The organism is Muribaculum sp. An289, assembly GCF_002159555.1.
GTDB classification, from domain to species: Bacteria; Bacteroidota; Bacteroidia; order Bacteroidales; family UBA932; genus Merdivivens; species Merdivivens faecigallinarum.
This window is the reverse complement of the sequence record NZ_NFIV01000005.1, coordinates 1-115,343: the sequence shown is the minus strand read 5'-3', so window position 1 is coordinate 115,343 and position 115,343 is coordinate 1. Positions and strand designations below refer to the sequence as shown.

Genomic DNA, 115,343 nt, shown 5'->3' with positions numbered 1-115,343 from the left:
GAAGGACAAGGGAACGTTCGGAAAGGTTGTGAAGAATCATAGCCGTCTCGGTCATCTCCACCATAAAGGTCGATTCGCCACGGGAGATGTTGTCAGATGCCCCGACACGTGTAAAAATCTTATCCACGACACCTATTTTTGCCGATGAAGCCGGCACGAAAGAACCGATTTGCGCCATGAGCACTATCAGGGCCGTCTGCCTGAGCAACGCGGATTTTCCCGCCATGTTCGGGCCCGTAAGGATGATTATCTGCTGCCCGCTATTGTCAAGATGAAGGTCATTGGCCACGTATTCCTCCCCGACAGGCATCAAGGTCTCTATTACGGGATGACGGCCAGCCGTTACATCCAAAGAATGCCCCCGGCTCATCTGCGGCCTGCAATAATTGTGGGAGATTGCAGAAACAGCGAAGGTGGAGAGTATGTCTATCGCCGCTATGGCATCGCAGTTTTTCCTGATGACAGGGACCTTGTCCCTTATTGCCGAAATGACTTCCTGGTAAATGGCATTTTCCAGATTGTATATACGTTCCTGAGCACCGAGAATCCTGGCCTCGTATTCCTTCAATTCTTCGGTAATGTACCTTTCCGCATTGACAAGGGTCTGTTTTCTTACCCATTCTTCCGGAGCCTTGTCCTTATACGTGTTGCGCACTTCGAGATAATAGCCGAAAACACTGTTGTAACCGATTTTCAGCGACGGGATGCCTGTCCGCTCGATTTCCCTCTGCTGGATGTTGAGAAGATATTCCTTGCTGTGGTCGGCAAGATTCCTCAGGTCATCGAGTTCCGGATTGACACCCGAAGCTATCACCGGGCCCTTTCCTATTGCCGCCGCCGGGTCGTCGGCGATGGTTTTTTCAATCAGTGAGACAAGGTCGGAACATACGTCTATCTGTGAAACCAAAGCTTCCAAAGACGGAACTTCCTTGCGCGAACACAGGGCCTTTATAGGCTCCCCTTGTTTCAGCCCGCGTTTCAGCTGCATCATTTCCCTCGGAGAAATCCTTCCCGCCGCCGCACGCGATATGATTCTTTCAAGATCCCCAATGTTCCCGAGGCTTTCCTTCAGGTCATTGAGAATATCTTTATTTTCAATAAAATACGAAACCGCATCATAACGGCCTTCAAGGGCGTTCACGTCCATTATCGGCATGGCAAGCCAGTTTCTGAGCAACCGGCTCCCCATCGGCGAAGAGCATTTGTCCATTACATCCAGAAGAGCCACTCCGTCGTGCCCGGCCGTAGAACTGAAAATTTCCAGATTCCTTACGGTAAAACGGTCCATCCACACATAATCGCCTTCGTCTATCCGGGAAACAGAACAGATATGCCCTATGTTGCTATGCTCGGTATGTTCCAGATATACGAGAACGGCTCCCGCGGCAGCGACACCGAGAGGCATCTTCGAAACCCCGAAGCCTTTGAGGGAATCGACCCCGAGCTGCCTGGAGAGTTTCCTGTACGAGGAATCATAGACGAAGGCCCATTCATCGAGGGTCGATATATAGTATTTGTCCCCGAAATGCTCCTTCACGCCCTTCTCGTAGCCGCGCGGGACAAGCAGTTCCTTCGGGGCAAACGAGCTCACAAGCATCTCCGCGTATTCGAGATTTCCCTGGGCCACCTTGAACGTACCGGTGGAGATATCCAGAAAGGCCATGCCTACCTTGTCCTTTTCAAAGGCCAGAGATGCAAGAAAATTGTTTTCCCTGCAATCGAGGAGCTGCTCGTTATAGGCAACACCGGGAGTAACCAGTTCCGTCACCCCCCGTTTCACAATCTTTTTAGTAAGTTTCGGATCTTCGAGCTGGTCACAGACAGCCACTTTATAACCGGCACGTACCAGTTTCGGAAGGTACAGGTCGATGGAATGATGCGGAAAACCGGCCAAATCCACAGAGGCGGCATAACCGTTCGCCCTCTTCGTCAGCACGATGCCAAGAACCTTGCTCGCGGTCACTGCATCTTCACCGAAGGTTTCATAGAAATCCCCCACCCTGAAAAGCAGTATCGCTTCGGGGTATTTTGCCTTGACCTCGAAATATTGTTTCATCAAGGGAGTCTCTACGATTCCCCCGCTGTCTTTTATGATTTTTTCAGATTTGCCCATAGCTACGAACGCACCAAAAACATCACAAATGTAACAAAATTTTCCAAGGATACGTAAAAAGGGGGGATCCCGGAACGGTAACGCCCCTCCAATCATAAAATATCATTCAAATCATATTTAAAATTCCAGGCTCCAATTCCGTACTGCCTGCATACACTCCCGAAAGAATGTCGGCAAAATCTTTTACCATATCCACGACAGTTACAGGATAATCAGGATTTGCCGCATTGAAAGCCTCTGTTGCTTTCGTATTATTACCAAAGCCCCGTATGCATTATGGTTTTCAGGGCGGCAGCACCCGAAAAAAGGGTTTCCCGAAGGAGGACAGTCAAAGTTAGTAAAAATTTTTCAAGGTTAACAGTTGTTCCCTATATTTGTAAATATTTTAATCACTCGGAATGAAAAGAGCGCTTGTCATTACATATTATTGGCCGCCGACCGGAGGCTCCGGAGTGCAGAGATGGCTGAAATTTGCCGAACTTCTGCCTAAATTCGGGTGGGAACCGGTCATTTATACACCTGAGAACCCGGAACAGCTTGTAGTCGACGAGAGCCTCCTCGATGAGATACCTGCCGGTACAGAAATCATAAAGACACATATCACAGAGCCTTACGGAATATACAGGAAATTCACCGGGGGGAAAGGGATTGCCAAGGAAGTCAATATCGTAAGCGCCTCAGCCGACAAATCTCCGGTACAACGGCTCTCGATGTTCGTGCGCGGAAACTTCTTCGTCCCGGATCCGAGATGCCTATGGATAAGGCCTTCTGTCAGATTTTTAAAGAAATACATCAAGGAACATCCGGTAGACGTCATAATTTCTACAGGCCCACCCAATTCGATGCACCTTATCGGACGGAACCTGAAACGCGAAACCGGACTTCCGTGGATAGCCGACTTCAGAGACCCCTGGACAGAAATATTTTACTTCAAACATATCCCGATGTGCGGTTATGTAAGGAAAAAGCATCTCAGGCTCGAAAAAAACGTACTTGACGAAGCGGACACTGTAGTAGCCGTTTCCCCTATCGTCCAGCAGGATTTCATGAAAAAGACATCCACCCCCGTGGAACTGATAACCAACGGCTGGGACAGGAAGGATTTTCCGGAAGACAGAAAAGCGGATTTCGCATATTTCGACATTGTCCACACCGGACTTTTTGCAGCGGACGGAAACCCGGAGAACCTATGGAAAATCCTGGGCGCCCTGTGCCGGGAAGACAGCGAATTTTCACGGAAACTGCGCATCAGGCTCGCCGGAAAAACGGACAATCAGATTATCGAGTCAATACAGGCTGCCGGCCTGCGGGTAGACAACCTTGGGTACGTACCGCACAAAACGGCCAATTATGAACAGACAGGGGCTTCCCTGCTGATACTTCCGCTGCGCAATGAACCGGAATACAAGGCCGTGCTCCCGGGAAAACTGTTCGAATATCTGGCTTCGGGACGTCCGATTATAGGGATAGGTAATCCTGACGGGGCGATGGCGGAAATACTGAGAAGGAGCGGATGCGGAAAAACCTTCGGATGGGAAGAGACCGACAGCCTGAGAGACGAAATCATCAGACTCTGGAAGGAATTCAGGGACAACGGGAAAACCGAAGATACCGACAGGACGGAAGTCATGAAATACGAAAGGTCGGAACTCGCAAAAAAAATGGCGGGACTTATGGACAGGATAATAACGACAAAAGAAAATAATAATGAAAGAGAACTATAAAAAGGCGCTCGCATACGTGGGCATAATATTGCTTTTCGCTGCAATCGCATTCGGCTTCGCACCACAGCTGCTCGGAGACAAGGTAATATACCAGCACGACAGGGTAGCGTGGCTGGAGGCATCCAAGGAAACATCCGACTACAATGCCTCGCACCCCGGTGACAAGACAAGATGGAGCAACTCGATGTTTTCCGGAATGCCCAACGTTTCGTTCTATGCGAATACTGAAGGCAATCTGCTGGGCTACATTAATCCCATACTCGACAAGACAAGGCCCGGAAGCTACCTTTTCATCTCGCTTCTGGGAGGTTTTCTGCTGATGCTCTCGTTCGGATACAGGAAAAGCATCGCCGTGCTCGGCGCCATAGCCATCACGCTCTGCTCATACAATATACAGATAATCCAGGCCGGACACAATACGAAGATGCTCGCCATCGCTTACATGCCGTGGGTGCTTGCGGCCCTCGTATATACCTACAAGGCAAAGGGCATCCCGGCCCAGTTGCTCGGAGCCGCCCTGTTCGGTATCGCGCTTTCACTGCAAATCCAGCCCAACCACCCGCAGATAACCTATTATCTTGCCATAATCGTCCTGGCTTACGCGATAACCGAGCTTGTCCTTTCGATAAAGGAAAAATATTTCAAGCGGTTCGCCACGGCCTCGCTGCTCCTCCTCGTCATCGGAGTCTGCGGAATCGCCACGGTATCGAATAAACTGCTCCCTCTGTTGGAATATACGGAATACTCGATTCGCGGAGGCTCGGGGCTTGAAAACAATGATGAAAAAGACGGGCTCGACCTCGCATACGCCACTTCCTGGTCCTACGGAGTCAACGAAACGCCGAATCTTCTTATACCTAATTTCAACGGAGGTTCGTCCGCAGGAGCTCTCGGAAACAATTCCGACACATACGCCCTTCTGAAACGCGCCAATGCAGGAAACATCGACTCGATGATGAACAACCTTCCACTGTACTGGGGCCCGCAACCGTTCACCGTAGGGCCAATGTACCTCGGAGCCGTCATAGTAATGCTCGCACTGCTCGGACTGATTATCTCGAAGGACAGACGGAAATGGTGGCTTCTTGCCGTATCGCTGTTCGCCATACTTCTTGCATGGGGCTCGCATATCATGGGCTTCACAAAACTGATGTATGAAATCCTTCCGTTCTACAACAAATTCAGGACTGTCTCGATGGCCTTGGTGATTCTGCAAATCACCACTCCGCTGCTGGCCGTAATGGGACTTTGCGAATTTTTCAACGACAGGAAGAAATACATGAAAAGCCTGTATGCCGCAGCAGGCATAACGGCCGGCATTGCATTGGTACTGTGCATCTTCCCGGGCATTGCCGGAAATTTCACCTCACCGGCAGATGCACAATACGGCAATGAACTCGCCGCCGCACTCAGGGCGGACCGAATATCCCTGCTCAGGAGCGATGCCCTCAGGACAGCCGCACTAATCATTATCACGGCGGGAACGATGATTTTCATACCTTCAAAGAAAACGAATTACGCATACGGGATTATTGCCTTATTGGTACTGTTCGACCTGTGGGGAGTCGACAAAAGATATCTGAACGACAATCATTTTGTAAGCAAAACCACATACCAGGCACAGCTGAGGCAGAGGCCTGTCGACACCTATATCCTACAGGATCCGGAGCCATACTACAGGGTAATCGATTTGGGAAGCGACATTTTCAACAGTTCCTTTGCAAGTTATTATCATAAAAACATAGGCGGATACAGTGCGGCGAAACTCAGCAGCTACCAGAACCTCATCGAAAATTATCTCATACCGGAGATAAACGCCGTCTATTCGGTTATAGGGCAATGCGGCTCGATAGAGCAGGCCCAGGAACGCCTACCGTACAGCCCGGTCCTGTCCATGCTCAACTGCAAATACCTTATAATAGACGGGAACATGCTTCCATTAAAGAATCCATGGGCCGCGGGCAACGCATGGTTTGTCAGGAATACCTCCGTCGCCAGCTCTCCGGCCGAGGCCCTCGATGCACTTGGGAACATTGATTTGAGCACCGATGCTGTATTGACCGCCGGCCCGAAAGCGAATCTGCCGGAAACGACAAACGCCCTACAGGAACAACCGGCATCCACGATAACGCTTACGGAATATTCCCCTAAGAGATTGAAATACGTGTCTGAAAACGCGGAAGGAGGACTGGCGGTTTTCAGCGAGATATATTATCCGGCCGGCTGGAAAGCATATATCGACGGGAATGAAACTGAGATACTGTGTGCGAACTATCTTCTGCGCGCCCTGGACATCCCTGCCGGAGAACACGAAATAGTATTCGAATTCGAACCGGAATCATTCGTGAAAGGAGACCGGATAAGCATGGCCACCTCGGGAATACTGATTATCATACTGGCCGGCTCCATCGTTTTCATGGGCGTCGGCAGAAAAATCAATCGCCGGAACGCTCCAGAACCTCGAAGTTGAACATGAAACCAGTTTCCCCGTCCCTCATTTCAGGGGATGAGGAAACGGTTTTCCATTGTTTTTCAGGAATAGAGGGGAAAAAAGTATCGGCATCCTTTATATCCGCCCTTACGCGGGTCAGATAAAGCCTGTCCGCGTACTCCAAAGCCTGGGCATAAACGCTTCCGCCTCCGATGACGAACACTTCCTGTATCGAAGCTCCGCTACCGGTTTCTATACATTTGCCGAAAGCCGCCGTCAGGGACGGCACACATTCGATGCCTTCCCTTGCAGCCAGTCCATTTCCCTCTGGTTTCCTGGTAATTACGATATTGCGCCTCCCGGGCAGAGGGCGGCCTATCGACTCGAAAGTCCTGCGCCCCATTATCACGGTATGGCCCGAAGTAGTCTTCTTGAAATATTTCAAATCCTCCGACAAATGCCATGGCATGTCGTTGCCGCGGCCTATGGCGAGATTGTCCGCCAGAGCAACGATGATGTTGATTTTCAAATTTTTATAAGACATCCTTATTTTTCAGATTAGCTATGAGACAAAACTATACCGCCACAGGGGCCTTTATTGCAGGCCAAGGGTCGTAGCCCTCAAGGGTGAAATCTTCATATTTGAATGAAAATATGTCCTTCACGTCAGGATTGATTTTCATTACAGGAAGCGGGCGCGGTTCCCGCGAAAGCTGCAAATCCACCTGTTCGAAATGATTCAGATATATGTGCGCATCCCCGAAAGTGTGTACGAAGTCCCCAGCCTTATAGCCGCATACCTGCGCCATCATCATGGTAAGCAGGGCGTAGGAAGCTATGTTGAAAGGCACTCCGAGGAACAAATCCGCGCTTCTCTGATAAAGCTGGCAGGAAAGCCGCCCGTCGGCTACGTAAAACTGGAAAAGCGTATGGCATGGAGGAAGGGCCATCCTGTCCACCTCCGCGACATTCCAAGCCGAAATGATATGGCGGCGTGAATCGGGGTTATGTTTCAACGAATCCACAACGGCGGACAACTGGTCGATGGTCTTTCCGTCAGGAGTCGGCCATGCACGCCACTGATGTCCGTACACCGGACCGAGGTCTCCGTTTTCATCCGCCCATTCGTCCCAAATCGAAACCCCGTGGTCATGCAGGTACTTGATGTTGGTGTCGCCGGAAATGAACCAGAGCAGTTCATATATGATTGAACGCAGATGCACTTTTTTCGTGGTAAGCAGCGGAAAACCTTCGGAAAGGTCGAATCTCATCTGATAACCGAAAACGCTTTTCGTCCCGACTCCGGTGCGGTCATGTTTCAGGACACCGTGCTCCCTGACATGCCGGAGCAAATCCAAATACTGTTTCATCTGTATTAAAATTATCCTTTTGCCGAAAACCTGTAAATTATCAATTCATTGAACTCTTCTCCGGGCCTCAACACCGTGGAAGGAAAATCCGGATGGTTAGGAGAATCGGGAAGGTGCTGGCATTCCAGAGCCACCCCGTAATAGTCGTGGTATTCCGCACCGCCCCTGCCTTTCGGGCAGCCGTCCAGCCAGTTGCCGGTGTAGACCTGTACTCCGGGCTGCGTAGTCAGGACTTCCAATACGCGGCCGGACTGCCGTTCTTCCAGACGGGCTGCAAGGCTCAGTTCTCCCGGACGGGCTGCAAGGCTCAGTTCTCCCGGACGGCCGTCTATGACCCAGCAAGAATCATAACCTTTGCCTGATTTCAGTGCCGGAAAATCCATGGCTATATCGCGGCCTATCTCTTTCGGCGTTGTAAAATCCATCGGAGTGCCGGCAACCGAAGCTATTTCGCCCGTAGGTACGAGATTGGAATCCGTCACTACGAAATCCGAAGCATTGAGAGTGAGACGGTGGTCCAATATATCCCCGTTCCCCTCGCCTTTAAGGTTGAAATACGCATGATTGGTAAGGTTGATTACAGTAGGAGCATCGCTGTGCGCCCTGAGGCTCAATGTCAAGCGGCATTCGTCATCCCATTCGTAACGGGCAAGTACCTCCACATTGCCGGGATAACCGTTTTTCCCGTCAGGGTCTTCCAAAAGGAATTCGACCCCATTGTCCGATACGCGCCCTTTCCATATCCTGTCCGCGTATCCTCCGGGGCCGCCGTGCAACTGAAAGTCCGCCTTGTCCGAAAGAAGCCTGTATTCCTTCCCGTCAAGGACGAACATTGCCCCGGCTATCCTGTTTGCGTACCTTCCCGGCACCTTTCCCATGCAAGGGCCGTCGTTGAAATAGTCCTCCGCTCTGGCATAACCCAAAGCGACATTGGCTATTCTCCCTTCTTTGTCGGGAACATTGATTTCCACTATCCCTGCACCTGTCTCGGAAAGTACGACCGAAGCCCCGGTGACGTTTGTCATCTTATAAAGATGTATTTCTTCTCCTTCGGGCCCTTTGCCCCAAGGCGTTGTTTCTATTGTTACCATATCGGACTTTTTATTGAGCCAACATATTGGTTATGATGCACATTTTCATCAATTCTTCCTCTTTCTTACGTTCCTGTTCCTCATTTTCCACGACCTCGTCGGTTTCGGGGAGGCGTTCTTTTTTATCGTCTTCCATAATTATCCAAATTTTTCTCAAACTTACGCAGAAGCCGAGAGCAATGCAAATTTATTTAGAAATCGATTCGCCTATTAAGGTCTTAAAGAAGTTATCGGAATCACATATACTCCGTCCGGTCTTCTGTAAGCAGCGGACGTCATTCCGCATATTACGGCAAGGAATGCAGGGGATGAAGAACTGTTATTCTTAAAAAAATCATTCATTTTCAGCAGGTTTGCCGCTGCTTTGTCCACTTGGTTCATTCCAAGTTTGATTTCAAAACAACCCCATCTTCCATCATCCGATTGTATGACGGCATCTATTTCATTATTGGAATAATCCTGAAAATGCGTAAGTTCACCGGATATGGCTTCAGCGTATGTCAGAAGATCCCTCTCGCATAATGATTCAAACATAAAACCGAATGTGTTCAAATCCCCGAACAGTTTTTTCTCATTCGCCCCAAGCAAAGCACAAGCCAACGAAGGGTCTGTAAAATGGCGCTTTTTCGCTTGTTTTACCCTTGTTCCGGAACGCAATTCAGGGGAAAACGGCTTTATATTTTCTATAAGAAACAGTCTTTCAAGAACTTCAAGATATTCCGACAGCGTTTCTTTGTTAATCGTATGTGAATCAACTTCGCTTATATCCTGTATCAGCCTGTTGTTGGTTGCAGTCGAACTTTCATTTCTTGCCAAGGATTTAAGAAGCAGTTCTATCTTGTATCTGTCATGCTTCCTGTCCGTTACTCTTCCGATATCGTTGTTGATTATTGAATCGATATATGATTTTGAAATTTCAGCCGCATTGTCAGATGATATGTCCAGCGCAGCCGGCCATCCTCCCCTCACTGTCAGTTCAATAAGCCTTCCAAGACTTATTTCTCCAGTAATCACATCTTTCTGTGTATTATTGAACAAGTCGGTCAATGACACTTTACCGTCAGAATCTCCGGACTCATACAGGGACATAGGCCTCATTTTCGCTCGTGCAATCCTTCCCGTACCACTATGCATCACTCCTTTATATTGAGGGTTAGATGAACCTGTCATGATAAATAAACCTTTCTCGCCATTTTGATCGGCATAATATCTGACAGCGTCCCACAATTGCGGTACTTCCTGCCATTCATCTACCAATCGTGGGGGCGCCCCTTCCAAGACCAAAGACGGATTTAACATCGCCAACTGACGGTTCTGAAAATTCCCGGCAGGATCTCCAAGCATTACACTGCTATTACTATGGTACATTCCGGTCCAGGTCTTACCGCACCATTTCGGCCCTTCTATACATATCGCGCCAAAAGTTTCAAGCAACGATTCAATTTTCCTGTCTATTAGTCTCGGTAAATAATCAATCTTTTCCATAACGGCGGCCAAATTACTAATTTTATTTGAATTAGCAAAATCATCCGCCCGGATTCAGAGAAATCATCCGCCCGGATTCGGAGAAAATGTCCGCCCGGATTCTAGATTTTAGCAGCCACATCCCGGCTTAACCCAAATGTATCGTTATGTGTTGATATACAGCAAATTACTATTGTAACAATATTTAACAAGTGTGGATTTCGGGGTATTCCAAACCCTTTAAAATCCACAGCAATTTTCCGTCATATCTATTGCTTATTACTGATTTACAGTGGTTTATAAAAACAAGGGTTAAGTCGAGGCGTGCTTTACCCTTTTACAAAGTGTAAAAAAATATGTTTTTAACTAAATTTTATAGTTGCAACTAAAAAAATTAGTTATATTTGCACCATAAATCACTGCAAAGCCGCAAATACATTTTTTGAGCGACACTGCAAAAACTTCAAGTATTATGAAAAGATTGACGAAACGGGAAAATGAAATAATGAATCTGTTCTGGGACAGGGGGGCAATGTTTGTCAAGGAGTTGCAAAGCCTCTACCCGGAGCCGCAGCCCCATATCAACACGCTTTCCACCATGGTACGGATACTCGAAAGCAACGGTTTCCTGTCGCATAAGTCACACGGGAACACTTATCAGTACTATCCTGTCATAAGCCGGGAAGAGTACGGAAGAAGCAGTCTCAGCGGAATCATCAGCAACTATCTTGGGAATTCATACCTGAACGCCGTATCGGAGCTGGTCAGAGAAGAAAAAATCACCGTTGAAGAACTGAAGGGCCTGATTGACGAAATAGAGAAAAACAGAAAATAGGGATTGACATGGATTTTATCGTATATGAAATAAAGACAGCCGTCCTCTTTGCAGGATTCTACCTGTTCTATCGCCTGCTGTTAAGCAAGGAGACCTTCCACAGGCTGAACAGAGTGGTGCTCCTGTGCTCGGCGGCGGTTGCCGCACTGCTCCCGCTTTGCAGGATTACGGTACATAAAACAGTCGAAGTCCCTGTCCGCCTTGAAAACCTGCCGTACGCTTTCGGCATGCAACCCGGCATTCAGGAAAATGTTGCCGGACAGACCGGAAGCGCATTCCCGTCGGATTACATCCTGCTCGGCATCTTAGTCGCAGGAGCCCTGGCGGTAATCGCCAATACGGCAGCATCGGTTTTCAGCGTAATGCGGATTGTCCGCCGCGGGAAAAGAATTCGCCAGCCGGACGGGACGGTCATCGTCGTCACGCAAAGGGAAGTCGCTCCGTTCAGCTGGATGAAATACATAGTCCTGTCAGAAAAGGATTATTCGGAAAAACATGATGAAATCCTGATACATGAAAAAGCCCACATACGTCTCGGACACTCGTGGGACATCCTGTTCATCAACCTGTTCACGGCCCTGCAATGGTTCAACCCGGTAATCTGGATGCTTCGCAGCGACCTGCGGGCCATCCATGAATACGAAGCCGACAGGGAAGTACTCAAATCCGGCATTAATGCTACACAATACCAATTTTTATTAATAAAAAAAGCCGTTGGCTTGAGCGGCCACTCAATAACCAACAGCTTTAATCACAGTACTCTTAAAAAACGCATTACTATGATGTCTTGTAAAAAATCAACTTTCGTCAAAGCACTCAGAGTGCTTTACGCAATCCCTTTAATCGGGATATGTCTGGCAGCCAACGCCAAGACCGATATCACGTACGTATCCTCCGCAGCACCGGACGGCAACGGACACTATGAAAACACCGATGCCGATTCAACTACCATCTCCGGGACGGAAGGGACCATGTCCTACATCGTAACTTATCATGGCAAAGATACTCAATCCCCGGATAAAGACAAACAAAAACTCGTGCTCAAATCAGGAGAACTTACAGTAACAATTGACGAAAACGGGGAGATACAGTTCAAAGCCGGCAACAGCGTGGAAACAGGTACCGTCAATTCGATAAGCCTGAAAGAACTCCTGAAGAAGAAAGGCATTACCGTTGACAAATTGGGAGAAAAGGGAATCGTCCTCACAATCACCGACGAGGGTGTCGACAAGAACGATGTTTTCTTCGATGTGATTAAAAATATAAAGTTCAAGCAAAACGGCAAGGATTTCCCTGACGATATACCGATTGATAGCCTGAACGGGAAGAGTTTCGGTCTCAATTACGAGTCCATTTCCAGCTTAGATAAAATCTACATAATGTCAGATCCGGAAGGGGAAGGTATTATAATAGACTTTGTCAAGGAACAATAATCAATAATGCTACTGCGGATACCCCGGCCGGCCCACCTCCTGCCTGCCGGGGTATTCTAATAAATTTTAGAAGCGGTTTAAAATTTTTCTCAGAAAATTTGAGACATGCTTTTTAATACATACAGCCGAACATCCAAAGCGGTATCCTGTTTCCGCTACCTGTTTCAATACCGTCCACTGCAAGATAACTCTCTGGGATACCGGCGATTTGGTCAAAAGTCTTGCTGCTTCCTCCGACTTCGAACAGATATTTTCCGTCTGCCAGGAAATCCCCTTGCTTCGGCATTGTCAGGTCAGCGACGGCGCCTACCTGATTTGCAAAAAAAGTCTCCCGGACAGTGCCTTCCGAGATTTTTCCGGATAAGGCATACATCAGATTGGCATTATTCAGATAGATTTTTTTAGGACTGACCAAGTGCTTGTAATTTTTCAACTGCTCGGTAAGCAAGAGCAATAAATCCGCCCTGTCTAACAGATACAGCATCTTTAAGGTCTGGTCACGTGTCGATTCCAACTGCGACGAAAGCTTGCTGATATTGGGTTTCAATGGAACGTTTCCGGCAATTACCATTAACAATGTCTTTATTTTTTGCGCTGTAAAATATGTTATATCTTCCACAGAAGGTATATCATTGTCTATGACAAGGCGCGCAACTTCTCCCACACGCATAAGATAATCGTTTCCGGCTTCTTTATAATACGGATAATAGCCTTCACGCAAATACTTGTCAAAATATTTAAGAATTTTGATTCCGGATATTACATCGACTGCATATTCCACATGGCCCGCAAGCATCTCTTCCAACCCTATGGTTGGGATTGCAGCTACACCTTCACAGGCAAGATATTCCCTGAAAGACAGACCGTTAAGAGTATATAACGATTGCCGGCGCGACAAGTCTGCCTTCGAATTGTCTATGGCGAGCATTGCAGAACCGGTATAAACAATATTCAAATCCGGATAACTGTCATAGAAATTTTTAAGCAATACCGCCCAATCCTTATACCTGTGCACCTCATCAAGATAAATGTGCATCACCCCATGCGTATATAAAAACTCGACCAGCTCCTCCAATTTATGGGTGTTGAACCATAGATTGTCAAGCGACACGTATAATGCATCGTCTATCTTGTCAAATGATTCCTTGATATGCTGCAACAACATTGTGGTTTTGCCGACTCCTCGTGCGCCCTTAATCCCTATCAGGCGCACGTCCCAGTCTATACGGTAATGCAGATACCGTTTGAAACGCAAATCCGTAGCAGCCAATTTCCTATGATAAATATTTATCAGGGGTTGAATGTCAGTATAATCCATAATATCTGATTTTATTCAACTGCAAATATATAAAACACTTTTGCAAAAGCTAATTTTTGTTAAAATTCACCTTTCCAAAAGTGTTTCACTTCGTCGTTTTGCAAAGCCGGGAACGCCTTGACTTAAGTTGCCTCGTTCCCGTTTTTATGAAATTTTCTTATCAAACAGGTCCTTTATACCGCCCAGCGAGCTCAGCATCGAAGAGGCCTCGTATGGCATGTAGACTGTCTTATTGTCCTTCCCGCTGACCATCTCCTTCATGGTTTCAATATATTTGACTGCAAGCATGTAGGATGCAGGGTTGGAGTCGGTTCCCTTGATTGCTTCGGTGATTTTCGATATGGCAGCGGCTTCCGCTTCGGCCTGGAGGATTTTTGCGCGGGCCTCTCCTTCAGCCATGAGTATCTGGGACTCCTTGTCTGCCGATGCACGGTTTATCTGCGACTCCTTCTCTCCCTCGGACTTGAGGATTGCAGAGGTCTTCTCGCCTTCCGCTTTCAGGATTTTCGCACGTCTTTCACGCTCGGCCTGCATCTGCTGCTCCATCGCATTGCGGACACTTTCAGGAGGGGTTATATCCTGTAGCTCTACCCGGTTCACCTTTACGCCCCACTTGTTCGAGGCATCATCGAGGACGGCACGGAGCTTCGAATTGATAGTATCGCGGGAGGTGAGGGTCTCGTCAAGCTCAAGCTCCCCGATGACATTCCTCAACGTAGTCTGGGTGAGCTTCTCTATCGCATTCGGCAGGTTGTCTATCTCATAAACGGCCTTGAAAGGGTCCACTATCTGAAAATAAAGCAAGGCATTGATGCGGGTAGTCACATTGTCCTTGGTAATTACACTCTGCTCCGGAAAATCATAGACCTGTTCCCTGAGGTCAATCTTGTCGGAAAGCCTGATGACTACATGCGTATCGCCGGCATAGCCTTCGCGGACGTAACGTGCATATATCTTCCTGGGCCTGTCGAGAATGGGCCAGATGATATTGATTCCCGATGAAAGGGTACTGTGGTATTTTCCAAGCCTTTCTATGACTTTGGTCTCTCCCTGCTGGATGATTTTAAGGCCCGAAAGGGCAAAAATAATTACGATTACGGCTATGAGGGCCACAATGATTAAAGTTCCCATGATTAACGGTTTTAATATGTTTCTATTCGTTTATTTTCCTGACTTTCAGCACAACGCTCTCCACGCCTTCGATTACGACACGCTCCCCTTTTTCCACGTCCCGGTCGTCCGCACTGACCGCTTTCCAGTCATCCCCGTCCACTGCGGCCCTTCCCGTATTTTCGGCCAGGGATATGCGTTCGGTAACGACTGCCTGCCGTCCCACAAGCGCCTCAACCCCGCTCTGTCTGCCACGCCTGCTTCTTTTGAACGTCTTCAGAAGAAACGGCCGCACAAGGACGAAAGCCGCCAAGGTAACCGCCGAAAACCAGACGACCTGCCAGGTAACGCTTGCGGAGCAGGCCGAAGCCACAGCCGCCGCCACGGCGCCGAATGCAAGGCAAAGCACGGCAAAACCGGTAGTAAAAATCTCTATGATTACCAAAACGAGGGCGATTATGGCCCAAATATGCCAGACTTCCATAATATCGAGAGTTATTTTTCCGCAAGTTAAGAAAAATTTCCCTAATTCATCCGAATCATAAAAAATACCTACATTTGTACTTAACCGAATCGGGCACATTTTTGCGATATGCTTGATTATCAATAAGTTTTTACTTAATTAGAAAAACGACATTCCAAAAATGGGAAAAATTATCAAACCATACGGGGAGGAAGGGAGCAAGCACGAGCAGGTCGAAAAAATGTTCGACAACATAGCCCCGGCATACGACAGGATGAACCATCTGATGTCTTTCGGTTCGGACAGAAAATGGCGGAGCCGCACTATCAGGGCCCTGGAAAAACACAGAAACGGGAGGATACTCGACATAGCGTGCGGGACGGGTGACATGACGTTCGAAATCAACCGGAAACTGAGTCCGGAAAAACTGGTCGGTGCCGACCTTTCGGAAGGAATGCTCGAAGTGGCAAGGTCCAAACAGGCAAGACGGACGGAAGGCACCGCCGTAGATTTCGTCAGATGCGACTGTTGCGAAGCCATACCCTTCCCGGACCGCTCGTTCGATGCCGTCACGGTAGCATTCGGAGTAAGGAATTTTGAAAACCTCGAAAAGGGACTGAAAGAAATCCTCCGCGTGCTCGACAACGGAGGCACCCTTGCCATACTGGAACTGTCCGTACCGGAAAAATTCCCTTTCAGACAGTTTTACAGCCTTTATGCTGGAAAAATCATACCGGCAATCGGCGGAATGGTTTCCAAAGACAGGAAAGCCTATGCCTACCTTCCCGAAAGCATCGCCGCCTTTCCACAACGGGGAAAACTCATATCCATACTTGAAGACTGCGGTTTCGGAAACTGTTCCTACAGACAGATGACATTCGGCACCTGCACGCTGTACCTTGCCGGCAAAGCACGGTAAAGGCAGGTAAGCCGGGAGCAATACCCCATAAATTACCTGATGGAATTAACATCGCTCGGACATTACAGGATATCGGTAAGCACAATCACTCCGAAAAGCGCCACGAATATCAACAGGTTCATGGCCGTTCTGCCGAGAAGCGGGTTAAGCGCGGCCCCCTGCAACCGCTTCAAGGACTGATGGGCATAGGTATGGAAAAGCAGATAGAAACTCATTATCACGTATGCTCTCAGCCAATCCCCCCAACCGTAATGCGAATACATTGCTGCCGCCCCTATGGCTATGAACATGGCCGCCACTCCGTTCCAATAATACAACCGCTGGCCCAATTTGCGGCCATACCTTGTAATCAGCGTATGTTTTCCCGCGGCAGCATCCTGCTCCATGTCACGATAATTGTTCACGACAAGGATATTGTCGGTCACGAGCCCTACCGACAGACCCAAAAGCAATACACCCCAGTCGAAATACAAGGACTGCACATAGAAAGTAAAACAAACCGATATGAGCCCGAAAAACAGGATGACGGCAACATCTCCGAGCGCATGACGTGACAGAGGATAAGGGCCGCCGCTATAAGCCACGGCGGCAAGGATTATTACAATCCCGGCACCGAGCAGCCACAGTTTCCCGGTAATGAAAATCAGGGAGAGCCCGGAAAGGGCGGCAACCGAAAGGGCGGTCATAGTCGCCGCCATCATGGCCCCGGGAGACACCTCCCCCGTTGTCAGATACCGCTTGGGACCTACCCTCCCCGCTCCATCGGCACCTTTAAGAAAATCAAAATAATCATTCGCCAGATTCGAGGCTATCTGTGCCGATACGGCGAAAACCAATGCGACAATGGACGGAAGAGCGACAAAACAGTCCTGCGACCATGCGTATATTGAACCTGCAACGACCCCGGCAACCGAAGCCGGAAGGGTACGGGGCCGTATGATTGAAAACCAGAGTCTGAATTTCGAAGCCATTTCAACAATTAGCCATTTCAACAATTAATGAACAACCTGTTTTAACCGGATTCCTACCCTATCCTCCTCGCCCCGTCCGAAATCACCACATCGTAAACCTTCGGCGCATGTCCGTAACGGGAAGCGAAAGAAACCGTCGCCTTATCGATGAAATCATGGTAAACACCTTCCCTGACAAGATTTATCGTACAGCCTCCGAAGCCTCCGCCCATGATGCGCGAGCCGGTAACCCCGCAATCCAAAGCCAGATTGTTGAGGAAATCCAGTTCCTCGCAGCTCACTTCATAATCGTCCCTCATTCCGCGGTGTGTCTCGTACATCATCCGGCCGACCGTCTCATAATCGCCTTTTTGCAGGGCATCGCAGACCGTCATGACACGCTTTTCCTCACCTATCACATACCTTGCCCTCTTGTAATCTTCTTCGGAAATATCGGCCCTTACCGCCTCCAAATCGGACATTGAAGCACCGCGCAGGAATTTTCTTCCCAATTTTTCCGCAACCCTTTCACAACTTTCCCGGCGCCTGTTGTACGGAGAACCGACAAGCTCGTGTTTGACTACCGAATCCAACAGGACGAGCCTGTAACCCTCGGGGGCAAACGGGTAATACTCATATTCCAGAGTCATGCAATCGAGCCTCATCAGATTTCCCGCCTTTCCGAAAATAGAGGCGAACTGGTCCATGATGCCGCAATTTACCCCGCAATAATTGTGTTCCGTAGCCTGTCCTATAAGCGCAAGCTCGAATCCCGGTATGCCCAATGAAAACATGTCGTTCAAACCGAAACCGAAAGCGCTTTCCAAAGCGGCGGAAGACGAAAGTCCTGCCCCGAGAGGGACATCCCCGGAGAACACGGCATCAAAACCGCATACGTCATAACCCCTTTTGATGATTTCACGGCATACGCCGAAAACATACCTCGCCCAGGAGCTTGAAGGCTTGTCCTTTTCATCCATACCGAATTCGGCATATTCCCCGTAATCGAGCGAATACACCCTCGCGGATTTTCCTCCGTTAGGTTTCATTTCCACCCAAATGCCCTTGTCTATCGCCCCCGGGAAAACGAAGCCTCCGTTATAATCGGTATGCTCCCCTATCAGATTAATCCTCCCGGCCGACATATAAATTGCCCCGTGCCCTGAAAACAACGCACTGAATTTTTCCGAAATCCTGTCTTTTATCGTCATAACAAATACGCAGAATGGTTACAAACCATAAAATTAGTAAAAAATTTCCAAAACAATCGGAAGATGGTCGCTGACTCCTCCATTGTAGCGGGGCCCGATATATGTCCTGCATGGCTTGTACCCCAACCCTTTACGGTCTTTTTCAAGCAGGAATGCCGGTGAAAACACGTATGTGCTGCACCTGCCGGCAACCTGCGGGGAAACGATGAAATGGTCTATCAGTTCCCATTTTCCCGCATACTTTATGCTTCCGAAGCCCTCCTCATGCAGACTGTACGAAAGATTTACAAAACCAGGCGCCCCTTTGAGTGCGGCCGAAGAAGGCACATCGTTGAAATCTCCGGTAAGCACTACTCCATGCCCTGGATGCCTGACAGCTACGGAATCGGCCAGATAAGCAAGGAGTCGCATGGCAGCATCCCGTAATGGCTGCGAGGCCTCGGCTCCGGAAAACTTCGACGGATGATGGTTCACGAAAATATGCAGCGTATCCGCCCTTGCATCCACACTTGTATCCGCTCTTGCATCCGCACCCGCCGTATCTCGGATGAAAGGAGCATGAACTTTCCGCACAAAACAGGCATAGAGTATAGAACGGGTCGCAAGAATGACAGAATCCTTCACGACGGGCCGCGCACAAGAAGACACCAGACTGTACCGCGAGGAATCATACAGCAGCCCCACATCGATTCCGCGCCTGTCCGGAGAGTCGTAATGCACCGGAAGATACGGATAACCGTGCAGCGGAGTCAGCGAAACAAGATTATGAAGCACGGTCCTGTTTTCTATTTCGGCCACAGCTATGAAATCCGGCCGCCGGCCGAGACTGTCTTCAAGATAAACCACTGTTTTCGCAATGGCCGCACATTTTCTAAGATAACGGCTGTAACTCCAACCCCTCTTTCCCCCGTAACGGAATTCCGCAACGAGGCTGTCCGGCCCGCCCCAAGGAACGAAAAGATTCTCAAGATTCCAGAACATCAGGATTTTCCTGTCAGGGACGGATACGGGTTCCACATCCGCGAAAAAAGTCAGGAACAAAAACGGAAAGAGTAAACAATAAAAATTTTTCATGCCCGGCGCCAAAGGTCGCAGAGCCACACCCGCATCGGGGACAAATATCCGATAATTTTTCTAATTTTGCCGCTGAAAATATAAAAATTTATCGAAATGGCTGTAAAATGCGGTATCGTAGGACTCCCGAATGTCGGTAAGTCCACCCTTTTCAACTGTATATCCACCGGCAAGGCGCAGGCGGCGAATTTTCCTTTCTGCACGATAGAACCGAACATCGGCTCGACGATTGTACCCGACAAGAGGCTCCAGGTGCTGGAAAACCTCGTGCATCCCCAAAGGGTAGTGCCTGCAACAGTGGAAATCGTGGACATAGCCGGGCTCGTAAAGGGAGCGAGCAAAGGAGAGGGGCTCGGAAACCAGTTCTTGGCGAACATACGCGAGACCGATGCGATACTGCACATCCTCAGATGCTTCGATGACCCTAATATCGTACATGTAGACGGAAGCGTGGACCCGGTAAGGGACAAGGAAGTCATAGACATGGAATTGCAGCTCAAAGACCTGGAAACTGTGGAAAACAGGCTTGCAAAAGTACAGAAACAGGCCCAGACAGGAGGGGACAAACAGGCCAAACGCCTTTATGACATACTGCTGAAATATAAGGAGGCCCTCGTCCAGGGAAAATCTGCACGTACCGTAAAATTCGACAGCCCCGATGACATCAAAGCCGCCAAGGAACTTTTCCTGCTCACCGACAAGCCAGTAATGTATGTCTGCAATGTGGATGAAGGTTCGGCAGCGGCCGGGAACAGTTATGTAGAAGCCGTGCGCGAGGCTGTTAAGGACGAGGATGCGGAGATTCTGGTGATTTCGGCAAAAATCGAATCCGAGATAGCCGAACTGGACGACTATGAGGAACGCCAGATGTTCCTACAGGAAATCGGGCTCGAAGAATCCGGAATGGTAAGGCTTATCCAGAGCGCATATTCGCTTCTGAACCTCCGTACATATTTCACCGCCGGCCCGCAGGAAGTGAAGGCATGGACAATCAATAAAGGTGACAAGGCACCGGTAGCCGCCGGGGTAATACACTCGGATTTCGAGAAAGGCTTCATCCGTGCCGAGGTCATCAAATACGACGATTATGTAAAATACGGCTCGGAAGCCGCCTGCCGCGCCGCCGGAAAACTGTACGTCGAAGGAAAGGACTACGTAGTCGAGGACGGAGATGTGATGCACTTCCTGTTCAACGTCTAACGTCTAACGTCAACGTCTGAAAACGGGGATTCTTTTCAACGTCTGAACCTTCATCCCACAGTCAGAAAAACGAGGATTTTTTCGTACCTATAAAACAGGAGTTCTTCTTCGAGAAAAACGGGGATTCCTTTTTCAAGGGGGCAGGGAAAGTGCCTCAGATTCGTGGAAAAATGGTTCACTTTCCCGGGAAAAATGGCGAAAACGGCGGTAAAATCAACATTTCCAGCGGGAAAGTGCCGGGAATTTGCAGGAATACGGTTCACTTTCCCCTGATAGGACGGACGAGAAATGCAGGCAAAATGGCCACAGAAGCGATTGTCCTATTTCGTTCCAGGGGAAAGTGCCTCGGATTTGCGGCAAAATGGTTCACTTTCCCGGGAAGAACAGACCAGGAATGGGCGTTCAGGATACGGATAAGTGAACGTAGTGGAAGTCCGGGTGCAGACAATTTTGTAACAAATTGAATATCAATGCACTAAAAATCCAAGTACACATTTCGGCAGTTTAAAACTTTCGAAATGTGCAGCTATTTTACCAACCAACTGATTATCAACATATTCAAAATCACCATGCACCGACTGTTCCAAAATTACATGGAAACTACAACTTCCCCAGAAGTACGGAGGAGGAATGGCGTTGGGAGCAATATTCTCGGCGGGAAAGTGCCGGGAATTCGCAGGAATACGGTTCACTTTCCCGGCAAGACAGGCAGCAATTGCTATTCTACAATTGCGATTTCATTAATTACAAGTATATTTGCCGCTGTTTTTGGAAGTATATGAATAATACGTGCTATGCAGGTAAACTGGAGTTGGGCAATACTTATAATTGCCGGTTGTTTTGAAGCAGGTTTCGCATTCTGCCTCGGTAAAATGAAGGAAGTTTCCGGAACCGCCTGGTGGCTATGGGGAGCAGGATTCATAATCTGCCTGGTAATAAGCATGTTCCTTCTGGCCAAAGCCACGCAGACACTTCCGATAAGTACGGCTTATCCGGTATGGACGGGGATCGGGGCGGTGCTTACCGTCATCCTCGGCATTCTCGTCTTTCACGAACCGGCATCTTTCGCAAGGATATTTTTCATTTGTACCCTGATAGCCTCGGTGATAGGACTGAAAATGGTAGGGTAGCTCGGAAACTTCGACTTTTTACGGGGTCTTCTGAAGTTATGGCCGAACTTTCGAGTTATGCCCGCTGATCAGGCCTCAAAGTCAATCAATCTTAAAACGCAAGCACAGGACGGACATATCCGCCGTTACATTTATTCTCGCAGAAAGTATCGACAAAATCCTTCCCGCGGCTGATGTTCCATGCCGTTTCGGAACCCGCCTGGGTAGAGGTCCAGAATCCGAATCCGGCATCCGAAACATATGTTTTCTGATCCTCGTTTATCTTTGCAAAAGCATCATTGAAGAACTGTGTAAAATCCCCGGCGCCGGGCATGTCCCAATACCAATCATTCCCCCAGTCCACAAAATATTCATTCACGTCAAGAGGATAACCGCTAAACGCCCTCAACACATCCATCATCTGCCCGTATGACGGAAGGAACCAGCCCGTAGTGACGACATTATCGGCCGGCCCGCCCGTTTCCTGCACAAACTCGCTTACCACCTTGAACGAAGGATACATGCCATTTTCTACATCGGCGGCCCGTTCTGAAAGAATGAGGTGCGTATTCCTATAACCGCTTATGTCGGAATCTGCGGCAAGGAACGAGGCCTTTGAATCCCCCTTTGTCAACGTCTGCTGCAAACCTATCACGCTTTCGTCACGGTCGAATTCCCCTGTATCATAATCGGAGAACCATGGCCAGAGAGCCCCTAAAGACGTAGCAGAATGCCGGGCCGACACGACAAGAGCATGGGCGGTCCCTCCGAGGGCCTCCTTTTCAGACTCTCCTATCCTATCGGGATTAATCTGGAAGACCACACCCATTACATGCACCGAAAGTACATCCATGATATCGGCATCTTTCGCAAGCAGAGAACCGTCATACAGGAAAAAATCACCTACTTGCAGATTGTGGTTTATCAGTTCCAGACCATCTCCAACGGTACATACGATGCAATTGTCTTCAGTATTTTCGAAGCCGTATCCGAAAGTCCAGTCCCTTTCTTCGCCATTATCAGTATAAGTGCCTCTGAGCGAATCCGCTACGGCAGGGTTGACTACGAAATACTTTTTATACCCTTCGGTATATGGGGTAAAGCCGAAACATTCCGTTTTCGACGGTACTGGCTCATAATCAGGGATGCTGTAATCCGTGTTTGTAAAATGATAAACCTTCCCCGGAAAATCAAATACAACAAGCTGCGTGAATGGGCTTACTGACAGCGAAAGTATTCCGCCGGAAAAAACTCCCGACCCTATCATAAGAGTAGAGCCGTAAAAATCTTCGGGATCACTCTGATCTTTCGCCGTTTCCCACGAATCTGCCATTGAATCGAAAAAATCTTCAGCACTTTCGGCCGTCGCATCCACTGAGTTTTCATCCAAAGACTCCATATAAGGATAATAAGCGTAAAATACGGCTCCGTCAGGCAGCGACAGGTCCTCTACGGAAGATTTCCACACTATTCCGCCATCTTGCCCTACGGCGTTCAGGCGCAGATTGCTTATTTCAGCAACGACCTGGCCGTCTTTCACTGCAAACAGGCCGATTCCGTCCCCGTCCTTGAACTCCAACTGATAGCCCTCGCTTCCGTCCGATGATGAATAACTTTCAACCGAAACAGAAAGTCCGTCAAGAGGTTTCCCTTCATCCTCCTGACCACTTGTCCCACCTTTGTCGCAAGACCATAACGCGATTACCGACAAAGAGACGAAAAAAAACGATTTTCTCAACATAATTATCATTTTATTCTTATTTTTCATATCAACCAAGGCCTCCCTCACATAATAATACCGTTCAGTAAATCCACTTGCCCGCGCATGCCGTCGCAATCGAGTTCGCGGTCTTCGAAAAGCGAAGAATACCTTTCAGTATTGTCTATGATTGCATCCCCCTTGTATGTAAGTTTGTGTACGGTGCCGTTGTTGTCCACCAATTCGGCATAATACAAATAACCGTCCCCCTCTTTCGAAATCGTAAGGGTGCCGCTGTCGTAACGTGTATACGGTATCTCATAACCGGAACCGTCAGGAGTTATCCTGCACCAATATGTATATTCGGGATTGAGGGTCATTAGTTCAGTCTGATATGCCTGGCCCAAAACGTATGTTCCTTCAGGGACGGATATGGCATCGGCATTTTCCGGTTCCGTGGAAAATATATCAAACGTATAATAAGTCCCGCCAGACAAAAGCATTCCGTTGTAAACCGGCTTGTCGGACAGATTTATCATATAGTTCGTCTCTCCGTTATGGCCGAAAACATCTCCCAGATAGTGTCCGGAGAAATAAGCCGCTTCGAAGTCTACCTCGGCGGGAATGAATCTGCCCTGAACCACACGTATGGATTTCGAAACCGAATATTCGTGTCCATCCTTCTCATAACGATAGGTAAACATCACCTCCGCAGTCCTTTCCTCCTGAGCGGTATTTGCACTGACAGTAAAATCGACCCTTGAACTGTCCGGATAATATTCGAACCCGCCAATCCAGTAAGCTCCGGTAGAGGCCTCCATATGCGCCCCGTCCACGGCATCGATAATGAAGTACCGGACAGACAGGTCCGACTCTTCGTCCGGCACATTGTATTGCATACCTGTAAGAAACACTATTTCCGGAGCATCCGGATCATAATCATCCGATTTTCCGGACTGATTTACGGTAACGGTATCAGAAATCCGCCCATCACCATAAACATAGGAGAAAACGACTTCGGCGCTCCTTGCCGCCGTATCGGGATTGGCTTTTACGGTAAAACCTGCGCAACGCATATTCTCCTCGACAGTATAATCCCCTATCCATTCGGCAGGGGAAGAACCGGCAATGCGCCCGCCTTCAACAGCATTTTCCAATACATATTCCACCAGAACCTCAGACTCTCCCCGGGAGACCGATATCCCGTCTTCGCACACCAATGCGAAAAAAGGATCGTTTCCAGTGCCATGGCCTTCTGATTCTCCGGACTGGATGACAATCACCGTATCCGAAATGCTGCCTCCATCATAAATATAGGAAAATACCGCCATGGCCGTTCTGTCCGCGGTATCCGGATTTGCACCCACTATAAAACGTACCTTGGAGGAATCTGCAATATCGGTATAGCCGCTTATCCAGTCTGCCGTTGAAGAACCTGTCACCTTCCCTCCCTTCGCAGGATTTTCCAGACTGTACTCTACGGAAACGGAAACCTCACCGGAAGAGACATGCATCTCGCTGTCGGAAAGGATACCGAATGCCGGAGGCACCCCGAATCCGGACTCCCTGTCGCAGGAAGCGACCAGCAACATCGCCACGGGAAAAACTGCGAAAACGACAACCGGACGAATCTTGAACATAAGCCACATATATACAAACAGCCGGTTTAAAATTCCGCGATTCCCCTGACCCTATTGGTTCCGCTTCTTACCATATTATATCCGGCACCGCTATGGAACATAATCTGCCATATATTCTCCCTGTCGTTTTCCATGGATGTCGAAGCGAAATACGAATAACCCCTCACATTCAACGCAACCCCTCCAACATCCGTAATCCTGGCATTGAAAGTCTCTCTGTTCTTCACATATTCGGCACCGGTCAGTATCGCGGTATTCAAATCCTCCCAATCATTGCACTCGCCTTCCTGCGCATTTTCCGGGACCCATTTCACTCCGCTCATCGCACAATAAATTTGTTTGAGTTCCACGGTCGACGGCAAATACCAGTCAAGACCTCCCATATCAAGACTGTCTATATATCTGAAAGCAGGAAAATTGTCCCATGCATCGTTGTCTGAAATATATTTTATGATATTGTCCGTGTTGCCCTTGCCGTCATAACGGTTATAATTGTCCAGTTCTATCCCGGGTTCTCCCCACACAAGCGAAGCCTCACCCATTTCTACGATTTTTCCCGACATTTGATCTTCATTTACATAGAATACGATCCCGATTATATCCTTGCTGGCATACAAGGCAGACGAATAAGTCCCGTCGGCATAATAGTAGTCGCCTACGGCAGGGACCTCCACCACTTTGACCGTACATTCGGCCTGCACATCATCCACACTGGCGGTAATGACGGCATTCCCGACAGAAACAGCGGTGACAAGCCCGGATTCATCGACTTCGGCCACACTCGCGTTATCGCTGTCCCACTCTATTACCTTGTTGTAAGTGTCTTCAGGCATTACGAGCGCCGTAAGCCTTACCGTATCCCCTATAAGCAATCTGACATCCGTAATATTGAGGCTTATCTGCTCGGCAGGCTGCCCAATCACATCGACCTCACATGAAACACTGGCTTCGTTGGCAGTGACGGTCACATTGGCGTTTCCTATGGAATTTGCAGTAATGAGGCCGTTTTCGTCTACCGAAGCTACGGACGGATTGTCGCTGGAATACATGATTTGCGCACCTTCGGGGGTTACCTGCGGATTAAGTTGATAGGATTCCCCGAGCACTATCGTAATTTTATCATCAGTTAGTTCCAATACTGTCATTTTCTGCTCCGTACATCCGATCAGCACGAAACAGAACACAAAAAAAGAATACAGAATGCTGTTGGTTTTCATTTTTGCCATGTCCATTTTACTGTTTTTAAAATATCATCAAAACTCCGGAATACAAAATTATGCGGTAATGCTATCTTTAATACAACCCGCTCATATCCGCACTATATATATAATTTATACATACACACATAAAATATTATACATAAATCAATTATATCTTGAAAGAAATTCCTGCAACGTTATTTTGCTGTCGGTAAGACCGAGTTTTGCACGAAGCCTGCCTCTGGCCGTGTTTATGCTTTGAAGGCTCTGCTTCGTTATCTCCGAAATCTCTTTCGTGGTCATGTTTTTATTGAGAAGGGTGCATAACCTGCGCTCGTTTATGGTAAGATCTGGAAACTCCCTTATGAGATTATGGTAAAACTCGCTGTTGTATTCCGGTATGAACTGACTGACTTCTTTCCACTTGTCATCATCCACCTTCGACTGCACCAGATTGCGGCATATCTGATTTACCTTGTTCTTGACAGACACATCTTTTATATCGGCCTTCAACCGTATCAGTTTATCGACAGTGTCTTCCGCCATCTTATCTATGTAATATTGCTGGAGTTTTTTCATTTCAAGCATTTTTTCCTGGTTCGCAAGTTCGCTTTTAAAATGCTCTACCTTCAGTTTTCTTTTTTTAACATTCATTATCAGATAAATGCCGCCGATCAGAAGTATGCCCACGCCGCTAATGAATATGATTGTCATCCTGTTCCTGCTTTCCTTAAGTTTTTCTTCCGTTTTACTGGCCTCCAAATCGCTCTGATACCGGAAAAGTTCCAGTATGATTTCATTGTTCTCTCTGGAATCATCAATCATATAGTACCCATTAAGGGCCTTATAGGCATCTTCCCAATCGTTTTCGGCAGCATACAGCCTGTGAAGCAGATTGAAACAATACTGTTTTTCGTTTTTGAATTCTCCTGCCTTCAAATAGTCCAAAGCTTTGTTCAGACAGGCTATGGCTTTCTGCCTTTTACCGACAAGCGAAGTGATATAGCCGAGTTTCATATAATATTCACCCTTGTCGCCATCGGTTTTTATCAGCGGCTTCGCAAGATGAAGGTATCTTTCTGCCTTGTCAACATCGCCGTTGTCTATGTATGCCTCAAAAAAATTAAGGTACAATTTTCCCAATTTCACCGAATCACCCTGTTCTGCACAAAGGGTCGTGGCCTCTTGAATCAACTTATTGGTCATCACTGTATCGTGTACAGTATTCGCAAGGCGCGCCGCATTGTTCATGGCGGAAATCATGCGTGAAGTATCACTGATATTCCTCGCACCGGATGCGAAAATGTCGAAATATTGTTTCGCTTTATCATATTCCATGCATACATAATAAACGATACCCAATATATTATAGCAGTCCAGAATGTGCGGAATATCTTTTTCCTTGATTAGAACCTCCTGTGCTTTCAATACGTAATCAAGGGTTTTATGATACATATCGTTTTTAAGATAAAGGCCTGCAAGTTTCAGTTCCTCTATGGCGGCCATATGGATATCCGAATTGAACCGATATATCTTCCTTGCCTTTTCCAGAGCATCGATTGCATCGTTTGTTTTCGTCTGCGATTCATACCAACGGCCCATATAATCCCAAACCTCAGCTATGCGGATGTCCGTGGAAGCGGTATCCGCCCTCTCCAAAAACATCCGGGCATAAACAGGCCCTTCGTCATTGTCTTTGTTCTGACTGTACAGATCGTACAGGACAATATCCCCTCCGTCAATAATGGAAACTGCTGACAAAGTATCGGCATTGTACACGCAATCCGCCCTGAACGCACAGATTGTGAAAAACATTATGACACAAAAAAACCTTTTCGGACCAGTATACATAAACCGTATGATTAACAGGAAGCAAATTTAAAAAAAATCAGGAACAATTTCATGCTTCATAAAAAAAAGAAGCGGCCTGCATACCGCAGACCGCACACTGCTTATTAAATAAAACCGTATGAAAATCACACTACTATCTTACAGTCCATCCTTCAGTCCAGTCATTGTCGGCAGAAACCGCACCTCTGTAAGGGGCGTTCTCGAAGAAAGAATCCACCGGACCGTCACCGCCTTCGGAAGTGCCTATGAAACCGTCAGTGAAAGTAAGGGAAGCTCCTACTTCATTTCCCGCACCCTCGAGGAAATTCTCGGTAAGGTATACATCCTGGTCTATGGACGAAATTTCAGCTGCGGCTATCGAAACGTAATTCAGCTTGGAAGTCCCGTTTACCAAAGAATTGGCTGTCTGCGGAGTCTCTACGATGAGGTCCAGTTCCTTTCCGCAGATAAGGGCATTGTAAAGCTCGACCTGTGTACCTGCACGGAAACGTGCCCCATGTATGCTTTCCGAGCTCTCATTGCCGATAAGGGTAACGTTTGCAAGAATAGGATGAGCTACCGGGGTCGCCTCGAAATCATTACCGTTGTTGTCCGCCTCTATCAGACAATCGCACTCGTAACCGAGTTCGGAAGCGGAGTGTTGGATAGCTACGAGGAACTGGCCTTTGCCCGACCAGCCTTCGGTCCAGTCAAAAGAGTCGTCGCTGCAGTCGGTAGCAATGAGATGGCTTACATTCACGGTACCGCCGAACCACTCGAAGCCGTCGTCAGCTCCCATATAGGCCTGGCAATAGCTTACTTCCGTTCCCCTTCCTACGCCGTAGAAAGAAATGCCGTTGGATTCGTGTTCCTCATCAAGGGCCCAGCCGGTGTATTCGAGCCTTACATATTTGAGAACTCCCGAATTGTCGTTGTCATCATTGCCGCCATAAGGGGCATTGCCTATCTCGGAAAGACCTGTGCCTCCCTCGACATTGGAAGTCGCACGTCCGCAAATGTGAAGACCGCCCCACGCGCCGTCTTCCTTGACTTCCGCTGTCATCACGATAGGTTTGCTTGCAGTACCTTCAGCCATTATCTTCGCACCTTGCTCAATCAGGATATAATCCGTGATATCATCATAAACGGCCGTGATGGTTACGCCCGGCTCTATGGTAAGGACAGCCGGAGCCTGGACATGGAAACCGCCGGAAAGTTTGTAACTCTTTCCTTCCTCAAGCGTGAGGTCTTCGGTAATTGTCCCGGTAAGCGTTTCAGGAGCCGTCGGCTCTTCAGGACCATTCGTACCTTTTTCACATGCAGCGAACAAAAACGGTAAAGCTGCCAACAAAATAAACTTTTTCATCTGTAAAAATTAATTTGGTTTATAAAATCCTTTTTTATTGTATTCTTCTGAAAATCCTTCTGTCAAAATTTTTCTGTCAAAACTTATATGTGAAACCTATCTGCATTCCTACACCCGGCCTGTACTTCTCCACGTAAATCCAGGTATTGCGGGAAATGACCTCCTGCCTGAATGAAACGGTACTGTCGAGGATGTTGTCGAACCGGAGATTCAAAGAGCAATGCTCCCCTATGTTGTAAGTAGCGGTAAAATCAAGGGTATGCAGACCGTCCTGAATCACATTGCCGAGCCCGGACACCCCTACCGCATGTATCCTTTCGCCCTGATAATTGTATGTGAGCGCAAGTGCCAGGGCATCGCCGTTCCTAAACTGCGGAGTATATGACAGGTCCGCATTGGCAAGCCATGGGGAAGCACCCTGCAAGGCCCTGCGCGCATCGGTATACGAGCCTCCTTCGGGAAGAATCACGTCAGTGTACATATAGGCCACATTGGCATTCACGTAAAAATCCTTTACAATTTTCTTCCGTATCTCGAATTCGACACCGGCCGCCATTCCATTGTCCGCATTCTGGAACGAATGCTGCACGGACGTACCTCCCGAAAGCATCTGAATCCTCTCTATCGGGGAATCGAGGTATTTGTAATACAGTGTCATCGATATCAGGTCCGTCCCTGAAATCCATTCATAACGGAGATCCAGGTTGTAGTTATAACCGTTGCGTATGTCGGCATTACCGCGTATCTGTGCGCTTCCGTATGCCTCCTGGTACAGGAACGGGGACATTTCGATGAATGACGGGCGGGTGACAGTCCTCGATGCCGAAAGACGGAGATTGTGGTTCCTGCCCATATTGTACCGGAGATTCATGGCCGGGAACAAATCGTTGCCGGTAAGTACGGAACGTTCCGCGATTCCCTGGTCGTTATGATAATCCACCGCCTGTGAACTGTATTCATACCTGAGACCGAGATTCAGCAGAAGTCCGTCGGTAATATTGTAATCAGCATCGACATAGCCCGCGAAAATCGTACTCGACGCCCCGTATGTATCTGTCGGAGGCATGCTGCGGTCTATTCCGACAAGTCCCGAAGAAATATTTTCCTGATTTATGAAAACCGAAGGGGTGAAAATATCGTCCACCGGAGAATTCAACTTGTTGACATCGTAGTAGAAACGCACCGCCGAATAATCCCTCGTCTTGTATTTTCCCGCCACACCGGCCTTCAGTTTAAGGGTTTCCCCCAAAGTGTATTTTGCCGAAACCTCGCCGTTGTACTCGGACTCGTCGAGGTTTCCCCAATACCTCATGGTTTCCTGGCTGTTGTTTTTAAAATACCTCAACTGCCCGTCGCTGCCCCTTGCATACATCACCTGCCTTCTGTCCGGTTCGCTGCTTCCGGTAAGGCTTGCCGAGCCTTTCCATTCCAGAATCCAGTCCGTGGACAACGTGTGGAAACCGCTGAGTTGGTGGTTCTGCATTTCATATATGTGCTCGGTGGAGTTGAGGCCTACAAGGTCGTTGTCCTCCCTGTCGTAGCCATGCCTGTTCATAAAGGTTATGCCGGCATTCCTTGCATAGAAGAACGTATATTCTATCTTATCGAAATTTTCAAACCTGTATCCGAGCGAAAACAGTCCTGCCGTTTTGAGAAGCTGCTCGTAACTGTCGTCATAGAACTCATTCACCGTCGTTCCAGAAGCTTCGAGGGTCCTGTTGAGGTTGCCGTACATGTTCTGATACCCGTTGGAAATATTGGCCGCCGCCATCAGGTAGATGCGCCCTTTCGGCAAATCCCAGCCGTCCGTCCAGATGAAACTGCCTTTCATGTCCCCGGGCATGGACCTACGGGCCACATCGAAACCGTGCCTGAAAGGATTGTTCCCCTTTATATAGTCGTCGAATTCAAGACGGCTCATCGAATAAATGTTCCCCGGAAGTTTAGGGGTGGCGAAGAGCGAAGGGCTGTCCATCATATAAAAGGCCTTCCCTATCGTCATGGTATTGCTGCCGTAGCCTATCGAAAGCTGCAAAAGCCGCTTGTCCCCGCCTTCCTTGGTGGAGATATCCACATGCGCTCCCGAATAATCCGCGTAAGTGTCTGCCCGGAACACCTTGCTTACAGTGATGTTCTGTATCGTGGAAGCCGGGAAAATGTCCAAAGGGATGAGTTTGTTGTCCGGATTCGGGGAAGCTATCGGCATGCCGTTGAGCGTTGTTATACTATAACGATCGCCTAAGCCTCTGACAATCAGCTGGCCCGACGATGCAATCGACACTCCGGAGAGTTTTTTCACTCCCTCCTGGACATTGGATATGCCCTTGACTCCCATTTCCTTTGCACCTATATTTTCTATGGAGACAGAAGAATTGTGCCTTTCCAGAAGCAGGGCGCGCTCGTTATCCAGAGTCTTAGTCCCTATGACAATGCTCTGTTCGAGCATCTCGCTTTCGGCTTCCATCTCTACCAGAAGTTCGCTTCCGGCAGCCACGTTTTCTATGATAATTGTCTTATAGGCGAAAAAACTGATTTCTATATTTACCGAAGGGGCATTGCCTATTTCGAGTTCGAATCTTCCTTCCGCATCAACCACGACAGCATTGGTCGTACCCTTTTCGACAATCGTAGCCCCGAGCATCGGAGTTCTGCTTTCTTTGTCAATTACAACGCCTTTGACCGTATCCGCGTAAAGCGTAAGGCTTCCGGCAAACAATGTGAAAATTACAATTAAAAATAACCGTCGCATATAATCTGTTTTGCGACGGCAAAAATATGGTAGCGATATTACACCGGATTTACAGGAAAATTAAATAAATATTACAACTGTCCGTGCCCCTATTGCAACTGCCCGTGTCTCGGTTTCAGCCTGCGTACCTCTTCGCGGTATTTCGAAGGGGAAAGGCCCACCTCGTCCCTGAAGACACGGAAAAACGAAGCGGCGGAATTGTAACCGAGTATCTCATAAAGGTTTTTAATCTGGATATCATTGTCCAGGTTGGAAAGAAGCCGTGTCGCATCGGCAATCCTGTACATATTGACATATCCCCAGAACGTCCTGTCGGCATAACGGTTGATGACCCTCGATATGTAAGTCCTGTTCGTCCCGAGCATGGAAGCAAGCCTGTCCAAGGAAATCTCATTCGAAAGGTATATTTTATCCTCCCTCATCAGTTTTTCCAGCTTGTTGAACAGTTCCTCGTCAGCCGATTCGCTCCCTTTCTGCTTCTGAGGTTCCAGATATTTCCTAAGCATTTCACCCCTTTTCATGTAATCCTGATAATGTTGCACCAGTTCCTTGTTCTGCCTGCTCTGACGGCGGTAGAGCCAGAAGAAAAACACACCGGCTACCGTAGTAAGGACACATATTGAAAGTATGATATACATGTCGAATTTCCTCTGGCGTATGGCGTTCTGCAAGGAAGCCTGCTCGTAAAGGTCCAAAAGGCTGTTGAAAGAAGCATCTTTATCAACATTAAGTATGCTATCGCGGGAAGCCGCGGCTATTTTATAATAATGGAAGGCAGCCGGAACATCCTCCATGGCCTCATAAAGCCGTGAAAGAAGGGCGAGAACCTGGTAACGGTAACGTATGTTGTCATGTTCGTCAATCATTTCCAAAGTATTCGCAAGGAACGTCGCCGCCTCATCGTAACGTCCCGACCTTATAAGCATTTCACCCCATGTAAGCGAAAGTTCGAAATAAAAATCCGGATCCGAATGCTGCGCATACCCGAAACCCTCCCTCATCAGGCGTTCGGCTTCAGGAAGATTCCCGGCATTCATCGCGACTTCGCCGAGAACCATGAATATGCGGGAATATACGAGCGAATAACCGTCCCTGTCCGCGATTTTCCTGGCTTCCATGGCATATTTCCGGGCATTGGAATAATCCCCCTTGACAAGGAGCATCATCGACATCACCACATCCGCCGTACACATCATATAGGTATCTTCGGGATTGTCCTCGCTTATGCCTATCGCCTCACGCGCATATTTCAGACCGGTCGTGTCCCTGCGGAAAAAATATATCATGCTTATGTTGAAAAGCGCCGTACAGGTGTTTACCGCATCGCCGTCATGGCGGTAATAGTTCAATGCCTCGGTAAGATGAATCAGGGCCGAAGGATAATCGAAACCGGCCTTTATGTCGTATGAGGCCTTTATCCCGTTCAGCATGGCTTGTAAATTGGGGTACCGTCCGAAACTTTTTTCCATTCCCGAAAGGGTATCGATGTATCTTGCCGCCTTGGGATAATCGTCCGTAAAGATTGCAGCCTGGGCTGAATAAAGTCCCGACACGAGGACAAGCCGTTCGTCCATATCCTGGCTTCTTGCCGCAAAGATGTCGCCGGCCCTTACCGACAGACTGTCGAAAAGGCCTTTCCTGCAATATGAGTTGAACAAATCGACATATTTCCAGGTAACATCTTCCCTGTCAGAATCCGTTTTCCCCACGTGCTGCCTTTCGCAGGCAAATGCAAAATGCGACAGCACTCCTATATACAATATAACAGCTATGATTTTCAATATTTTATTCATATTCCAAAAGTAATCAAAATTTTCAAAATCCAGTCACAAAATGTAAAATATATGTAATGCAATCCTTTTTACCGGCAGATTCCGGAGCCGGGAAAAATTTTTATTCTAATATTGGAAAATTTTTTAAATATTGAAAACGACATGAAGAATTTTTACATTTTAGGAATAATGTTGCTAATAGCGCTTATTTCCGGTTGCAAGAAAGACGTAATTGTAAAATTGGCGACCCCTGCACCTATGATAGATACAGTCGCAAGCAATACTGCCACTATAGTATGGGAAGCCGTTGAAAATGCCGCATCGTATGCATATACTGTAAATGACGGTGAGGAAACAAATGTTACAGGGACGGAAGCAGTCCTTGAAGGCCTCGAAGCAGAAACCGAATATACAGTCAAAGTAAAAGCCGTTGCCGGAGACGCGGGTCCCTATGCAGATTCCGATTGGGGTACAGTCACAGTCACGACTCAGAAAGAGACATTCGCACCCACTGCATATACAGTATACCCTATGGATCCGATAGCTACGATGAATGAAGCGAATCTCTCAAATTCATATATCAGAAACATTTCTCCTTCAGGAAACTATGCGGTAGGCTTCGATGACCAGTTCGGCAACCCTACTTCTTTCGTATGGGAACGGGCTACCGGTGAATTTACAATCCTTGAGTCAGGAGACTACGCAGGATGCATTGCGTACGATGTAAATGACAATGGTATCATAGTCGGGTCTGTATCCGACGGTTCTGTCCAGACCCCAGCATACATGGATTTCAAAAACGGAGGTTCTTGGACTGAACTTCCTACACACGGCCTTGAAAATGCGGCATATCCCGGACTTGCAGCGGCCATAACAAATAACGGACTCATAGGGGGCATGGTAGTAACAGAACTTGAGGACGGCACAAGCAGATGCGTCCCATGCGTCTGGAACGATTATCAACTCGATCAATCTATGTTCACACTGCCGGAAAACGGAGATGCCGTAATGTATGGCAGCTATATTTATTCCATGTCCGAAGACGGCCGCATTATGTCCGGCTGGCAGGATTGGGGAAACGGAAGCCGCTCCCCTGCAATATGGATTGATGGACAGCTTACACGCATCTACGGTGAAACCGAGACTATCGGAGACGAAGGTTACATTTATGAAGGTATCGCATGGGGAATAAGTTCCGATGGCAGCAAGGTAACCGGATATTTCGCCCCGGACGGGATGGACATTACAGGATTCATCTATGATATTGAAACAGGTGAAAAGACAGAAGTCCCTTCGTATGGCGGAGTTGCAATAGACGGTAACGGAAAAGCATACATGACCGGAACGATGGGCATGGGAGGCATGGTTTGGGAAAATGGCGAAACATACATGGTCTCAGACATATTCAACGGACTCGAAGGAACTTTTGCAACAACCATCGATTCTACACTCGGTACTGACGGTATGATAGAAACCGTATATTCGGTATCGGATGACGGAACGGTTTACGGCGGGTCATACAATTACAGTACTTTCGGCAGTGCAATGCAGTTCCCGGTAATCATAGTTCTGGAATAAACAACAATAAAGGAATAATTCACAATAAATAAAACGTTTCATAATGATTTGAGGCCGTGTCCCTTTCCGGGGCACGGTCTATTTTATTAGGATTATTTTACTCGGGCGCAATCTCTTTTCGGGTACGGTCTCTTCTCGGACACAGTCTCTTTTATTCCCGATTACTTGCAATAATAGTCAATCATACGGTTAATTGCCCGCTGGCATACAGGACAGAAATCAGGCGCCGTATTGGTCCGCATCCGGCAGTCTTCGCGGGAACGGTAGACACCTTTGGCCATATATCCACCGCCTTCGTGGATTCCAACCTGGGCTTCATCCCATTTTCCCGAATCCATCATATCCTTCCACTTGCTCCCGAAATCCGCCATTGTGGTGATATTCGGCTCCCATGGCTCGATATCGGAGATGTAAAAATTTTCGTAAGCCGCCTCCGATGTAAAGTATTCATCGCCCAACCCAGCGAAACTGTGCCCGAATTCATGCACGAAAACCTGATAGGACAGCTCGTCTCCGGCAGTCCCGAGGGCATACGAATTGTAAATCCCGCCGCCGCCGTATTTTTCCTCATTAACGACAATGAAAAGCGCATCGAAAGGAACTCCCGCCACATTGTCGGCTATCGCCTTATAGTCCGTGACCGTCAGATAGCGGTCTATGTAGAAAGTATAGAAATGCGAATTGAGGGCCGTATGTTTCCAGATACCTTGGTCCGGAATATCAGTTCCCTGCTCCGGAGATATAACATCCACGGCCGTGACATTAAAATCGTCCATGCGGGACTTGTACGGTTCCATAGAGAAGAGGTATTCCATGAATTTCCGGCAGTCCCGGTGGAACTCGTCCATCTGTTGCGCAGTATAACCTTCTGCCACGAAAAGCAAATCCACCTTATGCTCCATCGCGCCTGAAACCAACAACGGAGTGGCAGCATAGTCCTCCGCCGGGGCTTCGCGGCAGACAAGGACATCGTCCGGATCGACAGTACAGTAAAATATCTCGCGGAAGCGGCCCGTCCTGCCAGTCCCGCAGGCTTCCTTCATCCTTTCGGACAGGGTGATACGTACTTCTTTTTTGGGAAAAGGCATCCATACGCTCTGATTGTAAGCCTTTGATACCACACGGGCTTCAGGAGTCGTCCTCCACTCCTGGAACAGGGTTGAAAAACCTTTCGAGTATATCAGGGTATCGCCGTCAACTGTGCGTACTTCGAACATGTACTCACCGTAACGGAACGGATCTATAAGGGACTCATGAGAGCCCGCCCATGCGCATTCCTTCCTCAAACCGGAAAGATAGGCCTGCTGACTGTCGGCATTGCCCGCAAGAACAAAATCCACCCTCAGGCGGTCGGAAGTGAACCATGCATCGTAATCGGGGCTCTGGGCCCATGCGCGGACGGCCGAAGCAATCGTCAGGGCAGTCGCGGCTAATATGAAAATGATATGTTTCATGGTGCGAAAATAATCATTTTGCATCAATTCAGAGTTCACGTGCACGCCCCGACTTAACCCAAACGCATTGTTACACATTGATAAACAACAGGTTAACTCCTTGACAAAAAATTTCAAGTGTGGATTCTGCTCGGTTCCGAACCCCTCGAAATCCACAGTTATTTTTTCTCCAGCATGTTACTTATCGTTGATTTACAATGTATTACAACAAGAAAAGTTAAGTCGGGGTGTGCTCTGAACAAAAGGCTTCGTCCTCCTCAATCCCGGGAAAGTGCCCAGAATTCGCTGGAATTTGGTTCACTTCCCCGGCAGGTTAGTCGTCAGAGGGGCATGCATAATACAGTTGTTTTAATTGATTACAATGCAAAGGTATCCACGCCTTATGCCAAAACATGGCATATCATATAATACACATTCATCTAAGTTGACCAAACAAATTATTTGTGTAATTTTGCAGTATCACTTCAAATTTGCACAACTGTCCTATTCCGAAATCCGTAGACATGATGCAATTTCATACATTCATCCGACTGTGTGCGGGACGTATAGGTTCATTGTTCAAGGCTTCGGAATTGGCAAACGAAATCGGTGTCAGTTCCCATACCATCACGGCTTGGATGTCCGTACTGCAGGCTTCCTATATCGTAACTCTGCTGCCGCCATACTATGAAAACACCCGCAAACGGTTGACAAAAGCTCCTAAACTTTATTTTACGGATACCGGGGTTGCCTGTCACCTGCTCGGTATAGAGTCTGCGCAGCAACTTGCACGGGACAAGATGCGAGGCGCACTGTTCGAAAACTTCATTGTCATGGAGGCATTGAAAAGACGATACAATCTCGGAAAAGAGAGCAATCTCTATTTTTACCGGGATTCTCACCAGAACGAAATCGACCTTATATTGAAGAACAGCTCTGGGCTATACGGAATAGAAATAAAATCCGCCATGACCTTCCATCCTGATTTTGAAAAGACCCTGAAACAGATGGACGGATGGATAAATAATCCGGTTATCGGAAAAGCGATTGTCTATGCAGGCTCGTTAGAAAACAGCGCAGGCGAAGTCAAATTGATAAACTACAATCATTTGTACGAAATTTGGGATATTCCGGTTTTCTGAAGATTACTACTTTAATTGGTTCACTCCTCGGGTAAGTGATACATCTCCCGCATCCTTTCGATTTCCTCCGCTATTTCTCGGCGGAAGGATTCGGGCGATATGACCTCTATCTGCGAACCACGTGAGAGGATTTCCAGTTTGAAGTCAAGCGTAGGCTTCAGTCTGTAGCGGAATACGGAATAATCCGGCCTCGTTTCTACCTCTTCCTGCGTAGGGTGCAGAGGCAGGGCGCGCATATAGTGGGTGTACATCCAAAAAGACTTTATCTCAATGGTTTCAGTTTTGATATTGTCCCTGGTTATCACCCCGAAATAATCGGAAAAATAATCCCGTGGGTCGAAAGAAGCGGGATACTCGAAACGGGTATCGAGAAGTTCCAATTCCAGTATCCTGTCCAATGAAAATATTCTTAGCGCACCGCGTTCCCGACAGAAACCGAGCACATACCAGATTTGCTTGAAAATCTTCAGACAATACGGTTGCAGGACATATTCTCCCGGCTCGGATTTCCAATAACTCTTATGGTTCAACCTGATTTCACACCCTTCACGCATGGCTTCGACTATCGGCATAAGATATTTCTGTCCGGAAGGCACATCTTCGAGCAGGATACGGTCTTTCAAATCCTGGCTGTCGCTTATCATGTTGCTGACAGTAAATGTATTCAAAAGCCACCTGCGCATCGTCTCCATTCTGATGTCCTGCGGATTTTCTATGTAATAATAATTACCGCCTTTACGCTGGCATTCGATGTTGATATCGAACAATTCCTCGACATCGGCCCTCCAGTTATGAAAAGTCCTTTTGGGCAATTCCTCCCCATCATTCAGCGAAGAACGCATCCACCTGTCATTCAATTCTTCGAACGTTATCTTCCCGGCCCTGCCGATAGTATCCACAAGCCAGATATATTTAAAAAGAAGGTTTTTGTTCATAACTCAAATCATAAAAATTGAACCATATAGAACGGCACATATGATACACCGTCCTGCCTGAGCAAATCTTTACCATAAACAAGATACCTTTCCGATATCCTGCTTGAAAATTTATTGTAAAACGCATCCAATGACACATGGGATTTATACCCAGAAGATTTGACTTCCAAAGGACATAATTTGTTATGCCTTGACAAAAGGAAATCTATCTCATAATTGTGCTTGCCGCTTTCAGTCGGGAATGTATAGTAAAACAGTTCATTTCCGGAAGCACGAAGCATCTGCGCAACCGCATTTTCATAGACATAACCAAGATTGACACTTAGTTTATCGCTAAGCAACTGATTATATATCACGTTTTCTGTAAAATCCTTGTCTTTGAATGCCTGTGTGACAAACAAGCCTGTGTCGGCAAGGAACATCTTATATCGATTCAAATCCTTATTTTGAGCCATGCCCGTATTTGGATCATTGACATGATAAGCCATATTGATCGTCATGGATTCTCTCAAAGCGGCCAGAATCTCTGAAAGTTTAGAGTTGCGCGAATCCCCAATTACGCTTGATACTTTATAACGAGCAGAGTTTTTGTTCAGTTCGGCAGGAATGGCATCAAAAAGCATTGACAATCTTCCTGTCGGGTCTATCTTATAAAAATCTTCATTATATAGATTCAGAATATCCCTTTTTACAGCATCCACCCTACTGAGATTGTTAGTCTCTATGTACTCATTTACCGATTGAGGCATCCCTCCTACCAACATATATAGCCTAAAATCCCTCATTAATTTACGATGTGCTTCCCGGAGAGGGATCATTTCTTTAAAACATTTTTCCAATAAAGGAAATGTGGAGAAATCACCGAGAGCCCATTTAAATTCTTCAAAATCCATCGGATACATATTTAACCGTGTTTCTTCGCTCGGTATTATGATATCCTTGATATTTTTCTTGATGGAAATCAGCGAACCCGTTTCAATATAATCATATCTGCCATCTGCTACAAGATGCTTTATGGCCTGTCGTGCAAGTGGTTGCAACTGAACCTCATCAAAAATTATAACCGATTTGCGTTCATATAACTGGACACCGTATATAAGCTGTAGCCTTAAGAAGATATAATCCAAATCTGAAATATCGTTAAACAGATTGAAAGTTTCTGTCGAAGCGGATGAAAAATCAATAAGAATATACGATTGATACTCCTTTTCAGCAAACTGCCTTACGATAGTCGATTTTCCTACCCGTCTCGCACCTTCTATCAGGGCAGCCGTTTTACCATCACGCTCTTTTTTCCATGCCAACAGTCTTTCATATATCTTTCGCTTGAATCTTTGTTCCGGCATCTCAATATATTTTTAATTGATTACAAACGTAAAAATATATCATTTTGTAAAAACCTCAAAATGTTTTTGGACAAAAAAGTACAAAACCTCAAAATGTTTTGGAATAAAAAGGCACAAAACCTCAAAATTCGATGTACTATAATTCTTGTCCACAACTTTGTGGGCCACAGATTTGTGTACTTTGGTTTTTTGCATATATTTGCCGGCAGAAGAGATATTTATGGAAAAAACATTCATTTTTTAAGTATCAGTAACCGGAAATAATTTCACAGACAGAAAGCAGGAAACCGAAAGGATAAGGACGAACTTCCCAAACGGAATAAATACCATTCTCATATCACCAAGGAGAATAGGAAAGACATCTCTGGTCAAGAAAGTATGTGAAACAATAAACGGGACACAAGTGAAGACTGTTTACATGGAAAGTCATCTGTCAGCCGAAATCACGGGCACACCCCGACTTAACTCAAACATGCCACTATACATTGATTAACAACATATTAGCTCCTTAGCAAAAATTTTCAAGTGTGGATTCTGACAGGTTCCGAACCCCTCGAAATCCACAGTTATTTTTTCTCCCATACTTTATTTGTCATTGATTTACAATACATTACAGCAAGAAAAGTTAAGTCGGGGTGTGCTCTGAACCCAAGAGACTTACCGATACAGCATCTCCCCCATACAGCATCTCACCCCTATCTCACCTATCCCTCCCCATCCCCCCTATCCGGACAAGGTATCCCCCCTTATCCTTGACAAGGAAGTATTTGCATCTGTACGGAATTTGCATCTGTACGGAAAAAACAAAAGGACGGCCCGAAGACCGTCCCCCGTTTGAATAGCGTATGAGGAACTTAATCCTTGAATTTAGCTTTAAGATATTCCCTGTTGAGGCGTGCGATGTGTGAAACAGTGATGTGCTTAGGGCATTCCATTTCACACGCACGGGTATTGGTGCAGGCGCCGAAGCCGAGCTCGTCCATCTTGGCAACCATAGCTTTTGCACGGCGTGCTGCTTCCGGTTTGCCCTGAGGAAGCAAAGCGAGGGAGCTAACCCTTGCCGCCACGAACAGCATGGCCGAACCGTTCTTGCAGGTGGCAACGCAGGCGCCGCAACCGATGCAGGCAGCAGCATCCATACTCTCATCCGCATTCTTCTTAGGAATAGGAATCGCATTTGCATCAGGGGCACCGCCGGTATTGACGGAAATGAAACCGCCAGCCTGAAGTATCTGGTCAAATGCCTGCCTGTTAACCACGAGGTCCTTGATTACCGGAAAAGCGGCACTTCTCCATGGTTCTATGGTAATGGTATCGCCATCGTGGAACTTCCTCATGTGAAGCTGGCAAGTAGTAACTTCATCGTCAGGCCCGTGCGCACGGCCGTTTATATAAAGAGAGCACATACCGCAGATACCTTCCCGGCAGTCGTGATCGAACGCTACCGGACCGCTGCTCTTGCAGCCTTTCTCAACTGCAACGGGATCCATCCCCTCTTCGATGAGCTGCTCGTTGAGTATGTCGAGCATCTCGAGGAAAGAACTGTCAGGAGATATGTTCTTTACTTTGTAAGTCTCGAAATGACCTTTCGCCTTGGCGTTCTTCTGACGCCATACTTTAAGTGTTAAATCCATTAGCGTTAGTCTTTATAATTTCTGGTAGCAATTTTTATGTTTTCAAATACGAGAGGCTCTTTGTGGAGTTCAGGCTCTACATTGCCGCCTTTGTATTCCCATGCGCTGACATACATGTAATGTTCGTCATCGCGTTTAGTTTCACCGTCTTCGGTCTGCATTTCCACACGGAAGTGTCCTCCGCAGGACTCCCTTCTGTTGAGTGCGTCCAAAGCCATGAGCTCGCCTATTTCGAGGAAATCGGCAACCCTCAGGGCCTTTTCGATTTCAGGATTGAACTCCCCGTTTTCTCCCGGAACGTATACGTTCTTCCAGAATTCTTCCCTGAGAGCCCTGATTTCGGTAATTGCTTTCTTCAACCCTTCTTCATCGCGGGCCATGCCTACGTATTCCCACATGATATGGCCGAGACGCTTGTGTATCGAATCAACGGATTCCTTGCCTTTGATTGAGAACAGCTTGTTAATCTTGTCCTTAACGGCTTTCTCCGCCTCATCGAAAGCAGGATGCTTGGTATCCGTCTTAGGAACCTGGATTTTCGAAGCGAGGTAGTCTCCGATAGTGTAAGGCAGGATGAAATATCCGTCTGCAAGACCCTGCATGAGGGCAGATGCTCCGAGGCGGTTTCCTCCGTGGTCGCTGAAGTTGGCCTCGCCTATCGCATAAAGTCCAGGAATGGTTGTCTGAAGATTGTAATCTACCCAAAGTCCGCCCATCGTATAGTGAATGGCTGGATAAATCATCATAGGCTCTTCGTAAGGATTGACGTCGGTAATCTTTTCATACATCTGGAAGAGGTTGCCGTAACGAGCCTCTATCACATCCTTTCCGAGTCTTTCAATGGCCGATTTGAAATCGAGGAATACCGCAAGACCGTGTTCGTTCACACCGTAACCGGCATCGCAGCGCTCTTTTGCCGCACGTGATGCCACATCGCGGGGAACGAGGTTTCCGAATGCAGGATATCTGCGCTCCAGATAGTAATCCCTGTCTTCTTCAGGAATCTGGGAAGCCTTGATTTCACCTTTACGGAGCTTCATCACATCCTCCTTCTTTTTAGGAACCCAGATGCGGCCGTCATTACGCAACGACTCTGACATGAGGGTCAGCTTGGACTGCTGGTCGCCATGTACCGGAATACAGGTAGGATGTATCTGTGCAAAACATGGATTGGCGAAAAACGCACCTTTCTTGTAGCATTGCCATGCGGCGGAACCGTTACTGTTCATCGCATTGGTCGAAAGGAAGTAGGTGTTTCCGTATCCGCCCGAAGCCAGAACTACCGCATGGGCACCGAAACGTTCTATTTCGCCGGTAACGAGATTCCTTGCTATGATACCGCGGGCCTCCCCGTCTATCATCACGAGGTCGAGCATCTCATGACGAGGATAAGTCTTTACATTGCCTTTGGAAATCGCACGGTTCAAGGAAGCGTATGCACCGAGAAGCAGCTGCTGTCCCGTTTGTCCCCTTGCATAGAAGGTACGGCTTACCTGCGCACCGCCGAATGAACGGTTGTCGAGCAATCCGCCATAATCCCTTGCGAAAGGAACTCCCTGGGCTACACACTGGTCGATGATAAGATTACTTACCTCCGCAAGCCTGTAGACATTGGCTTCCCTGCTTCGATAGTCACCGCCTTTGATGGTATCGTAGAACAGCCTGTAAACGGAGTCATTGTCATTCTGATAGTTCTTTGCGGCATTGATACCTCCTTGTGCGGCAATGGAATGCGCCCTGCGAGGAGAATCGCTGATGCAGAAAACCTTGACATTATATCCGAGCTCTCCCAAGGTTGCGGCTGCGGAAGCACCGCCGAGACCTGTACCGATAACGATAATTTCCAATTTTCTCTTGTTACCCGGGCTTACGACACGGATCTGAGATTTATGCTTTGTCCATTTTTCAGACAAAGGCCCCTCAGGAATTTTTGATATGAGTTTTTCGGCCATCTTGTTATTTTATTGAATTTTGGCCCAAAGGTACAAATAATTTTCAATCATTACGCATGGCGCACAGAATTTCATACGCTTTATCCATATCGGGAACATTCCTGACCGAAATATACAGGTGTCCGCCGCTGTCTTTCAGCTTGAAAGAAGCCGGATTGTCCTGAATGTACCTTATCACTTTTTCAAAACGCCCCGACTTATAATAAGGGGACATCGGATTGGACACGAAATGCGCTATCATCACACCGTTCTTTATAATCATACGTTCGAAACCCAGCGACATGGCGACAATCCTGATTTTCACGACATTCATGAGCTGCCTGAATTCTTCCGGGACCGGGCCGAAACGGTCCGATATCTCCTTGTTGAACCTGTCCACCTCGCGGACTGAAGTCATGGAATCCAACTCCTTGTAAAGTCTTATTTTCTCGGCCTGCACATTGATGTAATCATCGGGGATGAACAATTGCATGTCAGTCTCTATCGTACAGTCGGACACATAGTTGTCATTCGTCTTACGGACGACGTTCCCCGTCTCGCAACCGAGCTCCTCCATAGCCTCGGTAAGGATTTTCTGATAAGTTTCGAAACCCATGTCCGAGATGAAACCGCTCTGCTGGGCTCCAAGCAGGTTTCCTGCCCCGCGGATATCCAAATCCTGCATCGCAATATTGAAACCGCTCCCGAGTTCCGAAAAAGCTTCTATGGCCTTCAGCCTGCGGCGGGCCTCATCCGAAATGGAAACAAGCGGAGGCACTATGAGATAACAGTAAGCCTGCCTGTTGGAACGCCCTACCCTGCCCCTCAACTGGTGCAAATCGCTGAGTCCGAAATTCTGCGCCTGGTTGATAATCATAGTATTGGCGTTAGGAATGTCTATTCCGTTGGAAATAATGGTAGTGCAAAGGAGTATGTCATATCTCCCCTTCATGAAGTCGAGGACCTTTTCCTCCAGTTCCTTCGCTTCCATCTGGCCGTGCCCTATGCATATCTCCGCATCCGGGACTATACCTTTAATAATAGAAGCTATTCCATACAGGTCCTCGATTTTGTTATGAACGAAAAATACCTGCCCTCCCCTATCCATTTCATAATCGATGATATCCTTTATGGCATCGGCATCGAAATTCATGATTTCCGTCCTTACGGGTATCCTGTTGGGCGGAGGAGTGTTTATAATTGAAAGGTCGCGGGCTCCGAGGAGTGAAAACTGCAATGTACGCGGTATCGGAGTAGCCGTAAGTGTAAGAGTGTCCACATTGATTTTCAACTGTTTGAGTTTTTCTTTCGCCGCCACTCCGAATTTTTGTTCCTCATCCACTATAAGCAGGCCCAAATCCTTGAATTTCACTTCCTTTCCGAGCAGCTTGTGGGTACCTATTACAATATCGATTTTCCCGTTCGCAAGATTCTCCAGTACGGTTTTCGTCTCTTTGGCCGTCCTCATGCGGCTGAGATAATCGATATTGCAGGGAAAATCCTTAAGGCGGGCCGTAAAGGTATTGTAATGCTGGAAGGCCAGAATGGTTGTCGGAACCAAAACCGCCACCTGCTTGCTGTCCGCAACCGCCTTGAAAGCGGCCCTTATCGCAACCTCGGTCTTTCCGAAACCCACATCCCCGCACACGAGCCTGTCCATCGGATAAGCCTCTTCCATGTCGGCCTTGACAGCCTTCGTGGCCTTTTCCTGGTCCGGTGTATCCTCATATATGAAAGAAGACTCCAGTTCCTGCTGCATGTAGGTATCCGCGGAAAACGGGAAACCCTTGGCCTGCCTCCTTTTGGCATACAGGTCTATGAGATCTTTGGCTATGTCTTTCAGCTTGCTCTTCGCCGATGTCTTGAGGTTCTGCCACGTCTTGCTTCCCAATTTGTTTATCTTCGGTTTTTCTTCCGTTTCCGAAGACTTGTACCGGGATATCTTATGCAATGAATGGACGGAAACGAAAACGACATCGTTGTCCTTATACACAAGTTTTACCATCTCCTGCATCTTCCCGTTCATGTTTACCTTCACAAGACCTCCGAAAATACCGATTCCATGGTCGATATGCACCACGTAATCACCTATTTTGAAAGACGTCAGATCGTTGATGGTAAGCGATTCGCTCATTTCAACGCTGCGGCGTGAAACAACCCTGTGGAATCTGTCGAAAATCTCGTGGTCGGTATAACAGCACACTTTAGAATCATGGTCTATGAAACCGTTCTGTACAGTAAAACCGGCACTGAAGTCCACATTCTGGACATTAAAGGTGTACAATATGCTTTTGAGCCTCTCGACTTGTCCCGGTTTGTCGCTGAGCACATATACACTGTACCCGTGTTCCATCCTGTCTTTCAAATCTTCAGTAAGAAGTTCGAAATTCTTGTTGAACGAAGGCTGGGGCGAAATATTGAATCTCACCGTAGGCACGTTTTCATGCCGCGAAGACGGGTCCGCACCGATGATAAACCTTCTGAAATTCCTTATCAGAGAAAAATAAGGCTTTTCCCTGTATATTTCGGCAGTATCTATCCACAGTACCGTATCCTTTGGAATAAACGAAAAGAACCCGCATTTCTTCACGTATGTTTCATTCCCCGCGGATATGTCCGGGAAAATCTCCACCCTTTCCATGCTCCCCGTCGAAAGCTGTGTATTAGTATCGAAAACACGTATCGACTCTATCTCATCCCCGAACATCCCTATACGGTAAGGAACATTGTTCGAATATGAAAACACGTCTATAATGCCGCCCCTGAGGGCAAATTCGCCCGGAACGGAAACAAAATCGGTCTTTACGAAACCATGCTCCAACAACTTGTTTTTCAACGCATCGAGAGAAATCTCATCTCCTTTCGACAGGAACATTACCGCATTTTTCACCTCACCTTTCTCCACGAATTCCTCTTCTATGGCATCCGGATAGGTCACTATTATCACCCCACCTTCAGGAGCGTTCCCGTTCCCATATTCGACCATGGCCCCGATTGCGGAAGTACGCTGGACATTGTAGGTCGCCTTCCTCGCACTCTTTTCCAGTTTCGCACCGGACACCGGCAGAAGATAAACGGACTCCGATTTCCTTATATTGTATATGTCCGAAGCAAAATTTTCAGCGCTTTCACGGTCTGGCATCAGCACCACGTTCATTCCTCCGTCTATAACCGCATCAGCCACAAAACTTTTAGAAGAGAGATAAAGGCCTTCGATTCGGATTTCATCGCAGCCTTTTTCGGCGAATTTCCGTATTTCACCGGTTTTTTCCTTACTTATGAACATCCCTATGTTGAAATTGTGTTGAAAACATGTTACAAAGTTAAAAATAATGTGTTGATAAAATCAAATAAAATAATCCGCCGGATTCCGTGAAAATTTTTATAACGGAAAGAAAATAAAAAATGCAACGTTTCCGCAAAAAAATTATAACAAAATTCCCACAGCTCCTTTCAACACCTGTTTTTCATAATCCAAAAAGTCAAAACGCTGATTTTCAAAGGGCATTTCAAGTTATCAACATATTAACATACATTAAAATATATCCATATTCTCTTTTTAAAATAAAACTAATATTATATTTGTGTCATGAATTTCGAAAAAATGGAAAACGAGGATTTCGACCCGAGAAAAGTGTCGGTTGGAAAGGACAAGGATTTCGAAGGGATGATAAGGCCCCAGGAGTTCGGTGAATTCTCCGGACAGGACAAAATTATAGAAAATCTGAAAATTTTCGTAAAGGCCGCGAAGATGCGTGGAGAGGCCCTCGACCACCTTTTGCTGCACGGCCCTCCGGGATTAGGAAAGACCACTTTGGCAAAAATAGTTGCCAATGAACTGGGAGTCAATATGAAAGTGACTTCGGGCCCCGTCCTCGACAAGCCCGGGGATCTGGCTGGGCTTCTTACTTCGCTGGATGAGGGCGATGTGCTTTTCATAGATGAGATACACCGGCTGTCCCCGGTGGTTGAAGAATACCTGTATTCCGCAATGGAGGATTTCGTCATAGATATCATGATTGACAAGGGGCCTGGCGCCCGTTCGGTGAGGATAGCCCTCAATCCGTTCACGCTTGTCGGGGCGACAACGCGCAGCGGACTTCTCACCTCCCCCCTCCGTGCAAGGTTCGGAATCAATTTCGCGTTGGAATACTATGATACAGATACCCTTGTAAAGATTATCGTCAGGAGCGCTTCGATACTCGGAATAGAAATATCGGCCGAAGCCGCGTTCGAAATAGCCCGCAGGAGCAGGGGGACTCCCCGTATAGCCAATTCGTTGCTGAGGAGGGTCAGGGATTTCGCCCAGGTCAAGGGCGACGGTTTCATAGACATGGAGATAGCGCGTTATGCCCTCGACGCCCTCAATATAGACAAGCGCGGCCTCGATTCCATAGACAATAAGATACTCAGGACAATCATAACCAAATTCAAGGGTGGTCCTGTGGGAATCAATACGATAGCTACGGCCATAGGAGAAGATCCCGGTACCGTGGAGGAAGTGTACGAGCCGTTCCTTATAAAGGAAGGGTTCATAATGAGGACTCCTCGCGGAAGGGAAGTGACCGATCTGGCATACGGGCATCTCGGCATATCGAAATTTGAAGCGGCGGACGGAAGTTTGTTTTGAACATGGCCAATCTTGTAATAGACATAGGCAGCCTGTCTGTAAAGGCCGCTTTGGCGGACGGCGGGCAACTCGGGAAGATTTTCCGGTATCAGGGATACAAGGTAGCGGATTTCATTTCGCGCATAGTTTCCGGCGGCAAGGTGGAAACCTGTGTGGTGTCATCTTCCGGACCGGCTGATCCCAATTTGATAAAGGTTTTGAAGGAAAATTGCCGTGAGGTGATTCTCCCCGGGGATTTTGCAGGGCTTCCCGTGGATTTCGGAGAGGCTTCCGCATCATTGCCTCCGGACAGGAAGGCTTCCATAGTTGCGGCTTCCTTCCTTTTCAAGGGCAGGGATGTAATGGTATTCGATTTGGGCTCCATGATAAGTGTCGATTTCGTAGATGGCAAAGGCAGATATTGCGGTGGTGCGGTTTCACCGGGCCTGAGGTCGAGGTACAAGGCCATTGCAAGGTATTCTTCAGGGCTGCCGGCACTGGATACTCCCGATTTTTTTATTGAAAGGGGGATGAATATTTCCGAATCCATCCATTCCGGTGTCAATTCGGGTATAATTTTTGAAATAGAAGGCTACCTGCAAAAATATCCGGAATATTTATGCGTTTTTACCGGCGGTGATGCATTTTATTTTGCCGGTAAAATGAAAAGACCGATATTTGCAGTTTGTAATTTGGTTTTGAAGGGCCTTGCCTTGATAGCTTGCCATTTTGATTTTGATGAGACCGCTTAAATTGTTTTATATACTGGCAGCGATTGTTTTGCTGTTTCCTTTGCGGGTAAGTGCCCAGAGTGAAGATGCTTTGGGCAGTTTTTCGCCGTTTTCCATCTATGGGATAGGCGATATTTCCCGTGGCGGTTCCGCATTCAACAATATGATGGGAGGAGTGGGGATAGCGACCCGCAATACCAGACATATCAATTTTCTGAATCCGGCGGCGATTTCCGCGCGCGATACGCTCGCGTTCATGGCGGATTTCGGAGTCCAGCAGAAAAACTCGTATTTTAAGGACGGAGCATCGAAAACCCTTTTCAATACGTTCAACATGTACGATTTCGTGCTTTCGTTCCCTATTTACAGAAGTTCCGCCATTGCGGTGGGAATCACTCCTTTCAGTGATTTGGGATACAATTTTTCCAGAAGGGAGACCAATGAGGACATACTGGCGACAGTAGGGGATTCGAGATACGGATATTACGGAGAGGGAAGCATTTACTCGCTGTTCCTGTCCGGGGCGGTGACATTCTGGGACAGATTGTCCGTAGGAGCCGAATTGACCTACTATTTCGGCAACCTTGAAAGGCATTCGACCATAGATTATGACAACTCGTCTTACCGTTCCTGGGATACCGGCACCAAGCATCACGTATACGGGATTTCGGGAAAATTCGGCCTCCAGTACGAGCAGGGTTTTTCCGATGATTATTCCATGATTCTCGGGGCGACATACAGAATGGGCACCAATATGAATGGAAACAGGACCCGTTTCGCATACGCCACCACTTCAAGTGTCGTGGATACTGTGCGCAACGATTCTTCCAAGCCGTCTTTCAGGCTGGCGGACGAAATAGGAGTGGGGGTTTCATTCAGAAAATCCGACAAATGGGCGGTCGAGTTCAATTATACGAGATCCGACTGGCGCAATACGGGGATAGACGATATGACGGCTTTCAACAAAAAGGATGTTTTCCGCAGTACGGTTTCCAATTCGTTCAGGGCCGGTTTCGAGTTCGTTCCTAACAGATACGACATACGTTACTATATGAAAAGGGTTTCGTATAGGGGAGGGGTTTACTACAACCAGTCCTACTATACGATGAACGGCCATAACGTGGGGGAAATCGGGATTACGTTGGGATTCACGTTTCCGGTTTTCAGATTCTACAATGGGATAAACGTAGGTATAGATTTCGGACAGAGGGGAGGTTTCGGCGGCGTTACGATGAGGGAGCGTTATTTCAAGTTCGTAATCGGGTTCAGCCTGCATGACGTATGGTTCCAAAGATATCGCTACAAATAAAAAAACTATAAGAATATAAAAAACAAACTAAAATGATTAAAAAAATTTTTCTAACAGTCTTTTTTGCGACACTTGTAAGTTTCGCAGCCGGAGCGCAAGGCAAATACGGTCCTGACAGTGCCGAGTGCGTAAGGTATCTTACTTTCTATAACAGGTACATGGATATGGATGCGATGGAAGAGGCCATTCCACGCTGGAGGAAGGCTTATGAGCTCTGCCCTCCTACCGCAAGCCAGAACATGCTGATTGACGGCCAGAAATTCATGAGAACGCTTATCGCGAAGAATTCGATGAATGCGATTTACAAGGATGCGCTTATCGATACCCTCATGACCCTTCACGACATACGTATCGCCACTTATCCTAAATATGCGGTTACTGCAAGGAACAACAAGTCTTTGGACATGATCAACTACGTAACCGACAACAACAAGCTCTATGAAGTGCTGCGCGAAAACATGTCTTACACCAAGGACAAGACCAACAATGTGATATACGTAAGGCTCATGAACGCCACAAACGCCCTTTATTCCCAGGGTTCGATTATGGCGGAGGACGTCATGGCCGTATTCGGAGAGATTACCACGAATATCAATACCGCGATAGACAAGAACAAGAGCCAGAACAAGTCTACGGCTTCTCTGGAAGCTGTGCTTAAGGACGTGGAGAGCCTCTTCATTGCAAGCAATGTGGCAAGCTGTGACAGGCTTATCGAGCTCTTTACTCCTCGCTTCGATGCTACTCCTAATGACAAGGCGTTGGTTTCCAACATAATAATGATGCTTTCATCTGCCGAGAACTGTACTGACAACGACCTGTTCTTCCGTGCCGCCAAGTCTTTGGACGAATTGGAGCCTACCCACATATCCGCTCATTTCCTTTATCAGATTTATCAGTCCAACAACGAAATAGACCTTGCTTTGCAGTATCTTCAGGAAGCTATCGACAGGCCAGATTCGGACGAGGCCCAGGATGCCCTGTATTACTATGAAATGAGTTCGGTATGTTCGAATAACAATATGGATGTGAAGGCTGTGCAGTCTGCAAAGAAAGCCATGGAGCTTGACCCTTCACTCGCCGGAAAATCCTATGTCATCATGGCAAATGTATGGGCGAGCCTCGATTGCCCTGGCAATGAAATAGACCGGAGGGCTCCGCTTTGGGTGGCTGTCGACTATCTCGTAAAGGCCAAGAATGCCGACCCTACTCTTGCCGATACGGTCAATCCGCTTATAGCACAGTATTCGAAATACTTCCCTGACCAGGCCGAGGCGTTCATGTTCAATGTTCTCGACGGGGATTCCTACACCGTATCCTGCGGCGGTCTTACCGAGACTACGAAAGTCCGTACACAAAAATAATGGAGCTTTGAAGAGAAGATTCATAGCATCACTGACAGTAGCAGTCGTGGCCACGGCTGCTACTGTTCTATATTCCTGCAAAAGCGAATTGGGCGAAGCTGAAAAAATCGACCTCGACGAGACTCCGATGCAGGTAGTCGAAGGGATTTTCCACATACAGTCCGAAAACGGTGTGATGCAGTTGAGGGTAGAGGCCCGGAAAATGGAAAGGTATGTGAAGGACACTGTTTCCTACGAAATTTTTCCGGACGGTTTCAATGTGTTCATTTATAATGAAGAAGGGCTTTTGGAAACGGAAATAAATTCGCAGAAGGCCCGCCATGTCGATTCGAAGGAGGAAGGGGAGACCTGGGAGGCTTTCGGGGATGTAGTAGTCAGCAATATCATCAAGGGCGAACGCCTGGAGACCGATACCCTGTACTGGGACAAGGAAAACGAAAGGATTTTTACCGACTGTTATGTAAAAATGTTTTCCCCGAGCGGTTTCATGCAGGGCTATGGCATCGAGTCGGACCAGAGGGCGAGGCATTCGAAAATCCTCCGTCCTTTCGACAATTTTTTCATCATAAATAATGATTCTACCAAGACTTATGTCGATTCTGTCAATTTTATTGGTCCATTGTTATAAAAAATTACTATCTTCGCAGTCTTAAATTTGGCCAGAAAATTAAGAAACTAAAAATATTTAAAACATGGCGGTTATTGAAAAAATTCGCGTTAAGTTGGGTGTCCTTATCACCGTACTTATTGCCATTGCCCTGTTGTCATTCATAATTGATCCGGCAACATTGGAAACGGCATTTTCTTTTATGTCTTCTAAAAATAAAGTGGGGGAAATAGACGGGAAAGGTGTGGATTATACCGATTTCCAGAAGAGAGTGGATTACTATACGGCTATTACGCAGATGTCCACCGGTTCTTCGGCAATCTCTGAAGAGCAGAATACTGCTATCCAGAACATGGCATGGCAGTGGTTCCTCGACCAGATGCTTTTCATTAAGAATGCAGAGCTTGCCGGCATATCGGTAGGAGGGGACGAGGTCCTCGATCTGACAATAGGCGACATGGTGTCTCCGCTTGTTTCCGGCAACAGGGTGTTCATGGATGCTGCCGGCGTGTTCTCCCCTCAGATGGTAAGGGATTTCGTTAGCGCCATGTCTCAGGACCAGAGCGGCAACCTCAAACTTTACTGGGATTATCTCCAGAGCGTAATACTTGACCAGCAATATTATACGAAATACAATTCGCTGTTCACTGCATCTGATTACATGAATCCTCTGATGCTTGCCAAGGCCGTTGAGGAAAACAACGTGACTTCCGATGTGGATTTCGTAATGGTTCCTTTCGGCATCGCAGATTCGACAATAAAGGTGAGCGAATCCGAAATAAGCTCGTATTATTCGTCCCATAAGAAGGATTACGAGCAGAATGCCAGCAGGGATCTGGAGTATGTCGTTTTCGAGGTCGTACCTTCCGACGATGACATCAATTTCGCAAGCGATGCCATACAGGCCGTGTATGCTGACTTCGCAACTACCGACAACATGAAGAATTTCCTCATGAGGAATTCCGACGAGCCTTTCAATCCTTATTACTTCGAGGAAGGGGAGCTTGCTTCCATATCGCCGGTATTTGATGACTATGCTTTCGCAAAAAGGGTTTCGGGAGTTTCAGAGATAGTCAATGTGGATAACAAGTTCATGGCTGCAAGGGTCATGGATCAGAAAAACATGTCTGATTCCGCCTATGTGCAGCATGTTCTGCTCCAGGGCGAATCCGAGTCTCTTGCTGACAGTCTGCTCAATGTGATTTCGACCGGTAAGAATACCCTGGCAAACGTTGCAATGACTTATTCGGCCGACCAGAGCATGAATAACGGCGTTAGCGGCGATATAGGCTGGATGACCCAGTATATGATGATTCCGGGCTTTGAGGGCGTGCTTTCCGCAAAGACAGGAAAACCGTTCATTCTCAAGACCGATTACGGTACCCATATAGTAAATGTGAAGGAGCGCACTCCTTCCAAGCTGAAAAAACAGGTGGCAATCCTTGTTAAGGAAGCTGTTGCAAGCAAGGAGACTTTCAACTCGTTCTATTCAAAGGCGAACGAGATTGCAGCCAAGAGCGAAGGCAAATACGAGCTTTTCACCCAGGCTTGCAGGGAAGCGAATCTGTTCCCGTTGTCTGCAAAGAGGGTAGAGGAGTCATCGAGGACTCTCGGAACTTATCAGGATACCAAGGAAGTGACACGTTGGGCCTTCGAGGCCAAGGCCGGCGAAGTTTCGCCTATCATTACTGTTAACAACGAATACTTCTTCGTTGCCGCTGTGACCAAGATACACAAGGAGGGTTATGCACCTCTGGAGGATGTACGTCCTTCAATCGAGATGTACCTCAAGAACAGGAAACTTGCCGAGGCAAGGACTGCCGAAGTGGCAAAGACCATTGAAGGTTGCACTACCATAGAGGCTGTGGCCGAGGCTTTGGGAACGACCGTAAGTTCCCGCGACGGCATTGCCTTCTCTTCGGTTTCACGCCAGCAGGGCTTCGACCCGTCCTTCATAGGTGCGGTTTCGGGTGCTTCCGAGGGTGTTCTGACCGGTCCGGTCAAAGGTAATCTCGGCGTATATGTTTTCGTTGTGAAAAGCCGTGAAACAGGTGCTTTCTACACGGAAGACGATGCAAGGTCGAGGGAGCAGATGATTGCCCAGTATGCATTGAACGCCGTTCTTCCTGTCATGATGCAGGATGCGGATGTCAAGGACAACAGGGCACGCTTCTATTAGGATATAAAGAAGATATTTGGATACAAAGACAGACTTTTCATAATTAATTGATTTTAAATGCAGATGCGCCGGTTTTCCCGACGCATCTGTTTTTCATGAACGGGACTACCAAAGGAAGTTGTTGAAAGGGTAACGGCCCGCATGTATTTCAGCAACCATTTTGTAGAGGTCGTTGCGGAGCTTGTCTATCCCGGTCTTTTCCTTTGCGGATATGAAGATGCTCGGCGTGTGGTCCTTTGCAATCCACATCCTTTTCAGTTCGTCCAATGAGTAGTTTTCTGGTTTTTTAGGTTCGAGCGAGAACTCATCGTATTCCTCGTATCTGTACTGGTCTATTTTATTGAAAACCATGAAAACAGGTTTTTCATTCGCACCTATGTCCTTCAGTGTTTCTTCCACGACCCTTATCTGTTCTTCGAAATTGGGGTGGGAGATGTCTACTACATGCATAAGTATGTCGGCTTCGCGTACCTCGTCGAGCGTGCTTTTGAAGGATTCGACAAGCTGTGTCGGGAGTTTCCTTATGAATCCGACTGTGTCGCTGAGCAGGAAGGGGACGTTTTCTATGACTACTTTCCTGACCGTCGTGTCGAGGGTGGCGAAGAGTTTGTTCTCGGCAAAGACATCGCTTTTGGCGAGAAGGTTCATTATAGTGCTTTTCCCTACGTTTGTGTAGCCTACGAGGGAGATTCTGACAAGCGAGCCCCTGTTTCCCCTTTGAGAGGCCATCTGCCTGTCTATTTTCTTCAGCTGTTCCTTTAGTTTGGATATCTTTTCAAGGATGATTCGGCGGTCTGTCTCTATCTGGGACTCTCCCGGGCCCCTCATTCCGATACCTCCCCTCTGTCTTTCCAGGTGTGTCCACATTCTCGTCAATCTCGGGAGCAGGTACTGGTATTGGGCCAGTTCGACCTGGGTCTTTGCGTATGCGGTCTTTGCCCTCTGGGCGAAGATGTCGAGTATCAGGTTGGTCCTGTCGAGTATCCTGCACTGGAGCTCCCTTTCGATGTTCCTGAGCTGGGAAGGTGTCAGTTCGTCATCGAATATTACCAAATCTATGCTGTTTTCCTCGATAAACGCCTTTATTTCCTCTAATTTCCCTCTGCCTATGTAAGTACTGCTGTTAGCCTTTTCGAGTCTTTGTACGAAGCGTTTTTCGCCCTTTGCTCCGGCCGTTTCTGCAAGGAACTCCAGTTCATCGAGGTATTCCTTTATTTTTCCGGGGTCGTCCCCCTGTTTCATTACGGCTACGAATATTGCCTTTTCCATCTTTGTCAATACAAGAAACTGTGCCGGAAATTTTCATTTCGACACAGCTTCCTTTAAATATTAATATTCTTATCTATTTCCGTGCTTATCGCAATTGGAACTGTACTGGGAATATGTACCTTACCTTTACAGGGAGGTCGTTGTTTCTTCCCGGAGACCATTTCGGCGAGCTTGAAACGACCCTTACGGCTTCTTCATCGATAGTCTTGTCTATGCCCCTGAGGACAACTATGTTCACGAGGTTGCCGTTTTTGTCGATATCGAATTGAAGCATCACTGTTCCCTGGATACCGTTTTCCAAAGCTATCTGCGGATATACGAGCCTCTGCTGTACCCACCTGCTGAAGTCGTTCTTGTCGCCTCCGTTGAATGAAGGCTCTTCTTCGACTGCTGCTGACATTATGATTTCTTCTTCAATCTCCTCTTCTTCGACTTCGGCGACATAGTCCATCACCTGGACACCCATGTCGGCTATGTCTTCGGTGTTGATGATGATGTCTTCAACCTGGATATCATCGCTGACGATATCGATTTCGTCCGAAAGCTGAGGAATCTTAGGCATGTCAGGCTTTGGCGGAGGGGTTTCCTGTGTAATAGGGATAATCTCTTCTTCTACAGGAATGTAAACTTCCTCTTCGAGGGTGCTGACAGCCTTTTCCCTTGTCTTGTGTTCAAAAGCTACGAGCACAACGGCGAGTGCGACAATAAGACCGATTTCAGTAAAAAGGGTCTTTTTGTTCTCCAAATTGGCTTTTGGTGATTTTTTTAGTTCCATATCTTTATTACCTTATTTTCAATTTTGGCCGTAAAGGTATTAATTATTTATCTTTTTTCCACAAAAAAAATCGAATTTGTTGTAGTTTTGCGAAGAATTTCAAAAAACGAGCGATGATTTCATATTTTACAGAGGACGTTGTATTCAAATTCAAGAATAAAAGGCTGAATAATAAGTGGCTTACCCTGGTGGCGGAAAGCGAGGTGAAGAGGATAGGGGACATTTCCATAATATTCTGTTCTGATCCCTACATCCTCGATATAAATATCAGGTATCTCCACCACGATTATTTTACAGATATCATCACTTTCGACTATACCGAGGGCGACAGGCTTTCCGGAGACCTTTTCATAAGCCTTGATACCGTCAGGGCCAATGCGGACGAATACGGTTCGGATTTCGAGACCGAGCTGAATAGGGTCATGGTCCACGGAGTCCTGCATCTTATCGGTTATGATGACCATTCTTCAGCTGACAAGAAACTTATGCGAGAGAAGGAGAATTATTACCTTTCACTGCGCGAAGTGTTGTAATTTGTTGAATAATAACACATTATAGGAGGTATGTACGTTTTAGGCCGATATGACATCATCGTGGTGGGAGCGGGGCATGCGGGCTGTGAAGCCGCTTTGGCTGCTGCCGGACTCGGTTCCAAGGTTTTGCTCATTACGATGGATCTGACCAAGATAGCCTCCATGTCCTGCAACCCGGCAATCGGGGGTATAGCTAAAGGGCAGATAGTACGTGAGATTGATGCCCTTGGCGGTGCAATGGGGGAAGTGACCGACGGCTCCACCCTTCAGTTCCGGATGTTGAACCGCTCTAAAGGGCCGGCCATGTGGAGTCCCCGTGCCCAGTGCGACAAAACACAGTATTCGCAGATAATGCGAAGTAAACTCGAAAATCATTGTAACATAGACCTTTACCAGGAGTCGGCGGTCTCTTTGACCTTCTCAGATTCCGTTATAAGCGGAGTCTCCGTGGCTACGGGCGCGGCATTCGAATCTCGGGCGGTTATCATAACGGCCGGAACCTTCCTTAACGGGAAACTTTTCATCGGAGATGTTTCTTTCGAAGGAGGCAGGATGGGAGATATGGCTTCCTACCATTTGACCGGGCAGCTGCTTTCTCTCGGAATCAATACGGCAAGGATGAAGACAGGAACGCCTCCGCGCATCGACATATCTTCTGTGGACACATCCGCCCTGACAAGACAGGCGGGTGATAGTGAACCGCAACAGTTTTCCTACCTTCCTTGTCCGTCAAGGATAAGGGGCGGGCATCCTCAGATGGACTGTTTCATCCTCCATACGAATACGGAGGTACACGATGTGCTCCGTAGCGGATTTGACCGTTCTCCCCTTTTCTCGGGTAAGATTACCGGTATCGGACCGCGTTATTGCCCGAGCATAGAGGACAAACTGAGGACATTCGCCGATAAGGATTCGCACCAGCTTTTCCTTGAACCGGAGGGTGCGGAAACGAATGAATACTATCTTCAAGGCTTTTCATCTTCGCTGCCGATAGATGTGCAGATTGAAGCTTTGCACAAAATACCCGGACTCGAAACCGCAAAAATATTCAGGCCGGCTTATGCTGTCGAATATGATTTCTTCGATCCGACACAGCTCAATGCTACTTTGGAGTCCCGGGTCGTTCCGAATCTTTATCTTGCTGGCCAGGTCAATGGGACTACCGGTTATGAGGAAGCGGCGGCACAGGGTCTTGTTGCAGGAATCAATGCCCATTTGAAGCTCAACGGCCGGCAGCCTTTCATACTCCGCCGCGATGAAGCCTATATCGGTGTTCTCATAGACGATTTGATAACGAAAGGGGTGGATGAGCCTTACAGGATGTTTACGTCGCGCGCGGAATACAGGATTTTGTTAAGGCAGGACAATGCCGATTACCGGTTGACTCCTGTAGGACGTGCCCTCGGACTTGTCAGCGATGAAAGATTTTCTGCTTTTTATAAAAAATACGAATGTGTCGAAGAGCTTACGGACTTTATAAGGAATTATACGGTTAAGCCGGAGGTTCTGAATCCGTATCTTCAATCGGTCGGTTCCTCACCGGTAACAGGGAAGAAAAGCATAGCGGATGTGCTTTCACGCCCGCAAGCCGGTTTGCAGGCCCTATTGCATAATGTTCCACGTGGAACATTGGCTTTTCTTTCCGATATGGACCCGTTCCTACGGAACGAAATAATAGAAGCGGTAGAGATTAATGAAAAATACAAGGGGTATATTGACCGTGAGAAAAGGATAGCCGAGAAAATTTCCAGGCTTGAAGAATTGGAGATTCCCGAGAAGTTCGATTATTCGCGTATATCATCCCTGTCCATTGAATGCAGGCAGAAATTGGAAAAATATCGCCCGCGCACGATTGCGCAGGCGTCGCGGATTTCCGGGGTCTCCCCGGCAGATATTTCCGTCCTGTTGGTTTATTTCGGAAGATAGCGGGCAGTTGTTGGCGTGGTTTCCTAAGCGTCGCCGCCCTGTTCCGAATAAATGCTTTTTATCAGGTCTGCATACCGTTTGTGTATATTGGCCCTTTTCAGTTTCAGTGTCTGGGAAAGCATATTGTTTGCAGGCGACCATTCGTCTAAAATGTATTTTTCACGTTTGATGTGTTCGTGAGGGGAGAAGCCTCCATTTACATTATGGACTTCGCCGTGCAGTATGGAGAGGATACGTTTGTCTTTCAGCAGGTCGTCGGCATTGTCGAAGGCGATGCCCTGCAATCTGGCAGTTTCTGTTATTTTTTCCTTGTCCGGAATGATTATCGCGGAAGCGAATTTTTCATTTTCGCCGACAACTATGCAATTGTCTATGTATGGCGACTCTTTCAGTTTGTTCTCTATTACCTGCGGAGCGACATATTTTCCGGACGAGAGTTTGAAGATTTCCTTTTTTCTGTCGGTTATTTTGAGATAAGTGTTATCTACAAGACAGCCTATGTCTCCGGTATGGAGCCAGCCGTCTTCGTCGATTACGGCCTTCGTGGCTTCCGGGTCTTTGTAATAACCGAGCATGACATGCGGGCCGCGGGTAAGGATTTCCCCGTCTTCGGCAAACTTGAGTTCCGTGCCTTCTATGGGTTTTCCGACCGTGCCGATGACATTGAACCCTTGTCTCGGGCTGTTCACCGCGATTACAGGTGAAGCCTCGGTCATGCCGTATCCTTCGAATATGTGAAGTTTGGCGGCATTGAACAGCCGTATGATTTTGGGCTGTATGGATGAGCCTCCGGAAACGACAAGCATTTCGTGGCCTCCGAGTTTTTCACGCCATTTCGAATAAACGAGCCTGTCATAGATGCTCCGCTTCAACAGATAAAAAGGCGAGTGGTTATAGTTGTCGAAATTGTTTCCGAAGTCCCATGCTTTCGAGTAAATCTTTTTCTTGATTCCGCTGAAGGATTTTCCGGCAGATTCAAGTTTGCCGTACATCATTTCCAACATTCTCGGCACTCCGCAGAATCCGTCGGCATGGCAGCTCGCAAGGTCGGCGGCGAAAGTTCCAACATTTTCGGCGTAATAGATGCTGATGCCGAGTTCCTGGTACTCATAGTTCATGCTTCTTTCGTAAGCATGGCAGATTGGAAGTACGCTTAACATCTTGTGCTCGTGTGTTTTACACTGTTTTACGGCATGTGCGTGCGCATCGAATGTGAGGTTGCGGTGCGAAAGCATCACGCCCTTCGGTGTTCCGGTCGTCCCCGATGTGTATATGATGGTCGCAAGCGAGTCCGGCGAAATCTCGCGCTTGTTCCTTTCAATTTGTTGAACTATCTCATTATCAACATTTTCAGACAGTTTGACAAAATCATTGAACGATTCGATTCCCTGTTCGTTGTCTTCGAAGAGGATTATGCGGATGTCGAGCCCGCTTTCCCTTATTATGGGTTCAATCTTTTTGTACAGCTGCATGTTGCCGATGAAAACAGCCTTTGCATCAGAGTGGGTGAGGATGTACTGGTATTCATCCTTGCCGAGCGTTGGATATACGGGCACATGCACCATTCCCGCAAGGGCGGTTCCCATGTCCACAAAGTTCCATTCAGGGGTGTTGATGCAGATGGTTGCGATTTTGTCCCCGGGCTTGAAACCCTCCTTCAGCAGTGAATATGCAACCTTGTAGGAAAAACCGGCGTAGTCCTTTACGCTGTATTTAATCCATTGTCCGTGTTTTTTCTTTGCAAGGATGTCCTGCTTGTCCGGGAATTTTTCTTCGAGATTTGTCAACAAATCGAAAATGCGTGTAATTTCCATGGCTTTAATGGTTATGTCCGGGAACAAATATAAAAATTTTTCAGAAAAAAAAGAAGACGGCCACTGCTGGTCGTCTTCGTGGATTATATGAAAATATATCCTGTCTCTTAGAAACTTCTTAGATGAGCGCAGCGTATGCTTCTGCATCCAGAAGTCCGTCAACCTCTGAAGGATCAGACATTTCAACCTTTACAATCCAGCCTTTTCCGTAAGGATCCTGGTTTACAAGCTGAGGTGCGCCTTCAAGTTCTTTGTTGAATTCGATAACTTTCCCTGAAACAGGCATGAAGACATCGGCTACAGTCTTTACGGCTTCGATGGCGCCGAGGCTCTCTTCTTTACCGAGTTCCTCGCCTTCAGTCTGTACGTCGACGAAAACGATTTCTCCCAATTCGCCCTGGGCATAGTCAGTAATGCCGATTGTTGCGATGTTGCCGTCTACTTTGACCCATTCGTGGTCTTTGGTGAATTTTAAATCCTTAGGAACGTTCATAATCTTATTTTTTAATTTTTGTTAATGTTATCTTTTTGATTTTTGAATGCTATTTTCCATTCGCGTGCAAATATACGGGAATTTTTGTAAAATCTTCCTTTTTTATAACCGTTTGAGTGCGTATTTGATAAGTTCTTCTATGGATGCGCCCGGATGCTCCTTCGTTATCGCACTGAGGACTTTTGATACGCTGGCCTTCGCGAAGCCGAGCATTACCAGGGCCGTGGCTGCCTCTTCGATTACTTCGGAGCCAGGTTTTGAAGTTATAACCGATATGCTTTCCCCGCTTCCCTTGACTATCTTGTCTTTCAGTTCAAGTATCAGCCTTTGTGCCGTCTTCAGTCCTATGCCTTTGATACTCTTTATTTTATTGACATCGGAGGCTATTATGGCATCGCGTACTTCATCGCTTGTCATGGAAGAGAGCATCATCCTTGCGGTCCCCGCACCTATTCCGGAAACGCTTATGAGCAGCCTGAACAGGGCCCTTTCGTCCTTGGTGGCGAAACCGTAATAAAGTTCCTCGTCTTCACGTATATAATGGTGTATGTAGAGGATTGCCGGATTCTGTACCTGCTGGAGCGAAGAGAAGCTCTGCAAGGATATGAGTATGCTGTAACCAATCCCTCCTGTTTCGATAACCGCTTCTGTAGGAGTGAGTTCCGTTAATTCGCCTTTGATGTAGTCTATCATATTCCCGTCTCGTTGATATAAGGTGCAAAATTATGTTTTTTATTTGTATTTTTGCACCTTGATTCGTACAAGGAGGTGAGTTTGTTCGATATGTTCGATGTAAATGCCATAAGGGCCGAGTTTCCGGCTTTGTCCGGGAAGGTTTACGGGAAGCCGATAGTATATTTCGACAATGCCGCGACTTCGCAGAGACCGCGTTGCGTACTGGAAGCCGCAGATAGGTTTTCCGTAGTATCCAATGCCAACATACACAGGGCGGTACACCGCATGGCTGATGATGCCACCCAGGCATACGAGGCGGCCCGTGAGGCTGTCCGCGCCTTTATCGGGGCGGATTCGGCCGAGGAGATAATCTTCACTTCCGGTGCTACGGCCGCAATGAACCTTGCAGCCTTTTCGTTTTGCGAAAGATTCGTTTCCGAAGGGGATGTCATAGTCGTGTCTGCCGTCGAGCATCATTCCGACATAGTGCCGTGGCAACTGGCAGCCCTCCGCAAAGGGGCTTCCCTTCGTGTGATTCCGGTCAATGAGGACGGGACTTTGGACCTTTCGGGGCTGGACAGGATTCTTGACGGTCCGGTCCGCATCGTGGCCGTCGCGCAGATTTCCAATGTGCTCGGCATCAGGAATCCGGTGGAGAAAATCATTGAAGCCGCTCACGCCCGTTCCATCCCGGTGCTTGTAGACGGGGCCCAGGGCATAGTCCACGAGAGAACGGATGTGAAGAGGCTCGGCTGTGATTTCTACGCATTTTCAGGGCATAAGATATTTGCAGCGACAGGGACCGGTGTCCTTTACGGGCGCAGGGAACTTCTGGAAGAGATGCCACCGTACATGGGAGGAGGAGAGATGGTCGGGCATGTCACTTTCGATAAGACGACCTACGCCCCTCTGCCATTGAAGTTCGAGGCCGGGACACCTAATTTCATCGGCCAGGCGACATTCACGCAGGCCCTCGGTTTCGCCGGGAAGCTGTTTGCCGACGATGCGGTGGAATATACCGACGGCCTTACAGCCTATATGTACGACAGGCTTGCATGCTACCCTGGCCTGAAATTGTTCGGCGAATGCAGGACCGGCAGGATTCCGCTTTTCTCGTTCAATATCGGGGGAGTCCATCATGAAGACCTCGCCCTTGTCTTGGACAAGATGGGGATAGCGGTCCGGTCGGGACAGCTTTGCGCCGAGCCTCTGATGGACCGTTTCGGGGTTACCGGCATGGTCAGGGCCTCGCTTCTGCCATATAATACGAAAGAGGAAATAGATTATTTTATGGAATCCCTGGACAGGGCCGTAAGAATGTTGAAATAAATCGGAGATGGAAAATGTCTGAAAATTCGAAGAAAACAGAAAACGAAATAGTGGAGGAGTTCGGCTATTTTGACGAATGGCTGGACAAATACGAATACCTGATAGAACTCGGAAAATCGCTTCCTTCCATGCCGGAATCTTCCAAGACCGACGACAGGCTGATCAAGGGCTGCCAGTCAAGGGTCTGGCTCGACTGTCACGTGGAGGACGGGAAGCTTTATTTTTCAGCGGACAGCGACGCAATAATAACCAAAGGGATAATATCGCTTCTCATCAAGGTATGTTCCGGCGAGACCCCCGAGGACCTGTCCATGTACGATTTCGGTTTTATCGAAAAAATAGGTTTGAAGGACAATCTGTCGCCTACGCGGGCCAACGGTCTTGTATCGATGATTGCCCGTATCAAGGAAATGGCTTTGGAAGCCGTAGCCTCTAAAACGGAGAATGGAAAATGAATTTGGAAAGAGACATAGTGAGGGCCCTGAGGCAGGTGTATGATCCGGATATTCCGGTAAATGTTTATGACCTTGGCCTGATTTACGAAATCAAGGTGGACGATGACCACAATGTTTATATCAAGATGACACTTACTTCACCGACCTGCCCCATAGCGGACACCATCATAGCCGAAGTCGAATCCGCGGTGAGGGATGTCCCGGGAGTGGTTGACGTGAAAATCGACCTTGTTTTCGAGCCTCAGTGGGGCAAGGAGATGATGAGCGACGAGGCCCTGTCGGAACTTGGGCTGTTGTAAAACGATTTTGCCGTTAGGTTATGTTGGAAAACGACAATCGCAATCCGGTTGTATTCCTTCTCGGAAGCAACATGGGAAACAGGGAGGAGAACCTTGCTTCCGCCTGCCGCATGCTTGAAAAGGAGATTTATTATTCGGCCATCATAGAGCAGAAGTGGGCTGAAAACGTACCCTTTGACATGGGCATATATGTGGACAGGCCGCCTGTATGGAAGTCTGGGCTGCATGAGTACAAGGCCTGGCCGGCAGGCTCGGATTTGCCGGATTTCCTCAACATGGCCCTGGTGTTGCTGACGGATAAGGAGCCCGAAGAATTGCTTACGATAGCGAAGGCAATCGAGCAGCAGCTCGGGCGCGACCTTTCGCTGCCCTTGTCGGATGAGTCGGGCAGGAGGATATACCGTCCGCGCACGATTGACATAGACATTATTTTTTACGGCGGCCTGATATACCGTAGCGATGATTTGGTCATTCCGCACCCGTTTTACCGTGAAAGGATTTTCGTCCTCGAACCGATAGCCGAAGCAGTCCCGGAGTATATCGATCCTCTGACCGGCAAGACCGTCGCGGAGCTGTTGAAAGAATTGGATAAAACTGTTTGAAATATAAAAAAACGATTGAGATATGACACAGGAAGAGCTTTTCAAGAAACTTGTCGCACATTGCAAGGAATATGGGTTCATTTTCCCTTCGAGCGAGATTTATGACGGACTCGGCGCCGTATACGATTACGGTCAGAACGGCGTGGAGCTGAAAAACAATATAAAAAGGTATTGGTGGGATTTCATGGTAAAACTGCATGAAAACATTGTCGGGATCGATGCCGCAATCTTCATGCATCCTAAGACATGGGAGGCTTCCGGACATCTCGGAGCGTTCAACGACCCGCTTATCGACAACAAGGACTCAAAGAAAAGGTACCGTGCCGACGTCCTTGTGGAGGATTATATTGGAAAACTGGAGGAAAAAATCGCGAAGGACGTGGAGAAGGGCCGGAAAAAATTCGGCGATGCCTTCAACGAGGAACAGTTCCGTGCGACGAATCCGAATGTCCTGCGCAATCAGGCGAAAATCGACTCCGTACGCGAACGTCTCGCTGCCGCTCTGAATGCGAACGACCTCGAAGGCTTGAGGCAGCTGATTCTCGACTGCGACATAGCATGCCCTGTTTCCGGTACCAAGAACTGGACCGAGGTGCGGCAGTTCAACCTTATGTTCTCCACTCAGATAGGCTCGGTGGCCGAGGGGGCGAGCACGATATACCTCCGTCCCGAAACCGCACAGGGTATTTTCGTCAATTTCCTGAATGTTTACAAGACGGGCCGCATGAAGCTCCCTTTCGGTATCGCACAGATAGGCAAGGCTTTCCGCAATGAGATAGTTGCAAGGCAGTTCATCTTCCGCATGAGGGAGTTCGAGCAGATGGAGATGCAGTTTTTCGTCCGTCCCGGAGACGAGATGAAATGGTTCTCCTATTGGAAGGAGATGAGGATGAAGTGGCACCGTGCCCTCGGTTTCGGCGATGACAACTACCGTTTCCACGACCATGAAAAACTCGCGCACTATGCCAATGCGGCAACCGATATCGAATTCAATTTCCCGTTCGGCTTCAAGGAAGTGGAGGGAATACATTCGCGTACCGATTTCGATTTGAGCAACCATCAGAGGGTTTCGGGCAAGAAACTCCAGTATTTTGACCCGGAGACAAACGAAAGTTACGTGCCATACGTTGTGGAAACCTCGATAGGCGTTGACCGCATGGTGCTCCAGGTGCTTTCCGCCGCGTATTGCGAGGAACAGTTGGAAAACGGGGAAATGCGCGACGTGCTCCGCATCCCGGCCGCCCTTGCCCCTGTCAAGGCAGCCATTCTTCCGCTTATCAAGAAAGACGGACTTCCTGAACTGGCCCAGAAAATCGTCGATGAACTCAAATACGACTTCAATGTCGTTTACGACGAAAAGGACTCGATAGGCAAGAGGTACCGCCGTCAGGATGCAATCGGCACCCCATTGTGCATAACGGTGGACCACGACAGCCTTCAGGACGGGTGCGTTACGGTCCGTTACAGGGACAGCATGCGCCAGGACAGGGTTCCGGTTTCCGAAGTACGCTCCTTAGTCGAGAAAGAAGCCGGTTTCAGGGAACTTTACAGGAAAATAGGACTGTAGCGGGCCGATGGCGTACTGTTGCGGGGCAGTGTAAAGGACGGATTTGCCGGAACGAGACCCTTTGCCGGCTATTTTGGCCGGTAAACCTTTTTCAGCACGGGGGAGGCGAGTTTTTTCAGGACAAGAAGGGTGAGTTTATCAGCGCGGAGAGGCGACGAAACTCACCTCAAAGCCACCCTATGTTAATATAAGTGGTTGATTGTTAATAATTTATGAAAGCAGGGGCTGTCTTTGGGTACTTTCTGAGGTACCCAAAAGCAGGAGTGGTTTTGGCAAAGCTTTGATTATTAGTGTGTTGTAGAAATGGCAGATGGACGTAGGGTGAAAAATCTGCCGGCAAATCTGTCGGAAAAATCTGTCGGAAAAATCTGTCGGAAAAATCCGATTCCTACCCGTCTCCGTCTGGAGCGAGTTGAATTTTGCTAAATCGTTAAAAATCAGTATTTTACTAAAAATCAACTCGCTTTTGAGGGGTATGCGGACATGGCTGAAAGCGAGTTGTGTTTTCTTAAATAGTTGATAATCAGAATTTTAGCAAAATAATACTCGCTTCAAGCAGTGGCGGAAAGTCGCTGCGGAGGAATGCCTATTACAAGCTCGCCTTTTTGTAAAAAAACAAACAGCCCCGGTACTTGCCGGGGCTGCGCTTATCTTAATCCGCCGATTGGATTCAATCGGTTGTGTAATTATGCGCTTGTACCGTGGCGGGAAAAGGACTTCCGATTCCCGCAGGCAGGATTACAGGTTCGGATTGACTTTCTTCCAGTCTTCCACTGCCGGGATGATGCCGAGTTCGATGATTTCGTCACGCATCTTGCAGAGGTGCTCGTAAGAAGCTTCGAGGGCTGCCATTTCTTCGGCAGTTCCTTCAGGAACCTTGAATGAAACGCCGTTTGCGTCGATAACGCTGTTCATCGCCATCATTACATGGTGGTATTTCTCGTTGTTCACGTAGCAGCCTGCCGGCCATTCGAATTTCTTGCCGCCCATTGCAGCAGCAATCATTTCGATGGATACGTATGCCGGGCTCTGGAATGAAGAACGTCCTCTGAGGTCGATGATTTTCTTTCCGCCCTGGATGACGTTGCCTTTGATTTCTTCCCAGCGTGCAGCCGAAAGTTTGGTTCCGAGAAGTTCGCTGAAAGGAACGCCGTCAACGAGAACCCTTGATGCGAATACCGCCATCTGCTCGCCGTGGCCGCCGAAAGTGTGGCAGTTGGTCACCTTGCTCTGCTGTACGCCGAATTCTTTTGCGAGAGCGCTTTGCAGACGGGTGGAATCCAGAGCGGCAAGAGTAGTTACCTGGCTTGGTTTCAGACCAGAGTGAAGAAGGGTTACAAGACCTGTCAAATCGGCAGGGTTGAATATGATGACAACATGTTTGACATCCGGGCAGTATGCCTTGATGTCCTTACCGAGTTGTTCCGCTATTTCGCAATTGCCTTTAAGAAGGTCTTCGCGTGTCATGCCGGCCTTACGAGGGGCTCCGCCTGACGATACGACATATTTCGCACCCGTGAGGGCTTCTTTCATATCCGTTGTGAAAGTGATGTTGGCACCTTCAAAGGCACAGTGGAACATTTCTTCCGCAACTCCTTCAAGACCGGTTGCAAACGGGTCGTAAAGGCAGATGTTAGGGGTCAGTCTCATCATCAAGGCAGTCTGTGCCATGTTCGATCCGATCATGCCGGCAGCACCGACGATGGTCAGTTTTTCATTAGTCAAATAGCTCATAGCTCGTTTTTTTATGTGTTAATTAAAAATTTTTCAAATTTCGCCCAAAGTTATGCAAAATCCGTGCAACGTATACCTGTTTTTCTGCATCTTATTGGACAAAGATATCGGAGCAAAAATATTTGAGCGGAAAAGTAACTGAATCTATGATAAGACATTCTATTTTTTGAGACTGTACAGCATTCAGGCCGGAAAGGGATTCCCCCTCCGGCCTGTTCTCTGAAGCTGTTTAAAATTTTTTCAAAAGTTCTTTGTGACACCATTCCGGCATCTTTCCGCCATTTTTATCGAAAAATAGCGCTGCTATTCTCCTCAAAAAACGGCAAAAATCTGCACGGAAACATGTCTCAAATTTTCTGAGAAAAAATTTTAAATAGCTTCTCATTTTACCGTAATATATTGTCTACATGTTATATACGTACCATAAGTCGTAGAAATTCCACGAAACGATGACCAGTGCGGCAATGATGGCGGCCATCCAGACGAACATGATTACAAGGCCGGGATGCCATTTTGGCGGTCTGAAACCGAATATCAGCTTGAGCCCTTCGTAAATCAGCCAGATGAAAGGCAGCAGAACCACTGTGTAAATGAGTATGATGAACCAGACATTCTGTGTCAGCGGTGTTATGTACAGGCCGTACAGGCGCATCATCTCGCTTTCGGCTTCGAAGGCAACGAAGTCATTGAGCATTTTCATCCACAATGCCGTGAGGGAGCCGGATATCAGTCCGCCGACACCGATGATAAGGGCGAGGATTCCGATTATCTTGATTATGACGGATTCGGTCGTTGACCTGCCGCGCTCGCGCCTGTATTGGCCGGGTTTGCTGTCCGGACGGTATCTTATCTGTTCTTCTATTCCCGAAATGTCGGTCCCGTTTCCGTACATGCGGCATCTGTCTTCAACTGTCACTGCCGGCGGCATGCAGACCGCCAAGGCTATGTATGAAAACAGGACTATTCCGAAAAATATTCCTTCCGTGAAAAATCCGATAAAGAACAATATGAAGAAAATCAGCCTGATGACAGCCTTGTCTATGTTGAAATATGCGCCAAGTCCGCTGCAAACGCCGAAAATCATGCCGTTGTCCTTGTCGCGGTACAGCCTTTTGGAGATTCTGTTGCGGCGGGGCCTTTCTTCCGAAGGGTCGCAGTCGATGTCTGCCGGCCTTCCAAGGCGGCCTATCACTTCATCCACGAGTTCCATCGTAACGACCCCGTCGGCAGCCGTCTTTTCCTTGAAGAGCTCGGCCATCCTTTCTTCAATGCCGTCCACGACTTCGTCCCCTCCCTGCGAGTCCTTGTAATGGGCGTTTATGTCGGCGAGATATGTGCACAATTTGTCGTAAGCGTCCTTTTCTATTGAAAACGGGACACTTGAAAGACTTATTTTTTCAACCTGTTTCATAGTTTTTGTCTTTTACCAGTCGTTTTATTTCCTTTTTATCGAATCTATCGATGCCACTATTCCGTTCCAGGCGGTGTCCAGTTCATCAAGGTATTCCCGTCCTTTGTCCGTAATGCTGTAATATTTTCTCGGCGGGCCCTGCGGGGACTCTTCCCATCTGTAGGAAAGGAGTCCCAGGTTCTTCTGCCGTATCAGCAGCGGGTAAAGCGTACCCTCGACCACGATCATGTCCGCATTTCTCAGTTCATTTATAATCGATGAGGCATATTCGTCCCCCTTGCTCAGTATCAGGAGTATGCAATATTCCAAAACCCCTCTGCGCATCTGTATTTTGGTGTTTTCGCTGTTAATGTTCATAATCAATAGTTTTTATTAGTCCTGAACCTGTTCATGTTTTCAGCCGTAGGGGCGATACCTCTCATTTCGCATTTCTGGAAAGGGGTCTTTGCCATAGGGGCTATGAGCAACAGCACGAGATAAATCCAGAATCCTGCCGAGCCGCAGAACAGGAGGATTACGAAAATCAGCCTTACGATGGCCGAATCGATGTTGAGGAACGCGCCGAGCCCACCGCATACTCCGAAAAGGAATCTGTCATCGGGGTTTCTGTAGAGTTTCCTTCTCGGCTCGTCAGCCCGGTATCCCCATTCCCAATCCCTTCCGTTGTTCTCTTCGGAAGTGCTGTTTTCGCGGTACGGCCCGTTCGGCATCCCGAGCTGGAGTATGACGGCTTCGACAAGCCTTATGTCCACTACGTTGCCGCTGCCCGCAAGGTTTTCGGTGAATATGTCGGCAATGCGCATTTCAAGGTCGTCCATTACTTCGTCCGAGCCGTAAGCCCCGCCCAGTTCTTTTCTGAACGCGCTCAGGTATCCGTTCAACTTATGGTAGGCGTCTTCGTCTATGATGAAGTTTCGCTTACCGATTCCAATGTTCAATGTTCTTTTCATTTTTAAAATATTTGGTGCTGCAAATATATGAATAATTTTAAATACCTTGTATCACAAAGTAGTAAAATTTTAAAAAAAAATTGAGGGCAGCCGGATTCCGGTCGCCCTCTTATAATGTCGCAAGGATTGTGAAAATCCTTCTTATCGTGTTGTCGTGCAGTAGGTTAGTTTGCAGTCGAGTCTGCCGCATTGGTGGCAGGAGCCTCTCCGCCGGCGTTGAAAGTGTTGGCCGGGAAAGCAGGTATTTCTGTCGTTGTGGCCTCTATCTGCTTGGTAACGTCGATTGTGGTTGCATTCCTTTCGGCTGTGAAGAACGAGCAAAGGATGGACAATACCAGGATTACGGCTGCAAGTATCCAAGTGAGTTTTTCCAGCAAATCGGCAGTCTGGCGGACACCGAAAGTCTGGTTTCCTGCTCCGAAATTGGCTGCAAGTCCGCCGCCTTTGCTGTTCTGGGCCAGCACTACGAGGGTAAGCAGCACGCACGCGATAACAATGATGATTGATAAAGCTATGTACATAATATTTTGATTTTTATTGTTTCAATTTTTCAATAAGGGATGCAAAGTAAGCACTTTTTTCTGGATATAGCAAAATTAGTTTGCCATAAACTTCCTTAGCCTTATCAAAATATCCCTGTTCGGCATAAATTGCCGCCAGCGTTTCGGTATAAAAACGCATGTCGTCGAATGGTTTGTCCGGAGATGCGGGTTCCGGCTCTTCCGCCGTCCCTTCGGTTCCTGCGTTTCTTCCCAGAAGGGAAAAGATTCTGTCTTCCGCCTTGAGCGAATCGAGATCCTCCCGGGAAAAATAATCTCCGCCGAGGACGATTACCCTCGGTGCCGCGTTTTCGGATTGCCCGGCGGTACGGCCCTCGCCGGTGCCGTTGTCTTCTTTCCCGGCATTCAGCCCAGCGCGTATGGCTTCGGTAATGTCCGCATCAGTAAAGTCCCGTTTTCCCGAAGCCTCATTGACTATCCTGTACAGGGTAGCCCGCGACCATACGTTGAGGGCTGCCTTTTCGAATTCGCTTCCTACCCCCGGGCCTATTGCGGAAACCCTTCTGACCAATTCGATATGGGCCGCGGCAAACCACGGGGTCATGGATAACTGGCCCCTCAGTTCCGCCAACGACATTTTTTCCAGAGCATCCATGATGGAGTTTCCCTTACCAGTTGGCTACTGTCGCATTGAAGATATCCTCGACTATGGTTTCGACGATAGTCTGGCACAGCGAACTTTGTACGGCATCCAGCGATTGGGTGGAGTCATAGTCTTCGTAAGCGGTGAATGACTTCGACTCGAAATTCTCTTCCGGATGCTTGTTGTTGACATAGTACATTTTTACAGTGATGGTCAGCCTGTTCTGTGCAGCTACCTCATCGGCCGTCACCGTCGTCGGACGTACATCGTAGCCTGTAATCTCGCCGCCTACCTCTAAGTCTCCCCCTTCGTCCAGTATGTCGAGCGAGGTGAGCTTGCGGTATTTGTCAATGAGTTCCTCTGTCAGCAGGTTGCTCAGTTCCGGATTCACGAGCAACGCCCTGTTTTCGATGAAATTCACGGTTATCGAATGGACGTCCGGCTGGATGGAAGTACCGGAAAACGAGTAAATCCCGCATGACGATACGCTCAGGCCCAGCAGGGCAAGGGCTCCGGCACGCAACAGATATTTGAAAATTTTCGTCATATCCTATTATATTTTACATTTTTATATTGTATTCCTTGATTTTCCTGTACAGTGTCCTTTCGGAAATGCCGAGTTCTGCCGCCGCCGCGCTACGTTTTCCCCCGTTGCGCTTCAGTGCGGCCTTGATGAGCTCCTCGCTTACTTCCTGTATGGACAGGGGCCTGTCCACTATCGTATGTTCCTCGCCCATGTCGTAGTCATCGACAGTATAGTGTTCCGCATGCGGGGTGATGATAGGGGAGTCGTTGTGCGGGGCGGGCAGGACTTTCGGTGCCTGGTTTTCGGCGCCCTCTCCTTGCAGGACTATGGCCTTGAGGCGGTCCACATCGGCTTTCAGCTGGTACAATATCCTGAAAATCATTTCCTTGTCGGCTGAGGACAATCCTCCTGCATCATCGTTCCCGCTTTTTACGGGCAGTGTGATTCCCTGTTCTTTCGGTATGTACCTCGCCATGATCTCTCCGGAAATGTCCACGCTCTGCCGCGGGTCGGAAACCGATTCGAAGGCGGAAAGCTGTTCGGCTACGTTTTTCAGCTGGCGTATGTTTCCCGGCCAGCGGTAGTCCGTAAGCAGTTTTTTCGCTTCTGCCGAAAGCCTCAGGCGGGAAGTCCTGTATTTTTCGGAAAAATCCGCAAGGAATTTTCTGAACAGCAGTTCTATGTCCCCCGGACGTTCCCTGAGGGCAGGTACATATATAGGTATGGCGTTTAAGCGGTAATAGAGGTCGGCCCTGAATTTTCCCCGCGAAACGGCTTCTTCGAGGTGTACGTTGGTGGCCGCTATTACGCGGACATCGCATTTCAATACCTGGGAAGAACCAACACGGATGAATTCTCCCGACTGGAGCACCCTCAGCAGTTTGGCCTGGGAAGGAAGCGGAAGCTCGGCTACCTCGTCGAGGAAGAGGGTTCCCCCGTCGGCTTCTTCGAAATATCCCTTCCGTTTTTCCGAAGCTCCGGTAAAGGCTCCCTTTTCATGCCCGAAAAGCTCCGAATCTATCGTGCCCTCAGGAATGCCTCCGCAATTGACGGCAAAATATTTCGCATGTTTGCGTGCGCTGTACTGGTGTACGATTTTCGGTATGGACTCCTTGCCGACACCGCTCTCGCCCGTTACGAGGACGGTCAGGTCTGTGAAAGCCGCCCTGTATGCGAGTTCCACGGCATAATTGAGGGTCGCATCATTGCCGATGATGTCGAAGCCGCTCTTGATTCTCTGTAGTTCTTCTTGACTCAACATAGTGCAAAGTTAGAAAATATACCCGAAAGTTTCCCAAAGAACTTTTTGAAAAATTAAAAACAGCTTATTATATTTGTAGCTTGATTTTTGTATCCTTTTGCCGGTGCTACGGTGAAAATACATTATGATAATAATTTTTAAACTATAGGATTTTATTATGAACAGAGTTTTTAAAATGTTGGCATTCGCTCTCGCGGGAGTGTCTGTCATGGCTTGCAGCTCTCCTAAAAAAATGGCTGAAGATGCTGCGAACGTTGTTGTTACCTGCGAACCTCAGATCCTTGAGGTTGTCGGCGGTAAAATCGATGCTGAAGTAACGGTTGTCTGCCCGGCAGACTATTTCCATCCTAAAGCGATTCTCGAAGTAACCCCTGTCATTGTCTATGAAGGCGGCGAGTCCGCAATGGAGCCGTTCATGTATCAGGGAGAGAAGGTACAGGACAACTATAAAGTGATAGCAAAGGACGGCGCCACTGTCAAGGAGCGCGTATCTTTCGATTATGTTCCGGGAATGGAGCAGAGCCATCTCGAACTCAGGGGTGTTGTTAAGTTCAAGAACAAGACTTACGAGACTCCTGTAATCAAGGTTGCCGACGGTGCCAATACCACTTACATGCTTGCAAGCAAGCTGGCGAAAGTGGACTACATGCCTGATGCGTACAAGGAGATAATCGAAGAGACCGAAGAGGCCCAGATTATGTACACGATAAACAATTCGACAGTACGCAACTCCGAGCTCAGGAAACAGGAAGTGAAGGACTGGAATGCCGCTCTTGAGGCTATCAAATCAGACGAGCGCAGGGAAATCACCGGTACCGACATCATAGCATACGCTTCTCCTGACGGACCAGAGGATTTCAACACCACCCTCGCTGAAAAACGTGCCAATACAGCTGACAAGGCATACGAAAAGATTACGAAGAAGAACCCTATCGACGCCCCTGTCAATGTACAGAACGTTTCAGAAGACTGGGAAGGCTTCCAGGAACTCGTTTCCGCTTCGAATATCGAAGACAAGGACCTTATCCTCCGTGTCCTCTCCATGTACAGCGACCCTGCTGTCCGCGAGCGTGAAATCAAGAACATGTCTTCAGTCTACAAGACTCTTGCAAAGGACATCCTTCCTCAGCTCCGTCGTGCAAGGCTCATCGCCAACATCGAGTTCACCAACTACAGTAACGAAGAACTCATCGCCCTTATCAATGACAATATCGACATCCTCGACGAGGAAGCCCTTCTCCGTGCTGCTTCGATTACCGATGAGCTCGACGGCAAAGCAACCATATACAGCCAGGCCATCGAGAAATACAACAGCGAGCGTGCACAGTACAACCTTGCTGTCGTAAGGTACTATCAGGGCGACATGAAGGCTGCCGGAAAGGAACTTGCAAAAGTCGGGAATCAGGAGTGCTGCTTCGTGAAGAACTTCAAAGGCGCGCTTGCACTTGCTGACGGCAACTGCGAAGAGGCTGCCGGTCTGTTCAAGGCTGCAAACAACCAGACTTCCAAAGAGAACCTTGCCATCATCGACATCTATTCAGGTGATTATGCAGCGGCTCTCGCAAAACTCGAAGGCACTGACAACCACAACCTGAAGATAGTTTACATCCTCAATGACAGGTTGGACGACGCTTCCAAGGCAATTACCTGCGAATGCCCTTATTCGGCATATCTCAAAGCCATCATCGCCGCACGCAAGGGTGATGCAGAGGCTGTGAAGGCAAATCTTGCAAAGGTTGAAAGCAACGACGAACTCGCTGCAAGGGCCGCAAAGGACATCGAATTCGCACAGTACAGGTAAGATTCGGGAAGGTCTGAGAAATAATTTAAAAAACGCGGGGGCATGCATCGGCACGCTCCCGCATTTTTAGTATTTCTTCCTGTTTTTTCCTATATTTGCCTCTTTAAAACAAATTTAAGTTAATCCAAATATTTTTATAAGATGTCGGAATATTGTAAAAAACTGTTTTTGTCAGGCGCGATGTTGCTTCTTCTGGCAAATATCTGCTATGCCCTGCCGGTAAGGCATAACAGGTTGACGGTAAATCAGCCGGATGGAAGCAGCGTTACGGTGCTGTTCCAAGGCGACGAATTTTTCAAAGTGACAACTACGACGGACGGGGCGGCAGTCACCCTCGGCGATGACGGCTATCTCAGATATGTGATTTATGAGGACGGAAAACGTCAAGAAACGGACTACAGGGTCAGCGACAGGAATGTCCCTTCGTCGGTCATATCGGCTTCGAAAAACATCCCTTTCGTCGAATTGCAGGAAAACGCAAGAGAGAGACGGAGGGCATACGGGGAGCTCCAGCGCCCTTATTTCATGAGAACAGCCGAAACTCCGGTCGCAGCTGCTGAAAGAAGGCTGGTCAAGGCGGTAATCATTCTTGTCGAATTTTCGGATGTAAAATTCACTGAAGGCGATATGGCAAAGTTCAACGCCCTGTGCAGCGAGGAAGGTTATTCGTACAACGGCGCGACAGGTTCGATAAAGGACTATTTCAAGGCGCAGTTCGGAGATCTGGCCGATTTCCAGTTTGATGTTTTCGGAACGTTTACCGCGCCTAAGCCCCAGTCATATTACGGTGGCAATGATTATTCCGGAAACGATGCCCACCCGGACGAGCTTGTGGCCGAGGCCTGCAAGGGGCTTGATGACCAGATAGATTTCAGCGAGTACGATCTGGATGGTGACGGTGTGTGCGATTTCGTATTCATGTTCTTTGCCGGAAACGATGAGGCCGACAATTACATGCTTTATGAGGACTGCATCTGGTCCCACGCTTGGGTTATTGACTATTATAATCCTAACCTAAGGCTTGACGGAGTGCGTATTTCAAACTATGCCTGCACTTCCGAGCTGAGGACGAATGGCTATTACGGTTCCCAGTTCACCGCAATAGGAAGTTTCTGCCATGAGTTCAGCCATACCATGGGACTGATGGACGCTTACGATACCGATTACAACAATGACGGTAATCCTGCTTCAGAGGCTCTTTGGGGCGTGACTTCGCTCATGGACAGCGGATGTTACAACAATGACTGCAATACTCCGCCAAACTATAATGCATACGAAAGGGAGATGCTGGGCATAGCTACTCCGACCGAGTTGCAGACCGGAAAAATGACCCTTGAACCTATAAATGAAAGCAACAGGTTCCTGAGAATCGAGTCCGATAAGAAGGACGAGTATTTTGTCATCGAATACCGCAAGAAAGAGGGCTGGGACGCATATCTGCCGACAAGCGGCATTCTCGCATACCATATCGACAAGTCCGACAATGCTGCCGGAAGGTCCTATTATTACGGCCGCTCCCTGACAGCGGCGGAGAGATGGCCTTATAACGAGGTGAACGCCTATCCTTACCATCAGTGCGCGGATTTGATAGAGGCCGGTAATTCGACATCTACACAAAACACCGCAGACGTATTTTTCCCGGGAGCAAAGAAAGTGACCATGCTTTCGACGGAAACCCATGATGCCTACAAGTCATGGAGCGGCAAGGAGGTACAGTATTATCTCGACAACATAGAAATAGAACCTTCGGAAGACGGTGCTTCGTTCATCCTCAAGGACGTAAATGCTCCGTTAATACCTATCGTGATTGATTATGACCTGACTGTGATAGGTCAGACGGCTACCCTGACATGGACTGCCGATATCGAGGATCCGGATGCTGTGGCAAAGGTACGGCTTTCGTTCAAGGACGGAGAGGAAATTTCGGTTCAGGAGCCGGAGGCCGACAGTGTGGAATTCACAGGTCTGGAAGCAGGTACGGCATATACGGCTACCATCTGGTATGAAAAGGACGGAGTCGAGGGTTCCGGATATTCGGTCGATTTTAAGACTTTCGAAAGCAGGAGCGACTTCCCTTATATTTACATGGACCGTCAGGCCTTGACGAAGGGAGGTTCCATGAAACTTAGGTTGATCAATCTCCAGGGCGAGGCTTCCGTGGAGTGGTATTTCAACGGGCAGGCCGTTGCCGACCCTGACAATTTCGCTCTTGATTTTTCCGGAGAAGGAAGGCTGGAAGCGCACATCTCCTATCCGGACGGCCGCGAAGAAAGCATAATGACTGTCATTAAATTGGAAAATTAATTTTTATATGAAAACCACGTCCTTTCCCCGTTTTATCGCAGTATCGGTCTTGGCTGCGATGCTTGTTTCATGCGTAGAAAAGACACCTCCGCAATACGGACTCGATCCGGCTCATGAGGAGTGGACGGATCCCGAAGTCAATTATATTAACAGGCTCGAATCGCATGCCGACATGTTTGCGTTTGCGGACAGGGCCGAAGCGGAAAGGGGAAAGGAGGTGTCGGAGAATTTTCTTTCCCTTCACGGACTGTGGAAGTTCCATTGGGCCGAGGATGCCGACGGGAGGGTGTCCAATTTTTACGTTCCCGACCTCGATGAGAGCGGATGGGGGAAGATTCCCGTTCCCGGGATATGGGAAATGAACGGTTACGGCGACCCGGTATATGTCAATGTGGGCTATGCGTGGAGGGAAAAATTCAGCAACGATCCTCCGCATGTTCCCGTAAAGGAAAACCATGTGGGTTCGTACCGTAAGGAAATCCGGATTCCGTCCGATTGGGACGGCAAGGAAATCATAGCCTATTTCGGGTCGGTCACTTCAAATATAACCCTTTATGTAAACGGGCAGTTTGTCGGTTACAGCGAGGACAGCAAGATAGCAGCCGAGTTCGATATTACCCCTTTCGTGATTCCCGGAAAGAAAAATCTGATTGCGTTCCAGGTATTCAGATGGTGCGACGGGACTTATCTTGAAGACCAGGATTTCTGGAGGATGTCCGGAGTCGCGCGGGAGGCATACCTTTATGCACGTGACAGGAAGCATATCTCGGACATACGCATCGAGGCGGGCCTTGCGGACGGTTATAAGGACGGTACCCTGGCCATTGAGGCCGATTATCCCGAGGATTGCCGGATCGGTGTCGAGATTCTCGGCCCTGACGGCAAGACAGTACGGACTTACGAAATGGCCGGCGGGGCAGGGGTGAGCGATGTTTTCGAAGACGTACTCCAATGGAATGCCGAGACCCCGAACCTTTATGAAGCGCTGTTCACCCTGTATGACGGCGACGGGTGTCAGATTGAAACCATAAGGCAGAACATCGGTTTCCGCCGTGTCGAGCTGGACGGCTGCAACGTATTGGTGAACGGGAAGCCGGTGCTCTTCAAAGGCGTGAACAGGCATGAAATGAATCCTTACGGGGGTTATTTAGTGTCGAAGGAAGACATGGAGGAGGACATCCGTCTGATGAAGGAGTTCAACATCAATGCCGTAAGGACATGCCATTATCCGGACGATCCTTATTGGTACTATCTCTGTGACAAATACGGGCTTTACATGGTGGCGGAGGCCAACGTGGAGTCCCACGGGATGATGTATACGGATTTCAGTGTTGCCAAGAATCCGGCATACAAGGATGCGCACGTGTCGCGTAACACCGACAATGTGCAGATTTACAAGAACCACCCGTCGGTCATATTCTGGTCTCTCGGCAACGAGGCAGGATACGGTGAGAATTTCAGGGCGGCAGGGGAAGCCGTCAAGGCCATGGACTCTACGAGGCTTCTGATTTACGAGCAGGACTGGGGTTTTGAGGTCGCAGATATCTATTCCCCGATGTACCGGAGGTATGCGGATGTGATAAAATATTGTGAAAACGACCCTAAGCGCCCGTTGATTCAAATCGAGTACGCCCATGCCATGGGAAATTCCGAGGGCGGTTTCAAGGAATATTGGGATCTGATAAGAAAATATCCCGCTTACCAGGGTGGATTCATCTGGGATTTTGTCGACCAGTCCGTCTATTATGAGAAAAACGGGAAGAAGATTCTCGCATACGCCGGGGATTTCAATGACAGCGACAGCGACGGGGACAAGAACTTCTGCAATAACGGGCTTTTCAGTCCGGACCGCAATCCGAACCCGCATGCATACGAGGTGAGGTATTATCATCAGCCTGTATGGACCGGGCTAATAGACACCCTCGGAGGGAAAATCTCCGTATTCAACGAATATTTTTTCCGTGACCTTTCCGCCTATAGGCTTGAATGGGAACTTGTTTCCGGTTGCGAAACAAAGGTTTCCGGAGTCGTGGACGGTCTGAACGTCGGGCCACAGCAGACCTGCGAGGTGGTGCTGGGTTATGAGCGCGATTCAGTGGCTGCATGGCTTTCCGGCGATGAAGGGCTGTTGCTGAATATTGATTTCGTCCTGAAATCCGATGAACCTCTGCTTCAGGCAGGGCACAGGGTGGCATACGCCCAATATGTTCTCAAAGAGGCGGACATGTACCGTCCTTTGGATGCAGGCGGCGGCATGGCCGCAGTGGAGGATTCCGGGGAATCTTTCATTCTCCGCGGAAACGATGCGGAAATACGCATTTCCAAGTCTACGGGCCTTGTCGACAGCTACGTATACGATGGTGTCCGGTTGCTTGCCGACGGCAGCAGCATAAGGCCTAATTTCTGGAGGGCCGTTACTGACAATGATTTCGGAGCGGGTCAGCAGCTCCGCTTCAGAGAGTGGCATTCTCCTGAGATGGTTCTGGAAAGCATCGGCATGGCCGGCGGTACCGGTTCGGGCAATGATGATGCGGTCAGGGCCGTGTTCAGATTCGAAAACATTCCGGCAAGGCTGGAACTGGAATATTCGGCCAACGAGGCAGGGGAACTGGCTGTAGTACAGAAACTCGTGCCTGATGAAAGGGTGGCGGAAATGGATGGCGCTTACAAATACATGTTCCGTTTCGGAATGCGTATGGAAATGCCTGAAACCTTCGACATGGTGGAATATTACGGCCGCGGTCCGTGGGAAAATTATTCCGACCGCAAGGGGTCGGCGGTATTCGGCTGTTATTCGTCTTCCGTTGAAGACATGTTCTATCCTTACGTGCGCCCTCAGGAATGCGGAACCCACAGTGACTTGAAGGAATGGACACTGGTTGACGATGGTGCGGAGTCTCGTGACGGCAGGAAGGTCGCGTTGACAATCAGTTCTCCGGAATATTTCAGCGCCTCATCGCTCTCTTATTCCCAGGAAACCCTCGATGAAGGGCCTGTGGAGCAGAAAGGGCAGAGGCATCCTGCCGAGCTTGTGCGCGACGGTTTCACTTCCGTATGCTTCGACAAGGTGCAGATGGGACTCGGCTGTATAGATTCATGGGGAGCATGGCCTATGGAGCAGTACATGGTTCCTTTCGGCGCCTATGAGTTTACCGTAAAGTTCACTCCGAAGTCTGAGTGATAATATCATCGTCCGGATTTCCGTTGAAACTGAGAGGGCGGGTCAAAAGTCGGACTCGCTCTCTTTTTATTCGTACTCCTGATGGAGTCCGGTTCCAAATATTCAATTCTCAAAGAGGAAAAAATTCCTTTTTGGTCACCCTCTTATTCTGCATTCGTTTTCCAGAAGTTCGATTCGGTCCGCCGGAATATATTCCGATATTTTCGCTATGGCATTTTCGTAATATGTTCTGCTGATTTCGCAGGCTGTAAGGCTGATTCCGGCATTGTAACATGCTATGGCTATCGTTCCGCTGCCCAGATGCGTATCCAGTATGCGGTCGCCTCCGCGCGACGTCTTGTTGAGTACGCCGTAGGGAGGGTCTACGATTGCCAGGTCGAAGTGTCCGTCGGGATACCGCGACATCAGCTGCATATTGTCTTCATTCGTAATAACTATCATTTTCCCGCCGCGGATGCTGAAAACTTGGAAACTGTCAGGGCGGAAATGTCGCCGCTTACGTCCTTGCCCAAATTTTCCGTTATTATTTTATCAAAATCGGCATAATCTATTTTCCGGATATCATTGTCAATGCAGTTGTAAAGATATTCGGCGAAGGTGCTTGCCAGTATTATCACCGTGGGGGTTCCCGATATGTCGCGTTTTGCGGCAGGGACATACCGTGGCGTTACGACTATCGTGTATTCGCCTCCGATTTCTTCACAGTGTTCCCGTAGTCGTCCTACGTTGATTCCCAATAGTTTGTTTGCCGTGGATTTGGATTCTACCGCAAATTTTTTCTTTTTATCGAGGTACAGGCATTCGATGTCTGTGTGTCCTGAACCGCCGACTCCCTTCGCATCGACGTTGTAGAACATGTTGAAACCGTCTATCAGGACGTTTTCGAACAGGTACGCCGTTTCGTTTTCAGGATTGTTGGAATATTGATCTATCAGTTTCGGCAGTTCCAGCAATTTGCCGATTTCCTGCGTTTCCCCTATTTCGGAAAGCAGTATGTCGGGATAAAAACTGTATATTTCCTTGATTATGTCGATTTGCAGCCTTCCCTTGTCATCCATCGGGATGGGTTTGTCCAAAAATGAGTACCGGTTCTGCAATTTGCCTGCAAGGCCGGTGAGATTTTCCGGCAACGAAACGGCGTTCCGTGTTATTTTCCTATAGGTCGCCGTATTTCCCTGCTGCAATTTGCAAATCACTGCCCCTTTCGTTTTCTTCAGGCCCCCTGCGCTTTTTAAAAATTCGGAGATGTAAGAAGCTGTTTAAAATTTTTTCAAAAGTTCTTTACGGCATCATTCCGGCACATTTTCGCCATTTTTATCGTTAAATAGCTCTGCTATTCTCCTCAAAAAACGACAAAAATCTGTGCGAAAGCCTGCCTCAAATGTTCTGAGAAAAAATTTTAAACAGCTTCTAATAATCCCATTCGTAGGCGGAATTTACGTAGGCATGCCTGTCTTGGAGGAATCTGTCGGTCAATTCGGTGTCTGACAGGCTGCGGAGTTCCAGAATCGACCGGACCAGCCGCTCGTATGACTCTTCATCCATCGTTTTGGTAAATATCACCAGATAGGCGACTTCGAAGGCATACACTTTATAATCGAGCCTTTCGTCCGAAAGCAACCGATAGGTCAGTCTGAACGGGTACAATCGGAATTCTTTTGCCGTTCCGCTGAACGGATGCCTGTACTGGAGGGCCCAAAGCATTGTGAGAAATATTTTCGATACCTTGTCCCTGTCATGGACATATTTCAGCAGCAGATTGCCTAATGGGCTGAACATAAACCTATTGATGCCATTTATCTGGGTCTTGTAACCGAACATGTAATAAGCCAACTGGTTTATCTTGTGGTTTATGGCATCCAAGGGCAGGCCCGGATTCCTTTCCGAGTACAGTCCCATATCCTTCAGCTTGAGGTTCAGTCTCGCTTTCTCTTCGTTGGTTATGGTGGTTTTAGAGAAAGACTTTAAAGTCTCGGCGACCGTGCACAGGTATTCGAAACAGCTTGTGTGCCTGTATAGTATCCATTTGGGGCGTTCTATTCTCGTCATGGCGGTCTGTCTGTCGCTTTGAATCTGTCCGACTATTTTCTTTACCAACAGCGGAGGGATGCTTTCGCCGATACATTCCCGTATCAGGATTTCGGGCGTATCGTCGGGAATGTTCCAATCCGCAGGCAGAGAAGACAGCAGCATCAGCTCCAGAGGAGTCAGGACACGGGCGTCCGAATATGTGCCGTCATCGTTTTTCCTTCCCGGATGTACGTTCATTTGGGAACTTATCGCATCGTTCCTCATTGTGATTGTAGGCGCAGGTTCATCCCATTTAATCCTTCTGTAAGTGGTGCTGTAGGCCTTGATTCTTTCCCCGTTTTCCTTTTGAGGATAATAGTCTTTGTTTTCCCACGCCGAATGTCCTTCGGGCGTATGCGCCATGGCTTCGACCTGACGTGCCGAGTGTTTTCTTGCGAAGTGCCATTTGATGTCGGATGATTCTCCGGCTTCTATGCTCGGCAGATGTCCTATGGCCTCCCTGACTGTAACCCATGGGCTTTTTTCCGGTTCTCCCCATGCAAGTCCTTTGCGGTACATTTTTATAATGGCCCTGTTTCTGTGCTGGGGAACGCCGTAATCCGCTGCATCATAGACTTTTGCATCGATAACAAAATCTTCGTGGAATGAGTTTGCCAGGATTTCCGTCACTTTCATCTTTTTATCCATGAAAGGCAGTTCCATTCTTAAAAACCGGGGAACGTTTTCTATCATCACGTAGTCCGGATTCTTCAGTTTTATAAAGTCGATAATCCTGAATATAAGAAAATTACGTTCGTCCTGGCACATTTGTTCCAAGGTCCTGTTTTTCCCGGCGACACTCATCCCCTGACACGGAGGGGAGGCCAGAAGGAAGTCTATCTTTTCCGGAACCGCGCTGACAAGGGAGGAATATACTTCCTCATCCAGAATGTCCCCGCAAATCATTTTGGACTAGGGATACAGTGAGCTGTACAGGTCGGCCCTTTCTTTAAGAAGTTCGTTGGCGGCAATAATCTTTACGCCGGCATCTTCAATATATTGTTCATCAATGCCTGCTCCCGAAAACAAAGATACTCCTGTCAACATTTTTTCTTTCATTGCCTGTCAGATGGAATCCGAATGCAAACTTACGGAAAAATCCTCATATCGCCGTCTTAGTTTCCGCAATTCCGGCCGCATGGCCCTGATTCTCCGTAAATCATTGAAGTACGTCGGGAAAAGGTTCACCCTGTAATGGACGGTCTTGCGTATGAGGCCGAAAAACAGCGAAATCCTTGCGGCGGCGCGGGCGATGCCGCATTTTCCCGGGTCGCATCCGATGAGCAGCAAATCCTTGAAAATATCGTTTTTGTCATAAAGTGTCCTGTCCCCGTAGCTGTCCCTGTCGTGGAAAACCCTGGCTTGCGGAACGACGAAGATGCCTTTTGAGAGGTATCTCAGACGTGCGAGATATTCGGAAGCCGCGCCTGAAGCCGTGTCGAAAAACGGGTTGAGCGGGCCGGTTTCCTTAATCAGGTCCGCCGGGATGAGCCAGCAGCCCGACGGGACGTTTCCGACACGGATTTTGCCGGCATCTGCCCTGTTTTTTTTCAAGGCCTTGCGGAGTTCCCGTGAGTGTCTGACGGTTTTGGATGAGAATGAAGTTTCATAATCCGTCCCCGGGCCGTTCAGGTATGCCGGGACAAGAAGCGAATCGTCCGTACAGCAGGCTTCGAGAGCTTCCAGAGCCTCTGGAGCGAGCCAGACATCATGGTGCATGAGCAGTACGGCCTCGGCTCCGGATGCAAGGGCACGGTCTATCCCGGCCTGTGCCGCGGCTGTAAAACCATGCTTTACGTCTGGATTTACGTCGCTCTCTGCCGTCCGGATTATCTCGGCTTCGGGGAAAGTACGGCTTATGTATTCAAGAGTCCCGTCCGTGGAAGCATTGTCCGCAACTATGACATGCGGCCTGATGCTGTGCCGGTTATCGCAGAAAAGCGATGAAAGGGATTTTTCCATCCATTTCATCGCATTGCATGTCACTATGACCGCATAAATCTTCATGAAGTTTTATGTCAGTCGAGTTTCAATACGGCCATGAAGGCGCTCTGAGGCACTTCCACATTGCCTACCTGGCGCATGCGCTTCTTGCCTTTCTTCTGTTTTTCAAGCAGTTTTCTTTTACGGGTGATGTCACCTCCGTAGCATTTTGCGGTCACGTCCTTACGCACGGCCTTTACGGTCTCGCGGGCGATGATTTTCGCTCCGATGGCGGCCTGTATGGCGATATCGAATTGCTGGCGCGGGATAAGTTCTTTGAGTTTTTCGCACATTTTCCTTCCGAAATCGTATGCGTGCTCGCGGTGTATCAGGCTTGAAAGCGCGTCAACCGGCTCGGAGTTGAGGAGGATGTCGAGTTTTACCAGGTCCGCCTTCTTGAATCCGATGACATGGTAATCGAAGGAGGCGTAACCCTTTGAGATGGATTTGAGTTTGTCGTAAAAATCAAAGACAATCTCGGCCAAAGGCATTTCATAATTGAGTTCGACCCTGTCCGAGGAAAGGAAATGCTGTCCTGTAAGCGTTCCCCTCTTGTCGAGGCAGAGTTTCATTATGCCTCCGAAAAATTCGCTTTTCGAAATAATCTGGGCCTTGATGTAGGGCTCTTCGATATAGTCTATCAGCGTAGGTGCGGGAAGTCCGGAAGGATTGTGTACGTCGAGGACTTCGTGCTGGGTGGTGTAGACTTTGTACGAAACATTCGGGACGGTGGTGATTACGTCCATGTCGAATTCCCTGTAAAGCCTTTCCTGGACTATTTCGAGGTGCAGAAGCCCGAGAAAACCGCATCTGAATCCGAAGCCGAGGGCAAGCGAGGATTCCGGCTCGAAAACGAGCGAAGCATCGTTCAGGCGGAGTTTTTCGAGGGAGGCGCGCAGGTCTTCGTATTCATCCGCTTCGACAGGGTAGACTCCGGCGAAAAGCATTGGTTTTACTTCTTCGAATCCCTCTATCGAGGAAGTACATGGCCTGTCCACATGGGTTATGGTATCGCCGACCTTGACTTCGGCGGCTGTTTTTATTCCGGAAATGATATAGCCCACGCTTCCGCACGGTATCTCGTCCCGCGGTTCGAGCTTCATTTTCAGAACCCCGACCTCGTCGGCTTCGTACTCCCTTCCGGTATTGAAGAATTTTACTTTGTCGCCGGTACGGATGGAGCCGTTTTCCACCTTGAAGTAGGCGATGATTCCGCGGAAAGAGTTGAATACGGAATCGAAAATAAGAGCCTGGAGAGGGGCTTCCGGATCTCCGTCCGGGGCCGGAATGCGGTCGACTATCGCATCGAGGATTTCATCCACTCCCTGGCCTGTTTTCCCGGAGGCGAGGATGATTTCGTCCGGGTCGCAGCCGAGAAGTTCCACGACCTGGTCTTTTACGACATCCACCATGGCCGAGTCCATGTCAATCTTGTTCAGGACCGGTATTATGGTCAGGTCATGCTCGATTGCGAGATACAGGTTCGAGATGGTCTGGGCCTGTATGCCCTGGGTGGCATCCACTACAAGGAGCGCCCCTTCGCAGGAAGCTATGGCGCGTGACACCTCGTATGAGAAATCCACATGTCCCGGGGTGTCAATCAGGTTCAGGATATAGTTCTGCCCGTCTTTGGCATATTCCATCTGTATTGCATGGCTCTTTATAGTTATGCCTTTTTCGCGCTCGAGATCCATCGAGTCGAGAACCTGGTTTTCCATGTCTCTTTCACTGAGGGTGCGGGTCGCTTCGAGCAGTCTGTCCGCCAGTGTGCTTTTCCCGTGGTCGATATGGGCTATGATTGAAAAATTCCTAATGTTTTTCATTTTACAGAAATATATGGTGCAAATATAGCGAAAATTGAAAAAAGGGCGTACATTTGCTTACTGTTTGGAAACTGGGGGACAGTTTCCGGTTTTGCCATTAAATTTTAAAGCTTATGTCTAAAACAGAAGAACTAAGACGCATCGCGTCGCAGGTGAGGCGCGATATCATACGCATGGTGCATTCCGCAAAGTCGGGGCATCCGGGTGGCTCTCTCAGCAGCACTGAGATAATGACGGCCTTGTATTTCAATGTAATGAAGCACAATCCGTCCGGTTGGAGAAGGGATGCCAGGGGCTATGATGCCTTCATCCTTTCAGCCGGACACCTTGCTCCGGTGTATTATTCGGTACTTGCGCGGAGCGGGTATTTCGACATTAAGGAACTCGGCACGTTGAGGCAGTTCGGCAGCAGGCTCCAGGGGCATCCTTGTACGGAAAAAGGCCTTCCGGGAGTTTTCCAGCCTTCAGGCTCTCTCGGACAGGGGCTTTCGGCAGCGGCCGGAATTGCTCTCGCCAAGAAGATGGACAAGGACGGCAACCGCGTATATGTTCTTCTCGGAGACGGAGAATGCGAGGAAGGCCAGATTTGGGAGGCGGCCATGTTTGCCGCAAATCACGGACTCGACAACCTGATAGCCGTAATGGACTGGAACAACCAGCAGATTGACGGCAAGGTTTCCGATGTTGCAGGCGTGAAGGATTATGAACCTATATGGAAGGCATTCGGCTGGGAAACCATAGTCTGCAACGCCCATGATTTCGATTCCCTCCTCGGTGCTTTCGACAAGGCAAAAGCCGCCGGAAAGCCGGCCATAATCCTGGCTAAGAGCAACATGGGCCAGGGTGTGGATTTCATGTGCGGCACGCACAAATGGCACGGCAAGGCACCTTCGGATGAGCAGGCCGCAGCCGCCCTCGCGCAGCTCGAAGAAACTTTAGGAGATTATTAATCATTGAAAACTTTTGAAGATATGAAAGAAGAATATATAAATACCGGAAACAAGGATACCCGCAGCGGTTTCGGCGCCGGGCTTTATGAAGCCGCATCGCGCAATCCCGAGATAATCGCTTTATGTGCCGACCTTGCAGGTTCTCTGAAAATGGAAAAATTCGCCGAAGCCTGGCCCGAGAGGTTCATCCAGTGCGGTATCGCCGAGGCGAACATGATAGGAGTGGCCGCCGGTGCCGCCCTTACCGGCAAGATTCCTTTTGCTGGGTCTTTCGCCGAATTCATAACCGGGCGTGTCTATGACCAGATACGCCAGGAAGTGGCTTACGGCAATACCAATGTCAAGATAGCAGCTTCCCATGCCGGCATTACCCTCGGTGAGGACGGTGCCACCCACCAGACAATGGAAGACATAGCCCTTATGAGGGTGCTTCCAAACATGGTGGTGCTCAATCCTTGCGACTACAACCAGACAAAGGCTGCCACTGTTGCTGCCGCTGCATACCAGGGGCCGGTGTATCTCCGTTTCGGACGTCCGTCCGTGCCTAATTTTACTCCGGAAGACCAGGTCTTCGAGATAGGAAAGGCCCTGAAACTCGTCGAGGGCTCGGATGTGTCCGTGTTTGCTACCGGCCATCTTGTCTGGGAAGCCTTGCAGGCTGCAAAAGAACTTGAAAATGAGGGGATATCAGCGGAAGTAATCGACATACATACCATAAAACCGTTGGATACCGAGGCTGTCGTCGCTTCGGTCATGAAGACCGGGGCGGCCGTATGCGCTGAAGAGCATCTCATCGCAGGCGGTTTGGGAGAACTCATCTCCGGTACTCTTGCAAGGCGTTATCCTGCACCTGTCGAATTTGTGGCGGTGGATGACAAGTTCGGCCAGAGCGGTTCCCCTTCCGAATTGATGAAAGCCTACGGGCTTGATGCGGCCCACATTGTGGAAGCCGCCCGGAAGGCTGTCGGCAGGAAAAACAGGTAATACCTGCCATAGTAAGGCTCGACAGTATCCGGTTGGAAGACGGGAGAATCATAGAAATGTTTGAAAACGGGCGCACTGAAGAGGCGTTCGGGGCGATAGTGGACACCTACAAGGAAAAACTGTACTGGCACATCAGACGGATGGCCGGCTCCCACGAAGACACCGATGATATACTTCAGAACGTTTTCATGAAAATATGGACGGGACTCCCTTCATTCCGCGGGGAATCCCGTCTTTTTACCTGGATATACCGCATAGCTACGAATGAGACCGTAACTTTCCTCAACCGTAAGAGGCTTCGTTCGTTCCTTTCATTCGGTGAAGTCTCTCCGCCCTACTCGGTCGAGACGGACCCGTGGTTCAACGGGGATGAAATACTGAAAAAACTGTATAAATCCATAGCCTCGCTGCCTCCGAAACAACGTCTCGTATTCAACATGCGGTATTTCGAAGAAATGAAATATGAGGATATGTCGGAAATCCTCGGCACATCTGTAGGCGCCTTGAAAGCTTCGTACCACCATGCCTACAAGAAAATAGTGTCCGACATGAAGGAAAGCATCGGCTAATCTGTTCAGTGCATCGGATTGGCTGTTCGAAGTATCGGCAGAACCGGTCTGTCCTGTCAGGCGGGAAATCTGCTTTGAATCTGCCCTGTATTTTTTGTAAACCGACTTGGCAAGCTCGGTTTTTTCTTCTATTGACAATTCGGAAATGTTTGTTTTTCTGATGTTTGTTTTTCTGAATTGCGAGATACATAGGGACTTATACCGTTTCTTTCCTGTGTTATGACGATGCGGAAACCCCACACAGCTTTGAGGGCGAGTGGAGCGGGAAAATCGTCGTAAGCGATGAGACCGGACCTTACGAAAATTACGGGACAGGAATGAAAATTTCCCGCTTCATCTAAACCTTTGCCCTCGGAGCCTGTCTAATAAGTGTTTGTTTTTAATCATAATATCGTGGAAGACAAGATAAAGGACATAGAAGACAAGAGTTTGAAAATCAATCCGTACACTGTTCCAGATGGCTATTTCGGCTCGTTGGACACAAGGATAATGGGACGTATCGGAGGCCTCGGGACGGAGGGTTCCGGTGTATGGGAGAGATATTTCAAGCCGGCTTTGGGCATGGCCCTGTCTTTTGCCCTTGTCTTTGCCATAGGTTTCGGGATAATGAAACTTACCGGCAGGGAAGACGGGGCGGATTTCATGTCCTTAGACGAGTACGATATGATGAAGGCTGTGGTCTACAACGTTTCCGATGAGGATTCGTCCGCGACATCCGATAATGCATTGACTGAAGACGAGGTCGTCGAGTACCTTATGTGCGAAGACCGGGTCATGCTGTATCTCGCGGCCACTTATGACGAGGACGAATAATAATTTTTTACGATATGAAGAAAAATTTTTGGTTTATTTTCATTTTCTGCTGTTTCGCATTTTCCTTTTTGCCGGTTTCATCCTTTGCCGCTTCTGGGCCTGCCGGGCCGGGATGCGGTCATGACAGGGGCTGGAAAGAGAAGATAATGGCTGAAAAAATAGCTTATTTTACTTCCGAACTCGATCTCACTCCCGAGGAGGCACAGCTCTTCTGGCCTGTTTACAATATGTTGCAGGACGAGCGGGAAAAATATCATCGTGAATCGCGTGATTGCATGAGGCTTCTCGAGGATGCGATAAGGGAAGGGCAGCCGGAAAAGGAGATAGCACGTCTTCTGGACAGGTATATAGAGGCTGCGGAAAATTGTGACGGCATGAGGGAAAAGACACGGGATGAGGTAAGCAAGGTGCTTTCCGAAGAGAAGACGGCCAGGCTGTTCATCGCGGAGGAGCACTTCATGATGAAGCAGTTCAGAAATCTTAAAGGAAAAAAATAAAGCTCCAAAGCCCATTACGGCATGATTCATGCAATATGATGGGCGTTTTGTAGTATAGTTAGTGGTTTTTTAGTGGTTAGTTTTTGGCCTCAGAACTTGCAATACAGTTCTGAGGTCTTTTTTATGTATTCGATGCTGTATTTTCCGTCTCTGTAAACGGTCAGTCTTTCAGATTCCAAGGGCCGCCTTTTCCGCGAAAATTCGGTTATGATGCGGCTTTCCGGGCGGTCTTCTGTCGGGTGTATGTAGGTTATGCGGTTCAGGTACAGCCCTTTGTCCGAGCCTTCTGCAAGCACGGCTATTTTGTCTGCTGCCGGAAGTATCATCGTCACCCGTCCTTTTTCCGAAAGATTGGCGCAGGCATACTCGAGAATGTCCCTGTATGACAGCCGGTCTGTATGGCGGGCGTACCTTTTCCGTTCATCATGTGACTTGATAAGGTTGTCGTAGTACGGAGGGTTGGAAACGATAAGGTCGTACGGCCCTCCGGCGGCGTTTTCGGGTTGTCGAACCTGTGGATTGCCGCTTTGGAAATCCGCAAGCGAGGTGTGTACGGCTGTCATGTTGGCGGCCCAGGGCGACAGGCCGAAGTTGTATGAGGCTTCCTGCGCGGCGGCGTTGTCGATGTCGATTCCCGTTATTCCGGTTCCGGGAAGCAGGCCGTTCCGGCCCGGCCTGCCGCCCTGGGCCTTGTTTAGCCTTTGTGCGGCTATCAGGGCTACCGCCCCTGTGCCCGTGCCGATGTCGAGGATTGTCCTGTCTTCAGGGAAGATGCTGCAACAGACACCGAGCAGCACGGAGTCCGTATTGATTTTCATCGGGGCTGCCTCGTTGCGTATCGAGAATTCTTTAAACCGGAACAAATGCATCAGAAAGCGAGGGACGAATCAATCGTTATGAAATTACCGTCCTTCATTTCCAGGGCCCTGTCGCACATGGCGGCGAGTCCGGTATCGTGGGTGACTATCAGAATTGTCTGCCCGAAGTGTTCGCGCAGCTTGAAGAACAGCCCGTGTATCTCTTCTTTCGTCTTGCTGTCGAGGTTTCCAGACGGCTCGTCCGCAAACAGTACCGAAGGGTTGTTCATTATGGCGCGGGCTACCGCCACCCTCTGCTGTTCTCCGCCTGACAGTTCGGAAGGTTTGTGGGAGGCCCTTCCGGAAAGTCCTACTTCTTCAAGCAGTTCCAGCGCGCGTTTGGATGCGGAGGCAAAACTTTCTCCGGCGATGAGGGCGGGCATCATTACATTTTCCTTGGCAGTGAATTCCGGCAGCAGATGGTGTGCCTGGAAAACGAAGCCTATTTCCCGGTTACGGAAATCGGCCAGTTTTGCGGATGTAAGTCCGGATAATTCTTTCCCGTTTATTTCCACCGTCCCCTTGTCCGGGGTCATCAGTGTCCCTAAAATCTGTAGGAAGGTCGATTTACCGGCCCCGCTTGCCCCGACAATTGCCACGACTTCGCTTTTTCTCACGGAAATGTCCACTCCTTTCAGTACCTTCAGCTGTCCGAATGATTTTTCTACCCCTTCTGCCCGTATCATGCTTGCTTTCCGTATCATGCCTTCTGACCGTTCCGTGCCATTTGTCTGTGCCATGCTTTCTGCCAATGTCGTGCTATCTGCTTGTGCCGTCATAATGAAGAATCTCTATTGAATGAGTCCCTAAAAATTATTTTGACAAAGTTAATGCAATTTTTCGACTATGCCAGATGAGAAATTTTGAGAATTTTATTTCAAAATTTGGATAAGTAAAAAAAACAGCCTACCTTTGCTGTCCGTTTCGGAAGAAACGTTCTTTCGGGGTGTGGCGCAGTTGGCTAGCGCATCTGGTTTGGGACCAGAGGGTCCTGTGTTCGAGTCACAGTACCCCGACAGATTGAAGAAGACGGCTGGAAGCAATTCTGGCCGTCTCTCGTTTTGGTATGATTGGCATTATCCGCCGGTCCGGTATTCTTCATCTGTCTTTTGGGGGGGAAGTGAACCATTTTCCCGCTTTTTTGGTGCACTTTCCCGCTGGAAATGTTGATTCTACCGCCATTTCGCCTTTTTTCCCGGGGAAAGTGAACCACTTTCCCGCGAATCAGGTGCACTTTCCCCTGAGGTTATTAAATGCCGATAGTCAACGCATCCATAAAGTTGGCTACACTTCACGGTTCCATTTCGTGACAGATAAAGCAACATCCCGGGAGAAAAAAGACAAAGGCCATGATGAAGGAAGGAAAACCGTATTTTATCGGCAAATTTTCCACCACATAGCCATCTTGTTGAGGTTGATAGTGTTGATAATCAGTGTGTTGTAAAAACGTGGGCTGGCTTTGGGTACTTTCTGAAGTACCCAAGCGCAGGGGTAGTTTTGGTAAAATGTTGATTGTCAATATATTGTAAAACTACCAGCTGGCTATGGGGTAGAAAAAGTGTCCCGTCCGTTCATACTTCGCTGTACGGCCTTACATATTAAGAAGCTGTTCTCCCGAAAGGATGGCAGTTGATTTTGTTCGGGTCATGGAAGAGAAATAAGGACACGGAAGATTCCGACCGGAATTATCCGTTGGTCCGGAAAAGGAATGGAAGCGGAATGAGGGGGTAAAATAGGAATTTATCGTGTCATTTTCCACCCCACAGCCAGCCTTCTTTTCTGGATCCGCTGACAGTCAATGGTTTACAAAAACAGGGATGGATTTGGGTACTTCACAAGGTACCCAAGCGCAGGATGAATTTTGGTAAAACATTGATTATTAATGTGTTATAAAAATAGTGGATGGACATGGGGTGGAAAATGGAATGAGGAGGGGAAAAATGTGTCCCGTCCACCTGCCGCCTGCCGCCTACCCGGTGTTAGAATATTCCGTAGAGGGCTGAGCCGGAGCCTGACATGGATGCGTATACCGCGCCGACTTCGTATAGGGAGGCTTTGATTGCTCCCAAGGCGGGGTGTTTTCTGAATATGCTTTTTTCGAAATCGTTGACGATACGGCCTTTCCATTGCTCCAAGGGCAGGGAGGATATGAGTTCACGAAGCCCGGTTTCGGGCATTGCTGGTTTTACTCCCGAGTAAGCCTCGGCGGTAGAGACGGCTATCCCCGGTGTCACAACCCCGATTTTGCGGCCCGAAAGGATGGGGCAGGAGATGGGTGTCAGGATTTCGCCACGGCCTGAAGCGAACATCGGTCTGTTGTAGATGAAGAACGGCACATCGCTTCCGAGGTGGGAGGCATGGATTGCGAGCCTTTCATCGTCAAGCCCGAGCGAAAACAATTCGTTCAGCATTTTCAGGGTGAAGGCAGCATCTGCCGAACCTCCTCCGAGTCCGGCCCCGGTAGGAATTCTTTTGGTAAGGGAAATGTCGGCCCCGGTAAGCGGATAGTGTGCGGCCAGTTCATTGTAGGCCTTGATGCACAAATCCTTGTCTTTCGGCCATCCGTTTTCGGAAAAATCATCATTATTGGTCGGCTTGTCCATGCCCGGTGTTCCTTCCGTGCCGGGCAGGCTGTCGGCCCAGGATATTTTCAGTGTTGTCCGGCCGTCCGTGCGCGGGGTGATTTCGAGGGTATCGTACAGGTCGCCGTCATAGCCGAAATCTTTAGTAAGCGGTATGAAAACGGTCTCGATATCATGAAAACCGTCATCGCGGCGTTTCAGGATATTGAGACCTATGTTGATTTTCGGATTAGGAAAACTTTTCATGTCAGCATTTCCGCTTGTAAAAGCATTACAGCTTGTGGCAATATTCTCGCTCGGAGCAGTGTTTCACTTGTGCGAGCATTTCCGCTCCGGCGGTTATCCGCACTTGGAGTAGCCGCAGTCCATGCAGACAAGGCAGCCTTCCTGGTAGACGAGGTTGTTGGAACCGCATTGACCGCATTTCTTTCCGGTTTCGTCCTTGGTACCGTTAGGGATGTATCTCTTCAAGGCGCGTTCCACACCGTTCTTCCATGTGTTGATTGAATCGGAATCGAGTTCGAGGCCCTGTACGAGGTTGAGGATGTCAACGATAGGCATTCCGTTGCGAATGACACCGGAAATAAGTTTCGCATAGTTCCAGAACTCTTTGTTGAACATGTGCGAGATGCCTCCCACGACGTTCTCATATCCGTATTTGTCCATGTAGTGGAAGTCATAACGGGATTTTCCTCCGTTAGGATTTTTCTTCTTGACTATCCAGCCATGGTCTATGGCTGCCGGGATATGGCGGCTGTCATCGTCCACGAGACCGGTGAAGATTTCGTATGGACGGCCTTCCATAAGTCCCACGAGGGCAATCCAGTTTTCCTTGCCGTTGCGGAACCTTATGACATCGGCTTCGAGGGATATTGGCCTCTTGCGCGGATGGCGGTAGGTGTCTTTCTCCTTCTCCTTGTTGGAGACAAGCACGCCGGAGCGTGAGCCTTCACGGTATACGGTGATGCCTTTGCATCCGGATTCCCATGCGGTGCGGTATACTTTGGCCACCATCTCTTCGGTTATGTCGGACGGGAGGTTTACCGTAACGCTTATCGAATGGTCCACCCATTTCTGGATTTCTCCCTGCATCCTTACTTTCGCTACCCAGTCTATGTCCGCACTCGTGGCCTTGTTGTAAGGCGATTCCTGTACGAGTTCAGCAAGCTCGTCCGGGGTCATCTGCTTCACCTGTTCGATGTTGTATCCTGCAATTTCGCACCAGGTGAGGAATTTGTGGTGGAAGACATAGTATTCTTCGAAGCAGTCTCCCTGTTCGTCCTTGTAGGATATCCTGACATTCTTGTCATTAGGATTCACTTTCTTGCGGCGTGTATAGAACGGGAGGAACACCGGTTCTATACCGGAAGTGGTCTGGCTCATCAGGCTGGTAGTGCCGGTAGGTGCGATTGTAAGCATCGAGACGTTGCGCCTGCCGTATTTTACCATGTCTTCGTAAAGTTTTCCGTCCGCTTCCTTGATTCGGAGAATCATAGGGTTGTTCATTTCCCTGCGGTGGTCGTATATAGGGAAGGCACCCCTTTCTCTGGCCATTTCGACGGAGCATCTGTAGGCTTCGACAGCAAGGGTTTTCTGTACATTTACGGCAAAGTCTATGGCTTCATCGCTGCCGTATCTCATCCCGAGGGCTGCAAGCATGTCGCCTTCGGCCGTAATGCCGAGTCCTGTACGGCGGCCTCCAAGGGATTTCCTGCGGATTTTTTCCCAGAGTTCAAGCTCGGTGCGCTTGATGTCCATCTCTTCCGGATCATCGGTAATCTTCTTGATAATCAGGTCGATTTTCTCAATTTCCAAATCGAGGAGATCGTCCATCATGCGCATGGCCTTTCTTACGTGCGCCTTGAAAAGGTCGAAATCGAAGCGCGCTTTGTCCGTGAACGGGTCGGTTACGTATGAATACAGGTTGATTGCTATGAGACGGCAGCTGTCGTAAGGACAGAGAGGAATCTCTCCGCAAGGGTTGGTGCTGACCGTCCTGTAACCGAGGTCGGCATAACAGTCGGCAACAGATTCGCGGAGCACGGTGTCCCAGAAAAGCACACCGGGTTCGGCCGATTTCCAGGCGTTGTGGATGATTTTCTCCCAAAGCGCTGCGGCTTCGATGTCCTGTCCGTATTTTTCCGGAACTGAAGGGTCGATAGGGAAACGCTGGTGGTATTCCTTGTGGTCGAGGGCCGCTCTCATGAATTCGTCGTCGACTTTGATGGAAACATTGGCGCCGGTTATCTTCCCGGGCTGCATCTTTGCGTCGATGAATCTTTCGGCATCAGGGTGTTTGATGGACAGGGTGAGCATGAGGGCCCCGCGTCTGCCGTCCTGCGCCACTTCACGGGTGGAGTTGGAGTACCTTTCCATGAACGGCACTATGCCGGTCGAGGTAAGGGCGCTGTTCATCACAGGAGAACCTGTAGGCCTTATGTGTGAAAGGTCGTGTCCGACACCTCCGCGGCGTTTCATCAGCTGCACCTGTTCTTCGTCTATCTTCATGATGCCGCCGTAAGAATCGGCCGGATGGTCGGAGCCTATTACGAAACAGTTCGAGAGTGAAGCTACCTGATGGTCGTTTCCGATGCCTGCCATAGGGCCTCCCTGCGGTATGATGTATTTGAAACGGTCGAGCAGTTCGAAGATTTCCTCTTCGGAGAGCGGATTAGGATAATTTCTTTCTATCCTGGCAAATTCACGGGCAAGCCTGTGATGCATTTCTTCCGGATTTTTCTCGTAGATATGGCCGAAAGAATCCTTCTGCGCATACTTGTTAATCCATACTGAAGCCGCCAATTCATCGCCCTTGAAATATTCCCGACTGCTTTCAAGGGCCTCTTCATACGCAACTGTCTTTTCCATTGTAGTGCTGTTTACATGATAAGGAATACAAAGATATACTATATAGGCGCAAGTGTGAAAAGAAAATTCAGATACTTATCAATAGGTTATCAACATGTAGGCCAATGCGCTCTTTGTCAGTATCTTCATGTATCATTCCGATAATCGGTGAGACGAAGGCGCGGAGCAGAATGTCCCGTGCGTTTTTTTCGGATATTCCACGGGAACGCATATAGAAAATCTGGTTCTCATCGAGTTTTCCGATAGTGGCCCCATGGGAACATTTTACATCGTCAGCGTAGATTTCGAGCTGGGGGAGGGTTTCGATTCTTGCGTTTTCGCTCAGGAGGATTCCGTGGCTCTCCTGATACGCCTCGGTCCTCTGGGCTCCCGGGGCGACCGTGATTTTTCCGTGGAAGCCGCATTTCGCGTTTCCGGAAGCGATTGTGCGGAAAGATTGCGTGCTCGTGCAGTTTTCGGCGAGATGCCTTACGTTGATTTTCATCTCCGTACCGTCATTCCCTTTGCAGATGGCGGCCCCGTATATCCTGCATGAAGCGTTTTCGCCCGTGAGACGGATATCCGTGGCGAGTGAAAATCCTCCATCAGCCGCCGAATCACCGCCCGAGAGGGAGACGATTACGATTTCCAGGCTTCCTCCTTCCCGTATCTCGATGTCTGCGGGCAGTCTTTCTTCTTTTGTGCAGCCTGCCCCGTGTACGATTGTAAGCGCCATGCGCTCTTGCTGGCTTATGACGAGCCTTTTGTTGCCGGTACCGTTGTCACCCATGGTTCTTACTTGTTGATAATCCAGTCGTAACCGCGCTGTTCGATTTCTTTCGCAAGCTCTTTTCCCGCCTCGTAGACAATGCGCCCGCCCGCGAGAACGTGTACCTTGTCCGGTACTATCATGTCAAGGAGCCTTTCGTAGTGAGTGATGACTATTGCTGACGTATCTTCCCGCTTGAGGCTGTTTACCCCGGCGGCCACTATTTTCATCGCATCCACGTCAAGTCCGCTGTCGGTCTCGTCAAGGATTGCAAGTACGGGTTCGAGCATGGCCATCTGGAAAACTTCGTTCCTTTTTTTCTCTCCCCCGGAGAATCCTACGTTCACATCCCTTTTCGCAAAGTCGCTTTTCATCTGTACAAGCTGCATCTTCTCTTTCATGAGTTTGAGGAACTCGCTTCCCGTAAGGGGCTGAAACCCTTTAGCTTCACGGTGTGCGTTCACTGCCGCTTTCATGAAGTTGGCGTTGGATACGCCCGGTATCTCTACCGGGTATTGGAAACTCAGGAAGATGCCTTCTCGGCTTCTTTCTTCCGGAGACATTGCGAGGAGGTCCCTGCCTCTGAAGGTGATTTCGCCTTCGGTCACTTCATAGCGGTCCCTGCCTGTGAGCACCGCCGACAATGTGCTTTTGCCGGCACCGTTCGGCCCCATGATGGCATGGATTTCGCCTTCGTTTATCGTAAGGTTTATGCCTTTGAGTATTTCCTTGCCGTCTATGCTGGCGTGCAGATTCTTTATTTCAAGCAATTTATTCATTTTTCTATAAAAATTTTCGGTTTATCCCACGCTGCCTTCAAGTGAAACCGACAGGAGCTTCTGGGCTTCCATCGCAAACTCCATAGGCAGCTTGGCGAGGACTTCCTTTGCATAGCCGTTCACTATCAGGCCTACGGCGTCTTCTTCCGAGATGCCTCTCTGGCGGGCATAGAAAAGCTGGTCTTCGCTGATTTTCGATGTCGTGGCCTCGTGTTCCACTACGGCGTTGGGGCAGCTGCTCTGTATTACCGGGAAGGTATGCGCCCCGCAACGGTCCCCTATCAGAAGGCTGTCGCACTGGGAAAAGTTGCGTGCGTTTTCGGCGGTTTTCGCAAACCTTACGAGTCCGCGGTAGCTGTTCTGGCTCCGGCCGGCCGAAATGCCTTTGCTCACAATCCTGCTCCGGGTGTTCCTCCCTATGTGTATCATCTTTGTACCCGTATCGGCCTGCTGGAAGTTGTTGGTGAGCGCTACCGAGTAGAACTCCGATACGGAGTCGTTCCCTTTCAGTATGGTGCTCGGGTATTTCCATGTAATGGCGGAGCCGGTTTCGACCTGTGTCCAGAAGAGGCGGCTCCGTTCCCCCTTGCATATTCCCCGCTTGGTGACGAAGTTGTAAATGCCTCCCCGCCCCTGTTTGTCGCCGGGATACCAGTTCTGTACGGTAGAGTATTTTACTTCTGCATCGTCCAGTACTACTATTTCGACTACGGCGGCATGGAGCTGGTTTTCGTCCCTCATCGGGGCGGTGCAGCCTTCGAGGTAGCTTACATAGGAGCCTTCATCGGCGACGATGAGGGTCCTTTCAAACTGTCCTGTGCCTTTTGCGTTGATTCTGAAATAGCTCGACAATTCGATAGGGCATCTGACCCCTTTCGGTATGTAAACGAACGAGCCGTCGCTGAATACGGCCGAGTTGAGGGCGGCAAAATAATTGTCCCCGGCCGGAACTACACTTGCAAGGTATTTCCTTACCAGTTCCGGATGCTCTTTTACGGCTTCGGAAAAAGAGCAGAAAATGATGCCTTTCTCGGAAAGGACCTGTCTGTATGTCGTAGTCACCGATACGGAGTCGAAGACCGCATCGACCGCAACTCCTGCCAGAGCCTCCCTTTCGTGGAGGGGGATGCCGAGTTTCTCGAAAGTCTCGGCCAGCGCCGGGTCTATTTCCTTAGGCCTGTCCTTGTCTTTCTTCGGGGCGGCATAATAGACTATGTCCTGATAGTCTATCGGAGGTATGTCGAGATGCGCCCATTCCGGCATTTTCATCCCGCACCATCTTTTGTATGCGTCGAGACGGAATTCAAGCAGCCATCCGGGCTCTCCCTTTTTTGCCGATATGAGCCTTATGATGTCTTCGTTCAGCCCTTTGGGGATGAATTCCTGCTCCACGTCGGTGGTAAAACCGTGCTCGTATTCGTTCTCGGTTATATTTTTTATTATATCGTTTCCGGTATTTTCCATAACGGTGCAAAAATACGAAGTTTTTCGAAACCCTGGAAAACATTTCCGCGAAAAGCGGAAGCCGGACGGAAGGCTTTCCCGGACCGTTTGCCGGTGTCATGACGGGCTTCATGGCTTGCGGCCATAAATAATTTTTGGCTTTTTGAATATTTTCAGTAACTTGCGGTTTTGTGGCTGCGACAGATTGTATCCCTGTACAGTCCGGCCGATTGTTATGGACTGATATTTAATTTAATACCTATTGCAGATGAAGAAACGTTTTTACCTGATGACACTCGCTTTTTTTGCGATTGCGGCAATGTCCGCGATTGTGTCATGTACGCCGCACAATACCGGTGAAGATGGAGACAGGGTGCCTCTCCCTTCCCCGGAAGTGTCGGTACGTGAAGCCGGAGAGACTTCTTTTTCCATAGTATGGAGTCCTGTTGCCGGTGCGGAATCCTATAATTACAGTTGCGATTGGACAGGGTACCGCACCGAAAATACCGCTGATACTTTGTTGTCGTTTTCCGGACTCGTGCCGGATTCCACATATAGGGTGAGGGTGTCGGCTGTTCCTGCTTCCGATGCGGTGATGTTTAAAGAATCGCCTGCTGAGGAGGTAAGTGTTTACCTGGAAAGCAACGGGTCCGATCCGGAGCCTGACCCCGACCCTGAAGGCGACATGTTTACCATAGAAATGTATGATGATCCGAGCAGCATGGAAGTGATCTATACGATTACGCCGGAAGATCCGCAGATGCTTTTTTACAGGGACTGTTTTACCGATGTCCAATGGAGCGAAATGGGAGGCAATTCCGAGGATGTGTGGGCCAATGCGTTGCAGGGATATATGGATTTCTTCGGAAGTTCGTGGCTGAACATGGTTGCCGAAACCGGGTTCGTGGAGTCTTTCTTCGACTATGTTTATGACGAGCATACATACATACTCGTGGCCGGTATAGATTCTCTTGGCAACCGCATCACTTCCGTCGTGGATACGGTGTTTTATTCCGGACCGGTCCCTCCTTCGGACATTACTTTCGATGTGGAGGCCAGGGATGTCGGAATATCCAGCGCTGTGGTATGGGTGTATCCGTCCAACGATGACACGTATTCCATGCTGCTTGTGGAAAGCGTGTCCCTCAAGGATTATTCGGAGGCGGATATTGAGGATTTGATCAGCATAAGCTACGGCGATTATATCAATGACGGACATGTATACAGCGGCGAAATGAACATGACATACCGTGAAGGCCAACTGGAGCCTGATACCGAGTACACGGTTCTTGTCTTCGGATGGAATACGGCCTTGAGCACTGATGTGACGACGTATTCATTCAGGACTGAAAAGGCCTCGGGAAGTTCGGATCTTACTTTCGAATGGGAGATGGAAATACTCGGTCCGACACAGATACATGTTGTGGTGACTCCTTCCGATCCGGCTTCGCAGTATATGGTCGTTCCTATGCCCGACTATGATTACGAGGAGTTCGGCAGCGATATAAACGCATACGTGGAATATGTGACGATGGGCATGATAACTCCTTATGAATATGCGAGGATGTTTGCGCATACCGGGACCACGGACAGGGTGTTCAATGATTGGGACGACGGTATATATCCGGGAAGTTCGTACATGTTTTTCGCTGTAGGACTGGATTTGGACAACGAGTCGGAAACGGTTTCATTCTATGAACCGCAATTCTATGGCGAAATGGTTACCACGCCGACCGAATAAATCAAGGGACCGGATGATTTTGAATGATTGAAACTATTATGAACAATTTTAAAACGAAGTTATTATGAAATTGAAATCCTTTATTTTCGGCGCAATCGCCGTTTTGGCTTTCGTGTCGTGCGACAGGAACACGGATGGGTTGGTGCTCGATGCCCCTGTTCTTGAGATTTCCGATACATCTTCGACATCGTTTACGGTGGCATGGAATGCCGTAGAAGGTGCGGACATGTATACTTATGAGTTTATGGAAGATCAGGCAAGCACCGAGAAACTTTCCGTGTCTTTCGAAGATTTGAAGACCGATACATTGTATACGGTCAAGGTCAAGGCCGTGTCTACGGTCGCCAAGGCTGAATCCGAATGGTCGGAGATAAACGTGGAACTCGTTTCCTCTGGAACATCTCCGGATCCTGAGTACGTCATCAATCTGACAGCGGAAATGAAGCCGGACATGGTACTTAATGTAAAGACATCGCCCACCGATAAGGAAGCTCCTTATTATTTCGAGCCCGTGCCGGGATCCATTTACGAAGGCTTCAATGATGATCCCGAAGCCATGTTTATGGATATAATCAATACATATCTGGAGTATTATCAGTATGATAGTGCGATGGCGTTCGAAAACCTCAAAATGACCGGAGATGAAGACAAGGATTATAATATATCCAAATATGCCGAGCCGGAGTTCTTCGTTTTCGCGGCGGGAATAGACGAGGAAATGAATATAACCACGGCTGTTGAGTCTGTGAAAGTTTCCTTGGATCTTCCTGTTTCGGAAAATAAGTTCGTCATTGTCGTGGACGTATGCACGCAGTCCGAGATAAGGGTGACGGTGGCTCCTACCAACGGCGACCAGTACGCGCTCATACTTCAGGATAAGGAAACCGTGGACGCCTTGTCGGATACACAGCTCAAGAGTCTCCTCCTTTCACTGGTAAATGATAACAACTTGTGTGTCAATGAGACTACAATGACATATAACAAGAATATCGTTCCGTCCCACGACTATTCCATTTTAGTGTTCGGTTACGAAGAAGGTGTCATAACTACGGCAATAAACCGTAAGGACATAAGGACTCCGGATCCCGTGGTAGTCGAGGACCTTACATTCGAGTTCGAAATTACGCCTGTCGGTCCGCGGGAAGTGGACGTGGAGATCAGGCCTTCTGACGAAGCTGCTTCATATTTTTACGATGTGGTGAGCCTGTCCGACTGGACCCAGTATTATCAGAATGAGCCGTCCCTGTATGTGGAGGAGATGGCAGATTCGCAGGGACGCGATGTTCTGGACTATCTGGATGCTTTCGGTTCCATAGGTACGGTGACATATACTTATGATGATTTTTATCTTTCTCCGGACAGCGACTACGTTCTGTTCGCTATGGGCTATTATGTCGAAGGCGATCAGGTCATTTGGCTCGAGGCCCAGTATGAAGACTTTCATACTCCGGCTGATGAAGGAGGAGAAGGCCCTGTCGAGAATCTTACTTTCGAATTGCAGATAATGGGCGTGGAAATAGGCAGATTTTATGTGGACGTAATACCTTCGGATAACAATGCCCCTTATGTTTATGCGGTGATGACCGATATCGAATACGATGAATATTTCCTCCCGGACGATATTTACGGCTATTTCTATCAGCAGTACGAAAACTCGGGATTCGAAGGCACTTTCGCGGCTTATGTGGAAAGCATCAGCAAGACGGGAGAATCGTACGAACTGTCTGACTATTATCAGAGCGACGACTGTTGGTATTATAAACTGATTGCTGCCGGAGTGGTAGTGGACGGGGATAATGTGACGTTTTATGCCCCATCCGAGATGTATCTCTGGTATGAGACGTGGTAGGCCGGACCATGCTTTTTAAGAAGATGTCCGTCCCTGGCGTATTGTAAATTGAAAATAAATCATGGATATGGGAAACAGTAAGGCCGTACAGGATGACCGCTTTTCTTCGATAGGGAAGCAGGAGGCGATAAGGAGGTTGTATGCGACGAGTCCTTTTTCGCGTTGCGACAGCCTTGTCCTGCCTTCGGAGAACGCAGGGAAAAAAGTGGAAAATGTGTCGGCATTGCTGTCGGAAGGTACTGACTTCGACCTGACATACAATCCTTTGAAACATTTGGGCTATAAGAGCGTACTGTCAGTTTTGGGGGAATTGTATGTCAGGATGGCCAGGCCTTACGGACTTTCGATAAGGATAGGGGTTTCTTCCAAATCGGAATTTCCTCAAATATCCGAACTCTGGAGCGGGATGTCGGCGGCGGCCGAAGAGCATGGCGTATCGGCCGTTTCTTTGGACTTGCTTCCGTCTCGTAATGGGCTGCTGATTTCGCTGTCGGCTGCGGGATTCGTGCCGGCTTCGCTTGAAAATCCCGAGTCCCCTCATTCGATGGACCTGATTTGCGTATCCGACAATCTCGGCTCCGCCTACATGGGTCTGCATGTGCTCGAGAGGGAAAAAGCGGCTTTCAATGCTTCGGTCGGCGTGGAGAAACAGCCGGATTTGAAGAAATACGAATACCTGCTCAGGGCTTATCTCCGTCCCGAAATCGACGGTCATGTGATTGATGATTTCGAAAAGGCGGGCTTTGTGCCTTCCTGCGGATATTTTTTGCGGAACGGTCTTGCGGATGCCGTCAGACGCCTTTCACGGGATATCGGGTTCGGTGCGAAAATATATCTGGACCGCATACCGATTGCGGACAAGGCCTTCGAAATGGCGGAGGAGATAGGCATGGATCCTCTTGCCGCTGCGTTGAACGGCGGAGACGATTTCAGGTATCTGTTCGTCGTTCCGATAGCAAGGCATGATGTGTTGAGGCATGATTTCCAGACTTTCGATATTATCGGCCATCTTGCCAGACCGGAAGCCGGAGCTGTCATTGTCACCCCCGAGGGGGCGGAATTGCCGTTGAAGGCTCAAGGGTGGTAGGCCTGTCGGAAGCCCTATAATCGGATTTTCAGAAACCCGGCGATGTCATCGAGGACTTCGCCGGGTATTTTGCCTTGTACGGCATATTCGGCCGGAGACGGCTCTCCCTCGCCTTTGTGGAAGATATGGTTCAGTCCGGGATATGAAATGAACCGTGCATCGGCATTCCCTCCCGCTTCATCCGCCCATGCTTCCCATATCCGGATTTCTTCGGCCGGGACCTGGTAATCCCTTCCGCCCTGAAGGAAAAGCATCGGAAAAGCCTTTGCGCAGAGGCCTGCCATGACAGCCTTTTTGTCGTAGTCTACTCCCTCTATGTATTTTTGAGGAAGTTCCATGAAAGTTTTACGTATCCGGGCAAGTTCTTCGCGGTTATAAGCGTTGCCGAGAACCCCAATCTGGTGTTCTATCGTTTCCGCCATTGTCGAGGCCGGTGCCGCCAGCATTATGATTCCGTCGAGAAGCCCGTCAGTGTCGGAGGCTGCGATATAAGGAGCCATTCCGGCTCCGAGCGAATGCCCTATGATGAATATTCTTTCGAATCCCAAAGAATCGGCAAGGGAGGCCGCCGACAGGGCGTCGTCGGTACACTCTTCTTCAATGGTGGGTTCTTCCGGGTTTGCGAATGCCTTTTCGCCGTAGACGTAAGTACGCTTGTCGTAGCGCAGTACGGCTATCCCTCTGTGCGACATGGCCGCAGCAATCTCTTTGAACAGTTTGTTAGGGCCGAGGGTTTCATCCATGTCGTTCGGGCCGGACCCGTGTACCAGTATCAGCACGGGGATGGAGTCGGGTGCTTTTTGTCTCGGTACGGTCAGCCTTGCAGGCAGTTTGAATTTTCCGGTATGGACGGCCAGTTCTTTCTCTTCCCATCCTTCGGCGAGTTCATGGATGTCGGAAAATTCTTCATCCGGGGCCGGTTCCGGCAGGGGAGGGGCGATTTGCAGCCCTGCGATTTTCCCGTCTGAATCGAATACCGTCATGAGCGAAACCTTGCCGTTTTCAAACGAGAGATTGCACCATTTTCCTCCCGGAACTCCGTCAAGGTCGTGCCATCCGCCGTTTGAGGAGTATTTTCCCATTTGGGATTCGAGCCCGCCCCAAAGCGAGGACAACTGCTCCACGCTGACGGCCGAACGTACCGCATTGTCGCACATTAAAAAAACCATGCTTCCGTTTCCGTTTCGGAGAAGGTCTAGTACCATCTGCGGTCCCCGGTCTCCGGCTCCCGGCTGGGCGGAACCGAATATTCCGATAATCAGTGTCGCTAAAAAGAGTCTGAACATGTTGCTCCTGTATTTGTTATTGTAAATTACAAATATAACGTTTTTCCTATTTAGGGAAATACTTGAAAAAACGTTTCACTCGCCCGATATTATTGCGCAAGTTCTTGTTATCTTTGCTGACGGAAAAATTTTTGAGAAAATATGTCATTCGTTCATCTTCATGTCCATTCGCAGTATTCCATCCTGGATGGGGCGGCTTCCGTTCAGAAATTGGTAGACAAAGCCATAGCATACGGCCATCCTGCCGTTTCGCTCACCGATCACGGGAATATGTTCGGTGTCAAGGAGTTTTTTTCGTATATCAAAAAATACAACAAGTCGGACAAGGCCAAGGAGACCGGGACTATCAAGCCAATAATCGGTTGCGAGGTATATGTGGCGAAGGCCGACAGGAAGCTGAAGGATAAGGAGCACAAGGGATATTATCACCTGATACTTCTGGCGAAGAACATGACAGGCTATCACAACCTCATGAAACTCGTTTCTTTGGGTTATATAGAAGGTATGTATTACAAGCCGAGGATAGACCACGAGATTCTGGCCATGTACCACGAAGGGCTGATTTGCTGTTCGGCGTGCATAGCGGGCGAGATTCCGCGGCTGATACTCGATGACAACCTTGAAAAGGCCGAGGAGGCCGTGCTCTGGCACAGGGAGCTTTTCGGGGAAGACTATTATCTGGAAGTACAGCTGCACAAGACCGAGGTGCCGGGACAGAGCCTTGAGGTGTATGAAAAACAGTCGAAGGTAAATGCGGAGATTTTCCGGATTGCGGAAAAATACGGCATCAGGGTGTTGGCGACAAATGACGTGCATTTCGCGGACAGGGAGGACGGGCCGGCGCACGACAGGCTCATCTGCCTGACGACCAATACGGACTACAATGCGCAGGACAGGCTCAGATATACCCAGCAGGAGTATTTTAAAAGCGAGGAGGAGATGGCCGCCCTGTTCCCCGGACATCCGGAAGTCATATCGAATACGCTGGATGTGGCGGAAAAGGTCGAATATTATGATATAGACTCGGGCCATATCCTTCCTATTTTCCCGATACCCGAAGAGTTTCCGGATTCGGACGAATACCTGAAGCACCTTACTTACAAGGGGGCGGAAAAACGTTATCCGGACATGCCCGTGGAGACGAAGGAGAGAATCGATTTCGAGCTGGAGACCATCAAGAGGATGGGTTTTCCGGATTACTTCCTGATAGTGCAGGATTTCATCATGGAGGCGAAACGCCGGGGCGTGTCGGTTGGGCCGGGAAGGGGTTCGGCGGCAGGTTCGGCCGTGGCATATTGTCTGGGAATAACCAATGTGGACCCGATAAAATACCAGTTGCTGTTCGAGCGTTTTCTCAATCCCGACCGTATCTCGATGCCGGATATCGACATAGATTTCGATGATGACGGGCGTTATAAGGTGTTCAGGTATGTCGAGGAAAAATACGGCAAGGACCATATTTCGCATGTCGTGACTTTCGGAACGATGGCGGCCAAAAGCGCCATTAAGGATGTCGCACGTATCCACCAGTTGCCGCTTGCCGAGGCCAACCGCCTTGCAAAACTTGTCCCGGACAAGCCGTTCGATGTCACGGAAATGGTGGAAAAGGATGTCGAGGAGGACGATCCGGACCGTCCGGGAGAAAAGAGGAAAATACGCAAGAAGGTAAAGGAAGTCAATTCGAAAAAACCGACACTCGCCAATTGTGTCAAATATCTTCCGGAATTCAAGGCCGAGATGGAGAGTCCGGACCCTTTGATACGGGATACGTTGAAATATGCGGTGCAGCTGGAAGGTACGGTCAGGCAGACCGGGGTTCATGCCTGCGCCATGATTATCGGCCGGGACGACTTGACAAAATACATACCTATCAGCATTGCTCCGGACAAGGATACCGGGCAGGATGTCTGGGTTTCCCAGTACGAGGGGAGCTTTATCGAAGAAGTGGGCATGCTGAAGATGGACTTCCTCGGGCTGAAGACGTTGAGTATCATAAAGGAATGTCTTTCAAACATAAAGAAATCGAAGGGAGAGGAGTTCGATATCGAGCAGATTCCTATCGATGACGAAGAGACCTACAAGCTGTATAGCCGTGGAGATACCACGAGCGTGTTCCAGTTCGAGTCCCCGGGAATGAAAAAATGGCTGAAGGAACTCGTCCCAAACCGTTTCGAGGACCTGATAGCGATGAATGCCCTGTACCGTCCCGGGCCTATGGACTATATTCCGTCGTTCGTAGCCAGAAAACACGGCAAAGAGGCTATTTCATACGATCTTCCCGATATGGAGGAATATCTTGAGGACACCTATGGCGTTACCGTATACCAGGAGCAGGTCATGCTTCTGTCCCAGAAGCTCGCAGGCTTTACGAAAGGCCAGGCGGACCGGCTGCGTAAGGCAATGGGAAAGAAGAAGAAAGACGAGATGGACAAGCTTTACGGACTGTTCATATCGGGCGGTATTGAGAAGGGACATCCCGAAAACATATTGAAAAAGATTTGGGCTGACTGGGAAAAATTCGCCCAGTATGCCTTCAACAAATCCCATGCGACATGCTATGCCTGGGTAAGCTATCAGACGGCCTACCTCAAGGCCCATTACCCGGCCGAGTTCCAGGCGGCCAACCTCAGCAAGCAGCTCGGGAATATCGATGAAATCAAGAAGATAATGGAGGACTGCAAGCGTTCGCGCATACAGGTTCTCGGACCGGATATAAACGAGTCGGAAACACGTTTTACGGTAAACAAGGACGGCGCAGTGCGTTTCGGCCTCGGCGGAGTCAAGGGCTTCGGCGAAAAAGCCGTGGAGATGATTCTGAAAGAGAGGGAAAACGGGCCGTTTGCGGATATTTACGATTTCATGGAAAGGATTCCGCGGGGACTTCTCAACAGAAAGACTTTCGAGTACCTCCTCCTTTCCGGAACCTTCGACAGTCTCGGCATAACACGGGCACAGTATTATGTTCCGAGCGGGAAAGACGAATGTTTTATCGATTCGCTTCTGAAATACGCCGACCTTTACAAGCGGGGCGAAGAGGCGGGTGCGGTTTCGCTTTTCGGGGATTCCGATGCCATGAAACCTCCGAAACCGCCTGTTCCGGCGATGCCGCACGAGCAGAACGAGGATTATTTCCGCAATATGGAGAAGGAGCTCGTCGGGATGTATCTTTCCTCCCATCCGTTAGACAGATATGCTTTCGAGGTAAATGCCTTTGCCACAAATAGATTGGACGAGATAGACCCGTTGGTGGAAGAGAGCAATTCCAATCCAAAATTGGAGGGGTGCGCCGTTTCTGTCGCAGGCTATGTGACGAGTTTTACCAGTATGGTCTCCTCGGTAAGCAACAAGCCTTGGTGCAAATTCGTCGTCGAAGATTTCGACGGTTCGAAGGAGTTTGCGCTTTTCGGCAAGGACTATGAGACTTTCGGCCCGAAGGTGCAGCTCCACCATACCGTGCTGATAGAGGGCGAAATAGCCCCGAGATATTATGTGGACAGAAAAGACCCGAAAGCGAAAAAACCTGAAAATACCTTTAAGATTAAGAAGATATCTCTCCTCGGCAATGTTTCCGAAGAACGTGTCAAGAATCTTACGATAGAGGTTGCCACGGACATGATTACTCCCGATTTCAGAAAGAATCTCGTTTCTGTACTGAAAAAACACAAGGGGAAAAACAGGTTTGTACTGAAACTGGTGGACAGGGAGTCCGAATATGTGGTGGATTTCTTTTCGAAAAAATATGCGGTTTCGGTGAACATGTCCCTTCTGGACGAGCTGCGGGGGATGAAAGTGCCATATAAAGTCGTGACCCAATGAAGAAGATTTTCCTTTCCCTGTTTCTTGTTTTTGCCGTGTCGTCCGTATACTGACCTTGTTTTTCTTTCCGCCTGAACGCCGAAACGGCGGATACACTTGCCGGTCTTGCCGCTCTGAAAGGAGCGGACATGACCCTGTATTCGCTTTATAACGACAATCTTGCCCATGACAAGGACAAGGCGATGGAATATTGCTAAAAAAAATAAGCCGGCGGATAATTCCGTCCGGAATCTTCTGTGGCCTTATTTCTTGCCCATGACCCGGCACAAAATCAACTGCCCTCCTTTCGGGAGAACAACTTCTTAATATGAGTAAGGACGTACAGCGAAGTGGGAACGGACGGGACAATTTTTCCACCCCACAGCCAGGTAGCATCTTTATAAGGCGCTGATAATGAACAACATATTAAAATCACACCTGCTTTTGGGTACTTTTTGAGGCACCCAAAAGCATCTTGCGTTTTTGTAAGTCATTGATTACTAATTATTCCAAAAGAGACCAGATGGCTGTGGGGTGGAAAATGACACGACAAAATCCTATTTTTCCTCCTCATTCCGCTTCCATTCCAGTTCCATCCCTTTTCCCGTCACAAATCGTCCTGTTCCCGGTTTTGCAAGAAATACGGGTGGCCGGGCACGGATTATCGAGCTTAATCCCTTTATGCAGTTATGTGAAAAATCATCTGAAGAGTTTGCCGTTGTGAAAACCTTTTTTATTTTTACGGAAGAATTGATATTTATGTAATATAAAATATGAAAACCCAGTCAAGACATTTGATCGGTCTCGGCAGCGGCATCGCCGCAGGTATCCTTGTTATTCCGGTGGCGTGTTCCCCGGATGCGGACAAAGGAAAAAAGGAAGTCAGGCCGATGAATATCCTGTACATAATGTGCGACGACCATTCCTATCAGACGATAAGTGCGTATGGAGGCGGACTTATGGACACTCCGAATATCGACAGAATAGGAGACTCCGGAATAGTCTTTACAAACAGCTTCGTGGCCAATTCGGTAAGCGCCCCGAGCCGGGCCTGCCTGCTTACCGGGAAACACAGCCACAAAAACGGCATGACAGACAATACGAAGACCTTCGACGGCTCACAGCAGACTTTCTCGAAGCTTCTCAGGCAGGCCGGATACCAGACTGCCATAGTTGGCAAGTGGCACCTTGTATCGGAACCTACCGGTTTCGATTACTGGAACATACTTATCGGACAAGGCGAGTATTACAATCCAGTCTTTATAGACAACGGAGTGAAAAAGACGGTAGAAGGATATGCTACGGAGGTGACTACGGACATAGCACTTGACTGGCTTGAAAACGGGAGGGACACGACGAAGCCTTTCTGCCTTTTGCTCCACCACAAGGCTCCGCACCGTACCTGGATGCCGGATACGGCCGATTTGGGCGCCTTCGATAATGCAGACATCCCTTTACCCGTGAATTTCTATGACGGTTATGAAGGCCGTCCGGCCGCTGCCGCACAGGAAATGGAGATTGCCCGGCACATGGATTTGGTTTATGACCTGAAGATGGCCGACAAGGAAGGCGAAATCCATACCGATACGGGCCTTGAAGACTATGGGCGCGCCATGTACAACCGGATGAGCCCGGAACAGAAGAAGGCCTGGGATACCTATTACGACCCTATCATAGAGGAATTCAAGGAAAGCGGCCTGAGTGGAAAGGAACTCGCCGAATGGAAATACCGCCGTTACATGCAGGACTATATGAGCGTTATCCGTTCGGTTGACAGGAATGTCGGCAGGGTGATAGACTATCTTCAGGAAAACGGTCTTTGGGAAAACACGATAGTGGTATATACTTCTGACCAGGGCTTCTACATGGGCGAGCATGGCTGGTTCGACAAGCGTTTTATGTATGAGGAATCTTTCCGCACCCCGATGCTCGTGCATTATCCCGGAGGGTATCAGGGGGAAATAGATGCCTTCGTCCAGAATATAGACCATGCTCCGACCTTCCTTGAGGCTGCCGGAGCCGAAATTCCCGAAGACATACAGGGCGAATCGTACCTGTCTTTCCTCAAGGACGGGAAAGAACCCCGTGACGGACGTTGGAGAGAGGCCCTGTACTATCATTATTACGAATATCCCGGAGAACATGCAGTGCGCCGTCATTATGGGATACGCACCGACAGATACAAACTGATTCATTTTTATGGAGATATAGACTCCTGGGAACTCTATGATTTGAAAGAGGATCCGCATGAAATGAACAACCTCTGCGGTGACGACGGATATGACCGGATTCAGAAAAAACTGTATAAAAAACTGGTCGGATTGCAGAAACTGTATGAAGACACCACGGCCTTAAAAGAAAATTCGCGATGAAAATCAGCATCATATCATTATTGGCGGCTTTGACCGCGGCAACCATTATTTTTCCGAATAACGCAATGGGACAGAACAGTAAGAACATGAAAGGGCAGAAAGAAGAAAAGGATTTGACAAAATGGGTGAATCCCATGATCGGGACATCGAAGATGGGCCATGTTTTCCCGGGGGCCTGCTATCCTTTCGGAGGCGTGCAGCTGAGTCCGGATACGGACACCGTACCTCACAATATCGGCGGCGTATACCAGCCGAAAGCATACGAGTACTGTGCAGGTTATCAATACGCGGACAATACGATAGTCGGTTTCAGCCACACCCATTTCAGCGGCACGGGGCATTCCGACCTCGGCGATGTGCTCATAATGCCGACGACAGGGCCGCTGAAACTCCGTCCGGGGTCCAAGGAAGATCCTGACAGCGGATACAGATCGCGTTTTTCTCATGAAAACGAAACCGCCCGTCCAGGGTATTATGAAGCCTTTCTCGACGATTACGGAATCCGTGCGGAACTTACCGCTACGCCGAGGACCGGAGTCCACCGTTATACCTATCCGGATGGGGCTTCCGAGCAACGGATAATCCTCGACCTCATACACGGCATATACAATTATGACGGGAAAACCCTCTGGGCGCAGATAAGGGTTGAAAACGACACTCTGATAACAGGTTACCGCATTACCAACGGCTGGGCGCGCACCAATTATGTATATTTTGCAATCGAATTTTCACGTCCTATACGCAATTACGGATATGAAGAATTCGCGGATGTCCTTTACAACGGATTTTACAGACGTTTCGATACGAAACACAATTTTCCCGAAATCGGAGGGAGGAAAATAGTGGCCTGGTTCGAGTTCGACCCTTCCGAATCGCAGGAACTTGAAATAAAGGTGGCACTTTCGGCTACCGGGACCGACGGAGCCTTGAAAAATCTCCGCGCGGAGACTTCAGGAAAGGATTTCGGGCAGTTGGCTGCCGAAGCGCACGATGCCTGGAACGGTGCGCTGTCTGTCATGGAGGCCGAGGGTGACGACGATGCCATGGCCATGTTCTATACTTCACTGTATCATACCATGATAAATCCTTCCGTATACATGGATGTGGACGGCAGGTACAGAGGAGTGGACGGCAATATCCACCAGGCGGACGGTTTTACGAATTATACCATATTTTCTACCTGGGACACTTTCCGCGCCCTGCATCCTCTTTACAATCTTATCCAGAGGGAGCGCAGCCGTGACATAATGGAGTCCCTGCTTGCCCATTCGGAGCAGAGCGTACACGGGGCATTGCCTGTGTGGAGCCATTTTGCCAATGAAAACTGGTGTATGATAGGGTATCACAGCGTGCCGATTCTCGCCGATGCGATAGCAACCGGCATACCGGTGGACGGCAGGAGGGCCCTGGATGCCATGGTGCGCAGTTCCAATATTCCGTACTATGAAGGCATAGCCGACATGCTTGAACTCGGATATGTGCCGATAGAGGCTTCGGCGAGCTCGGCTTCCGTAACCCTCGAATATGCATACGATGACTGGACCGTTTACAGGACGGCCCTTGCGGTGGGGGATTCGGCTACGGCTTCCGTGTATAAGAAGAGGTCTGAAAATTATAAAAACATTTTCGATCCTCAGACCCTCCATGCCCGTCCCCGCTACAGGGGCGGCCGCTTCAAGGAGGATTTCGATTTGCAGAGCACCCACGGCCAGGGTTTCATAGAGGGCAATTCGCTTAACTATTCGTTCTTCGTACCTCACGATGTTCCCGAGTTAATCAGGCTGATGGGAGGGGAGGAACAGTTCATAACCAATCTCGATTCGCTTTTCACGATGCATCTGCCGGACAGTTTCTTTGCCGAGACCGAGGATGTTACGCGCGAAGGCATACTCGGAGGCTATGTTCATGGCAATGAACCGAGCCACCATGTGGCATTCCTTTATACGTGGACTTCCCAGCCGTGGAAGACACAATATTGGCAGAGGGAGATAATGGACAGGATGTATGTCAACAAGATAGACGGTTTGTGCGGAAACGACGACTGCGGGCAGATGTCGGCATGGTACATATTTTCGGCAATGGGCTTCTATCCGGTGTGCCCGGGTTCCGGCGAGTATGTACTGGGCGCGCCGTATTTGCCTTATATCAAGGTGAACCTTGAAAACGGCAGGACATTCGAAATCAAGGCCCCTGGAGTCAGTCCGAAGAAACGTTATGTAAAGTCCGTGCGCCTGAACGGTGAAAAATACGAAGGGCGGACGATATCGTATGCCGATATCCTTGCCGGCGGAGTCCTCGAATTCGAGATGTCTTCCCGATATGGGAAATAATAGTATTGCGTAGCGTTTTGTTCCAATCAATCTGGTTAATCGGGGAAAGTGAACCGTTTTACCACGAATCCGTGGCACTTTCCCCAATTTTATCCAATTTTTCCCAATAAGCGCAACATTTCGCCTTTTTGGGAATGACGTTTTAAAACAATATGGTACATTTGCCGGTGATTCATTGATTTTAATGAATTTTAATGGTCAATGGATGGTAATGTGATGGTAATGTGATGGTAATGTGATGGTAATGTGATGGTAATGTGCGGGAGATTATGAAAAGGAGATTGTACCATATCTGTTACACCTCTCATCTGGAGGTGTTTTGCCGGAGTTACAAAGATTATTGCATGATGTTCAACTGCATAGCGCAGGCAATGCTTAAGACCCAAAGCAACCTGCTTGCTTACAGTATCATGTCTACTCATGTCCATATTATATGCGAATGTTTTAGCCCTTCGGATTTGGTCAAGCGCATACGTAGCTCGTATGTGCAGATGTTCAATTACAGGTATTGTCGCAGGGGCTCGCTTGGCGAGGAATCGTTTTTCTGTGACAGCTTGGAAGGCAGGCGTCATGTGACCACGGCAATCAGTTATGTCGTGCGGAATCCGTTGCATCATGAAGTATGTGCCAATCCGTATGCTTACCCGTTTTCTTCAATCGGTCAGTATTTTAGGGACTGTCGTAAAAAGAATAAAACTTCATAACGAATTAATTGTCAATGTAATATAAAATTTGTATCTTAGCTAAAGATAAAAAGAATACCTCCAATTGCCCTGAAAAAGCCAAATTTGGAGGTATCGCAAAAATTAATCTGCATGGCAAAGGTACAAAATTTCTCTGGAATATCACCCGATCTTCCTTTCACGGAGTTCGATTTTTATGAATTGTATAGGCAGACATTCGCGACTAGCGAGCTGGGAAAAATCAGGAAGAGGCTGCCGCTTGGTGAGATGGCAGAGAACTTTGGACTGATAAGCAAGAGCATGAGAGCGAAGAAAGGACGA

88 protein-coding genes, 1 tRNA gene and 2 pseudogenes (1 of these 91 running past the window's edge) are annotated in these 115,343 nt (G+C 48.6%); 39 read left to right on the top strand and 52 right to left on the bottom strand.

The window, feature by feature from the left end:
• A protein-coding gene (mutS, locus tag B5F83_RS05480) for a DNA mismatch repair protein MutS (protein WP_204207340.1) crosses the window boundary here: on the bottom strand, nucleotides 1-2,113 show its 5' portion. The gene continues 533 nt to the left of window position 1, outside the view; only the first 2,113 of its 2,646 coding nucleotides appear in the window; the start codon lies at nucleotides 2,111-2,113; its stop codon lies beyond the left edge, outside the window.
• Nucleotides 2,114-2,511: 398 nt separating this feature from the next.
• Here mutS and B5F83_RS05475 point away from each other — a divergent pair, with 398 nt between their 5' ends.
• Nucleotides 2,512-3,837 (top strand): glycosyltransferase, encoded by a 1,326-nt coding sequence (locus B5F83_RS05475; protein WP_087277668.1) that lies wholly within the window; start codon nucleotides 2,512-2,514, stop codon nucleotides 3,835-3,837.
• Nucleotides 3,821-6,307, top strand: coding sequence for a YfhO family protein (locus B5F83_RS05470; RefSeq protein WP_087277671.1), 2,487 nt, complete (start codon nucleotides 3,821-3,823; stop codon nucleotides 6,305-6,307). Before B5F83_RS05475 ends, B5F83_RS05470 begins: the two co-directional genes overlap by 17 nt.
• Here the strand turns inward: B5F83_RS05470 and B5F83_RS05465 are convergent.
• The 5 genes from B5F83_RS05465 to B5F83_RS05450 all read right to left on the bottom strand — a co-directional run bounded on the left by B5F83_RS05465 (nucleotide 6,273) and on the right by B5F83_RS05450 (nucleotide 10,214).
• On the bottom strand, nucleotides 6,273-6,812 hold the full coding sequence (locus B5F83_RS05465; RefSeq protein ID WP_087277674.1) for a dihydrofolate reductase: 540 nt from the start codon (nucleotides 6,810-6,812) through the stop codon (nucleotides 6,273-6,275). The genes B5F83_RS05470 and B5F83_RS05465 overlap by 35 nt on opposite strands.
• 31 nt (nucleotides 6,813-6,843) lie before the next feature.
• Nucleotides 6,844-7,638, bottom strand: a complete 795-nt coding sequence (locus B5F83_RS05460) for a thymidylate synthase (RefSeq protein WP_087277677.1) — start codon at nucleotides 7,636-7,638, stop codon at nucleotides 6,844-6,846.
• A gap of 11 nt (nucleotides 7,639-7,649) precedes the next feature.
• On the bottom strand, nucleotides 7,650-8,729 hold the full coding sequence (locus B5F83_RS05455) for an aldose epimerase family protein (RefSeq protein WP_087277680.1): 1,080 nt from the start codon (nucleotides 8,727-8,729) through the stop codon (nucleotides 7,650-7,652).
• A 10-nt stretch (nucleotides 8,730-8,739) separates the two neighbouring features.
• Complete coding sequence (locus B5F83_RS10840; RefSeq protein WP_255376114.1) at nucleotides 8,740-8,865, bottom strand: hypothetical protein; 126 nt, start codon at nucleotides 8,863-8,865, stop codon at nucleotides 8,740-8,742.
• 74 nt (nucleotides 8,866-8,939) lie between these two features.
• Nucleotides 8,940-10,214: a DUF4143 domain-containing protein gene (locus B5F83_RS05450; RefSeq protein ID WP_087277943.1), complete on the bottom strand. Its 1,275-nt coding sequence runs from the start codon at nucleotides 10,212-10,214 to the stop codon at nucleotides 8,940-8,942.
• A gap of 451 nt (nucleotides 10,215-10,665) precedes the next feature.
• On the opposite strand from B5F83_RS05450, the gene B5F83_RS05445 reads away from it, so the two are divergent.
• Nucleotides 10,666-11,028 carry a BlaI/MecI/CopY family transcriptional regulator gene (locus B5F83_RS05445; protein WP_087277683.1) on the top strand — a complete coding sequence of 121 codons (363 nt, stop codon included), beginning with the start codon at nucleotides 10,666-10,668 and terminating at the stop codon, nucleotides 11,026-11,028.
• Nucleotides 11,029-11,036: 8 nt separating this feature from the next.
• Nucleotides 11,037-12,461, top strand: coding sequence for a M56 family metallopeptidase (locus B5F83_RS05440; protein ID WP_087277686.1), 1,425 nt, complete (start codon nucleotides 11,037-11,039; stop codon nucleotides 12,459-12,461).
• 112 nt (nucleotides 12,462-12,573) lie between these two features.
• Here B5F83_RS05440 and B5F83_RS05435 read toward each other — a convergent pair whose 3' ends face one another.
• The 3 genes from B5F83_RS05435 to B5F83_RS05425 form a co-directional block, all read right to left on the bottom strand.
• Nucleotides 12,574-13,779: an AAA family ATPase gene (locus B5F83_RS05435; protein WP_087277689.1), complete on the bottom strand. Its 1,206-nt coding sequence runs from the start codon at nucleotides 13,777-13,779 to the stop codon at nucleotides 12,574-12,576.
• A gap of 144 nt (nucleotides 13,780-13,923) precedes the next feature.
• Nucleotides 13,924-14,910: an SPFH domain-containing protein gene (locus tag B5F83_RS05430; RefSeq protein WP_087277692.1), complete on the bottom strand. Its 987-nt coding sequence runs from the start codon at nucleotides 14,908-14,910 to the stop codon at nucleotides 13,924-13,926.
• A 22-nt stretch (nucleotides 14,911-14,932) separates the two neighbouring features.
• Nucleotides 14,933-15,373 (bottom strand): NfeD family protein, encoded by a 441-nt coding sequence (locus B5F83_RS05425; RefSeq protein ID WP_158094166.1) that lies wholly within the window; start codon nucleotides 15,371-15,373, stop codon nucleotides 14,933-14,935.
• A gap of 160 nt (nucleotides 15,374-15,533) precedes the next feature.
• On the opposite strand from B5F83_RS05425, the gene ubiE reads away from it, so the two are divergent.
• Complete coding sequence (gene ubiE / locus B5F83_RS05420) at nucleotides 15,534-16,271, top strand: bifunctional demethylmenaquinone methyltransferase/2-methoxy-6-polyprenyl-1,4-benzoquinol methylase UbiE (RefSeq protein ID WP_087277698.1); 738 nt, start codon at nucleotides 15,534-15,536, stop codon at nucleotides 16,269-16,271.
• A 62-nt stretch (nucleotides 16,272-16,333) separates the two neighbouring features.
• On the opposite strand, the gene menA is transcribed toward ubiE, so the two are convergent.
• Genes menA through B5F83_RS05405 form a run of 3 tightly spaced genes read right to left on the bottom strand, consistent with a single transcriptional unit; the run spans nucleotide 16,334 to nucleotide 19,473 of the window.
• Nucleotides 16,334-17,242 (bottom strand): 1,4-dihydroxy-2-naphthoate octaprenyltransferase, encoded by a 909-nt coding sequence (gene menA / locus B5F83_RS05415; protein WP_087277701.1) that lies wholly within the window; start codon nucleotides 17,240-17,242, stop codon nucleotides 16,334-16,336.
• A gap of 53 nt (nucleotides 17,243-17,295) precedes the next feature.
• The gene (gene galK, locus B5F83_RS05410; protein ID WP_087277946.1) at nucleotides 17,296-18,426 is read right to left on the bottom strand and encodes a galactokinase; all 1,131 of its coding nucleotides are present in this window, start codon (nucleotides 18,424-18,426) and stop codon (nucleotides 17,296-17,298) included.
• A gap of 39 nt (nucleotides 18,427-18,465) precedes the next feature.
• Entirely contained in the window at nucleotides 18,466-19,473 is a 1,008-nt protein-coding gene (locus B5F83_RS05405; RefSeq protein ID WP_087277704.1) for an endonuclease/exonuclease/phosphatase family protein, read from the bottom strand.
• Between the two features lie 129 nt (nucleotides 19,474-19,602).
• On the opposite strand from B5F83_RS05405, the gene ychF reads away from it, so the two are divergent.
• Nucleotides 19,603-20,706, top strand: coding sequence for a redox-regulated ATPase YchF (gene ychF, locus B5F83_RS05400; protein ID WP_087277707.1), 1,104 nt, complete (start codon nucleotides 19,603-19,605; stop codon nucleotides 20,704-20,706).
• Between the two features lie 794 nt (nucleotides 20,707-21,500).
• A complete protein-coding gene (locus tag B5F83_RS05390; protein WP_087277714.1) occupies nucleotides 21,501-21,836 on the top strand; it encodes a multidrug efflux SMR transporter in 336 nt (111 codons plus the stop codon).
• 91 nt (nucleotides 21,837-21,927) lie between these two features.
• On the opposite strand, the gene B5F83_RS05385 is transcribed toward B5F83_RS05390, so the two are convergent.
• From B5F83_RS05385 to B5F83_RS05355, 7 genes are all read right to left on the bottom strand, one after another.
• On the bottom strand, nucleotides 21,928-23,565 hold the full coding sequence (locus B5F83_RS05385; protein WP_143822470.1) for a fimbrillin family protein: 1,638 nt from the start codon (nucleotides 23,563-23,565) through the stop codon (nucleotides 21,928-21,930).
• 35 nt (nucleotides 23,566-23,600) lie between these two features.
• Nucleotides 23,601-25,154 carry a BACON domain-containing carbohydrate-binding protein gene (locus tag B5F83_RS05380; RefSeq protein ID WP_158094165.1) on the bottom strand — a complete coding sequence of 518 codons (1,554 nt, stop codon included), beginning with the start codon at nucleotides 25,152-25,154 and terminating at the stop codon, nucleotides 23,601-23,603.
• 26 nt (nucleotides 25,155-25,180) lie between these two features.
• A complete protein-coding gene (locus B5F83_RS05375; RefSeq protein WP_158094164.1) occupies nucleotides 25,181-26,380 on the bottom strand; it encodes an Ig-like domain-containing protein in 1,200 nt (399 codons plus the stop codon).
• A 138-nt stretch (nucleotides 26,381-26,518) separates the two neighbouring features.
• Nucleotides 26,519-28,168 (bottom strand): hypothetical protein, encoded by a 1,650-nt coding sequence (locus B5F83_RS05370; protein ID WP_143822469.1) that lies wholly within the window; start codon nucleotides 28,166-28,168, stop codon nucleotides 26,519-26,521.
• 169 nt (nucleotides 28,169-28,337) lie between these two features.
• On the bottom strand, nucleotides 28,338-29,549 hold the full coding sequence (locus B5F83_RS05365) for a hypothetical protein (RefSeq protein WP_204207338.1): 1,212 nt from the start codon (nucleotides 29,547-29,549) through the stop codon (nucleotides 28,338-28,340).
• Between the two features lie 76 nt (nucleotides 29,550-29,625).
• Complete coding sequence (locus B5F83_RS05360; protein WP_087277729.1) at nucleotides 29,626-32,298, bottom strand: TonB-dependent receptor; 2,673 nt, start codon at nucleotides 32,296-32,298, stop codon at nucleotides 29,626-29,628.
• A gap of 89 nt (nucleotides 32,299-32,387) precedes the next feature.
• A complete protein-coding gene (locus B5F83_RS05355; protein WP_087277732.1) occupies nucleotides 32,388-34,091 on the bottom strand; it encodes a helix-turn-helix domain-containing protein in 1,704 nt (567 codons plus the stop codon).
• Nucleotides 34,092-34,232: 141 nt separating this feature from the next.
• On the opposite strand from B5F83_RS05355, the gene B5F83_RS05350 reads away from it, so the two are divergent.
• Nucleotides 34,233-35,648, top strand: a complete 1,416-nt coding sequence (locus B5F83_RS05350) for a fibronectin type III domain-containing protein (RefSeq protein ID WP_143822468.1) — start codon at nucleotides 34,233-34,235, stop codon at nucleotides 35,646-35,648.
• 161 nt (nucleotides 35,649-35,809) lie between these two features.
• On the opposite strand, the gene B5F83_RS05345 is transcribed toward B5F83_RS05350, so the two are convergent.
• Complete coding sequence (locus tag B5F83_RS05345; protein ID WP_158094163.1) at nucleotides 35,810-37,102, bottom strand: M64 family metallopeptidase; 1,293 nt, start codon at nucleotides 37,100-37,102, stop codon at nucleotides 35,810-35,812.
• A gap of 500 nt (nucleotides 37,103-37,602) precedes the next feature.
• Here B5F83_RS05345 and B5F83_RS05340 point away from each other — a divergent pair.
• Nucleotides 37,603-38,223: pseudogene (locus B5F83_RS05340) on the top strand (DUF4143 domain-containing protein); the annotation flags it as partial.
• 20 nt (nucleotides 38,224-38,243) lie between these two features.
• On the opposite strand, the gene B5F83_RS05335 reads toward B5F83_RS05340, so the two are convergent.
• From B5F83_RS05335 to mfd, 5 genes are all read right to left on the bottom strand, one after another.
• Complete coding sequence (locus B5F83_RS05335) at nucleotides 38,244-39,158, bottom strand: WYL domain-containing protein (protein WP_087277742.1); 915 nt, start codon at nucleotides 39,156-39,158, stop codon at nucleotides 38,244-38,246.
• 8 nt (nucleotides 39,159-39,166) lie between these two features.
• The gene (locus tag B5F83_RS05330; RefSeq protein ID WP_087277745.1) at nucleotides 39,167-40,504 is read right to left on the bottom strand and encodes an AAA family ATPase; all 1,338 of its coding nucleotides are present in this window, start codon (nucleotides 40,502-40,504) and stop codon (nucleotides 39,167-39,169) included.
• Nucleotides 40,505-41,358: 854 nt separating this feature from the next.
• Entirely contained in the window at nucleotides 41,359-42,138 is a 780-nt protein-coding gene (locus tag B5F83_RS05320) for a succinate dehydrogenase/fumarate reductase iron-sulfur subunit (protein ID WP_087277750.1), read from the bottom strand.
• A 5-nt stretch (nucleotides 42,139-42,143) separates the two neighbouring features.
• Nucleotides 42,144-44,090, bottom strand: coding sequence for a fumarate reductase/succinate dehydrogenase flavoprotein subunit (locus tag B5F83_RS05315; protein ID WP_087277752.1), 1,947 nt, complete (start codon nucleotides 44,088-44,090; stop codon nucleotides 42,144-42,146).
• 43 nt (nucleotides 44,091-44,133) lie between these two features.
• The gene (gene mfd / locus B5F83_RS05310) at nucleotides 44,134-47,355 is read right to left on the bottom strand and encodes a transcription-repair coupling factor (protein WP_087277756.1); all 3,222 of its coding nucleotides are present in this window, start codon (nucleotides 47,353-47,355) and stop codon (nucleotides 44,134-44,136) included.
• 318 nt (nucleotides 47,356-47,673) lie between these two features.
• Between mfd and ruvB the strand changes: the two genes are divergently transcribed.
• The 6 genes from ruvB (at nucleotide 47,674) to B5F83_RS05280 (ending at nucleotide 54,865) form a co-directional block, all read left to right on the top strand.
• The gene (gene ruvB, locus B5F83_RS05305; RefSeq protein ID WP_087277949.1) at nucleotides 47,674-48,699 is read left to right on the top strand and encodes a Holliday junction branch migration DNA helicase RuvB; all 1,026 of its coding nucleotides are present in this window, start codon (nucleotides 47,674-47,676) and stop codon (nucleotides 48,697-48,699) included.
• Nucleotides 48,700-48,701: 2 nt separating this feature from the next.
• Nucleotides 48,702-49,430: a type III pantothenate kinase gene (locus B5F83_RS05300; RefSeq protein WP_087277759.1), complete on the top strand. Its 729-nt coding sequence runs from the start codon at nucleotides 48,702-48,704 to the stop codon at nucleotides 49,428-49,430.
• Nucleotides 49,417-50,718: a hypothetical protein gene (locus B5F83_RS05295; protein WP_143822467.1), complete on the top strand. Its 1,302-nt coding sequence runs from the start codon at nucleotides 49,417-49,419 to the stop codon at nucleotides 50,716-50,718. The genes B5F83_RS05300 and B5F83_RS05295 overlap by 14 nt, the downstream gene beginning before the upstream one ends.
• A gap of 32 nt (nucleotides 50,719-50,750) precedes the next feature.
• Nucleotides 50,751-52,079: a hypothetical protein gene (locus B5F83_RS05290; protein WP_087277766.1), complete on the top strand. Its 1,329-nt coding sequence runs from the start codon at nucleotides 50,751-50,753 to the stop codon at nucleotides 52,077-52,079.
• A 7-nt stretch (nucleotides 52,080-52,086) separates the two neighbouring features.
• Nucleotides 52,087-52,707 carry an LPS export ABC transporter periplasmic protein LptC gene (gene lptC, locus B5F83_RS05285; protein WP_158094162.1) on the top strand — a complete coding sequence of 207 codons (621 nt, stop codon included), beginning with the start codon at nucleotides 52,087-52,089 and terminating at the stop codon, nucleotides 52,705-52,707.
• A 64-nt stretch (nucleotides 52,708-52,771) separates the two neighbouring features.
• Entirely contained in the window at nucleotides 52,772-54,865 is a 2,094-nt protein-coding gene (locus tag B5F83_RS05280) for a SurA N-terminal domain-containing protein (RefSeq protein WP_087277772.1), read from the top strand.
• 105 nt (nucleotides 54,866-54,970) lie between these two features.
• On the opposite strand, the gene hflX is transcribed toward B5F83_RS05280, so the two are convergent.
• Nucleotides 54,971-56,134: a GTPase HflX gene (gene hflX / locus B5F83_RS05275; RefSeq protein ID WP_087277775.1), complete on the bottom strand. Its 1,164-nt coding sequence runs from the start codon at nucleotides 56,132-56,134 to the stop codon at nucleotides 54,971-54,973.
• An 85-nt stretch (nucleotides 56,135-56,219) separates the two neighbouring features.
• Nucleotides 56,220-56,909, bottom strand: a complete 690-nt coding sequence (locus B5F83_RS05270) for an energy transducer TonB (protein WP_087277778.1) — start codon at nucleotides 56,907-56,909, stop codon at nucleotides 56,220-56,222.
• A 113-nt stretch (nucleotides 56,910-57,022) separates the two neighbouring features.
• On the opposite strand from B5F83_RS05270, the gene ybeY reads away from it, so the two are divergent.
• Nucleotides 57,023-57,442 carry an rRNA maturation RNase YbeY gene (gene ybeY, locus B5F83_RS05265; RefSeq protein ID WP_087277782.1) on the top strand — a complete coding sequence of 140 codons (420 nt, stop codon included), beginning with the start codon at nucleotides 57,023-57,025 and terminating at the stop codon, nucleotides 57,440-57,442.
• A gap of 30 nt (nucleotides 57,443-57,472) precedes the next feature.
• Complete coding sequence (gene mnmG / locus B5F83_RS05260) at nucleotides 57,473-59,368, top strand: tRNA uridine-5-carboxymethylaminomethyl(34) synthesis enzyme MnmG (protein WP_087277786.1); 1,896 nt, start codon at nucleotides 57,473-57,475, stop codon at nucleotides 59,366-59,368.
• A 23-nt stretch (nucleotides 59,369-59,391) separates the two neighbouring features.
• Here the strand turns inward: mnmG and B5F83_RS05255 are convergent, their stop codons facing one another.
• The 3 genes from B5F83_RS05255 to ruvA all read right to left on the bottom strand — a co-directional run bounded on the left by B5F83_RS05255 (nucleotide 59,392) and on the right by ruvA (nucleotide 62,368).
• Nucleotides 59,392-61,182, bottom strand: coding sequence for a long-chain fatty acid--CoA ligase (locus tag B5F83_RS05255; RefSeq protein ID WP_158094161.1), 1,791 nt, complete (start codon nucleotides 61,180-61,182; stop codon nucleotides 59,392-59,394).
• 118 nt (nucleotides 61,183-61,300) lie between these two features.
• On the bottom strand, nucleotides 61,301-61,675 hold the full coding sequence (gene gcvH / locus B5F83_RS05250) for a glycine cleavage system protein GcvH (protein WP_087277792.1): 375 nt from the start codon (nucleotides 61,673-61,675) through the stop codon (nucleotides 61,301-61,303).
• Nucleotides 61,676-61,777: 102 nt separating this feature from the next.
• Complete coding sequence (gene ruvA, locus B5F83_RS05245; RefSeq protein WP_087277795.1) at nucleotides 61,778-62,368, bottom strand: Holliday junction branch migration protein RuvA; 591 nt, start codon at nucleotides 62,366-62,368, stop codon at nucleotides 61,778-61,780.
• Between the two features lie 90 nt (nucleotides 62,369-62,458).
• Here ruvA and B5F83_RS05240 point away from each other — a divergent pair, with 90 nt between their 5' ends.
• From B5F83_RS05240 to B5F83_RS05220, 5 genes are read left to right on the top strand one after another with little or no spacing between them, the layout of a single operon-like run.
• Entirely contained in the window at nucleotides 62,459-63,679 is a 1,221-nt protein-coding gene (locus tag B5F83_RS05240; protein ID WP_087277952.1) for a SufS family cysteine desulfurase, read from the top strand.
• A gap of 14 nt (nucleotides 63,680-63,693) precedes the next feature.
• Nucleotides 63,694-64,134 (top strand): SufE family protein, encoded by a 441-nt coding sequence (locus B5F83_RS05235; protein WP_087277798.1) that lies wholly within the window; start codon nucleotides 63,694-63,696, stop codon nucleotides 64,132-64,134.
• Nucleotides 64,131-64,433, top strand: coding sequence for an iron-sulfur cluster assembly protein (locus B5F83_RS05230; protein WP_087277801.1), 303 nt, complete (start codon nucleotides 64,131-64,133; stop codon nucleotides 64,431-64,433). Before B5F83_RS05235 ends, B5F83_RS05230 begins: the two co-directional genes overlap by 4 nt.
• A gap of 20 nt (nucleotides 64,434-64,453) precedes the next feature.
• Nucleotides 64,454-65,035: a 2-amino-4-hydroxy-6-hydroxymethyldihydropteridine diphosphokinase gene (folK, locus tag B5F83_RS05225; RefSeq protein WP_087277804.1), complete on the top strand. Its 582-nt coding sequence runs from the start codon at nucleotides 64,454-64,456 to the stop codon at nucleotides 65,033-65,035.
• 22 nt (nucleotides 65,036-65,057) lie between these two features.
• Nucleotides 65,058-66,602 carry a glycine--tRNA ligase gene (locus tag B5F83_RS05220; protein WP_087277807.1) on the top strand — a complete coding sequence of 515 codons (1,545 nt, stop codon included), beginning with the start codon at nucleotides 65,058-65,060 and terminating at the stop codon, nucleotides 66,600-66,602.
• 738 nt (nucleotides 66,603-67,340) lie between these two features.
• Here B5F83_RS05220 and B5F83_RS05215 read toward each other — a convergent pair.
• The 8 genes from B5F83_RS05215 to B5F83_RS05180 all read right to left on the bottom strand — a co-directional run bounded on the left by B5F83_RS05215 (nucleotide 67,341) and on the right by B5F83_RS05180 (nucleotide 73,624).
• Nucleotides 67,341-68,336, bottom strand: coding sequence for a malate dehydrogenase (locus B5F83_RS05215; RefSeq protein ID WP_087277810.1), 996 nt, complete (start codon nucleotides 68,334-68,336; stop codon nucleotides 67,341-67,343).
• 403 nt (nucleotides 68,337-68,739) lie between these two features.
• Complete coding sequence (locus tag B5F83_RS05210) at nucleotides 68,740-69,747, bottom strand: PspC domain-containing protein (protein ID WP_087277812.1); 1,008 nt, start codon at nucleotides 69,745-69,747, stop codon at nucleotides 68,740-68,742.
• A gap of 24 nt (nucleotides 69,748-69,771) precedes the next feature.
• Nucleotides 69,772-70,098 carry a PadR family transcriptional regulator gene (locus tag B5F83_RS05205; RefSeq protein WP_087277955.1) on the bottom strand — a complete coding sequence of 109 codons (327 nt, stop codon included), beginning with the start codon at nucleotides 70,096-70,098 and terminating at the stop codon, nucleotides 69,772-69,774.
• Nucleotides 70,099-70,106: 8 nt separating this feature from the next.
• On the bottom strand, nucleotides 70,107-70,697 hold the full coding sequence (locus B5F83_RS05200) for a PspC domain-containing protein (protein ID WP_087277817.1): 591 nt from the start codon (nucleotides 70,695-70,697) through the stop codon (nucleotides 70,107-70,109).
• Nucleotides 70,698-70,861: 164 nt separating this feature from the next.
• Nucleotides 70,862-71,218, bottom strand: a complete 357-nt coding sequence (secG, locus tag B5F83_RS05195) for a preprotein translocase subunit SecG (RefSeq protein ID WP_087277820.1) — start codon at nucleotides 71,216-71,218, stop codon at nucleotides 70,862-70,864.
• A gap of 13 nt (nucleotides 71,219-71,231) precedes the next feature.
• The gene (locus tag B5F83_RS05190; RefSeq protein WP_087277822.1) at nucleotides 71,232-71,852 is read right to left on the bottom strand and encodes a hypothetical protein; all 621 of its coding nucleotides are present in this window, start codon (nucleotides 71,850-71,852) and stop codon (nucleotides 71,232-71,234) included.
• Nucleotides 71,853-71,865: 13 nt separating this feature from the next.
• Nucleotides 71,866-72,387: an LptE family protein gene (locus B5F83_RS05185; protein WP_087277825.1), complete on the bottom strand. Its 522-nt coding sequence runs from the start codon at nucleotides 72,385-72,387 to the stop codon at nucleotides 71,866-71,868.
• A 13-nt stretch (nucleotides 72,388-72,400) separates the two neighbouring features.
• On the bottom strand, nucleotides 72,401-73,624 hold the full coding sequence (locus B5F83_RS05180) for a sigma-54 dependent transcriptional regulator (RefSeq protein ID WP_087277958.1): 1,224 nt from the start codon (nucleotides 73,622-73,624) through the stop codon (nucleotides 72,401-72,403).
• Between the two features lie 160 nt (nucleotides 73,625-73,784).
• Between B5F83_RS05180 and B5F83_RS05170 the strand changes: the two genes are divergently transcribed.
• The 3 genes from B5F83_RS05170 to B5F83_RS05160 all read left to right on the top strand — a co-directional run bounded on the left by B5F83_RS05170 (nucleotide 73,785) and on the right by B5F83_RS05160 (nucleotide 80,913).
• On the top strand, nucleotides 73,785-75,428 hold the full coding sequence (locus B5F83_RS05170; protein WP_143822466.1) for a hypothetical protein: 1,644 nt from the start codon (nucleotides 73,785-73,787) through the stop codon (nucleotides 75,426-75,428).
• Between the two features lie 141 nt (nucleotides 75,429-75,569).
• The gene (locus B5F83_RS05165) at nucleotides 75,570-77,732 is read left to right on the top strand and encodes a M6 family metalloprotease domain-containing protein (protein ID WP_087277835.1); all 2,163 of its coding nucleotides are present in this window, start codon (nucleotides 75,570-75,572) and stop codon (nucleotides 77,730-77,732) included.
• A gap of 7 nt (nucleotides 77,733-77,739) precedes the next feature.
• On the top strand, nucleotides 77,740-80,913 hold the full coding sequence (locus B5F83_RS05160) for a glycoside hydrolase family 2 TIM barrel-domain containing protein (protein WP_239383827.1): 3,174 nt from the start codon (nucleotides 77,740-77,742) through the stop codon (nucleotides 80,911-80,913).
• A gap of 135 nt (nucleotides 80,914-81,048) precedes the next feature.
• Here B5F83_RS05160 and B5F83_RS05155 read toward each other — a convergent pair whose 3' ends face one another.
• The 6 genes from B5F83_RS05155 to lepA form a co-directional block, all read right to left on the bottom strand.
• Nucleotides 81,049-81,354, bottom strand: a complete 306-nt coding sequence (locus B5F83_RS05155) for a site-specific DNA-methyltransferase (protein WP_087277838.1) — start codon at nucleotides 81,352-81,354, stop codon at nucleotides 81,049-81,051.
• On the bottom strand, nucleotides 81,351-82,109 hold the full coding sequence (locus B5F83_RS05150; protein WP_204207336.1) for a hypothetical protein: 759 nt from the start codon (nucleotides 82,107-82,109) through the stop codon (nucleotides 81,351-81,353). Before B5F83_RS05150 ends, B5F83_RS05155 begins: the two co-directional genes overlap by 4 nt.
• A 214-nt stretch (nucleotides 82,110-82,323) precedes the next feature.
• Nucleotides 82,324-83,889 carry a DNA cytosine methyltransferase gene (locus B5F83_RS10700; protein ID WP_087277840.1) on the bottom strand — a complete coding sequence of 522 codons (1,566 nt, stop codon included), beginning with the start codon at nucleotides 83,887-83,889 and terminating at the stop codon, nucleotides 82,324-82,326.
• A gap of 6 nt (nucleotides 83,890-83,895) precedes the next feature.
• Entirely contained in the window at nucleotides 83,896-84,030 is a 135-nt protein-coding gene (locus B5F83_RS10835; RefSeq protein WP_204207334.1) for a DNA cytosine methyltransferase, read from the bottom strand.
• A gap of 18 nt (nucleotides 84,031-84,048) precedes the next feature.
• A complete protein-coding gene (locus tag B5F83_RS05135; protein ID WP_087277843.1) occupies nucleotides 84,049-84,990 on the bottom strand; it encodes a glycosyltransferase in 942 nt (313 codons plus the stop codon).
• 11 nt (nucleotides 84,991-85,001) lie between these two features.
• On the bottom strand, nucleotides 85,002-86,789 hold the full coding sequence (gene lepA, locus B5F83_RS05130; RefSeq protein WP_087277846.1) for a translation elongation factor 4: 1,788 nt from the start codon (nucleotides 86,787-86,789) through the stop codon (nucleotides 85,002-85,004).
• Nucleotides 86,790-86,902: 113 nt separating this feature from the next.
• Here lepA and B5F83_RS05125 point away from each other — a divergent pair, with 113 nt between their 5' ends.
• The 5 genes from B5F83_RS05125 (at nucleotide 86,903) to B5F83_RS05105 (ending at nucleotide 90,602) form a co-directional block, all read left to right on the top strand.
• Nucleotides 86,903-87,739 (top strand): transketolase, encoded by an 837-nt coding sequence (locus B5F83_RS05125; protein ID WP_087277849.1) that lies wholly within the window; start codon nucleotides 86,903-86,905, stop codon nucleotides 87,737-87,739.
• 21 nt (nucleotides 87,740-87,760) lie between these two features.
• The gene (locus tag B5F83_RS05120) at nucleotides 87,761-88,723 is read left to right on the top strand and encodes a transketolase C-terminal domain-containing protein (protein ID WP_087277853.1); all 963 of its coding nucleotides are present in this window, start codon (nucleotides 87,761-87,763) and stop codon (nucleotides 88,721-88,723) included.
• Nucleotides 88,724-88,779: 56 nt separating this feature from the next.
• Nucleotides 88,780-89,292 carry a sigma-70 family RNA polymerase sigma factor gene (locus B5F83_RS05115; protein WP_087277964.1) on the top strand — a complete coding sequence of 171 codons (513 nt, stop codon included), beginning with the start codon at nucleotides 88,780-88,782 and terminating at the stop codon, nucleotides 89,290-89,292.
• 393 nt (nucleotides 89,293-89,685) lie between these two features.
• Nucleotides 89,686-90,105: a hypothetical protein gene (locus tag B5F83_RS05110; RefSeq protein ID WP_087277856.1), complete on the top strand. Its 420-nt coding sequence runs from the start codon at nucleotides 89,686-89,688 to the stop codon at nucleotides 90,103-90,105.
• Nucleotides 90,106-90,119: 14 nt separating this feature from the next.
• The gene (locus B5F83_RS05105) at nucleotides 90,120-90,602 is read left to right on the top strand and encodes a hypothetical protein (RefSeq protein ID WP_087277860.1); all 483 of its coding nucleotides are present in this window, start codon (nucleotides 90,120-90,122) and stop codon (nucleotides 90,600-90,602) included.
• A gap of 89 nt (nucleotides 90,603-90,691) precedes the next feature.
• Here B5F83_RS05105 and B5F83_RS05100 read toward each other — a convergent pair whose 3' ends face one another.
• The gene (locus tag B5F83_RS05100) at nucleotides 90,692-91,420 is read right to left on the bottom strand and encodes a hypothetical protein (RefSeq protein WP_143822465.1); all 729 of its coding nucleotides are present in this window, start codon (nucleotides 91,418-91,420) and stop codon (nucleotides 90,692-90,694) included.
• A 50-nt stretch (nucleotides 91,421-91,470) separates the two neighbouring features.
• On the bottom strand, nucleotides 91,471-92,145 hold the full coding sequence (locus B5F83_RS05095; RefSeq protein WP_087277967.1) for an ABC transporter ATP-binding protein: 675 nt from the start codon (nucleotides 92,143-92,145) through the stop codon (nucleotides 91,471-91,473).
• Between the two features lie 256 nt (nucleotides 92,146-92,401).
• Between B5F83_RS05095 and B5F83_RS05090 the strand changes: the two genes are divergently transcribed.
• Nucleotides 92,402-92,475: transfer RNA gene (locus tag B5F83_RS05090), tRNA-Pro, on the top strand.
• Nucleotides 92,476-93,438: 963 nt separating this feature from the next.
• On the opposite strand, the gene B5F83_RS05080 is transcribed toward B5F83_RS05090, so the two are convergent.
• The 5 genes from B5F83_RS05080 to sufB all read right to left on the bottom strand — a co-directional run bounded on the left by B5F83_RS05080 (nucleotide 93,439) and on the right by sufB (nucleotide 99,900).
• Nucleotides 93,439-94,287, bottom strand: coding sequence for a hypothetical protein (locus B5F83_RS05080; RefSeq protein WP_087277869.1), 849 nt, complete (start codon nucleotides 94,285-94,287; stop codon nucleotides 93,439-93,441).
• A gap of 93 nt (nucleotides 94,288-94,380) precedes the next feature.
• Nucleotides 94,381-96,909, bottom strand: a complete 2,529-nt coding sequence (locus tag B5F83_RS05075) for an adenosylcobalamin-dependent ribonucleoside-diphosphate reductase (protein ID WP_087277873.1) — start codon at nucleotides 96,907-96,909, stop codon at nucleotides 94,381-94,383.
• A gap of 67 nt (nucleotides 96,910-96,976) precedes the next feature.
• On the bottom strand, nucleotides 96,977-97,678 hold the full coding sequence (locus B5F83_RS05070) for a SufD family Fe-S cluster assembly protein (protein ID WP_087277876.1): 702 nt from the start codon (nucleotides 97,676-97,678) through the stop codon (nucleotides 96,977-96,979).
• Between the two features lie 5 nt (nucleotides 97,679-97,683).
• Entirely contained in the window at nucleotides 97,684-98,427 is a 744-nt protein-coding gene (gene sufC / locus B5F83_RS05065) for a Fe-S cluster assembly ATPase SufC (RefSeq protein WP_087277970.1), read from the bottom strand.
• A 30-nt stretch (nucleotides 98,428-98,457) separates the two neighbouring features.
• Nucleotides 98,458-99,900, bottom strand: coding sequence for a Fe-S cluster assembly protein SufB (gene sufB, locus B5F83_RS05060; RefSeq protein ID WP_087277879.1), 1,443 nt, complete (start codon nucleotides 99,898-99,900; stop codon nucleotides 98,458-98,460).
• Nucleotides 99,901-100,147: 247 nt separating this feature from the next.
• On the opposite strand from sufB, the gene B5F83_RS05055 reads away from it, so the two are divergent.
• From B5F83_RS05055 to B5F83_RS05045, 3 genes are all read left to right on the top strand, one after another.
• Nucleotides 100,148-101,620 (top strand): fibronectin type III domain-containing protein, encoded by a 1,473-nt coding sequence (locus B5F83_RS05055; RefSeq protein ID WP_087277881.1) that lies wholly within the window; start codon nucleotides 100,148-100,150, stop codon nucleotides 101,618-101,620.
• 64 nt (nucleotides 101,621-101,684) lie between these two features.
• The gene (locus B5F83_RS05050) at nucleotides 101,685-103,469 is read left to right on the top strand and encodes a fibronectin type III domain-containing protein (RefSeq protein WP_087277884.1); all 1,785 of its coding nucleotides are present in this window, start codon (nucleotides 101,685-101,687) and stop codon (nucleotides 103,467-103,469) included.
• A 67-nt stretch (nucleotides 103,470-103,536) separates the two neighbouring features.
• On the top strand, nucleotides 103,537-104,556 hold the full coding sequence (locus tag B5F83_RS05045; RefSeq protein ID WP_087277887.1) for an AIR synthase related protein: 1,020 nt from the start codon (nucleotides 103,537-103,539) through the stop codon (nucleotides 104,554-104,556).
• 14 nt (nucleotides 104,557-104,570) lie between these two features.
• On the opposite strand, the gene B5F83_RS05040 is transcribed toward B5F83_RS05045, so the two are convergent.
• Nucleotides 104,571-105,842: an alpha/beta fold hydrolase gene (locus tag B5F83_RS05040; RefSeq protein ID WP_087277890.1), complete on the bottom strand. Its 1,272-nt coding sequence runs from the start codon at nucleotides 105,840-105,842 to the stop codon at nucleotides 104,571-104,573.
• 141 nt (nucleotides 105,843-105,983) lie between these two features.
• Here B5F83_RS05040 and dnaE point away from each other — a divergent pair, with 141 nt between their 5' ends.
• The 5 genes and pseudogenes from dnaE to B5F83_RS05015 all read left to right on the top strand — a co-directional run.
• Complete coding sequence (gene dnaE, locus B5F83_RS05035; protein ID WP_087277892.1) at nucleotides 105,984-109,658, top strand: DNA polymerase III subunit alpha; 3,675 nt, start codon at nucleotides 105,984-105,986, stop codon at nucleotides 109,656-109,658.
• A 752-nt stretch (nucleotides 109,659-110,410) separates the two neighbouring features.
• Nucleotides 110,411-112,009, top strand: coding sequence for a sulfatase (locus B5F83_RS05030; RefSeq protein ID WP_087277894.1), 1,599 nt, complete (start codon nucleotides 110,411-110,413; stop codon nucleotides 112,007-112,009).
• 65 nt (nucleotides 112,010-112,074) lie between these two features.
• Nucleotides 112,075-114,339 (top strand): GH92 family glycosyl hydrolase, encoded by a 2,265-nt coding sequence (locus tag B5F83_RS05025; RefSeq protein WP_162607154.1) that lies wholly within the window; start codon nucleotides 112,075-112,077, stop codon nucleotides 114,337-114,339.
• A 269-nt stretch (nucleotides 114,340-114,608) separates the two neighbouring features.
• Nucleotides 114,609-115,043, top strand: coding sequence for a transposase (locus tag B5F83_RS05020; protein ID WP_087277900.1), 435 nt, complete (start codon nucleotides 114,609-114,611; stop codon nucleotides 115,041-115,043).
• Nucleotides 115,044-115,154: 111 nt separating this feature from the next.
• A pseudogene (locus B5F83_RS05015) lies at nucleotides 115,155-115,343 on the top strand (DDE transposase); the annotation flags it as partial.

Bases quoted from the DNA above. Each gene is read 5' to 3' on its own strand.
- B5F83_RS05440 (WP_087277686.1), top strand. From the start codon at position 11,037: ATGGATTTTATCGTATATGAAATAAAGACAGCCGTCCTCTTTGCAGGA.
- B5F83_RS05030 (WP_087277894.1), top strand. From the start codon at position 110,411: ATGAAAACCCAGTCAAGACATTTGATCGGTCTCGGCAGCGGCATCGCC.
- B5F83_RS05045 (WP_087277887.1), top strand. From the start codon at position 103,537: ATGGGAAACAGTAAGGCCGTACAGGATGACCGCTTTTCTTCGATAGGG.
- B5F83_RS10840 (WP_255376114.1), bottom strand. From the start codon at position 8,865: ATGGAAGACGATAAAAAAGAACGCCTCCCCGAAACCGACGAGGTCGTG.
- B5F83_RS05155 (WP_087277838.1), bottom strand. From the start codon at position 81,354: ATGATAGTTATTACGAATGAAGACAATATGCAGCTGATGTCGCGGTAT.
- B5F83_RS05230 (WP_087277801.1), top strand. From the start codon at position 64,131: ATGAATTTGGAAAGAGACATAGTGAGGGCCCTGAGGCAGGTGTATGAT.
- B5F83_RS05095 (WP_087277967.1), bottom strand. From the start codon at position 92,145: ATGATACGGGCAGAAGGGGTAGAAAAATCATTCGGACAGCTGAAGGTA.
- B5F83_RS05135 (WP_087277843.1), bottom strand. From the start codon at position 84,990: ATGAAGATTTATGCGGTCATAGTGACATGCAATGCGATGAAATGGATG.
- B5F83_RS05315 (WP_087277752.1), bottom strand. From the start codon at position 44,090: ATGGCCGAAAAACTCATATCAAAAATTCCTGAGGGGCCTTTGTCTGAA.
- B5F83_RS05200 (WP_087277817.1), bottom strand. From the start codon at position 70,697: ATGAAAAGAACATTGAACATTGGAATCGGTAAGCGAAACTTCATCATA.
- B5F83_RS05475 (WP_087277668.1), top strand. From the start codon at position 2,512: ATGAAAAGAGCGCTTGTCATTACATATTATTGGCCGCCGACCGGAGGC.
- mnmG (WP_087277786.1), top strand. From the start codon at position 57,473: ATGTACGTTTTAGGCCGATATGACATCATCGTGGTGGGAGCGGGGCAT.
- B5F83_RS05025 (WP_162607154.1), top strand. From the start codon at position 112,075: ATGGGACAGAACAGTAAGAACATGAAAGGGCAGAAAGAAGAAAAGGAT.
- B5F83_RS05370 (WP_143822469.1), bottom strand. From the start codon at position 28,168: ATGTTTTTCACAATCTGTGCGTTCAGGGCGGATTGCGTGTACAATGCC.
- lepA (WP_087277846.1), bottom strand. From the start codon at position 86,789: ATGAAAAACATTAGGAATTTTTCAATCATAGCCCATATCGACCACGGG.
- B5F83_RS05380 (WP_158094165.1), bottom strand. From the start codon at position 25,154: ATGTTCAAGATTCGTCCGGTTGTCGTTTTCGCAGTTTTTCCCGTGGCG.
- B5F83_RS05375 (WP_158094164.1), bottom strand. From the start codon at position 26,380: ATGGCAAAAATGAAAACCAACAGCATTCTGTATTCTTTTTTTGTGTTC.
- B5F83_RS05350 (WP_143822468.1), top strand. From the start codon at position 34,233: ATGAAGAATTTTTACATTTTAGGAATAATGTTGCTAATAGCGCTTATT.
- B5F83_RS05290 (WP_087277766.1), top strand. From the start codon at position 50,751: ATGATTAAAAAAATTTTTCTAACAGTCTTTTTTGCGACACTTGTAAGT.
- mfd (WP_087277756.1), bottom strand. From the start codon at position 47,355: ATGTTCATAAGTAAGGAAAAAACCGGTGAAATACGGAAATTCGCCGAA.
- B5F83_RS05055 (WP_087277881.1), top strand. From the start codon at position 100,148: ATGAAGAAACGTTTTTACCTGATGACACTCGCTTTTTTTGCGATTGCG.
- B5F83_RS05320 (WP_087277750.1), bottom strand. From the start codon at position 42,138: ATGGATTTAACACTTAAAGTATGGCGTCAGAAGAACGCCAAGGCGAAA.
- ychF (WP_087277707.1), top strand. From the start codon at position 19,603: ATGGCTGTAAAATGCGGTATCGTAGGACTCCCGAATGTCGGTAAGTCC.
- B5F83_RS05210 (WP_087277812.1), bottom strand. From the start codon at position 69,747: ATGAAACAGGTTGAAAAAATAAGTCTTTCAAGTGTCCCGTTTTCAATA.
- sufB (WP_087277879.1), bottom strand. From the start codon at position 99,900: ATGGAAAATACCGGAAACGATATAATAAAAAATATAACCGAGAACGAA.
- B5F83_RS05080 (WP_087277869.1), bottom strand. From the start codon at position 94,287: ATGAAAAGTTTTCCTAATCCGAAAATCAACATAGGTCTCAATATCCTG.
- B5F83_RS05455 (WP_087277680.1), bottom strand. From the start codon at position 8,729: ATGGTAACAATAGAAACAACGCCTTGGGGCAAAGGGCCCGAAGGAGAA.
- B5F83_RS05070 (WP_087277876.1), bottom strand. From the start codon at position 97,678: ATGGGTGACAACGGTACCGGCAACAAAAGGCTCGTCATAAGCCAGCAA.
- dnaE (WP_087277892.1), top strand. From the start codon at position 105,984: ATGTCATTCGTTCATCTTCATGTCCATTCGCAGTATTCCATCCTGGAT.
- B5F83_RS05295 (WP_143822467.1), top strand. From the start codon at position 49,417: ATGAGACCGCTTAAATTGTTTTATATACTGGCAGCGATTGTTTTGCTG.
- B5F83_RS05450 (WP_087277943.1), bottom strand. From the start codon at position 10,214: ATGGAAAAGATTGATTATTTACCGAGACTAATAGACAGGAAAATTGAA.
- B5F83_RS05190 (WP_087277822.1), bottom strand. From the start codon at position 71,852: ATGGATGCTCTGGAAAAAATGTCGTTGGCGGAACTGAGGGGCCAGTTA.
- B5F83_RS05345 (WP_158094163.1), bottom strand. From the start codon at position 37,102: ATGAAACATATCATTTTCATATTAGCCGCGACTGCCCTGACGATTGCT.
- B5F83_RS05220 (WP_087277807.1), top strand. From the start codon at position 65,058: ATGACACAGGAAGAGCTTTTCAAGAAACTTGTCGCACATTGCAAGGAA.
- B5F83_RS05100 (WP_143822465.1), bottom strand. From the start codon at position 91,420: ATGAAAATCAATACGGACTCCGTGCTGCTCGGTGTCTGTTGCAGCATC.
- B5F83_RS05365 (WP_204207338.1), bottom strand. From the start codon at position 29,549: ATGAAAAAGTTTATTTTGTTGGCAGCTTTACCGTTTTTGTTCGCTGCA.
- B5F83_RS05360 (WP_087277729.1), bottom strand. From the start codon at position 32,298: ATGCGACGGTTATTTTTAATTGTAATTTTCACATTGTTTGCCGGAAGC.
- B5F83_RS05425 (WP_158094166.1), bottom strand. From the start codon at position 15,373: ATGGAAGTCTGGCATATTTGGGCCATAATCGCCCTCGTTTTGGTAATC.
- B5F83_RS05240 (WP_087277952.1), top strand. From the start codon at position 62,459: ATGTTCGATGTAAATGCCATAAGGGCCGAGTTTCCGGCTTTGTCCGGG.
- B5F83_RS05105 (WP_087277860.1), top strand. From the start codon at position 90,120: ATGAAGAAAAATTTTTGGTTTATTTTCATTTTCTGCTGTTTCGCATTT.
- B5F83_RS05430 (WP_087277692.1), bottom strand. From the start codon at position 14,910: ATGGGAACTTTAATCATTGTGGCCCTCATAGCCGTAATCGTAATTATT.
- B5F83_RS05445 (WP_087277683.1), top strand. From the start codon at position 10,666: ATGAAAAGATTGACGAAACGGGAAAATGAAATAATGAATCTGTTCTGG.
- folK (WP_087277804.1), top strand. From the start codon at position 64,454: ATGTTGGAAAACGACAATCGCAATCCGGTTGTATTCCTTCTCGGAAGC.
- B5F83_RS05115 (WP_087277964.1), top strand. From the start codon at position 88,780: ATGTTTGAAAACGGGCGCACTGAAGAGGCGTTCGGGGCGATAGTGGAC.
- gcvH (WP_087277792.1), bottom strand. From the start codon at position 61,675: ATGAACGTTCCTAAGGATTTAAAATTCACCAAAGACCACGAATGGGTC.
- B5F83_RS10700 (WP_087277840.1), bottom strand. From the start codon at position 83,889: ATGATTTGCGGGGACATTCTGGATGAGGAAGTATATTCCTCCCTTGTC.
- B5F83_RS05330 (WP_087277745.1), bottom strand. From the start codon at position 40,504: ATGCCGGAACAAAGATTCAAGCGAAAGATATATGAAAGACTGTTGGCA.
- B5F83_RS05120 (WP_087277853.1), top strand. From the start codon at position 87,761: ATGAAAGAAGAATATATAAATACCGGAAACAAGGATACCCGCAGCGGT.
- B5F83_RS05020 (WP_087277900.1), top strand. From the start codon at position 114,609: ATGAAAAGGAGATTGTACCATATCTGTTACACCTCTCATCTGGAGGTG.
- B5F83_RS05435 (WP_087277689.1), bottom strand. From the start codon at position 13,779: ATGGATTATACTGACATTCAACCCCTGATAAATATTTATCATAGGAAA.
- secG (WP_087277820.1), bottom strand. From the start codon at position 71,218: ATGTACATAGCTTTATCAATCATCATTGTTATCGCGTGCGTGCTGCTT.
- B5F83_RS05160 (WP_239383827.1), top strand. From the start codon at position 77,740: ATGAAAACCACGTCCTTTCCCCGTTTTATCGCAGTATCGGTCTTGGCT.
- B5F83_RS05185 (WP_087277825.1), bottom strand. From the start codon at position 72,387: ATGACGAAAATTTTCAAATATCTGTTGCGTGCCGGAGCCCTTGCCCTG.
- menA (WP_087277701.1), bottom strand. From the start codon at position 17,242: ATGGCTTCGAAATTCAGACTCTGGTTTTCAATCATACGGCCCCGTACC.
- ruvB (WP_087277949.1), top strand. From the start codon at position 47,674: ATGGAAAACGAGGATTTCGACCCGAGAAAAGTGTCGGTTGGAAAGGAC.
- B5F83_RS05385 (WP_143822470.1), bottom strand. From the start codon at position 23,565: ATGATAATTATGTTGAGAAAATCGTTTTTTTTCGTCTCTTTGTCGGTA.
- B5F83_RS05235 (WP_087277798.1), top strand. From the start codon at position 63,694: ATGTCTGAAAATTCGAAGAAAACAGAAAACGAAATAGTGGAGGAGTTC.
- ybeY (WP_087277782.1), top strand. From the start codon at position 57,023: ATGATTTCATATTTTACAGAGGACGTTGTATTCAAATTCAAGAATAAA.
- B5F83_RS05280 (WP_087277772.1), top strand. From the start codon at position 52,772: ATGGCGGTTATTGAAAAAATTCGCGTTAAGTTGGGTGTCCTTATCACC.
- B5F83_RS05050 (WP_087277884.1), top strand. From the start codon at position 101,685: ATGAAATTGAAATCCTTTATTTTCGGCGCAATCGCCGTTTTGGCTTTC.
- hflX (WP_087277775.1), bottom strand. From the start codon at position 56,134: ATGGAAAAGGCAATATTCGTAGCCGTAATGAAACAGGGGGACGACCCC.
- B5F83_RS05465 (WP_087277674.1), bottom strand. From the start codon at position 6,812: ATGTCTTATAAAAATTTGAAAATCAACATCATCGTTGCTCTGGCGGAC.
- B5F83_RS05460 (WP_087277677.1), bottom strand. From the start codon at position 7,638: ATGAAACAGTATTTGGATTTGCTCCGGCATGTCAGGGAGCACGGTGTC.
- B5F83_RS05125 (WP_087277849.1), top strand. From the start codon at position 86,903: ATGTCTAAAACAGAAGAACTAAGACGCATCGCGTCGCAGGTGAGGCGC.
- B5F83_RS05040 (WP_087277890.1), bottom strand. From the start codon at position 105,842: ATGTTCAGACTCTTTTTAGCGACACTGATTATCGGAATATTCGGTTCC.
- B5F83_RS05255 (WP_158094161.1), bottom strand. From the start codon at position 61,182: ATGGAAATTACACGCATTTTCGATTTGTTGACAAATCTCGAAGAAAAA.
- B5F83_RS10835 (WP_204207334.1), bottom strand. From the start codon at position 84,030: ATGTTGACAGGAGTATCTTTGTTTTCGGGAGCAGGCATTGATGAACAA.
- B5F83_RS05335 (WP_087277742.1), bottom strand. From the start codon at position 39,158: ATGAACAAAAACCTTCTTTTTAAATATATCTGGCTTGTGGATACTATC.
- ubiE (WP_087277698.1), top strand. From the start codon at position 15,534: ATGGGAAAAATTATCAAACCATACGGGGAGGAAGGGAGCAAGCACGAG.
- B5F83_RS05075 (WP_087277873.1), bottom strand. From the start codon at position 96,909: ATGGAAAAGACAGTTGCGTATGAAGAGGCCCTTGAAAGCAGTCGGGAA.
- B5F83_RS05300 (WP_087277759.1), top strand. From the start codon at position 48,702: ATGGCCAATCTTGTAATAGACATAGGCAGCCTGTCTGTAAAGGCCGCT.
- B5F83_RS05170 (WP_143822466.1), top strand. From the start codon at position 73,785: ATGAACAGAGTTTTTAAAATGTTGGCATTCGCTCTCGCGGGAGTGTCT.
- B5F83_RS05215 (WP_087277810.1), bottom strand. From the start codon at position 68,336: ATGAGCTATTTGACTAATGAAAAACTGACCATCGTCGGTGCTGCCGGC.
- B5F83_RS05355 (WP_087277732.1), bottom strand. From the start codon at position 34,091: ATGAATAAAATATTGAAAATCATAGCTGTTATATTGTATATAGGAGTG.
- B5F83_RS05390 (WP_087277714.1), top strand. From the start codon at position 21,501: ATGCAGGTAAACTGGAGTTGGGCAATACTTATAATTGCCGGTTGTTTT.
- B5F83_RS05470 (WP_087277671.1), top strand. From the start codon at position 3,821: ATGAAAGAGAACTATAAAAAGGCGCTCGCATACGTGGGCATAATATTG.
- B5F83_RS05270 (WP_087277778.1), bottom strand. From the start codon at position 56,909: ATGGAACTAAAAAAATCACCAAAAGCCAATTTGGAGAACAAAAAGACC.
- ruvA (WP_087277795.1), bottom strand. From the start codon at position 62,368: ATGATAGACTACATCAAAGGCGAATTAACGGAACTCACTCCTACAGAA.
- B5F83_RS05165 (WP_087277835.1), top strand. From the start codon at position 75,570: ATGTCGGAATATTGTAAAAAACTGTTTTTGTCAGGCGCGATGTTGCTT.